The organism is Flavobacterium urocaniciphilum (assembly GCF_900110615.1).
Classification (GTDB): domain Bacteria; phylum Bacteroidota; class Bacteroidia; order Flavobacteriales; family Flavobacteriaceae; genus Flavobacterium; species Flavobacterium urocaniciphilum.
The window spans coordinates 1-110,295 of record NZ_FOEI01000008.1; the positions used below are offsets into that span (position 1 = coordinate 1).

Here is a 110,295-nt window from a genome sequence, read left to right on the forward strand (position 1 = left end):
AGATTATCAGACAGAAGAGCGAAATCTACCGTTCAATACATCATCTCAAAAGGTATTGCTAAAAACAGAATTACAGGTCAAGGAATGGGAGAAACACAACCAAAAGTGGCTTGTACAGAATGTACTGAAGAAGAACACGCTCAAAACAGACGTAGTGAGTTCTTAATCATCAAGAAATAATCTAAAGATTATATAATATTTAATTACAATAAAAAGAGCGCTTTAAGCGCTCTTTTTTAATTTATAGTATTCTGTATTAATTTTCGTTTTTATGATAATCAGAAGTAAAATATAGCTTAACACTAGGGTATTTTTGATTGGTCATTTGAATTGAAAATTCACTATCAGCTAAAAATACTAATTGTCCGTGTTTATCATGTCCTAAAAACTTTTGCTTTACACGTTTAAATTCCTTGAATTCTTCGTTTTTTGGATCATCTGGTAATACCCAACACGCTTTATAAGCTGGGAAGTTCTCGTAATTACATTTTGCACCATATTCGTGCTCTAAACGGTATTGAATAACTTCATATTGTAACGCACCAACGGTTCCAATTACTTTTCTTCCGTTCATTTCTAAGGTGAATAACTGCGCTACTCCTTCATCCATTAATTGGTCGACACCTTTTTCTAATTGTTTCGCTTTTAACGGATCGGCATTGTTAATGTATCTAAAATGCTCTGGTGAGAAACTTGGAATTCCTTTAAAATTCATTGCTTCACCTTCTGTAAGTGTATCTCCAATTTTGAAATTTCCGGTATCGTGTAAACCAACTATATCACCTGGATACGAAATGTCTACAATTTCTTTTTTCTCTGCAAAGAATGCATTCGGACTAGAGAATTTCAAATTTTTTCCATGACGAACATGTAAATACGGTTTGTTTCTTTCAAAAGTTCCCGAAACAATTTTTACGAATGCTAATCTATCTCTGTGTTTTGGATCCATATTCGCATGAATTTTGAATACAAAACCACTGAATTTTTTCTCTTCTGGCGCTACTAATCTCGTATCCGATTCTTTAGCGCGTGGAGTAGGAGCGATGTCGATAAAACAATCTAATAATTCGCGAACACCAAAGTTATTTAAAGCCGAACCAAAGAAAACAGGTTGTAATTTTCCAGTTAAATAGGCTTCTCTATCAAATTCTGGATATACTTCAGCAATTAATTCTAATTCTTCACGTAGTTTATTGGCTGGTTTTTCACCAATAATTTTTTCTAATTCTGGACTATCAATATCAGAAAACGCAATGGTTTCTTCAATGTTTTTTCGACTATCGCCTTCAAAAAGGTTAATGTTTTTCTCCCAAATATTATAAATACCTTGGAAATCATAACCCATTCCAATCGGGTAACTTAAAGGTGTTACGTGTAATCCTAATTTTTGTTCTACTTCGTCCATCAAATCGAAAGCATCTTTACCTTCACGATCTAATTTATTGATGAAAACAATCATAGGAATATTACGCATACGACAAACTTCTACTAATTTTTCCGTTTGTTCCTCCACTCCTTTTGCAACGTCAATTACAACAATAACGCTATCTACTGCCGTTAAAGTTCTAAATGTATCTTCTGCAAAATCCTTGTGACCAGGCGTATCAAGAATGTTGATTTTTTTGTCTTTATAAATAAACGCTAATACAGATGTAGCTACCGAAATTCCTCTTTGGCGCTCAATTTCCATGAAATCGGAAGTGGCACCTTTTTTAATTTTATTACTTTTTACAGCTCCAGCTTCCTGAATGGCACCACCAAAAAGTAATAACTTTTCTGTTAAAGTAGTTTTACCCGCATCTGGGTGAGAGATAATTCCAAAAGTACGTCTACGTTTAATTTCTTGTTCGAAACTCATATTCAAAAATTTTGGCAAATATACTTAAAATAAAAAAAGAAATAATTAGAGATTTACGACTCAAAAAATATATTTTATTCTTTATCACTTACTAATTTTTGTAGAAATCATTCTACAGTGATTAGTGGTCGTTTGTTTAATTAATAAATTATTTTTGTCTTTTGAAATTATATTAAACAAAACATGTTTTTTTTGATAATTATTTAAAATTGAAATTACATTTTGTTGATATTTTGTGAAAATCCCAAACCAACCACTATTACTACTACTTTTTAAACCCAATTTTGTATGAAAAAAATTTTATTCTTTTTTCTATTGCCATTTTGTGTGTTTTCTCAGCAGGTTGGGATTAACACAACAGATCCAAAAGCTACTTTGGATGTAAATGGTAATATGTTAATTCGTGATGTACCTATTGGTACAAGTGACGATATTTTAACAATTAGTGAAACAGATAATGTTGTTACTAAATTTAATTTTAAAGGTTTTGATTTATTGAATAGAATGTTAATACCATCATGTTCGATAAATACTGTTGGTGCAACAGGTTCTTTTAATAGAGTAGCTAGAGGTGTAACTTATGTGATTAATTGGGAAGTTGTAGGTAGAAATACTGGTTCTGCTGCTAATTTATCTAGTAACGAAACTGCTTCGCGTATGAAAATAAAATACACGATTACTCCGCCATTACCTTCTGTGCCTCTAATTGCTTTTTTAACACCATTTAACGAATCAAATTATCCTGATGCATTTGTTGCTTCTTATTCTGAATTAACTAATTCTACAATTACAGCTCAAATTGTAAGAGCAGATATGAATTCATTTGATGGTGGTATTTGTTGGGCAGGACAATTTTATTTCGACTTAATTTTATTTTATTAAAAACTTTATAAATATGAAAAATTATATAACAATTATACTATTATTTTGCGCTGTAGCAATGAATGCACAAGTTGGAGTTGGCACAAATAATCCTGATGCAACATTAGATGTAAACGGTACTTTAGCCATAAGATCAGTAGATTATAGTGCAACAAATCCAAATGCTTTAATTATTGGTAGTGATAATAAAGTTTATAAAAGAGTTTTACCTATTATGTTAGGTTTTCAACGCATGCAAATTCCAGTTTGTAACTCTGTAAATGTTGGTAGTACGGGAAGTTTTGTACAAACAGTAAATGGAGTAAATTATACTATATCTTGGAGAGTTATTATTAAAGGTACAGGTACAGCTGCAAATTTACCAGCAACAGAGCGTGCACAAAGACTACAAGTTCGATATGATTTTAGTCCAGCATTGCCTTTTACTCCATCTGCCTTATTTATGACAGGATATTCTGAAGTGGCAACTAATGAAGTAACTTTTGCTTTAAATTATGCAAATGTTTCTGCAAACAGTTTAACGGTTAATATCGTTAGAACAGAAATGAATTCTGCTGAATCGCCTGCTAGTAATTGTTGGAGTACTACAAATCTATTTGATTTAATGTTTTTATATCAATAGTTAATTTTAAATGAATATTTTTTTTTAGTTTATATTAATCTTTATTGTGTTAACCAAATGTATTATTTATTTTACTTTACATTACATTATAAATTGAGTATAGATTTGTGATAATTTTAGTAAATATTAATACTTAAAACACTTAATTTTATGCTCCTTTATGGAGCATTTTTTTATAAAAGCCCAAAAAATTTTTAAAAATTGTGAAAAGAAACATTTTAATCGTTGATGATCATCTTGTAGTAAGAACTGGTGTTGCCATTATTTTAAAAAATGAAATAGAAGGTATAGAGATTTCGGAAGCAAAAAGCTACCATGAAGCTTTATCTATGATTTCAAATACTTTATTTGATTTAGTCATTTTGGATATCAATTTACCAGATGGAAAAAACACAGAAATGATTGCTGAAATTAGAAGTATTCAATCTAATTTAAAAATATTAATGTTTTCTGCACATGAAGAAGAGTACCATATTTTAAGATTTTTACAATCGGGTGCTAATGGTTATTTAAATAAATTATGTGATGAAGAAATTATTGTTGAAGCTGTAAAAAGTATTCTTGAAAAAGGAGAATATATTTCCAATGATCTTAAAATGAAATTAACCGAGGTGGAACGCAATATTGAGTTAATCAATCCATTTTATAAGATTTCTAATAGAGAAATGGAAATTGTAAAACTTTTAGTTATGGGCTTAGGAAATTTAGAAATATCTAATGCTTTAGAAATTCAAATGTCAACGGTAAGCACCTATAAAAATAGAGTTTTTGATAAATTAAAAATAAATAATTTAGTGCAATTAATTGAGAAATATAACCAATATTACTCATAATCTACGTCTAAAATTATTGTAATTTTTGTGCCTTTATTTTCTTCGGAATTTATTTTAATATCTCCATTAATCAGTTTTAATAATTCTAAAACCATATACAATCCTAAACCATTTTTTTGGATAATTAATTTTTCTGTATTGTAATTTTCATGTAATGCTAAATAATATTTTTTTAGCGGTTCTGAAAAGCCAATGCCCGTATCTTCAATGGTAAAATAAAATTTATTTTTTAGAATTTTGGTTTCAAGTGTTATGGTTCCTTTAAAAGTATGTTTTGTTGAATTATCAAGTAAATTATGAATTATGATAGCTAATGCTTTTTTATTGATTAAGATATTTTGTTTGATATGGTTTTGATATTCAATTTTTGTTTCATTTGCTAAAGCTAAGTTTTTAAACAGATTTATTTTGTCATTAATTACAATTGAAATGTCTTCTGCAATTAATTTTTCAATGTTGTTTTGGTCTAAATATATTTTTGAATAATCTACTAAATTTTCAACAAAACGATACAGTTCATTTGCTGAATCATTTATTATTTTAGCATTATTTTGTAAGCCTTCGTTGTTGTTTTCTATTGAATTTTTAAACAGGTATTTGGCAGTAATTGATAAAAATTTAAGCGGACTTTTAATATCATGACTAATTGTTCCAATTAATTTTTTTTGTTGGATTATTTTATTAGATAGATTTTCTTGAGTAATTTTTAAATTTTCAACAGTTTTTTGCAAATCAATTGTTTTGTTTAAAATTATTTGTTCCAATTCAATATTTTTCTTTTTCAAATAATAACTTCTAAAAAGGATAATCATTATTACAATACCGAATAGTAAAGCAAATAGTAGTATTTTAAACCAAAGTTTTTCATAAAATAAATAAGGAATATTTATTAAAACTACTTTAGTTTGATATTTCGAGTCGAATCCGTTTAACTTTCTAATATATAATTTATATGTTCCAGGCGGTATATTGGTTAAAACAATATTTCTATCCTGCCCTATAGAAATCCATTTTTCTCTTCCATTAATTTCTAATTTATATTCAAAATTGATATTGTTTTTGTTTCCAAAATAGGGGAAATCTATTTTAAATTTAAATCGATTAAAATCTCTATCTAAAGTAATGGAGTTGTTAAATAATATTGTTTTGTTATCTGCAATAACTTCATTGACAAAAAAGTCGTTACTCGGTGTTATTTTGGTAACGTTATCTGGTAAAAACGAAACTAATCCGTTTAAAGACGGAAAAATAAAATAGCCGTTTTCAAGTTCAGTATTACAAGGTTGACATCCACCGTTAAATTCACTCATTAAAAAACCATTTTTTTTATCATAATGATGATAATAAATTGGGGTTTTAAACTTTACATAATTCAATAAGCTTTTAGCTTCAACTTCAATTAAACCTTTGTTTGTACTTATCCAAAAATGTCCATTTTTATCTTCACTTATACAATGTGTAGAATTTAAAAACAAACTATTATCTGTAGGCATTTTATGAAACACACCATTTTGAAATAAACTAAATCCATTATTATAGGTACAAACCCAAATTTCATTTTTCTGACAAATAAAAATACTTCTTATGTCATTGTCTTTATAATAATATTTATGTAAGGATTTAGAATTTTGATTGTAATTAAGTAATACATTTTCACCCACCATTAACATTTGTTTGTTTTTATATTCAGCAAAAAATTGAATTGGTTCGTTAATGGTTTTAATGTCTTTTGGAGTAATTTTTGATTGATTGGCATCAATAGTAGTTACTGTAAATTGTTCTGTGTTATGAATTTTTCTATACCCTATCCAAATGGTGTTTTTGGAATCACAATAAATAGTAGCTATAAAATTTTTTAAATAGATTTTATCACTTGTTTTGTAATTTGTATTGTAATTGAATCGTATTAATTCATTGTTTCTTTTAATCCAAATATTTTTGTTTTTATCAATCGCAATTGCACGTTGCTCGTTATGTTGATTTAAATTTAATTCTTTAATGAGATTGTTTGTGTTGTATAGTTCACCATTAGCTGTAATAAATTCATTTTCTGAAAAAGGAAAAGTAGCATAATAAAAATTTTCAATAGTATTTGGATTTACTAAGACAGTAAAATCTGATATTGTTAAAATATGTAATCCAACATTTTGAGTACCTATGAATATTTTTTTATTTGTACTATCATAATATAAACAAGAAATTATATAATTTCTTTTGCTGTTCAGTTTATGTATTAACGATATAGTTAAATTGTTTTTGTTTTTTTGAAGTTGAAAAATTTCAGTATCAGTACAAATAAAATATTGTTGTGTTAGGTAATTATATATAAACTTTGCATTTTTGGGTAAAACGATGTTGTTTTTAATAGAATTATTAAAGAAAACATAAGTACCATCTTCGTCTAAAATTACTAACTCGTCATTTAATAGAAAATAATCTTTTTTAGAATTATACGAATTGCGAATACTTTTTATTTCTTTGTTTGATTTTGAAAATAATACGATTCTTTCTTTTTCTATTTTATAATAATTCCTTTTATTATCGTTAATGATACAATTTAAAAAGTTCTTATTTTGTTTAGTGTTGCTATTAAAATAAAATCGAGTTTTCTCATATTTTTCAGAATCAGTAAGTTGAAATTTTGATTTGCTTTTTGTAGCATTTCTTTTATTGATAAACACAACATCATTATAAAATTCTGAATAAGTAATCAAAGAATCCTTTTCTATACTACCTTTTAAATATAAAAACCTATTTGATTTGATATTAATATTTTTGTCATTAAAAACTTTGAAATCTTTACCATCAAATCTAACCAATCCATTTTCAGTAGTCATCCAAATAAAACCATATTTATCTGGAGCAATACTTTTTACAGAATTTTGTGGCAAATGATCAGAATCTGATGAATACCATTCGTCAAAATAGTTTTGTTGTGTAAATCCGTATTGGAATAAAAGAAGAAAAAACAGGTGTATTTTTAATTTCATTTTTTAAAATTACATAATATTCAATACAATTATGTTTTTGTAGAAAATATTCTACAATCTTTAAGCATAATTAAAAAATGCCTTAATAATTATTAAGGCATTTTTTAATTTATTTTATATTTAACATATACTCTTCTAAAGCTTTTAGTTCTTCATCTGTCATTGATTTTGTTACAGCGAAATTAGCTTTCATGATTTCGTATTGTGAAGGATCTACAATTGGTTCCGATTCACCTTGTAGAAAAATAGCAATACTTGCGTTTTTTTCTTTATAAATTTTTGCAATTTCTTTGATGCTTGGTCCAACCACCTTAGTGTCTGGTTTATGGCAAGTGGCACATAATCCTTTACCTTCAAATAATTCTTTACCTAAATTATCAGATGTCGCTTTCACTTCTTCAATAGGATTTCCCATTGGATCTGTTTCTGTTTTCTTCCCACAACTAATTACAATTAAAGTAAAAGCAAGTATAAAAAAAGATGCAATTTTTTTCATTATTTATTCATTTTAAGTATCAAATTTAATCTGCTTTTTAAGATTTAAAAATGATAATTGTCAAGGCTTTATTTTTTTAATAAGATAGCGGCTTCTTTAGCAAAATAAGTTGAAATTAAACTAGCACCCGCTCTTTTGATACACATTAATTGTTCCATCATAATTTTATCATGATCTAACCAACCTCTTTCTGAAGCAGCTTTAATCATCGCGTATTCGCCTGAAACATGAAAAACAGTTACTGGTACATCTACAGCGTCTTTTACTTCTCTTACAATGTCTAAATACGCAATTCCTGGTTTTACCATAACCATATCAGCACCTTCTTCTACATCCCACAACGCTTCTTTTACGGCTTCAATACGATTGGCATAATCCATTTGATAGGTTTTTTTATCTTTTGGAACTACCACATCTGCTTCTTTTGGTGCGCTATCTAAAGCATCTCTAAACGGACCATAAAAGGCTGAAGCATATTTTGCCGAATAACTCATGATTCCTACATTATGAAATCCAGCAGCGTCTAATCCTTCGCGTAAACGTAATACTCTTCCATCCATCATATCACTTGGAGCAACAAAATCGGCACCCGCTTGTGCATGAGAAACTGCCATTTTTACTAATGCAGCATTCGTAGCATCATTAGCAATATCACCATTTTCAATAATTCCATCATGACCATATATAGAATACGGATCTAGCGCCACATCTGGCATTACAATCATTTCTGGGCAAGCCGCTTTAATTGCTTTTATGGCACGTTGCATTAAACCGTTTGGATTCCACGCTTCTTTACCGGTATTGTCTTTTAATGATTCGTCCACTTTTACGTAAATATTTACCGCACGAATACCTAAATCGAACAATTCTTTAACTTCTTCCACAGTTAAATCAATAGAACGACGGAAAATTCCTGGCATAGAAGGGATTTCAACTTTTACGTTTTCTCCTTCAGCAATAAACATCGGAAACATAAAATCACTCGGACTTAAAGTTGTTTCACGAACTAAACTTCTTATAGATTCGTTAACTCTTAAACGACGGCCTCTGTGTAATGGAAACATAATTATTGTATTTTTGTTTTATGAAAAAAAGATTGATTTTGAGTGTAATCGCACTTATTTTTATTATTATCTATAAACTTACAAACTTTGAATTTGGCAATATAGGTATAGCTACAATATTAATTTGTGTGGGTTTACCTTTTTTTGTTTTCGTTTCGTTTGTATTATTTATTATTGGTTTTTATAATTCTTACAAGGAGAAATTCAATATAAATTCAGTGCATTTTAATACGCTATTTGTTAATCTAGTCTCTCTTGTTATAATTTTTAATGATTTTTTGTGTTTTTTAAACCCAATTAATTGGTGATTCTAAAACTTTAATTAACTTTTCTTCTTCGCTACCCACTTCAGGATGATGATCATACACCCATTGTACATGTGGTGGTAAACTCATCAAAATACTTTCTATTCTTCCGTTGGTTTTTAGTCCGAAAAGTGTTCCTTTATCGTGAACCAAATTAAATTCAACATAACGACCACGGCGAATTTCTTGCCAAGTACGTTGCTCGGCAGTATATGGTAAATTTTTTCTTTTTTCTACAATTGGAACATACGCTTCTAAGAAAGAATTGCCAACTTCGGTAACGAAATTATACCAATCTTCCATTTTCATATCTTCTGTTTCCTTGCAATAATCAAAGAATAAACCACCTAAACCACGGGCTTCGTTTCTGTGAGCATTCCAAAAATAAGCATCACATTGTTTTTTATATTTTGGATAAAATTCTGGATTGTGTTTGTCGCAAGCTGTTTTACATGTTTGATGAAAATGTTTACCGTCTTCTTCAAACAAATAATAAGGTGTTAAATCTTGTCCGCCACCAAACCAGCTGTTGATTACGTTTCCGTTATCATCATACATTTCAAAATAACGCCAATTCGCATGAACCGTTGGAACCATTGGGTTTTTTGGATGAATTACTAAACTCAACCCACAAGCAAAAAAATCGGCTTCGCCAACGTTGAATAATTTCTGCATCGAATCGGGTAATTTCCCATGAACTGCTGAAATATTTACACCGCCTTTTTCAAAAACTTGACCGTTTTCAATCACGCGTGTTCTTCCGCCTCCACCTTCTGGTCGTTCCCAAATGTCTTCACGAAATTTAGCTACACCATCAACGGCTTCTAATCCGGCAACGATTTGATCTTGAAGATTTTGTATGTATGAGTAGAATTTATCTTTCATAGTCTCAGTATTCAGTATTCAGTTTCAGTATTCAGTCTTAGCATTTTGTGAACTGCGACTGCGACTGTAAACTGCTTACTACTTTCCATATTCCTTTACCGCTTCCACAAATGCTTTCGCATGATCTACAGGAATATTTGGTAAAATTCCGTGACCTAAGTTTACGATGTAGTTGTCTTTTCCGAATTCGTCAATCATTTCGTGAACCATTTTTTTGATGGTTGGAATTGGCGATAATAATCTTGATGGATCAAAATTACCTTGTAACGTGATTTTTCCACCAGATAAATAACGTGCATTTCTTGGTGAACACGTCCAATCAACCCCTAAAGCAGAAGCTTTTGATTTCGACATTTCATTTAAAGCAAACCAACAACCTTTTCCGAAAACAATCACTTTCGTTTCTTCTGCTAATGCTTCTACGATTTGGTTGATATATTGCCAAGAAAATTCATTATAATCAACTGGAGATAACATGCCTCCCCAAGAATCGAAAATCTGAATGGCATTACAACCTGCTTTTACCTTTTCTTTTAAATATAAAATGGTAGTATCTGTAATTTTTTGTAATAAAGCATGTGCAGCTACTGGGTTTGAGAAACAAAATCCTTTCGCTGTATCAAAACTTTTAGATCCTTTTCCTTCTACTGCATAACAGAAGATTGTCCATGGTGAACCTGCGAAACCAATTAAAGGCACTTCGTTGTCCAACATTTGTTTTGTTAATTTAATCGCATCAAATACGTAACCCAATGTTTCATTTACATCTGGAACGAAAACTTTTTCAACATCTTGAGCAGAACGAATTGGATTGGGAATAATTGGGCCTAAATTGTCTTTTAATTCAACGTGAATTCCCATCGCACGTGGCACTACTAAAATATCAGAAAACAAAATAGCGGCATCTGGTTTTACAATTCTAATCGGTTGAACTGTAATTTCTGCTGCTAATTCTGGAGTTTCACAACGCGTAAAGAAATCATACTTGTCGCGTAAGGCTCTAAATTCTGGTAAATATCTTCCTGCTTGACGCATCATCCAAACTGGTGGACGTTCTACAGATTCGTTATTTAAGGCACGTAGGAATAAATCGTTTTTTATCATTTTTTTATTTTTAGACCTGAAAGGTTTCAAAAACCTATTTGGTTGTTATTAACTATAATATTCTATTACTTCTTCAATTACGTGTTCAATGGTTGGTTGATACGCAACTTGAATGTTTTTAATTTTATTTTCTGGTAATTTTTCTTCTAAACTTGCTGCTGTGGTAGTTCCAATGCAAAACAAAATCTCATTGGTAATGGCATTGTTTTTTAAATAACTGGTAACTCCAGACGGACTGAAAAACAAAATAGCATCTACTGTTTCTTTAATTTTTTGAGACGTTAAAGAAGTTTCATAGACTTTAATTTCATTAAAAGTAATTCCGTTTTCAGTTAATATATTTGGTAAAGTATCTTTGCGAAGGTTTCCACTGAAAAACGTATAACTTTCATCGGCATATACTAACGAAATAATTTCAGCTAAATCTTCTGCATAACCCGTGTGGGCTTCCACTTTAAATCCGTTTTCGTTTAATAATTCTTTTGTTTTTGAACCGACACAAAAAACCGTTTTTTTCTTTAAATCTTCAATATTTGGATGATTTAGAATGCTTAAAACTGCATTTTGACTCGTAAAAATTAAATTATCGTTGATTTTTTTTAAATCGAATGAAATGTTTTCTGTTTTTATAAAATCGGCTTCAATGACAGAAAAATGAGCATTAACTAATTCTTGTTTTTGAATTGATGTTAACGTTTTGGTAGATAATATTGTGGTTTTTTCAGACATTATTTTTTCAATTTTTCTTTAATTTCAGCCATTAATGCGGCTCCACCATTTGCTAAAATTTCTTGCGCACAATTAAAACCTAATTTTTTCCATTCAGAAACATCAACCGATTTTTTGATTTCTAGTTTTTGAACACCATCAATCGATAATAAAACTCCAGTGAAATCAATTACATCATCATTTTCATTATAAGTTGCAATGGCTCCAATTGGCGCAGTACAACCACCTTCTAATGTTCTTAAAAACTGACGTTCGATATAGGTACAAATTTCTGTTTCGATATGATTTAATTGAGAAACAGCATCTAATGAAAACATATCGTCTGCATTACAAACTACTAACATGGCACCTTGAGCGGGTGCTGGTGTCATCCAATTTAAAGCAATAAAATTTTCTGGTTTTAAATTGATTCTTTCTAATCCTGCTTCAGCAAAAATAGCACCACTCCAAGATTCTGAATCGGCTACTTTTTGCATTCTTGTATTTACATTTCCACGAATATCTTCTACATTATGTGTTGGATATTTGTGTAACCAACTGGCTTTTCTTCGTAAACTACTGCTGGCAATTGTACAGTTTTCTTGAGTTAGAAAATCTAAATTTCCTTTATGAACTAAAATATCTAAAGTAGAAGCTCTTTCTAAAACAGCACCTTGAATAATTCCGTTTGGTAATTGAGTTGGTACATCTTTCATAGAATGTACAGCAATATCAATTTTACCTTGAATCATTGCAATATCTAGTGTTTTAGTAAAAATTCCAGTGATGCCTAATTCGTATAAAGGTTTGTCTAAAACAATATCGCCTTCTGATTTAACAGCTATAATTTCCGTTTTATAACCTAAATCATTAAGTTTTTTTTCAACAGTATGAGCTTGCCAAAGTGCTAATTCGCTATCGCGTGTTCCTATTCGTATTGTTTTTTCTTTTGCCATTAGTCGATTTGAAAAACCTTATTGATCCATTCTACACTTTCTTCCACAACTGTATTGTCGTCTTTCAAATGATTAGCAAAATGGCTGGTTATTTTTTGTATTAATTTAGCGGTAACTATTTCTGCATGTTCTTCATTAAAGTCGGCATTTTTCTTTTTCAAGTGATTAATTTCCGATTCTTTAATAGCATTTAATTTCGCTTTTAAAGCATGAATAGTTGGTGCGTATTTTCTTCCTTTAGACCAAGTTAAAAATTCAGTTAAAATTTCTGTGATGATAGCTTCTGCTGCAGGAATATGTAGTTTTCTGTTCTCTAGAGTTTCATCCGTAATTTGTGATAAATGATCCATGTGAATTAAAGTAACAAATGGGTTTTGTTTCACATTTTCATTTACATTTTTCGGAATCGATAAATCTAAAATTAATAATGGTTTTTTCAGATTTAAAATATCGAAATCAACCGTTGGGTTTTGAGCACCAGTTGCAACAACTACCACATCGGCTTTTTGTAATTCTATTTGTAAATCGGAATAATCTTTAACTACCAAATTCAGTTTGTTGGCTAATTTTTCCGCTTTATCTTTTGTTCTATTAATTAACGTGATGTGTTCGTGTTTCGAATGTTTCACCAAGTTTTCACAAGTGTTTCTACCAATTTTTCCCGTTCCAAAAAGTAAAATATTCTTGTTAGAAATATCTTCTACATTTTTAAAAATATATTGAACAGCTGCGAAAGATACTGAAGTTGCTCCACTTGAAATTTCAGTTTCGTTTTTAACTTTCTTACTTGCTTGAATTACCGAATTCACTAAACGCTCCATGTATGCATTAGCTAAATTTAGCTTTTTGCTTTCTACAAAAGCATTTTTTAATTGAGCAATGATTTCAAAATCACCTAAAATCTGACTATCTAAACCAGTTCCTACACGAAAAATATGGTTTAAAGCTTCTTTTTGTTTGTAAACGTATGCGTATTTTTGAAACTCTTCAATTGAACCCTGACTGTTATCACAAAGTAATTGTATTAATTGAAATGGGTGTTGCGCAAAACCGTAAATTTCAGTTCTGTTACAAGTAGAAGTAACTAATAAACTCTCCACACCATTTGTTTTGGCTTGCTGTAATAAATTAGTTTTGGCACTTTCGTCTAAACTAAATTTACCTCTAATTTCGGCATCAGCTTTTTTATAGCTCAAACCGATAGCATAGAAAGTATTTTGTTTTGCGGGTGAATGATTGTCCATAAATGCTTTATCTCTTAAAGATGCACAAAATTATTATTTAGGTTTTTATAAAAACAACGCTAAAAGTACTTTTTATGTCGCTATTTGTTTTTTTTACAGAAAAAGCACTTATTTTGCTATAAACTAGTAACTTTGTAACAAATTCAATGCTGTACAAATCGTTTGTTTAGAATAATTATAAATAACAATATTGAATTTTTACTAAAATGATTTAAAAAAAATAACGCTATGAGTTCACATGAGCTAATAAATATAGATACGGATTTTTCTTTACTTCGGTTTCAAAACGATACTGAAAATGTTGAAATATTTGAAAAACAGGTTGGTACAGGGTTAATTCAGTTTCATTTTAACGTAAAAGGGAAAGCTAAATTTATTTTTAATAATAATACGTATACCCTTGATTTAAATGAGGAAAAGGCATTATTATTATACAATCCACAAAAGGAATTGCCTCTTCATTTAGAAATTCAACCTAAAAGTTGGATTATTTCTATTTTAATTTCGATTAAAAAATTTCATGCTTTATTTTCTTCAGATTCTGAAATGATTCCTTTTTTAAGTAAAGATAATTTAGAAAAGAAATATTATGCAGAAGAAAGTATTAGTCCATCAATGGCAATTGTGTTGAATCAGATTTTCCATTACAACCAAAATTCATCTATTAAAACGTTGTATGTAAAAGGAAAAAGTTATGAATTGTTAAGTTTGTTTTTTAATACGAATGAAGATCCCAATGCAGAACATTGTCCGTTTTTATCAGATGAAGGAAATGTTTTGAAAATTAAAAAAGCCAAAGAAATCATAATTAAAAACATGGCTGAACCACCTGGTTTACAAGAATTAGCAGATGAGGTTGGCATTTCTCTAAAAAAATTAAAAGCAGGATTTAAAGAAATTTATGGCGATACGGTTTTTAATTTCTTATTTGATTATAAAATGGAATATGCTAGAAAAATGTTAGACTCCGGTTCGTATAATGTGAATGAAGTTGGATTGCAAATTGGATACAGTACATCCAGTCATTTTATTGCAGCTTTCAAGAAAAAATACGGAACTACACCAAAAAAATATTTATTAGAAAAATAAAAAAAGAGCCATTAAGGCTCTTTTTTGTTTGTAATTATTTGGTTTTTAGTTATAATAATGTGCTACAATAATAACTTCATCATCGCCAGGTCCTATTTGCATAGCGACTTGACCAGTTCCTGCAGTATTTGCAACGAATAATATTCCAGCGAACATTGGACAATATGTGCCAGGACCAAGTTTTATATAGTCATGACCAGTTGCTTGAAATGTTTTATCAATTCCTCCAATTCCTCCAGCTCCAGAAACACTTCCGTTGGTATAGAAATTCCCACTATATCCTAAAGCTCCCGGATTTCCAGCAAAATTTATTGGCGCGCCATCATAATCAGATGTTATAATTGCACCAGCAGGCCCTCCATTTCTTAAATATACATAAAATTGAGCGGTACGAGCATGAAAATCATCAATTGGAACACCAGTTTTTTCTATCAAATACGATATTGAGTAATTAATTTCAACAATTGCAGGTTTAGTTAAGGTAAAAGTAGATAAACCAGGACCTGTTTGTCTTGGCCATCCTGCTATAGAATAACCCGAACCAGTACCTGTTTGACCAATTACATTTGAATCTGAACCTCCTGTATCTGCAGGGTCGCTAAGATAATTATATGGGTTAAATAACATTTCAACTAAACTTGGAACAGCATTTAAAACTAAATCTCCATTAGCATTAGCATATACACGAGTGTTTTCTGTTGGACCTAAATTTAATGGATTGTTTGGTGAATTTAATCCTTCAATACGTATTGTTGAATTTGATCCAGCAACATGTAATTCTTGTTGTGGATTTGTAGTGTTTACCCCAACTTGACCAAAAGTAAAAATTGAAGCAAAAATGTATGTTAATGAAAATACCTTTTTCATAATTTTTTAATTTAATTGTAAATACGAATTTTTAAATAATCAGAAGAACCTCCAAATCCAACATATGTACTTAAATTGGTTCCATCTTGAGTTTCTCCAAAAAACACTAATGAATGATTGCCTTGAGGAATTGAACCATAACCTACACCATGAATAAATGCATATCCTACTGAACCTTGATTGAAAGAAGTGTATGCTTCTCCATGTAAACCATATTTTTTTGATAATTCTGTTGCATCTAAACCATCATTATTTAAATCAATACAGAAATAACATCTAACCGTTTTAGCAGAAACATCACTAAAAGTTGAAGCGGCTGGAGCAGGTAATACTAAATCTGAGAGATCAATGGTCATAGCATATCTAACTTCAATTAAGGCATCTTGTGGGCTTGAAAAAAGCACATTAGTTCCAATTTGTGAACTTGCTGATGTAATTGTTGCATCATTAGCAACAACGGTTCCATCGCCATAAGGTCCATTTGGAACAAAGTTTGGAATACTAATTAAAAAATTCAATGGTTCGTTTACTCCAACTCCTTCACCTGCAGAATAATTTGGTGGGTCTAAAGTTAAATCACCATTAGCAGTAACATAAACAGGTGCTAATCTTGGTGGAACATTTAATAAAGGTTTATTAGTTGAATTCAAACTTTCTATTCTAATTGTAGATGTTGTTCCTGCAACATGTAAATCTTTTTGCGGTGTACTAGTACCAATTCCAACTTGTGAAAACACATAATTGCAAAATATTGATACTATTATAAGTAATTTTTTCTTCATAACACTTTGGTTTAATATAATCTCATGAATATTGAATCCGGTCCACCAGCGAATCTTACATATGTATCTCTGTTATTTGTTCCAGAAGTTACAGAGCCATAAAAACGGATAGTATGTGCTCCTGGAGTTAAATACATGTATGTTGTTCCGCTATTATAAATATATCCTGTTGAAGCATTTGCAGGAGCTAAATTTGGTTTAACAGGATCAACAGCGCCACTTCCTTTTAAATCAGGATTATTAAAGTTGAAATAACATTTAGAATGTGCTGCATATCTTCTTGTAGTTGAAAGTAATGTAGGAGTATCTAAAGTGAAAAAATTAGTAATGTTTCTTGCATAAATATCTTGAATTATGTCAAGCGCACTACTTTTAAATACTTCAACACTTAACGAATATTTTATTTCTAAAACAGTGTTACGTGTTACATTAAAGGTATAAGAAGTAATTTCAACAACTTCATAACCATCATTGGCTTGGGCTCCTGTAATAGCAACAGTACCATTTACTCCAGCTGTAGTATAAGCATCCGTACCGTCACTATTGTTTGTAGCTGTTACTTTTAGAGTTAAGTCGCCATTGCTATCAACATATAAGGGATATGTTTGTCCGGCAACTCCACCATTGTAATCATTGTTTGTGGCGTTTAAGCCGTCAACTCTAATTGTACCTGTGGACGAACCAAGGTGCAATTGTTGTTGTGGGGTGGTTTTATTAATTCCTACGCCCGACTGTGAAAACACATTTAAAAAGGTGAAAAGAATTAATAATGTTGGGTAGTTTTTTTTCATAGAATTGATTTTTAACTTTTAACGTTCAAATTGTTTGAAACCGTTAATTTTTCGTTATTCTGTCACTATATAGAAAATAAATTAAAAAAAACACAACTTTTATCGAAAAAAATTAACATTTTAACGTATAAAGTAGAAAAAACCTAACAAAAGTCAATTTTTTCTGATAAAAATGTTAATTAAAATAATGACAATTATTTAGTATTTTTGAAGAAATTATTGAATACATGAAAAAAGGAGTTTTACTTGTAAATTTAGGATCACCAGAAAGTCCAACACCAAAAGATGTTAAGCCTTATTTAGATGAATTTTTAATGGATAAATACGTAATTGATGTGCCGTATTTATTGAGAGCTTTATTAGTTAGAGGAATAATTTTAAGAAAGCGTCCGGAAAATTCTGCGGAAGCATATGCTAAAATTTGGACAGATGAAGGATCTCCACTTATTGTTTTTTCAAAAAGAATGCATCAAAAAGTTAAAAATCTTGTTGAAGCGCCAGTAGCTTTAGCAATGAGATATGGAACGATGACCATTGAAAAAGGTTTACAAGAGTTAAAAGATCAGGGAGTTACAGATGTAATGTTATTGGCTTTATATCCTCAATATGCAATGGCCTCAACTACAACTATTTGGGCTTTAGCGGATGAATTAGTGGCTTCAAAATTTCCTGAAATGAAATTAACGAAAGTTCCTGCTTTTTATAATAAACCCGATTACATTCAAGCGCAAGCTAATTCTATAAAAAAACATTTAGAAGGTTTTGATTATGATCATTTGTTGTTTTCGTATCACGGAATTCCAAAACGTCATATTCGTAAAACAGATGTTACTAAATCACATTGTAAAATAAACGGTACATGTTGCGATATTGCATCACCTGCTCATGAATTTTGTTACCGTCATCAATGTTTTGAAACAACAAAACAAGTTGTAAAATTACTGGGTATTCCGGAAGGAAAATACAGTCAAACTTTTCAATCTCGTTTAGCAGGAGACAAATGGTTAACACCTTATACAGATGTTGAAATCAATAAAATGCCTGAAAAAGGAATTACAAAATTAGCGGTTGTAACTCCGGCTTTCGTGGCAGATTGTTTAGAAACGTTAGAAGAAATTGCTATGCGTGCTAAAGAAGAATTTGAAGAACATGGAGGAAAAGAATTTTTAGCTATTCCATGTATGAACGACGAAGACGAATGGTGCGAAGTAGTAGCCAATTGGATTAAAGAGTTTGAAAAGTAATATTTGACAGAGAACCATAAAAAGTAATAATATGTACGAATATTTAAAATCTTTGCATTTAATCTTTGTAATCACTTGGTTTGCAGGGTTGTTTTATATTGTTCGTTTGTTTGTATATCAAATTGAAGCCCACGATAAACCATCTCCAGAAAAAGAAATATTGCAAAAACAATATAAATTAATGGCGTATCGTTTATGGTACATCATTACTTGGCCAAGCGCCATTTTAGCCAGTTTCTTTGCGTATTGGATGTTGTTTTTCACACCATTAGGACAATCTTGGTTGCAAATGCCTTGGATGCATGTGAAATTAGGTTTCGTGTTTTTATTGTATTTGTATCATTTAAAATGCCATCAAATTTTTAAACAATTACAAAATGATGTTGTAAAACATTCTACTAATTTTATGCGATTATGGAATGAAGGTGCAACCATAATATTATTTGCTGTTGTTTTTTTAGTAATTTTAAAAAATGAAATCAATTGGATTTATGGCGTAATCGGAATTATACTATTTTCGGTTTTGATTATGTTAGGATTTAAATTTTACAAAAGAATTAGAACAAAAAACGGTGAATAAGTTTTTCAAAATAAATACATTATCCTTGCGAAGAAGAATTTTCTTGGCGATGTTATTTTTGACTACTTTTTCAACCATACTGATAACAATTGTATCTTTAATTCACTTCCGATTTGAAGCTCAAGAATATCATGAAGAACGTCTTTCTCGTAAAGAAAATGCGATTAAAGAACATATTGATTATATTCTTCAAACTACAACTTATCCGCTTCAAACCAAAAATATTAAATATATTTTTAGAGAACGCATTCACGAATTATCCGATATTCACAGTTTAGAAATTAACTTTTTCGATTTAAACGGTAAATTATTATTATCCTCAAAATCGGCTTTTAAAATTGATAAACAAGTTCCAAATATTAGTGCAGAAACATTAAAAGAATTGCAAAATTCTACTAGTAAAAGAGTAGTAGTTTCTAAACCTAAAGAAAATGATAAATATGTAAAATCATCGTACACATATGTAAAAGATAATAAGTTTAAAAACTTAGCGATATTGAATATTCCTTACGAAGAAAATAGCGATTTTTATAACGAGGAAGCTACAAACTTTTTAAAGAGATACGCTCAGGTTTTTGTAATCATGTTTATCTTTTCAATTTTCTTATCGTATTTATTATCAAGCAATATTACCAAATCAATTACTCAAATTTCAGAGAAATTAGAATTAACACGATTGAATCAACGCAATCAAAAATTAAAATTACAAGACGGTAATCAAGAAATTAATACACTTATTCAATCATATAATTTCATGGTGGATAAGTTAGAGGAAAGTGCCAATAAACTAGCGCAAAGCGAAAGAGAACATGCTTGGCGCGAAATGGCAAAACAAGTGGCACATGAAATTAAAAATCCATTGACACCAATGCGATTAACCATTCAGAGCTTTACTCGAAAATTTGATGCCAACGATCCAAATATTAATCAAAAATTAAGTGATTTTTCGGAAACGTTAATTCAACAAATTGACACGATGACTACAGTAGCAAGCGCCTTTTCAAATTTTGCTTCTATGCCTACTCAAAATAACGTGTTGTTAAATGTTGTGCCGGTAACAAGAATTGCTTTAGAAATATTTCATGAAGATTTTATCTTTTTTAATACAACAGAAGATGAAATTTTAACCTCAATTGATAAAACTCAGTTGATAAGTATCGTTACGAATTTAGTTAAAAATGCTATCCAGGCTATTCCAGACGACCAAGAATCAAAATCGGTTAAAGTTGATTTGACAAAACAAGAATCTACTTTTACATTAAGAATTCACGACAACGGTACAGGTATTTCAGATGAATTTAGAGATCATATTTTCGAACCAAAATTTACCACTAAAAACTCAGGAATGGGATTAGGATTAGCTATTATTAAAAATATAGTTGAAAATTATCACGGTTCTATTACTTTTGAAACCGAAAAAGGAAAAGGAACAACTTTTATTGTTATATTACCACTAAATAAATAAAAAATGGAGAATATTTTAATTGACAAACAAGAAAACATTGCTATTGTAACCATCAATAGACCAACTAAATTAAATGCTTTAAACAAAGCTACTATTGAAGAATTACACAATGCTTTTAACGATTTAAATAATGATAGTGCTGTAAAAGCAATTGTATTAATTGGTAGCGGCGAAAAAGCTTTTGTTGCAGGTGCAGATATTTCAGAATTTGCAAATTTTTCTGTTGAAGAAGGAGAGTTATTAGCTGCAAAAGGTCAAGAATTATTATTCGATTTTGTTCAAAATTTAAGTACTCCAGTAATTGCAGCTGTTAATGGATTTGCTTTAGGTGGTGGTTTAGAATTGGCAATGTCTTGTCATTTTAGAGTGGCTTCTACTAATGCAAAAATGGGATTACCAGAAGTAACTTTAGGGGTTATTCCAGGTTATGGTGGAACACAACGTTTAGCGCAATTAGTAGGAAAAGGAAGAGCTATGGAAATGATTATGACAGCAAACATGATTGATGCTGAAACTGCTAAAAATTACGGGTTAGTTAATCATGTTGTATCTCAAGAAGAATTATTAGATTTTGCTAAATCTATTGCCATAAAAATTACTAATAACTCTAGTGTGGCTATTGCCAAAGCGATTGCCTCTATTAATGCTAATTTTGAAGATGGTGTAAATGGTTTCCAAACGGAAATTAAGAATTTTGGATGGTGTTTTGGTACAGAAGATTTTAAAGAAGGAACTACTGCCTTTTTAGAGAAAAGAAAAGCTGTTTTCACAGGAAAATAAATAATTAAGCCTCAAATTTAGTATGAAGAAATTAGTATTAGTAAAACTATTGATTGTAACGCTACTGGTTACGTCATTAGGTAGTTGTAGTGTACATGTGCATAGAAGGACAACTGTTGTTCATAAACATAAATACAAGCCATTACCCCCAGGACATGCGAAAAAATTACATGGCGAAAAAAGCGCCAAAAATTATACTAAAAAGCGTCGTCATTAGTATTTGAAATATGATAAAAAACCCGAGTATTGCTCGGGTTTTTTGCTATTAATACTTTATGACTTTCTTTCGTTTTCTATAGTTATTTTCATTGTTTTTTTAAATTTTAAAAATACAAAATTTCAAGAAATTGATAAGTTTGGCTTAGTATTTGTATTTCTACTTTTAAAATAAACGTAATTTTTATGGAAGCAAATAGATATATTCGATTTTTAGTTGGAACAAGTTTAGTTGTTGTTTTAAGTAGTTTAGCAAGTTGTAGTGTAACGGTTTCTGCGCCAGTTCCTGTTGTAGTTGTACACGGACAAGTGCATCAAGGTCATTGTCAAAAACAACATCATGGACATCATAATCATGGGAAACACAATGGTCATCATAAGCATAATAAACACCATAGATAAAATAAAAAAACCCGAGCATTGCTCGGGTTTTTTGTATAAGAGAAAATTGAATTATTTTTTCTTTTTTGCTCCTTTTTCTGCTTTTGCAGCTTCTTGAGCAGCTTTCATAGCAGCACGAGAAATTCTTACTTGACAAACAACAGTGTTGTCTGGGTGTAAAATTTTGTAATCAGGAGTTCCTAATTTAGTAACATATAATTTGTTACCCATTTCTAATTCAGAAATGTTTGCTTCTACGAAATCAGGTAAGTTAGCAGGAATAGATCTAACTTTTAATTTACGTTGGTTTAAACGTAAAACACCTCCTAATAAAACCCCTGGAGAAGTTCCAGTAATTTTAACAGGTACTTCCATAGTAACTTCTTTTTTAGCGTCTAATTGATAGAAGTCAATATGTAAAATTTTATCAGAAACTGGGTGAAATTGGATATCTTGTAAGATACCTTCGAATTTTTTACCACCTTCTAAGTCAATTACTACAGTGTGTGCTTCTGGAGTGTAAACTAAACCTTTAAATGCTTTTTCTTCAGCACTAAAATGTACTGGATTTTCCCCTCCGTAAAGTACGCAAGGAACCATTCCAGCATTACGTAAGGCTTTAGTAGATACTTTACCCACGCTTTCTCTTTGTGATCCTTTGATCGTAATTGATTTCATTTGAAATAAATTAAAATTAATAAAAAAATTTGGTTAGGGTTTAAAGGAATGAACATCTTCAAACCAACTAACTTTTACATTAAAAACTTTCCACTAATGGAATTGTTATTTTGTACCATGTGCATTACTTCAGCGAATAAAGGTGCACAACTTACAACTTTTATTTTGTTCGATTCTTTCTTTAAAGGAATAGAATCTGTAACGATTAACTCTACTAATTTTGAGTTCTCAATTCTTTCATACGCTTCTCCTGATAGAATAGCGTGTGTACAAATTGCTCTTACGCTTAAAGCACCTCTTTCAATCATCATGTCGGCTGCTTTAGCTAATGTTCCTCCTGTGTCGATCATATCGTCTACAAGAATTACATTTCTTCCTTTTACTTCTCCAATTAACTCCATCGTATCAATTACATTCGCTTGTTTGCGTTGCTTGTAACAGATAACTACGTCTGATTCTAAAAATTTTGAATACGCATACGCTCTTTTAGAACCACCCATATCAGGAGAAGCAATCGTTAAGTTCTCTAAACCTAAACTTTTCACATATGGTAAAAAGATAGTAGAAGCAAATAAATGATCTACTGGTTTTTCAAAGAATCCTTGAATTTGATCAGCATGTAAATCCATTGTCATGATTCGAGTTGCACCAGCAGTTTCTAATAATTTAGCTACTAGTTTCGCTCCAATCGGCACTCTTGGTTTGTCTTTTCTATCTTGTCTCGCCCATCCAAAATAAGGAATTACTGCTGTGATGTGTCTTGCTGAAGCTCTTTTAGCTGCATCAATCATCAATAATAATTCCATTAGATTGTCGGTACTTGGAAAAGTGGAACAAACTAAAAATACACGTAAACCACGAATCGACTCTTCAAAAGAAGGCTGAAATTCTCCGTCACTATATTTTGAGAACGTTACTTTACCTAGCGGCACACCATATTTACTGGCGATTTGTTCCGCTAGATACACACTTTGAGAACATGCAAATATTTTTGCTTCTGGCTCGTTGTATGACATCTTGTTTAATTGTTTTTACATCTTTGAAATTTTTACTTCTGAATTTATTCTATTCAAACGTATAATTGCCTCGGATGTAGTTAGTTAGTGTTGTTTCGATTTAATCGGGTGCAAAGTTAGTAATAAAATTGAACTCTGAAAGTAAAATTTTAAGTATTTTTCAATTGTTTTTGCAAAGTTTACTTATATTTGCACACTCTTAAGCCCGGATGGCGGAATTGGTAGACGCGCACGACTCAAACTCGTGTTCTTAGGAGTGTGGGTTCGATTCCCACTCCGGGTACAAATTATGAAAGCACTGTGAAAACAGTGCTTTTTTGTTTTATTTTAGTCTGCAATTTTTGATTTTTAAAAATTTGTTAGATTTGTGATGTTTGTAATGTAAATCCCCGTAATCTAGATTTATTTTAAAGCAGGTTTTAAAGATTAATTAATTAAATATGAAATTATTAGGTTTTGATTATCTTTATATGATGGCATATGAAGATATTGTAATAAAGAAAAAAAGTCAAATCTTTAATATGATATTTTATTTGTCATTAATTTATTCAGAAATTGTAGCAACTTTTTTAAATTTTGTTTCAATTTTTATTGATTATAGAATTTTTAAAAATGTTTTTTATAATGTCTTTTTGTTTATTCTCTTCGTTTTATTCAATTATTTTATATATGAAATAAAGAAGAGAAGATTAATAATTCAAAAAGAGTATGTTTTTTACAAAACATACTATGTTGACATAATTTTTTTGATTTCAGGTGTGGTTTTTGTTTATTCTATTTATTTAAATAATAAAATATTTGGTATAATTGGTAGTGTATCAAATTAGAATAACTATATGATACCTTGTGAATCTTTCATATAGTAAAATATATTAACAAAAAAGCTCAGCATTCGCTGAGCTTTTTTTATTATAAACTAGATTTAAATTGTTCTAAAAATCTAACATCGTTTTCATAAAACATTCTAATATCGCCAATTTGGTACAATAACATGGCAATTCTTTCAATTCCCATACCGAAAGCGTAACCTGTATATTCATTCGGATCGATTCCACAGTTTTTCAAAACATTAGGATCAACCATTCCGCAACCCATAATTTCTAACCAACCGGTTCCTTTTGTAATTCGGTAGTCGGTTTCGGTTTTTAATCCCCAATAAATATCTACTTCTGCACTTGGCTCTGTAAAAGGGAAGTATGACGGACGTAATCTAATTTTAGATTTTCCGAACATTTCTTTTGTGAAATATAATAACGTTTGTTTCAAATCGGCAAACGAAACATTTTTATCAATATATAATCCTTCCACTTGATGGAAAATACAGTGCGAACGAGACGAAATCGCTTCATTACGAAAAACTCTTCCTGGAGAAATCGTTCTAATAGGCGGTTTGTTGTTTTCCATGTATCTTACCTGAACAGAAGAAGTATGCGTTCTTAACAACACATCTGGATTCGTTTGAATGAAAAATGTATCCTGCATATCACGTGCTGGATGATATTCTGGTAAGTTTAAAGCAGTAAAGTTATGCCAATCGTCTTCAATTTCTGGACCTTCAGAAACATTGAATCCAATTGTAGAAAAAACATCTAAAATCTGATTTTTTACCAAAGAAATTGGGTGACGAGAACCAATGTTAATCGGACTTCCCGGACGCGTTAAATCGCCAAACAAGTTTACCGATTCTGTTTTAGATTCTAATAATTCTTGTATGCTTTTTACTTTTTCTTCAGCCGTATTTTTTAATTCATTAACTACCTGACCAAATTCTTTCTTTTCTTCGTTAGGTACGTTTTTAAATTCGGCAAAGAAATCTTTCAATAATCCTTTGCTTCCTAAGTATTTAATACGGAATTCCTCTAAAGTAGCTTTGTCTTCAGTTGTAAAAGCTTGAGCTTCTTTAATATGTTTTTTTATTTCTTTTATCATTGTAAAATGGTAATTGTCTGCAAAAATAGGTTTTTTTAGTGAAAAGTGAAAAGTGATGAGTGATTAGTTTAAACTGAACACTAAAATCTGAACACTGAATACTAACTAATAATCTCTTTTTCTAAAAAATAACTCACAATCGCTTCTTTCATTAAAACCGATTGTTCACCAGCTTTTAAAGGCGGTAATTCTTTTACTACTTTATAATGTGGCCAACCTTCTTTGTCGAAAAATTCAAATTCATAATAACCATAAGGTTCTAATAATTTGCAAATAGCAATATGCATTAAGTTTACTTTTTCGTCTTTTTTGAAAGTGGTATTGATTTTACCTAATTCCTGAACGCCAATTAAATAAATAATCGCATCTAAATCCATTTCGTCTCCATCGGCAAACTTTTCAGATAAAAAAGTCACCACTTTTTCCCAGCGTTCTTTTAATTGTGTATCTCTAGACATTTCTGTTTTGTTTTTTGGCAAAGATAGTATTTGAGGATGGCTTTTTGTAGATTTGTTTTTAGAAAAATAGAATTATGGGATTTATCGATATTGTTTTTACAGCTTTACTAGGTTATGCTTTGTATAATGGTTTGAAAAATGGACTTTTTGTAGAAATTGCCTCTTTTGCCTCTTTAATCGTTGGAATTTTTGTGGCCATTAAGTTTTCTTATGTTGTTCGATTAGGGTTAGAAGATGTTTTAAAAACCAATCCGAAATACATTGAAATTATTGCTTTTGCAATTACTTTTTTATTGGTTGTTGTTGCCATTCATTTATTGGCGAAATTTTTCACAGGTTTGTTCAGTTTTGCACATTTAGGCTGGCTAAACAAGTTAGGCGGAGCGGTTTTTAGTTTGTTGAAAACCATTTTAATGTTAAGTGTGGTGATTAGTTTGTTTCAGAAAATCAACATTAATAATATCTTGGTAAAAGAAGAAACGTTGAACAATTCGGTTTTTTACAATCCTATTCAAAAAGTTTCTAAAATGATGTATCCTAGTATCGAAAAATGGTATGAGGAATTTAAGGAGAAAACGAAAGAAAAGCCAGAAAATGAACAAATTTCGGATTCAACTAGTGTTGAATGATTTAGCATGGATTGCAAAACCGCGCTAGCAGGTTTCGGATTCTACAAATGTTGATGAAAGTAATTAACCACAATGTTTGTCACGCTGAAAGCGTCTCAACTTAGTTTGCATGAGATCCTTTCAGGATGACAAACTGGGCGTTTAAACTTGATGGTTAGTTTAGTGTAATTTATTGGTGTGTATTGTTTTGTGTAATTTCTACTCACTCACCCATTTAAATCCAACTCTAGGAATATTTTCAATTGACAAACTCGGTGTTTCTTTAAAGATTTTTCGCAAACGAGATATAAAAACATCTAAACTTCTGCCTAAAAAGTAATCGTCAGATCCCCAAAGTTCCATTAGGATTTTTTCGCGTTTTAATACGGTATTCGGATTGTCTAAAAACAATTTTAGCAATTGGGCTTCGCGTTCTGTAAGTGTAGTTTTAGACGTTTCGTTTTTAATTAGAAAGTTTTCTGGTTCAAAAACAAAACCTGCAAACTCATATTTTTTGATTGTTTTTTCCGTGTTTTTCTGACTTCTATGTAAGAAGACTTCAATTTTTAAAATTAGTTCTTCAATAGAATAGGGTTTTACTAAATAATCATCGGCGCCCAATTTCAAACCTTTAATTCGGTCTTCTTTCATGGTTTTCGCTGATAAAAAAATAATCGGAATTTCCTGATTGCGCTTTCTAATTTCCGTTGCCAATTCGAATCCGTCCATTTCGGGCATCATAATATCAGTAACAACTATATCAAATTGGTTTTTACAAAATGTTTCCAAACCACTTTTTCCATTGGTACAATGCACCACATCAAAGTGTTGTTCTAAATTGTCGGAAGTTAAAAACGCTAATGTTTCTTCATCTTCAACGTATAAAACCTTTTTTTTATGCATAATCTTTCTGATTAATTTGAATGGTAACTGTTATTCCTTTATCGATATTATTTGCGATAGCAATTTTCCATTTATGTAATTCACATATTTTTTTTACATAAGACAATCCAATTCCGAAACCTTCAATATTGGTAATATCTTTTCTTGTAACTCTGAAAAATTTATCGAACACGAAAGGTAAATCTTTTGGCGGAATTCCGCAACCATTATCTTTTATTTCAATAAGAAGTTGTTTGTTTTTTTCATGAACATTAATTTCAATTTTCGGATTCGATTCACAATATTTAACCGAATTATCTACTAAATTGAATACAATATTATAAATATGAAATTCGTCGGCGTTGATTTTATAAGCTTTGTCCACATTTATATTGATGTCGATTTTCTTATCGTATTTTAATTTGATGTTGTCTTTTACCAAATCTAAAACCGGTTTTAATTCGAATTTCGATTTATCAATTAACATTTGCTTACTTTCCGTTTTGGCCACATATAAGATTTTTTCAATGTGTTCGTTCAGTTTATTGGTTTGATTGACAATAATTTGATTGTATTTAGAAAGCTTTGGGTTTTCTTTAATCTCGTTTTGCTGTTTCACATAATTAGACGCAATCAATATGGAAGCTAATGGCGTTTTAAATTCATGCGACATGTTATTGATGAAATCTTTTTGTAATTCGGTGTATTTTTTCTGTTTCAACATCAATAACACGGAATACACATAAATGATTAGTACTAAGAATAAAACAGACGTAAAGATCCAATACTGACTCAAGTTTTTGAAATAATTCTTTTCAATATCCGGAAAACGAATGGCAAAATAATAGGTGTATTCGGGTTGTTTGGTAAAACAAGTTGGACATTTAATAGGTTCTTTTGTTCCATTACTATTAATGTGATTGCTAAATGCCATTTGATCGGAAGAGCAATTGTAAATCGCATATTCAAAATCTAAATCCAGATTTTTTTTCTGAAATTCGGAAATCAAATAATGTTCTAAAATAGTATTTTCAAATTCGTAATTTACGTTAACCGTAAAATAGTTTTCTGAAATTCTTTCTACCTGATTAGAAACCAACAATCCGGTTTGGTTGTCTTTATATAATTTTTCTAATACGTCTTGTAAAGCAAAAAAGATTTTATCTTCAGTTTCTTTTTTAGCAATTTTTCGTGCATTACTAATAATAAATAATTGCATGATGATTACTCCAACAATTGCCAGAAATCCGATTACAATTACTATATTAAATCTTGAAAGTTTCATATTTGGTTTTACTCTTTTTTAATTATTCAATGTTATCGCTTTTAAATGATTCTTAGTTAGTTGAATTTTTTATACATTGCGATACCAATAAATTATATTTTGTTATTTTTAGTATTCTTGCTTTAAATTTTCAACGATATTATAACAATTTTTAAAGCGAAATGAATCATTAACAAGTCATTAACACAATAAATATAACTGATTAACAGCATTAAATAAAAAAATAAATACATTTGCTATATCAAAATTATAAACTTTAAAAACAAAATACTTATGAAAAATTTAAAATTACTAGCTTTTGCATTATTAGTATCATCTGCTTCTTTTGCACAATTAAAAGAGCCTAAAACTCCAGTTACAGGAACAATTACTCCAACTGCAGTTCAAACACCTCAAACTCCATCTCAATTAAAATGGGACAAAGAAGTTCATGAATTTGGTACTATCGAGCAAGGTAAACCAGTTTCTTATGAGTTTACATTTACAAATACATCAAACAAAGATATTACATTAACTGATGTAAAAGCGGCTTGTGGATGTACAGCAACTAACTATACAAAAACTGCTGTTAAACCAGGTGAAAAAGGTACAGTTACTGCAACTTATAACGCTGCAGCAGGTGGTGCTTTCCAAAAAACTGTTACTATTAGAACTAGTGAAGAAAATGCTGCTCCTAAAGTTTTAACTTTCAAAGGAACAGTTAAAGTAAATGAAGTTCCTGCTACAATTACTCCTGCAAAATAATTTAAAAAATTATTATATATTTAATCCCGATAAGGTTTACTTGTCGGGATTTTTTTATGGAAAAAATTGTAATAAATAGTCCGCTCGGATTTGTGCTAATTGAAGGAGATGAAACGGGAATTTCTAAAATTTCAATTACTTCAAATGAAATACTTTTGACAGAAACGATTCCTGATTTATTTACAGAAGTTGTTAAGCAAATGCATGAATATTTTGATGGAAACAGAACTGTTTTTACTTTCAAAATGAATCCAAAAGGCACCGAATTTCAAAAGAAAGTTTGGGAGGAATTACTAAAAATTCCATACGGGAAAACAGCTTCCTATCAAGAAATTACCAACCAATTGGGCGATCCTAAAGCGATTCGTGCGGTTGCTAATGCGAATGGTAAAAATCCACTTTGGATTGTGGTTCCTTGCCATCGTGTAATTGGTTCCGATGGTTCTTTAACAGGTTATGCTGGCGGATTATGGCGAAAAAAATGGTTGTTGAAGCATGAAAATCCCGTGAAACAACAAAGTTTGTTTTAAAAATTTCTTATCTTGCTATTAAATTCTTCTGCTATGAAATTGCTTTTAAAAATCTTCAAATGGTTTATCATTATCTTCAGTAGTATCATCATTTTGATGTATATTTTTGATGTCGATTATTTATTACGTGCCGTTAGAACTATATATTTTAAAGGGTACACTACTGCATTTTTAGAGGATTATAAAGAATTTCCAAATCGTACCATAAAAAAAGGCGTGGGTCAACCTTGGGCCATTTCAAAGGAATACAATTCTGTTCCATCAACGGAAACACTAAATAAAACACATAACGAATTACAAACAATTGCTTATTTAATCATCAAGAATGATAGTATTTGGCATGAAAGTTATTATGATGGTTTTGGTAAAGATTCAAAATCGAATTCGTTTTCTATTGCCAAAAGTGTGGTTTCTGCCGCTTTAGGTAAAGCCATTATGGAAGGAAAAATTAAAAGTTTAGATCAAAAAGTAACTGATTTTTTTCCTGAGCTAAAAGGTAAATTTGCGAAAGAAGTTACGGTTGGCGATTTATCTTCTATGGCTTCTGGTTTAAGTTGGGATGAAAAATATTATAGTCCGTTTTCTATAGTTACAAAAGCGTATTTTGATGATAATTTAAAAGACATCATTTTAGGATTAGACATAAAAGAAAAACCAGGTCAACACTTTAAATATTTAAGTGGTAACACTCAGTTGTTAGCCATGTGTATTGAAAAAGCTACAGGTAAATATTTGTCGGATTATGTTTCAGAAAGTTTTTGGCAACCAATGGGAGCTGAAAATGATGCCCTTTGGCAATTGGATGAAGCAGATACTGGAATTGAAAAAGCCTATTGTTGTATTGCCAGTAACGCAAGAGATTTTGCACGTTTTGGCAGATTGTACAAACAACACGGCAAATGGAACGGAAAACAAATTTTAGATAGTGCATTTGTGGCGAAATCCATTCAACCACGTTTTGCTGAAAGTCCAGAATATGGATACGGTTGGTGGCTGCACACAATTAAAGGAAAAAAGTTGTATTACATGCGTGGTCATTTAGGTCAGTTTGTAATTGTCATTCCGGAAGATGATTTAATTATTGTTCGATTGGGTCATTTAAAAGGATTGCAAACTAAAACCGATCCGCATAGTAACGATTTATATGTATATGTAGAAGAAGCGTATAAAATGCTCGAAAAAAAGAAATAATTATCAACCAATAAATTTAATATGTTAAACGCCATTCAATTAGAAAATATCTTGTTTTTAGATATTGAAACTGTACCTGAAGTCGAAAATTTTAATGAATTAGACGATGATTTTCAAGAATTATTTGCTTTAAAAACACAATACCAACGCAAAGACGAATTTACTCCTGAAGAGTTTTACGAAAGAGCTGGAATTTGGGCTGAGTTTGGAAAAATCATTTGTATTTCGGTTGGATTTTTCACCCAAAAAAGTGGGGAAAGACAATTTAGAGTTACCACATTTCAAGGAGATGAAGAACGATTGTTAATCGAATTTTCAAATTTAATTAATAATCATTTTAGTTTGCCACAACATTTATTATGTGGGCATAATGTAAAAGAATTCGATTTACCTTTTATTGCACGAAGAATGTTAATTCATGGAATCAAAATTCCAACCAAGTTGAATTTAATGGGTAAAAAACCTTGGGAAGTTCCTCATTTAGATACTCTAGAATTATGGAAATTTGGCGATTATAAACATTTTACATCTTTAAAATTATTAACAAAAGTATTGGGTGTTCCTTCGCCTAAAGACGATATAGATGGGAGTGAAGTTGCCAAAGTGTTTTACAAAGAAAAAGACATCGATAGAATCGCAACCTATTGCGAAAAAGATGTAATTGCTGTGGCCCAAATCATTTTGAAATTGCGTTTGCAGAAATTATTATCCGACGATGAGGTATTACGAGTATAAAAACAAAAAAGCTGTCCGCAAGGACAGCTTTTTCTAGAAATTAAATTTAAACTTTAAAATAAATTAATTATAGTATTTTACTTTATCAATTCAACGCTTAATGAAGTTCCTTCATACAAAGTTATTGGATCTCCAGCATCATAATAAAGAGTAATTGTATCGTTTGCAGCAAGTGTTACAATTTTTAATTTAGTAATGGTATCTAAATCGCCATTATAAGCACTTTTTAATACAGTTGAACCTGCAATTTTTGTATTGTTTTTTCTTAAATAAAAAGTATGATTTCCATTAGCACTACCTCTTGAAAAGTTTACAGTATAAATTATTTTATAATCTCCAGGTGTTACTACTTTAATACTTGTTGAAGCCATAGTTACACCAGAATTTGGTCCAGTTGTACCATACGTAACATCATTTCCAGCTGTTAAAGTACCATTAGTACTTCTGAAAAGTTCTCCGTATTTTTCTAATTGTGGATTCAATCTAATAATTAAATCATCAATAGTTTCCCAACTAGCTTTTCCATTAGCATCAGAACGTAAAATGTTTCCTTCACCTTGTCTTCCATCCACCATTTTAATGTTTCCAACAATATGTATTTTTTCATCTGGTGAAGATGTTCCAATACCTACTTTAGAATACGTGTCTGTAGTTCCTAAAACAATAGCATAATCTTGTGACGTTTTCGCTTGATAACCAATAGCTGTTGCATATTGTCCAGAAACTGCTGTTTGATTTCCAATCGCAATAGAATATGGAGAAGAAATTGCAGCATTATTTCCTAAAATCATAGCGTTGCTTACACCAGTCGTAATGCTTGAATTTGTTCCAAATGTAATGCTTGAATTTTTATCAAATTTTGCAACAGTACCATTGTTTACTTTTAATAATAAGTCTTGGTAGTTTGTAGTTCCAAGAAAATTTCCATTAGAAATTGCATTTCCACCTATTTTCCAATGATTAGACATTGATGAATCTTGAAATAAATGCCATTTAGTATCCCAAAAGTAAAAACCTGGAATTACATCTGAAATTGTTGCAGTATTGTAAACCAATAAACTTGTAACAGGATTAGTAATTGTAGTTACATCTGTAGTTGATGTTAAACTGATTCTTGGGATCAATAATCCTGAATTTGAACTGTTAATGTCTAATGCTGAAGATGCGTTAGGATTTGTAGTTCCAATACCTACTTGACTGTAAGAAAATTGTAATTGTATCGTAAAAATTACGATAGATAATAAGAGCTTTTTCATAATTGTGTTGTGTGGGTGCAAAATTACAACTTCATAACACACTGACAACCATTGTTTTGCTTACGGCATATCTTAAAAATTGTCAAATTATGTATTTGATAATAAATTTCGAGTATAATTGAGTATTCATTAAGGTTTTCCCTAAAAAATAAACAGGTACATAATTTAAAATTTTGTAAAATGTTATAAATGAACAAATTTGTTACGAATTGTTATATTATTTTTAAGATATATAACGAATTTTAATTTTTAAAGGAGATTTGTTCTGAGTTATAAATTAGTTAAGATAATTTTAACAATTTATCGAAAAGACATAAAAAAAACCCAGTGAATTACTGGGTTTTTAAATTTATCAGAATGTTTTGTTATTCTTTTATAAGTTTGAATGTTTTAGTAAATGCATTGTCAACAACAACCGAAACAAAGTAAATGCCATTTGGAGCATTTAAATTCAGTTCTAATTGAGCAATGTTTTCATTATTTCGTTCCATTATTACTTGTCCAGAAATATTTGTAACAGTAGTTTTTACAGAATTAAAATGTGATCCAAGATCTAAATTAATAATTCCATTTGAAGGATTTGGATATAATTTAATTTGATTGTTTAATTGGAAATCATCCGAAGCTAACACTACGTTTTGACAAGTTGAAGTTGCAATACAACCATTTTTATTTACAATTACTGCATAACTTCCATCTACTGCAGGTGTAAAAGCTTGACTTGTTGCTCCACCAACTGGAGTGTTAGCATTATTACAGTCGACCCATTGATAAGTGGCGCCTGCTTCATTAGCAGTTAAAGTATTACCACTAGCAGAAACTGAAGCGTCAATTGTGCTTAAAGTTAATGTTGGACCAGCAATATAATTTGAAGTACTTCCCACAAAATTAAAGTTAGCTAATGTACCAGTATTGTTATTACCAGAATAATCTAAAGTAGTTGTATTAGTAGTGTTATTACCACCAGGAATTCCGTTGTTAAATTTATAATAACCAATTAAACCAGTTTGTGTAGCACAATATTCAGTATTCATATTTGCAGCAATTTCTGCTCCTGTTTTAGCTACATTCCAAACTTTTACTTCATCTATGGAACCTAAAAAAAAGTTTATATTATCAACGCGTCTAGCTACAGCAAATTTTACAGTTGTACCAGTACTGATTGTAGAAGTAGAAAAATTTCCTTGAACATCTAATACACCATCAACATAAATGGCAACTTTATTAGTAGCGCTCGGATTGTAAACAGCAGCCACATGATGCCATAAACCATTGTTTACTACAATGTTTCCATTTACACCACTTCCTCCAACTTCTAATCTTAATTTTCCTCCAAATAATACATTGAAAGTAAAACGTGCTCCAGTTGCATTTGCACCCCAATCGCAAATTACGTTTTGCACTCCGCCTGTTCCAGGATCAGTATTAGCAGTTGTTTTAATCCAAGCTTCAATAGTTCTAGCATTGTTTCCAGCTACAGCGCCAAAATTTGTTGTAACAGCATCATTTACTCCATCAAAATGTAAAGCGCTTTGTGCTTGAGTAAAAAATGGGAATAATGTAACACCTAATAAAAGGCTTCTAAAAAATAATTTTTTTTTCATAATTGTGTGTTTTTTTAGTATTAGTTGAAGCCGAAAATATTAAAAATTAGGTTTTTTGAATCATTATTGAAGTTTTTACACTTTTTTTGTGGTTTTAGTGAAAAATGTTGTTATAATTATATAAAATATGTAATAAAATTGTTTGTTTTATATAAAATAATGAAATTTTATCAGAATTACTCAAAAAAAAAACCCAGCATATTGCTGGGTTTTTTTTTATAATTTTTTGTTCTTATTGAAAAGCTTGTTCTAAGTCAGCTAATAAATCTGAAATATCTTCAACACCAACACTCAAACGAACTAAATCATCTGTAATTCCAATTTCTTTACGTTTGTCTTCCGGAATTGAAGCGTGCGTCATTAAAGCTGGATGATTTGCTAAAGATTCTACACCACCTAAAGATTCTGCTAAAGTGAATACTTTTACTTTTTCCAACATTTTAATAGCATCTGCTTTTGCACCTGATTTAAAAGTGAATGAAACCATTCCGCCAAAACCACCAATCATTTGTTTTTTAGCAATGTCATGATTTGGATGATTTTCTAATCCCGGATAATATACTTTATCCACTTTTGGATGATTTACTAAATATTCAGCAACTTTAGCGCCGTTTTCACAATGTCTTTGAACACGTAAATGTAAGGTTTTGATCCCTCTTAAAACTAAGTAACTGTCCATTGGTCCTAATGTTCCACCTGTTGCGAATTGAGCAAAATGTAATTTTTCACCTAATGCTTCATCTTTTACAATTAATGCACCAGCAATAACATCACTGTGTCCGCCTAAATATTTAGTAGCCGAATGCATAACAATATCTGCACCTAAATCTAATGGTTTTTGTAAATAAGGAGTTGCAAATGTGTTGTCAACTGCAAAAAGTAAGTTGTGTTTTTTAGTGATTTTTGCTATTTCAGCAATATCCGCTAATTTCATTAATGGATTGGTTGGAGTTTCTACCCAAACTAACTTTGTATTGGCATTAATTAACGATTCGAATTTCGCATAATCAGTCATTTCTACAAAGTGAAACTTGATTCCGTATTCTTGATAAATTCTTGCAAACATTCTGTACGTTCCACCGTATAAATCGTCCATAGCAATAACTTCATCGCCAGGCTTTAATAATTTCATAACCGAATCCGTTGCCGCTAATCCAGAAGCAAATGCTAAACCTCTTGTTCCGTTTTCAATACTTGCTAACGCTTGTTCTAAAGCTGTACGTGTTGGATTGGCAGCTCTACTGTATTCATATTCGTTTAAAGGTACACCTGGACTCGTTTGTACAAATGTAGAAGTTTGATATACTGGTGGCATTACCGCTCCTGTACTTGGATCGTGATGCTGATTTCCGTGAATTACTTTGGTATTGAATTTCATATTCTAATTATATATTAATCTTTTATATTCCTTGTTGTTTGTCGCCTCGCAATTGACGATATTGTTTTCGAGCTTCTGTAAAATAAATACTATCCGGATGTTCGAGTACTATTTTTTCGTATAAATTTTTGGCTTTTTCAGGGTCGTTGAGTTGTTTGTTATAAATCTCAGCCGAATAAAATAAAGCTTCGTCTATATAAATTCCATCTTTATGGTTATCTAAAATGTTTTGATAGTAGCTAATTGCTTTGGCAAAATTACCTAATTTCTCGTAATTTCTACCCACTTTATACAAAGTTCCTGCTTCAATACTTTCACCTTTGTGTTTCACTAAAATCTGCAAGAAAGCTTCTAATGCTTCAGCGGGTTTGTTTTGATATTCTAATAGATCAGCTTTGGAATAATCTTGCAAAGCCACTTTTAAAGAATCTTCAGCTTCATTGTCGCTAATCAATAAAAATAATTCTACCGCATCATTTGCTATTAATTGTGTAGATGCTTGTTTCAATTCACTAGCTTGTTTTTTTGCCCAATCGAAATCCTTTTTAAAAAAACTGGTTTTAGCCATTCGCATACTTGCCTCGTGAGAAAACTCATCGTTTGGTAAATCATTCTGAATTTGAGCATAGTAAATAATCGCCTGATTGAATTTTTCATTAAACACAAAAACATCAGCCATCTCCATTTTTACTTTCGCTTTATTGCGCACATTTAAAGGCATAGCTAACATTTTATCTAAAAGGGCTTTAGATTTTTCAAAGTCATTTAAATAAAACGCTTTAAAATGTGCCGCTAAAATTTGTAAATCGACCGAAAATGGAGAATCTCCATATTGATTTAAAAGGGTATCGAATTTACTTTGAATTAAAGGATAATTTTCTGGTTTCGAATTGGCTATTTCGTTTTTCAATAAAAAGTATTCGGCATTTAAAATAGTAGCTTCGTCTGTTGTGTTTTGTAAAATAAACTGAAAAATAGCTTGAGCCGTTTCATTATCTTTTTCGTTTACACAAATTTGAGCCAATTGAATAATATCGTCAAACGATTCTGGATTTCTTTTATAAATCGATTTTTCCTGAATGAACGCTTTATTGTATTCTTTCTGATTAACATACAACCAGCTTAAAAATTGATTCCAATAAATATCTTGATTTTTCTGTGTTCTAAGTAATAGTTCTTTTTTTAAGGAAGCTACAAAAATATTTTCAACATCATCTTGCATGAAAAACAACAACTGATTTTGAACATTCATGGTCGCATTTTGATTCGAATAAGCATGATCCAACAACTTTACAACCATTACATCTAAATTTCCCATTTGACCTTGTAGTAATGCCATTTGGTAATCGAAATTTAATCCAGAATTTCCTTTCTGACCAATTTCATAGGTTGTATAGGCTTGTTGTAATAATGATTTTTGTTCGAATGCTTGTCCGATTTGATACGCGTAGTTGGGCTGACTTTGAACTACTTCATATGCTTTTTTGTAATACGAATCAGCTTTAGCTTGATCTTTTTGCAATTGCGCGTTATAACCTAATTCTACAAAAAAGTTAGGTTGGTTGAACTTTTCTTTTCTGCTTAATAATAATTTTTCGGCTTTATCAAATTGTTTTAAATTTTGATAACAGCTGGCTAATTTTTGTGTGAAATAAAAATTTCCGGGTTGTTTTTTCTCTATCTCTTCATACAAAGATGTGGCTTTGTCAAATTCGCCTTTGTCAAAGTAATTCTGCGCTAATTGTTCGTTTTGTGCCAAACCAATTAGCGAGATAAAGAAAAACAGATATGTGAATAGTTTATTCATATTTATAAGCCACTAAATTAACAAAAATTAGCCAACTCGATGCAAGGTTAGTAAATATTTAAGAGTTATGGGTTTTTTACAACGTTTGTCACTCTGAAAGAGTCTCAATTTGGTTTGTTTGAGATGCTTTAACTTCGTTGAATCTTCGATTTCAGCATGACAAACGTTGTGGCTTTATTCTATTGTAAAAACAAAAAAGCAACTCCTAAAAGTTGCTTTTTTTATTGTTAGATTCAGAAACAACACTTCAACAAGCTCAGTGTGACACAATACAATATTAGTCAATAATATCAAATCCAGTATATCTTCTTAATACTTCCGGAATTACGATTCCTTCAGGTGTTTGATAATTTTCTAAAATTCCAGCTAATACACGAGGTAAAGCTAATGAACTTCCGTTTAACGTGTGTGCTAATTGGTTTTTACCATTCGCATCTTTATATCTTAATTTTAATCGGTTCGCTTGGAATGTTTCAAAATTAGAAACCGAAGAAATTTCTAACCAACGATCTTGTGCTGTTGAAAACACCTCGAAATCATACGTTAAAGCAGAAGCAAAACTCATATCGCCACCACATAAACGTAAAATTCTATAAGGTAATTTTAATTCTTGTAAAATTCCTTTCACGTGTTCTACCATTCCATCTAATGCTGCATAAGAATTTTCAGGTTTTTCAACACGTACAATTTCTACTTTATCGAATTGGTGTAAACGATTCAATCCACGAACGTGTGCGCCATATGAACCTGCTTCTCTACGGAAACAAGGTGTATAACCTGTACATAAAATTGGCAAATCGCTTTCTGCTACTAAATCGTCTCTGAATAAATTCGTTACCGGAACTTCTGCAGTTGGAATTAAATATAAATCGTCCATTCCAACATGGTACATTTGACCTTCTTTATCTGGTAATTGTCCTGTTCCAAATCCTGATGCTTCATTTACTAAATGTGGCACTTGATATTCTTTGTAACCTGCATCTGTATTCTTGTCTAAGAAATAAGAGATTAAAGCACGTTGTAATTTGGCACCTTTTCCTTTGTAAACTGGGAAACCTGCACCTGTAATTTTAACTCCTAATTCGAAATCGATGATGTCGTATTTTTTGGCTAATTCCCAATGCGGTAAAGCCCCTTCGTGTAACACTGGAATATCACCTTCTTGGAAAACGTTTAAATTTTCTTCCGGTGTTTTTCCAACAGGAACGATATCAGCTGGTAAGTTTGGTAATTTATATAATTCTTCTTGTAATTGAGAAGCGATAGTATTAATAGCTTCATTCAATTCTTTCGATTTTTCTCTAATTTGAGTGGTTTTTTCCTTTAAGATTTCAGCTTTGGCTTTTTCGCCACTTTTCATTAATTCGCCAATATTTTTGGATAATTTATTAGATTCTGCTAAAAGATTGTCTAATTCGGCTTGTGTGTTTCTACGTTTTTCGTCTAATTCCACAACAAGCTCCACAATTGTAGTAGCTTCGAAGTTTTTCTTCGCTAAACGAGCGATAACTTCTTCTTTGTTTTCTCTAATAAAATTTACTTGTAACATGTTTGTTTAATTTTGGATAGCAAATGTATGAAATTGTAGTAAAATAGTAATGAAATTATAGAAACAATTGCTAATTTGACAAGATTATTGTGTTATATTTTAATTATATTTAATATTTTTTGTTATTTTTGTGAAACCTATTAAAAAACCTAACAAATAACCATAAAATAATGAAAAAAATTACCCAAATCTTTTTCGTTTTAGCTACAACATTCTGTTTTTCACAATCTGACGATTCGGATTTTAATAAGATGGTTGAATCTGAAATGAAAGCTGCAAAATCTACATTAGAAGTTCAGGTTAATCCGAATACCTTAAATTATGATGTAACCTATCATGAATTACGAGTTACTATCAATCCGGCTGCTTCTACAATAAGCGGAGTAGTAACAACAACTTTTACAGCTTTATCAAATATGAATACCATAGTATTTGATATGGCAACTGTTTTAAATGTAAGCTCAGTTACGATGAATAGTACGAGTTTAACTTTTTCAAAAGCAAGTAACCAACTTACTATTAATTTTCCAACAACAATAACAACCGGTACAAGTGCTTCGGTAGTCATTACTTATTCAGGAACACCACCAAATGTAGATGGGGAATTTTCAAGAACAACTCATAGTGGAACACCAGTATTATGGACGTTATCTGAGCCATTTGGAGCAAGAAGCTGGTGGCCTTGTAAGCAAGATTTAAATGACAAAGCCAATAGTATTGATGTTTACATTACTGCGCCTTCTCAATACAATTCGGTTGCAAATGGGATGGAACAAAGTAGAGTTATTAATGGCGCAAATGCTACAACCCATTTCAAACATAATTATCCAATTGCTGCCTATTTAGTAGCGATTGCTGTTACGAATTACGAAGTTTTTAATCAACAAGGAGGTTTAGGAACTTTAGCTAGTCCTTATTTCCCAATTGTTAACTATTTATACCCAGAAGAATCAGCATCTTCTCAAGCAAGTTTAGCTGTGACTCCTGATATTATTAACTTTTTTGAAACTAAAATAGGTCCTTATCCATTTAGAAATGAAAAATATGGACATGCAAGAGCAGGTTTAAGTGGAGGAATGGAGCATACAACGGTTTCTTTTATGAATAGTTGGAGTAGAAGTTTAATTGCTCATGAAATGGCTCATCAATGGTTTGGAGATAAAATTACTTGTGGTAGTTGGAAAGATATATGGTTAAATGAAGGATTGACTGAATATATGGCTGGCTTAGTTGTTGAAAATTTTGATGGTTCTGCAAGTTTTGTAAATTGGAAAAACTCTAAAATAACGAATATTACATCTCAACTTGGTGGAGCTACTTATTTAACAGATGCTGAAGCTTTAAATGTTGGTAGAATATTTAGTTCGAGATTGTCCTATAACAAAGGTTCAATGATTGCGCACATGTTGCGTTGGAAATTAGGAGATGTAGCGTTTTTTAATGCTTTAAATACTTATTTAACGGATCCTGCATTAGCGTATGGTTATGCGGTAACAGCTAATTTTAAATCGCACTTAGAAACAGCTTACGGAAATAGTTTAACTGAGTTTTTTAATGATTGGTTGTATAATCAAGGATATCCTACTTATGATATTGTAGCTCAAAATTGGGGTGCTGGTCAAGCTAAGTTAACTGTTAATCAAACGCAATCACATGCTAGTGTTTCTTTTTTTGAAATGCCTTTAGAGATAAGATTAACAGGGAGTGGTGGTCAAATACATGATGTGGTTGTTGACAATACTTTTAGTGGAGAAGAATTTATTGTTTCTTGTCCTTTTCCTGTAACTGGTGTGATTTTTGATCCTAATAAACATATCGTTTCATTAAATAATACGGTTACTTTAGGAAATGAATCTTTTGATATAAATAGTTTGGTTTCTGTGTATCCAGTGCCAACAGCAGATTTGTTGAATATTCAATTGCCGACTAATTTCACTTTAGAAAGAGTTGAGATATTAAATAATTTAGGACAATTGATTTCTTCTCACGAATCGAATCAAATAAATGTTTCGCATTTATCAAGTGGCATACATTTTGTTAAAATTATTACTTCCGAAGGAACGATTCACAAAAATTTCATAAAAAAATAGTCAAACTCTAAAATAATAATGAAAAGTAAGGTGAAAACCTTACTTTTGCTTTTTATAAACAAATCAAATAACAATGATTCAAGTAGCACAAATACTTTTTATATTATCAGTTTTAGTAATTCTTCACGAATTTGGTCATTACATCACAGCCAAAATGTTTAAAATGAGAGTAGAAAAATTCTACTTATTTATGGATGCAGGTTTTGCTTTAATTAAGAAAAAAATAGGTGAAACAGAATGGGGAATCGGTTGGTTGCCATTAGGAGGTTATGTGAAAATTTCTGGTATGATAGACGAAAGTATGGATACGGAACAAATGGAATCTGAACCACAACCATGGGAGTTTCGTTCGAAACCTGCTTGGCAACGTTTAATCGTAATGTTAGGTGGAATTATTGTTAATGTATTATTGGCATGGTTGATTTATACTATTATGTTTTCAACGGTAGGTCAGAAATACATTTCTACAGAGAAAATTCAAGAAAACGGATTGGCTTTTGGAGAAGTTGGACAAAGTGTTGGGTTTAAAAACGGAGATAAAATCGTTTCTATTGATGGAAAATTACAACCTAAATTCAATTGGGCGGTTATTGATATCTTATTAAGCGATGAGGTTATTGTAAATAGAAACGGAAAAGAAGTAAAATTAAATCTTACAGACGAACAAAAAGGTGAAATTTTAGGAAGAGAAGGAAAAGGGTTTGTAAAAGCTCGATTCGAAATGAAAGATATTTTTGTTGATAGTATAGCTTCTAAAAAATCGCAGTTTAAAATAAAAGATGAAATTGTAGGAATTCAAAATCAGAAATTTACCTATTTCGATGAGTTTAAAGATTATTTACATGCGAATAAAAACAATCAAGTTGCTGTTTCAATTAAAAGAGATGCTAAAGATACAGTTGTAAATGTTTTAGTAGATAAAGAAGGTTCTATTGGATTAGAGAAAGACTTTTTTATAAACTCGCAATTAATGTTAAAAGACATTAAAGTGGGTGAAGTTGTTGAAGGTTCAAATGCTGAAAAAGGCAAATTACTTGCAAATGACATCATTCAAAAAGTGAATGGTAAAGAATTAACTTTTTACAATGAATTTAGAACTATCTTAAGTCAAAATAAAAATAAAGAAGTTGTTATTACAGTAAATCGAAATAATGCACCTTTAGATTTAAAAGTTTTAGTTAACGAAGAAGGAAAATTAGGTTTTACAACTAAGCCAGCTAAGGAAGCTACAAACGAATTTGAAATCAACAATAAACTTTCATTTGGTGATGCGGTTTCAGCTGCGGTAAACGAATCGTACCAATTATTAGTATATAATGTAAAGCAATTCAAATTAATCTTAAAACCAGCAACAGGTGCTTATAAACAAGTTCAAAGTCCGATTGGTATTGCAAGACGCTTACCTTCATTTTGGGATTGGGAATTCATTTGGAATTTCACTGCATTATTTTCAATTGGTTTAGCTTTTATGAATTTATTACCAATTCCAGGTTTAGATGGTGGTCATGCTTTATTTACAATTGTAGAAATGATTACAGGCAAGAAATTATCGAATAAAGCAGCAGGTTATGTACAAACTGCAGGTATGATTTTCTTACTTTCATTGATGGCATTAACCTTTGGTAAAGACATTTATCAGTTAATTATAGATAAAATCGCAAATTAGAAGAAAAAAGTAGTAAAATATTTTTGCATATATAAAAATACAATTTATATTTGCACTCGCTAAAAAGATATAGCAACTTCCTCCTTAGCTCAGTTGGTTAGAGCATCTGACTGTTAATCAGAGGGTCCTTGGTTCGAGCCCAAGAGGGGGAGCAACTTTTTAGCAAAATAATAACCCAAGAGGTGATTCCTCCTTAGCTCAGTTGGTTAGAGCATCTGACTGTTAATCAGAGGGTCCTTGGTTCGAGCCCAAGAGGGGGAGCAAAAAGCCCGATACGCAAGTATCGGGCTTTTTTTATTGCTTTTCTTTTCCTTCTAAATAAGATAAACCTTTGAGGTTTTTAGTTGTGTATAATCCGACAATATTTTTTTCTTTACACACTTCAGTATTTTTATCTAACATAAAACAATTTACTAATGGATTAAAACCAGTTAATGGATTTTCATTTTTGGAAAAATCTGGAAAATTAATTAATGTAAAATGGTATGATTTATTTATTTCTACTTTGGAGTTATATTTGTTTGGCTCTTTCTTTGAAATTATTTTATACGTTAGCTTATTCTTTGTGCAATAGACGAAATAAAATGCGTTTAAAGAATCAATTTTGGTTATCGTATAAGTATCTGAAGGTTCTATGGTTTCTTTTGTGTATTGAGGCTTATTTAAAGTCTTGCAGTTGTAAAATAATACTATAATACTACTTAATACTAAAAAGTTTTTCATGAATTATCTATTAATCTATCACATCAAATATACTGAAATATAAAAAGTATAAAACAAAAAAACCGACTAATTAGCCGGCTTTTTATTTTTATGAAAAGTGTATTATTGTACTAAATTCACACCATTAACTTTTGACCAAGTTCCAGAGTTTATTACTGCTCCTGTAGCTGTAGTACTTGTAGTTAATTGCCCTGAAGGGAAAGAAGATGTAAATGAAGAACTTCCCGTACCCACTTGAGTAGTTCCTCCAACAATTTTAACGTTTGTTAATTTAATTTTAGAACCATTTACTTGATCAGTGTTTGTAGCTGCATCTTGAATTCTAACTGCTACTGCATTAGTATCTGTGTATCCTTCAATTAAGATGTTGCTGAAATCACCATTACCTTGTTTTTTAAATTGGATTGCATCGTATTCAACAGAAGCATTTTCAGTTAAAGTTCCAGCTTCTCTTTTTAAAGTAATGTTAGTAATTACTGGCCAGAAGTTGTTGTTGTAACTTTTAGCTTCAACTTCCATTCCGAAGTTTCCAGTTCCTGTTTGGTAAGCATACCAGTTTGTGTTGTTTTGACCTCTCCAACCATCTTGCCAGTCGAAAGCATCATCATAATTTCCGTAAGAAACGATGTTAGAAGCACTTACAGTTCCTCCGTAAAATTCGAAACCATCATCTGCACCTTTATAAGCTACTAAGTTTTCTAAAATTGTTCCAGAACCTACTGAATAGAATGAAAATCCATTCATTTCGCTTGTTCCATCAGTAATTTTTTTACCAGCATATTCTACTCTTACATTTCTTAAAGTACCACCATTGTGTAAAGCATTAGTACCACCATAAGGAATTGCTAAACCATCTTCAGAAGTTGCTGTTGCAACACCACCTGAACCTACGATTGGAGCATCTCCATACATAATGATTCCTCCCCAAGATCCTGGGATTTGTGTTGTATGTGTAAATACTACTGGCTCAGCAGTTGTACCTTCAATGATTAATTTCCCACCATTTTCAACAACTAAAGCGTCAATTCCGTTAGAAACATCTGCAGTAATAGTTGAACCTGCTTCAATAGTTAAAGTAGCACCAGATTTTACTCTAACGATACCAACTAAAGTATAATTTCCGAACGCATAAGTTTTGTTCGTAACAATTTCACCTGTAATTTCTCCAGCAGCTGGAGTTCTTGTTGTAGCAGTTTCATCTTCTTCTGAACAACTTGTAAATAATAAGCTTAAAACTGATAAGCTAAAGAATAATTTTTTCATTGTGATTGTTTTTAATTTGTTGAGGCAAAGTTATTTGTAGCCTTTTATGTTAGGATTAAACTAATATTATTAAATATTTAAATGATAAATTGTTTTGTAAACTTATTGTAAACAAAAAATCCCGATTGCTCGGGATTTTATAGTTTGTTTTTAGAATGTATAGCCTATGTTTAAAGAGAATCCTACGCCTCTTTTGTAATCTTTCATAGTTAATGAAGGCTCATTAATTTGCGTTTTACTATTCTTTCCTAATTCTAATTGATAAGTTGGATTTAAGATATTATCTGCTGCAAATTTGATATCTATGTTTTTATACAATTTAGTATTCCAAACTAAATCTAATTTGTTAAATGGTTTTTCATAGATGTTATCTAAACCTGCTGTACCAATTGCATAAATTCTTTTTCCGTATACACCATATACTAAAGAAACAGTGTTTTTAATATCTTTTGATGCATCAAATTCATATTTTAAATCGGAATTGATTAACCAATTAGAAGCACCTTGTAAATCTCTTGAACTTGAATTTTCTAATAAGTTCGATTGAGTATCAATAGAAACTCTTGTTTTCATTAATGAACTATTAAATCCTAATGATAAGTTTTCTAATTGAGATGATAGTCTTTCAAATTGGAAAATAAATTCTAATTCTGCTCCGTATAAAACAGCTGATTTTGAATTATCAAACGAAGTTGTTTGTGCTCCACCAGTTGCAATAAAGATTCTTTCAATTGGTTTGCTTATACTTTTTCCAAATAATCCGATAGCAAACATATCTTTTTTGTCTGTAAACAATTCGTATTTTAAATCGATATTATAGTTTTTACTATCTTTTAATGTATTTGTCTTTTTAGTTAATGGATAGTTACCAATAATTGAAGATCCGTCTGGATTAACATAAGTAATAGGTAATAATTCCATTGTTGTAGGACGTGTAATAGTTTTAGAAGCAGCAAAACGTAAATTAGAATCATCGTTAATGATGTATTTTGTATTAACCGATGGTAAAACATCTAATCTTAAGTCGTTTTCTTTTAAATATGGAGCTGTAAAACTTGGTGAAGTTAAGCTTCTATATTTAATTTTTCTATCTGAATTTTCTACACGAACTCCAAAGTTAACTTCGAATTTACTTCCAAAATTCCAAAACATATTAGCATAACCTGCATTTACAAAATGATCTAATTTTACTTTATAATCTGGATTTGATTCTTCTTTGAATACAACATTTCCTAAAGCAACATCATTGGCAATTACTTCATTTACATCATTTAAATTAGTTGTAAATTGAGGTTGAGATCCTATTGGTGAACCTGCTAAAAATCTATATGTTGAGTATAAGTTGTTTCTAAAACCGTTATATCCAATCGATAATTTATTTGATTTACCGTTTTCGTTTTCACTGAATTTCCAGTTGTATTCAACTAATCCACTCATATAGTAGTTTCCTTTTACATCTAAATACTGACGGTTTAAGTTATTTCCACCATATGTCATTGTAATATCTGTATCATTTACTCTATTTCCTAAGATAGATTTTCTGTCTGGTTGACTGAAAGCAGTTTTTACATAAGAAACTCCAGCTTTAATAGTGTGCTTTTTGTTTTTTGTAATGTCGTAATTACCTAAAATCTGATTGTTAAAATAATCTGATTGTTCAAACTGATTAATTCTTAATAAACGATTTGGATTTGTAGAAGCATAACCAATTACACCTAATTGATCGTTGATTAAACTTTCTGTTGAACGTAAATAAAAGGAAGTTAAACCAATTGATCCTCTAGACGCTTTATATTTTAATCCAACTAATGCAGAAGATGCTGTTTGGTATTTGTATTCAGAATTGTATACGTTTTTAGTATATGCTCCGTCTCCAGCTTCAAAATATCTGTCAACACCTTTTCTAATTACGTATTTGTTTTCACCATTTAATGATAAAATGTAACTTAAATGTCCGCCACCTACTTTAAATTTCTCAGAATGTAATAATCCAACACTTGTATTCATTGGACTACCAACTTTGTCTACATTCCAAGAATTTTGTTTATGAGCATTTGCATATTCAGTAGAAGTCATGTTAACTGCTGAAGGAACATTTCCGAAAACTCCTGGTAATTCTCTGTCTTTCTTTAAAATTCCGAAGAATCCTTGATCTGAATTTGCGTTTTCCGACATTAAAAAGTCTTCACCATTATTTCCTGTTGTATATCCTAATCCAACACTTAATTTAGTTAAGCTTTTTTGAGCTTCTGATGTTTCAACATTAATAGTTGCTCCAGCAAAATCTCCAGAAATATTTGGATTAAATGTTTTGTAAACACTTAAAACTCCTACAATATCCGTTGGGAATAAATCTAAAGGAATGATTTTTTTAAACGGACTGTTTGAAGGGGCTTGTAATTCATTAACTAATAAAGTATTGTAACGATCTTCTAATCCTCTTACAAATAAACCTCTCGATTCAACTTTTGTAATACCTGTTACTTTAGTTAATCCTTCTTCAACATCACTAACACCTTTACGTGTCATTTCTTGAGCACCGATACTTTGTTTAATTTCAACTGCTTTTTGTTGCTCTTTTAATAAAACAGTTTCTTTAGTTTTGTTAGAAGTAGTTTTAATTAAAATTTCATCAATGTTTTTCGATTTTTCAATAAGTGTAATGTTTACTGTTAAAGGCTCATTTGCTTTTGCAGTAATCGTTCTTTCTTGAGTTGAAAATCCACCTAAAGAAAATTCTAATGTGTAATTTCCTGGTTCAATCTCCATTTCATAATTTCCTTCCGCATTCGTTTCCGTAAACAAGTTTGTTCCTTTTACACGAATTGACACTAAATTTATAGGTTCTTTCGAATTAAAATCAGTAACTTTACCATTAAGTTTCACGCTGTTTTGTGAAAATCCTAATACGGTAAATAAAAGACCAATAAATAATAATTTAATTTTCATTTGAAGTTGTGTTTATATTTTGGTGCAAAACTAGAAGTGATAAATTATTCAAATGTTAGTTCCGAGTTAATTATAAGTTGGGTTAAGGTTAATTTAAGGTTACCATATTAAATTATCGTTAAGCGGTTAAATCGTTTTGTTTTTGTAGTAACTTTGACCAGAATTGATTGAAATATCACTTAAAAATGAAGAAAAAAGACATTAAAATTTTGCTTGTAGACGACGAACCGGATATTTTGGAAATCGTTGGTTATAACCTAACACAAGCAGGATATCAGGTTTTTACTGCTACAAATGGTAAAGATGCTATTAAGCAAGCCCAAAAGCTTAATCCTCAATTAATTATCTTAGATGTTATGATGCCAGAAATGGACGGAATGGAAGCATGTGAGAAAATTAGAGAAATTCCTGAATTAAAAGATACAATCATTACTTTTTTAACGGCTAGAAGTGAAGAATATTCTCAAGTAGCAGGTTTTGATGTGGGTGCCGATGATTACATTGCTAAACCTATTAAACCAAAATTATTAGTTAGTAAAGTAAAAGGTTTACTACGTAGATTAAAAGAAGAAAGTGTTGAAGATACAGACACTATTACTGTAGGGAACTTACAAATTAATAGAGAAGAATATAAAGTAATCAAAGAAGGTCAATCAATAGTATTGCCAAGAAAAGAATTTGAATTATTATATTTGTTAGCCACTAAACCAAGTAAAGTTTTTACAAGAGCCGAAATTTTAGATAAAGTTTGGGGAAGTGAAGTTATCGTTGGTGGAAGAACCATCGATGTTCACATTAGAAAACTTCGTGAAAAAATTGATGACGATATTTTTAAAACGATTAAAGGTGTAGGTTATAAAATAGAATTTAATGGCGATTAATTTCAATAAATCATACAAATTTGCATTTATTTCTTCTTTTTACATTTCCATTTTTGTAATTGGAAGTTTATTAATGTATCATTTTTTTATTGAAAACATAAGTCTATTCGTAATTTTAATTTTTCCAATTACGTTATTCTTATTTAGCTTTTATCTAATACAGTATAGAGTAGAAAACTTCATCTACAAAAGAATCAAAAAATTGTATGATGAAGTTTCTATTTTAGACGCTACTTCTTTATCAAATAAAACGGTAACTACCGATATCACTACACTTACAAAAGATATTCGAAATTTTGCCAAAGAGAAAAAAATCGAAATAGAATCTTTAAACATCCGTGAAGAATACCGAAGAGAATTTTTAGGTAACATTTCTCATGAATTAAAAACACCTTTGTTTACGGTACAAGGTTATTTAGATACTTTAATAGATGGCGGTGCAATAAAAGACAAAACCTTACGTGTAAAATATATTGAGCGTGCATCTAAAGGTGTAGAACGATTAATTAGTATTGTCCAAGATTTAGACATGATTTCAAAATTTGAAGTGGGTGATTTAAATCTGGAAATGTCGAAATTTAACATCGTTTCCGAAATTCAAAATGTTTTTGATATGTTGGAAATGAAAGCAGATCAAAAGAATATCATTTTAATGTTCGACGAAAAATACAGTGCTCCAATTTATGTTGAAGCAGATAAAGAACGTATCCAACAAGTATTAACCAATTTGGTAATGAATTCCATTAAATATGGGAAAGAAAACGGTACTACTGAAGTTTCTTTAGAAAAAATCAATAAAAACAAGGTGTTAATCCGTATTCACGATAACGGAATTGGAATCGAAAAGCATAATTTATCTCGAATTTTTGAACGTTTTTATCGTATTAATAAAAGTGGTTCTAGAGAAGAAGGCGGTTCAGGTTTAGGATTGGCAATTGTTAAACATATTATTGAAGCACACAACGAAAAAATCTTCGTACAAAGTACTTACAAAGAAGGTTCAGAATTTTCATTTACGCTTAAAAACGCTAAATAAATTTTCCCAATCTTTTTCAAAACTATAGGTTCTAAATCCTGTATAAATATCTATTTTTTCTAGTTTATCTATTGTAAATTTATCTTGTTTACAACTCGGAACACTCCCTTCTTTTTTTAATTTTTTCGCTAAATATTCTTGTTCAAACTGACCTGGTGTAGGAATTAAAAAGGCTTTTGTTCCTAAAAAAGCTAAATCCATAAGGGATGAATATCCAGAGCGACAAATAATATAATTCGATTCTTGGATGGCGGTTTCTAATTCATCCGTTTCCATAAAATTGTAAATAATAAATTGGTTTTGAGTTGAAATTTTTTGTTCCGTTTCAACTAATCCTTTTACTAAAAGTATGGTTCCTTTATATGAAGCTAATTCTTCAATTAATTTGTTTTCAAGAAGCGTTCTTTGTGGTTCAGGTCCAGAAAGCACAATAATTAAATCGTACTTTTTAGTAACATTTTTCTTTTTTAATCGGGTTAACGGACCAATATATTTTAAATTGGTAAGTTTATTCGATTCATGACTCAATCTTCCACTTAAATTAACACCTTCTTTTACATCTGGAATCCAACATTCTTTATATTTTTTAATAAAATAATGATGAAATTTACTCGAAAACCAAGTCGTATTTCCTGATAAAACAGTAATTTGATGAGTAATATAAACCGAAGGAATTTTTGATGAATAAATTCCGGGTCTGTTATCAGAAATGATTCCAGAAATAGCATGACGCTTTATTATCTTGTTTAAAAGTTTCTTTTCTTTTCGAATAGAATAGAATAATTTAGGTAATTGTTTGAATATTTTAAATCTGAAATTTTCTTTTTCCTTCGCGTATTCTATGTTAAAAGTAGGTAACGATTCAAAAATATCGTTTGGAAATTCTCTTTTCAACAATTCTAAAGCCGCACCATCTGAAGCAATAACCGGAATATAGCCATTTTCTTTTAAGGCTAAAATTATCGGAATGCAACGTGAAGCATGACCTAAGCCCCAGTTTAGTGGAGCAATTAGAATTTTTGGGGCTGAATTCATAAATTAGAGTTGATTATTTCTTAATTTGTGTACAGAAAATAATCCGATTATTTTTTACAAAGATAGATACTTTAAATTTTATACTTTTGCTAAAAATTATATAAATATCGTGGGAAGTAAAAATAAACTTAAGAGATTTAATGAAAACCTAACTTTTTCTAATGTGTTTCAGCCAACTAGAGAAGAAGTGGTTTCAGATAGTTTAGCTTTAAAAGGAAAGTGGAATTCAGATTTTTTTAAAAATAATAACCCTATAGTACTAGAATTAGGTTGCGGAAAGGGTGAATATTCGGTTGGTTTAGCAGAGAGATATCCAAATAAAAATTTTATTGGTATAGATATTAAAGGTGCTCGTTTTTGGCGTGGTGCGAAAACTGCTGTGGAAAACGGTCTGAACAATGTTGCTTTTCTTCGTACACAAATTGAATTAATTTCTCATTGTTTTGCAAAAGATGAAGTGGATGAAATTTGGATTACCTTCCCAGATCCACAAATAAAATATAAGCGTACAAAACACCGTATGACTAATGCTAGTTTCTTAGAAAATTACAAGAAAATTTTAAAACCAAATGGTTTAATGCATTTAAAAACGGATAGCGAATTCATGCATGGATATACGTTAGGATTATTACATGGTGCTGGTCATGAAGTGTTATATGCTAATCATAATATTTATAAAAATGAAGGAGCGCCAGCTGAAGTAACTGGTATTCAAACTTTTTATGAAAGTCAGTATTTAGAAGTAAATAAACCAATTACTTATATCCAATTTAAAATTAAATAGTGTCAGTACTTTTTGCTTTTGCTTTTGCAGTTTTGTTTTCTTTTGTTGGGGTTTTACCTCCAGGAATTGTTAACATGACTGTGGCTAATTATAGTGTGAAAAAAACATTAAAAAGAGCCAAAAAATTTATTAATGGTGCTATTTTAGTGGTTTTTATACAAAGTGTTATTGGCTATTATTTTGCAACTTTTTTGGAAAGTCATCCTCAAGTCATGCAAAATTTAAAATTAGTCGGAAGTGTTGTTTTTGTTTTATTAACGATATTCTTCTTAGGTAAAGGCATTCAAAACTTACTAAATTCTAAAGATGAAATCAAGAAAAAAACAGCCAAAAGTAAACTAAAACCTTTCTTACATGGTATTTTTATTTCTGGTTTAAATGTCTTTCCTATTCCGTATTATGCCTTTGTAAGTTTGTATTTATCGGCTTTTATTGAAGATTTCTTTTCGAATTTGGTCGGAATAGCTTTTGTGGCGGGTACAACTTTAGGAACGTTTATCGTATTTTTGGGTTATGCCTATTTGTTCCGAAAAATTAAACATAAAGTAACTTTCTTTATCAAAAACATTAACTTTATCATTGCCCTAATTACAGGATTAATTGCGGTTTTTACGATTTATAAATTAAATCATTAAAGTTTTGAATAGCAAAGAAGACAATTTTTTCGAACGTGTGTATGAGGTTGCTAGACAAATTCCATATGGAAAAGTAACTTCTTACGGCGCAATTGCCAAAGCTATTGGCGCAGGTCGTTCGGCAAGAATGGTTGGTTGGGCCATGAATGCTTGTCATGGAAGAGATGATATTCCGGCACATAGAGTAGTAAATCGCTTAGGATTGCTAACAGGTAAACATCATTTTGAAGGAACCAATTTAATGCAACAATTACTAGAAAGTGAAGGAATACAAGTGGTTGACAATCAAATAATAGACTTCAAAAAGCACTTTTGGGAACCCGATTTTTAAAGTTCAAATCGGCAATAAAAAAACCTTATATCGTTATAAAAACTTTTTTAAACGATTAACTACAATCTTTTAAACTTCTTACTATCTTTGCAATCTAAAATTAGTTTAAATAAGCATAGCCTTGTTTAGAGCTTTTTTAAAATTTAGATTTTTTATTAGAGATGAAATTAGATAGAAAAGAAATCCTTTCAGTATTGGAAACTATTTCAATTGCGGGTGAAGGTAAAAATATGGTAGAAAGTGGAGCGGTTCAAAACGTTGTAACTTTCGGAGATGAAGTAGTAGTAGATGTGGTATTAACCACTCCAGCTTTACATATTAAAAATCGCGCAGAAGCAGATATCAAAAAGGTAATTGCCGAAAAAATAAATGCTGATGCAAAAGTTAAAGTGAATATCAAAGTAGAAACACCTGCAAAAGAAGAAGCGAATACTATCAAAGGAAAAGCAATTCCTGGTATAAGTAATATTATTGCGGTTTCATCAGGAAAAGGTGGTGTAGGAAAATCTACAATTACAGCCAATTTAGCCGTAGCTTTATCTAAAATGGGATTCAAAGTTGGTGTGTTAGATGCAGATATTTACGGACCTTCGATGCCAATTATGTTCGATGTAGAATCAGCTAAACCAATTTCGGTAGAAGTAGATGGAAAATCGAAAATGCAACCGGTTCAAAGTTATGGTGTAGAGCTTTTATCTATCGGATTTTTCACTAAACCAGATCAAGCAGTTATTTGGAGAGGACCAATGGCGTCTAAAGCCTTAAACCAAATGATTTTTGATGCAAATTGGGGAGAAATTGATTTCATGTTAATCGATTTGCCACCAGGTACAGGTGATATTCACTTATCAATTATGCAGTCGTTACCAATTACGGGTGCGGTTGTAGTTAGTACACCACAAGCGGTTGCTTTAGCAGATGCCAAAAAAGGAGTTTCAATGTTTATGTCGGATTCAATTCAAGTTCCGGTTTTAGGAATTATTGAAAACATGGCATATTTCACACCAGAAGAACTTCCAAATAATAAATATTATATCTTTGGTAAAGAAGGGGCTAAAAACTTAGCGGAAGATTTAGAAGTTCCGTTTTTAGGTGAAGTTCCGTTAGTACAAAGTATTAGAGAAGCTGGAGATTACGGAAGACCAGCCGCTTTACAAACAGGTTCAGTTTTAGAAACTGTATTTGAAGATTTAGCTAGAAATGTAGTATCGGAAACGGTAAAACGTAACGAAAATTTACCAGCTACAGAAGCAATTAAAATTACAACAATGGCAGGTTGTTCTGCTGTGAAAAAATAGACCTTTTAGACATTAAGATTTTAAACTAAATAAAAGTTATAAAATCTAAATATCTAAAGATTCTAATAATCTATAAAGTCTAAAAAAATGACAGAAATTGAAATAAACGAAAATATCGAAAAAGCTTTAGGCGAAATCCGTCCGTTTTTAAATTCAGATGGTGGTGATATTGAATTAGTTGAAGTTGTAGATGGTAAACATGTAAAAGTTCGTTTACAAGGAGCGTGTACTAGTTGTAGTTTAAGTATCAGTACGATGAAAGCTGGTGTAGAAACTACCATCAAAAAGTATGTTCCACAAATTGAAACAGTAGAAAATATCGCTTAATTTTCTTCCTGATAATTGTCATATTAAATTACGTTATAAAGTTGTTCCTTTATAACATTCAAATTAATACAAATGATTGAAACAGATATATTGATAATCGGTGCGGGTCCAACTGGACTTTTTGCCGTTTTTGAAGCTGGTTTATTACAATTAAAATGTCATATTATTGACGCACTTCCTCAACCAGGTGGTCAATTAGCCGAATTATATCCTAAAAAACCTATTTTCGATATTCCAGGTTATCCTGAAGTATTGGCAGGTGATTTAGTTAATAATTTAATGGATCAAATCAAACAATTTCAACCAGGTTTTACCTTAGCTGAAACGGCGGAAACAATTGAAAAATTAGAAGATGGTTCTTTTATTGTTACTACAAATAAAGGAACGCAACATAAAGCTAAAGCAATTGCAATTGCTGGTGGTTTAGGAACTTTTGAACCAAGAAAACCGCAAATTGATGATATTGCTTTCTACGAAGAAAAAGGTGTAGATTATTTCATTAAAGATCCAGAAAAATACAGAAACAAAAATGTAGTTATTGCTGGTGGTGGTGATTCGGCGCTAGATTGGAGTATTTTCCTTGCAAATGTAGCTTCTTCTGTAACATTAATCCATAGAAGAAATGAGTTTCGTGGCGCTTTAGATTCTGTTGAAAAAGTACAAGAATTGAAAAAAGCAGGTAAAATTAAATTAATTACACCAGCAGAAGTTACAGGAATTAATGGAAGCGAACACGTAGAGTCTATCGATTTAGACATTAATGGTGCGCATCAAAATATTAAAACCGATTATTTTATTCCACTTTTCGGACTAACTCCAAAATTAGGAGCAATTGCCAATTGGGGATTAGAAATCGAGAAAAATGCCATTAAAGTAAACAATGCTTTAGATTACCAAACGAATGTAGATGGAATTTACGCTATTGGTGATGTGAATACGTATCCAGGAAAATTAAAGTTAATATTATGTGGATTCCACGAAGCAACTTTAATGTGTCAGAGTGTTTACAATAGAATCAATCCTGGAAAACGTTATGTATTAAAATATACAACAGTTTCAGGTGTTGACGGTTTTGACGGAACAAGAAAAGAAGCTGAAAAAGCAGTTGTAAAATCGATTGAGTAATGAGTCAAGATATTACAATTTATATTACAGACAGAAATGGTGTGCGTCACGAAGTACAAGCACCTACGGATATGAACATGAACGTGATGGAATTAATCCGTTCTTATGAATTAGCTGAAGAAGGAACCATTGGTATTTGTGGCGGAATGGCAATGTGTGCATCATGTCAGTGTTATTTACTAAACGATGTGTTGCGAACGGAAAGAAACGACGATGAAGAAGCAATGCTGGCCGATGCCTATCATGTAAAAGACAATAGTAGATTAGGTTGTCAAATTCACATTACCGAAGATTTAGAAGGTTTGGAAATTGAAATTGCACCGGAACAATAAATAAAAAAGCGAGACATTCATCTCGCTTTTTTATTTATAATCACTCAATTTCTGCGGCGTTTCAATATATTCTTTTACAATTTGCAACACGCCGTCATCATTGGTGTTAATTAGTTATTTAATAAAGGTTAATAATTTTAAAATTATTATTTCCCGTACTTTCTAAATGCTTGAATTGTTTGATAAATTCCAAAGCCAATAAAAATTTTTGCAAAAATAAAAATAAAATATAGCCAGCCATTACTTTGAATTTCTTTATCATTAAATCCTAAATTAAAAACAAATTTTAAAAAGTAATTTAATGTAAAACTAAATTCTTCAGATTCATTATATACGTTTAAACATAATGGATAATTTGAATTTAAAAAGGAATTTACTATTAATAAAATTAGAAAAAAAACAATACCCGTTATTAATGTAAAACAAATTCCTCTTGTCCAACTTGTGCCGAAATTATTTGAATATTCATTTAACCAAAGTAGAGCATAATCACTTTTAGTCGTTTTTCTATCATTTTTTAAATTATTGAATTCAAATACTGAAAACTTTAAATAATCAATTTTGTTTTCTGTCTTATTCAATTGGTTCTTAATTGTTCTTAATGTGCCAATCGAACATTTTTCAGGAGATTTAATTGTCAAATCATTAAAATAACCAACTTTGTCAAAATGAGTTTTGTTAAAATCGATATATTCACATTCCATATTTTGAAAGGAAACTATTTCTTTAAAAAAAACAGATTCAAATTTTACAGAAAATAAGATTGAATTTTCAAAACTTACTTTTTTTTCAAAATTTACATTTAAATATTTAAAACTAGAATTCTTTAAACTTGACGTGTTTTCAAAAACAGCGTTATCTTTAAAATTTGAATCTTCAAATTCAAAATCTTTGTGAAAAACAGAACGTTTGATGTTTATTCTAGTAAAATCACATTTTTTTATATCCGATTTTTCTTTTATAGTATTACTTAATATAAACAAATCGTCAATAAATGAATCACTAATATTAATACTATCTATGGTATTTTTAGTCATCCAAGATTGTGAAATATAAGCATAACTTAAATAAAAATACTTAATTATATTTCTTTCAAAGCTAAAAAATGTTTTTTCTTCTAAATCATCTTTAAGATTCATTATTGTTAAGTTCTTAATTGAATTATAATTATTAAGACCTCCACTAAAACTAATAAAATTGATACTACAACTTAAGATGTTAAATATTTCTGAACTAATTTTTACTTCAGAAAACCTCAAATAATTTAAATTACTTTTCTCAATAGTCAAGCCATTTTCAATAGAGCAATTCTCAAATTGAAGAGATATTTTATGTTTTTTAAATCTTTTTTTAGTTTCAGAGACTTCAAGTGAATCAAGTTTCTTAGAATTATTTTGAAAAAAACTAATTTCACTTCCTATAAAATTACAATTTTTGAACTTTAAACTTTTCTCTGAAATATCAAATGCTATTGATTCATTAATTTCTATATCATAATTCTCAATTAAATTCTCAATATGAGGATTTGAATTGTCAACAATAACTTTTATAAAAACACCATCTACTTTAGTTTTTCCCATATCTTAACTATTCTATAAAATTTCAATTTCCGAATTACTCAATCCTACCACTCGTAAGCCATTCCGTCAATAAATTTTTATTTACAAAATACTTTTAAGTATCTAGCAACTATGGAATTTTAAAATAAAATTTAAATGTACAAGTTATAACAAAACAACAATGCTGTAAAATATACATATTAACAGAAATAACTATTTATAATCCTCCATCTTCTGTGGCGTTTCAATATATTCTTTTACAATTTGCAACACGCCGTCATCATTCGTGTCGATTAACCATTTAATAAGTGATATTCTGCCGTTTTCAATTTCTATTCCGGTTATGTTTCTGGGATGCACACAACTTCCATCATTAAAAAAATTCAGTAAATTTTCGCTAGGTTTTGGAAAATGTGGGCGATGTGTATGACCCACAACGGTCATTTTATTGTCATTATCTGAAATCCATTTTTTAATGCGACGTTCTACTTTTTCAGATTCTCGGTAATTTTTAGCTGGACTCGTAGGGTCTTTAATTCCCCAAACTTGAAGCGGTTTCCACAAAATTCTAACAAAAAAACGATTGAATTTCCAACCTACATAATTCATAAAATCCGCTTGATGACCATGGGTTAAAAAGATTTCTTTTCCGGTATCAGAATTCTCTAAAACGATGGCTTCATGAAATTTCAAATTGGGCATTAAGGGCATATTTTTTCCTTCCGTCGTATCAAAATATTCTGAAAAATTTCTTTTCACCACATTCTGATTTCGGTAAACCATATCGTGATTACCAAAAATCATGTGTAATTTATTTTTTTCGTAGAATTTTTTAAGCAGTAAAAAAACATTTTTATTGGCTTCAATAATGTCTTTGAAAAAAAGGTTTTCCCATAATTCGTCACCATCACCTAATTCTATGTATTGGAAATCATTTTTATAATAATGATTCAAAGCATGCATGTAAATGTTTCGGTTATTGGCAAAATCATCCGCAAAACTACCATCACCACGGTGACAATCACTAAATAAAATAAATTTATCCGAATGGGTAAACTTAATACGAAGTGCGTTTTGATAGGCTCTAGTTAAACGAGTTTGTGAAGACATTTATAGTAGTTTGATTTACAAATATATAAAATGAATTTCATAAAAAAAGCCCAAACTTTCGTTTGAGCTTTGTGCGGGTGAAAGGACTCGAACCTTCACACCGTGAGGCACCAGATCCTAAGTCTGGCGTGTCTACCAATTTCACCACACCCGCAGTATTGGAGTGCAAATATATAAACATTATTACTATTAACAAATTAATTTACTTTTTTTTAGTTTGAATTAGTGTTTAATTGTCATTTTAGATGTCTAATATTTGAGTTAAAATTCAGTTTGTTATTTTATTATCCTTCCTTTTGTTTTTTGTTTGATAATTAACAAAAAAATTAAATTATTTTATATATTAGTAGCCTCAAATCTAACCTAAATTCATTTTTAATGAAAAATAAACTACTAAAAATCACTACTTTAGCTGTAGTGTTGACTTTTGGAGGGCTTTTTGTGTATCAAAAAACTTCTAAACAAGATTGTGAAGTTGATCAACCTAAATCAATTCATGAAAATGTTAAAATAAAAAAAGGAATTCAAGCAGCAGCTTTATTAAATTCAAAATCAATTAATAATTCTGTTACTAATAATGAAGTTAATGAAACTAAAATCAATAAAATTCATTCAACTTTAATCGATAATACATTACCTTCAAATGAAACTATTTTATCTGATTTAAGTCAGAAAGAATTAGATTCAATCGAAAAAATTAGATTAAAATACCACGACTTTGTAAATAATCATAAATTCAGAAAGCTAATGAAATTGCCTAAACAGGAACGTAAGGCAATGGGATTACCACCGAATGCTTTTTTTGAACAAGATTATTTATATTCTGCTGATCCGAATTTAGGCAGACCAACGCCAGAAGTAACACTTGCACTTCAAAAAGAACTTAATGAAAAACTTGAATCGGGTCGTGTACCAGGTGATGGAATGGACAATCAATGGGTAGAACGTGGTGCGAATAATGTTGGCGGAAGAACTCGTGTTTTAAAATTTGCTCCTGGAAGTACTACAAAAGTTTTTGCTGGTGCTGTAAGTGGTGGTTTATGGGTTAATAATGATATAACATCAACTACAGGGACTTGGTCTCAAGTAACAGGTGTGCCAAGTAATATGGCGGTTACATGTATGACAATAGATCCTTTAAATACTAACATTATGTATATCGGTACAGGTGAAGTATATACAGGAGGAATGGTAAATGGAAATGGAATATACAAATCAATTGATGGTGGGGTAACGTGGAAATTAATTTTTGGTGGAAATACAAATACAATTGCCGATCAAATTACGTATGTACAAGATATTATTGCATGGGTTAATCCTTCTACAAACTTAACTGAAGTGTATTTTGGATCTGATGCTTATGTTTATGGTGAAGAAATTAATTCAGCATCTGGAGGTGCAGGTTGGTCTTGGTTAGGTTTAAATACAATAGGTTTGTATAAAAGTACAGACGGAGAAAATTTTACAAAACAAACAAATGCAGCTCTACAAACTACTAGCACAACAAGATTTGTGGCGCCAAATAGTTTTGATACAGATTCTGCAGGTAATTTGTTTATGGGTACAAAAACCAATGCTTATGGTGCTGGAGGAGGAAGATTATATAAATGCACAAACGGAACTAATTGGGCTCAAGTAAGAGATTTTGGAACTTCAGGAAGAGTGCAATTAGTGGCATCAAAAACTACTTTAGGTAGAATGTATGTTTTATTAGAGGATCAAGTTAATCCAAGTGCATCATATGGCGCAGCTTCTCCTGTTATTAGACGATCAACGGATGCTTTCGTTGCTGATAATACGAATGTTTCTTTACCTACAAGTGTTGGAAATCAACCTCCTGCATCTGACGATTTTTGTAGAGGTCAAGCTTTCTATGATTTAATGATTGGGATGAATCCAACAGATGATTCTGAAGTATATGTTGGGGGAATTGAAATTTTTAGAACAACTACTGCTTTTTCTGCAAATGCATCTTCTATGTGGACACAATATACAGATTGGACTGTAACAGCAACTACAACCGGAAGTACTTCTACAGTAAGAGATGGGGTGCATTCAGATCATCATTGTATGGCTTTTGCACCAGGATTAACAAGCCGTGTGGTTTTTGGAAATGATGGAGGAGTATATTATTCTAATAATTCCGCTAATAGTATTGGTATTAGAAACAATAACTATAATGTGACTCAACCTTATAAAGCTGATATAAATACAGCTTCAACAGCTACAACTAGACTAGTTGCAGGATTGCAAGATAATGGTGTGCAATATGTAAATGGTGCTGCAGCTGGAATTAATGCAATGTCAAGAATACGTGGTGGAGATGGATGTTGGGTATTTATTGAAGATACAGATGCTTATATTATTGGTTCTTATGTTTATAATGTATATTATAGACATGACATTAATGGTGCGCAAACGTATAATATTGCGAATAATCAAAATAATGGTGATTTCGTAAATCAATGCGGTTTAGATAGTACAAACGATCGTTTATATGCAAATGCTTCTGCTGGTACTACGTATCAAATGTATAGATATGATATTGGGGCAGCTTCTTCAACTACAACTACTTTTTCAAATGCCTTAATGAATGATATACCTACATTTTTTAAACCGATGCCTACTACAACAACAAGTTTATTGGTTGGTTTAGCAAATGGAAGAATTCTTAAATTAGTTAATGCAGCTACGGCAGCGAATTCTGCCGGAATCACTTGGTCTAATATTGCAAGTGCTTCTATGTTGGGTGCTGTTTCAGATATTCGATTTGGTGCTACAGAAGACGAAATTTTTGTAACATTCCATAATTATGGCGTTACTAATATTTGGTATACTTCAAACGGAACTGCTGCTACACCAACTTGGGTTAGTAAAGATGGAGATTTGCCAAATTTACCGGTTAAATGTATTTTACAAAATCCGAATGCTACTAATGAAGTAATTATAGGAACGGAATTAGGAGTTTGGTATACGGTTAATTTTAATGCTGCTTCGCCAACTTGGAGAAGAGCCAACAATGGTATGAAAGATGTTAAAGTTATGAATTTTGAATACCGTTCACTAGATAACACTATAGTTGCTTCTACTTATGGAAGAGGAGTTTGGACAGGTCAATTCTGGCAATGTGGAACTTCAGTAAAAACTTGGAACGGATCGGCTTGGTCGCCAGTTGGTACACCAACCTATAGAGACGCAGTTGTTTTTGCTGGAAATTATAATTCTACAGCAACTTTAGATGCTTGTTCAGTGACTGTAAATACAGGTGTAAATGTTGTTTTTAATTCGGGGCATTCTTTACGTGTAGGTGAAAATGTAACAGTAAATGGCACAGGAACTTTAACAATCAATAGCGATGCGGCATTAGTACAATATACTAAACATGCTGTAAATACTGGAAACGTTATTGTAAAAAGAAATTCAGCCAATATGATTCATAATGATTATACAGCTTGGTCTTCACCAGTTGCTAATCAGAATTTATTAGCGTTTTCTCCAAATACATTAACTACTCGTTTTTATCAATATTTATATACAGGAACAACAACGCCAACAGCTTATCAATCGGTTACTCCTTCAACAAATAGTTTCACTATGGCTAAAGGATACATGATTCGTGTAGCTAACAATTGGTCAACATCAACTCCAACAGCCTATAATGGACAGTTTACAGGTGTTCCATATAACGGAACGATTACTTATGCAGTGGGTCAAGGATATAACTTATTAGGTAATCCGTATGCCTCACCAATTAGTGCTTACCGATTCTTAATTACCAATCCGAAAATAAACACGATTTATTATTGGACACATACAGTTTCTGCAAGTGGTGGTGTATATCCGGTAAATAACTATGCGTCTTATACAACTTTAGGAGGAACGGCTTCTGCAGCTGGAGGAGCAATTCCGAATGATAAAATTAATGTGGGTCAAGGTTTCTTCGTGCAAGCAGCTACAGCTTATACTGTAACTTTTGAAAACGAATTAAGAGAAGATGCGTCAACAACGACTCAGTTTTTCAGATCTCCTTATGCAGTTACGGATAGTCAACCAAGTGAAAAACATAGAATTTGGTTGAATTTAAATGATGGAACTAAAAATTATAATCAGATATTATTAGGATACACTTCAAATGCAACAGCAGGAGTTGATTCAAAAATTGATGGAAAAGTATTAGATACATCAAAAACGATGTTGTATAATTTAATTGAAAATACAGAATATGTAATACAAGGTAAAGGATTGCCTTTTTCTGATGATGATGTTGTGAAATTAGGATTAAAAGTTACTGAAGCAAATAGTTTTGAAATCAACATAGAACAAGTTGATGGGTTATTTGAAAATCAAGATGTTTATTTAAAAGATAATTATACTCATGGTATTCATAATTTAAAAGAAGGTTCTTATTATTTTATTTCACAAGTTGGAACTTTTAACGACCGATTTGAATTAATCTATAAAAAACCATCTCAAGAAGTACAAGTAGTTTCAAATGAAGTGGATGTTTTGGTTAAAAATAACGAATTAACGATACAGTCTTATCAGTCAAATATTTCAAACATTGAAGTATATGATGTATTAGGTAAACTGCTTTTTACTATAAACGAAATTCAAAACAAACAATTTAATACGAATCAAATTAATGCTGCAAATCAAGCATTAGTGGTAAAAATTACTTTAGAAAATGGAGAAATGATTACAAAGAAAATCATCATGTAATTCATTTTAATTGAAATAAAAAAAGGGTTCTGAATTTTCAGAACCCTTTTTCGTTTTATTAATTACTGATTTTTAGATAATTCAGTAAAATATTTATAGAATAATGGAATCGTTTCAATTCCTTTCATATAATTGAAAATCCCATAATGTTCATTTGGTGAGTGAATAGCATCACTATCTAAACCGAATCCCATCATAATCGTTTTGCTTTTTAATTCTTTTTCGAATAAAGCTACAATCGGAATACTTCCTCCAGAACGAACTGGAATTGGTGTTGTTCCAAATGAATCAGAATACGCTTTTGAAGCTGCTTGATATCCAATACTATCAATTGGTGTTACATAACCTTGACCACCATGATGAGGTGTAACTTTTACTTTTACTGCTTTTGGTGCAATGCTTTCAAAATGTTTTTGGAATAATTCTGTGATATTTTCCCAATCTTGGTTAGGTACTAAACGCATTGAAATTTTAGCATAGGCTTTACTTGCAATAACTGTTTTGGCACCTTCACCAGTATATCCACCCCAAATTCCGTTAACGTCTAACGTTGGACGAATGGAGTTTCTTTCGTTGGTAGTATAACCGGTTTCACCATATTCTTCAGCGATGTCTAAGGCTTTGTTATAAGCATCTTGACTAAATGGTCGTTTTGCCATTTGAGCTCTTTCTTCTAATGATAATTCTTCAACACCATCATAGAATCCAGGAATAGTAATATGATTGTTTTCGTCGTGTAAAGAAGCAATCATTTTGGTTAAAACATTAATCGGATTGGCAACCGCACCACCGTATAATCCTGAATGTAAATCTCTATTCGGACCAGTAACTTCTACTTCTACATAACTTAAACCACGTAAACCTGTCGTAATAGATGGTTGTGTGTTCGAAATCATACCCGTGTCTGAAATTAAAATTACATCACATGATAATTTCTCTTGATTGCGTTCTACAAACCAACCTAAACTTTTTGAACCTACTTCTTCTTCACCTTCAATCATGAATTTTACGTTACAAGGCAAGTTGTTATTCGCAATCATGTATTCGAAAGCTTTCACATGCATGTACATCTGACCTTTGTCGTCACAAGCGCCACGAGCAAAAATAGCTCCTTCTGGGTGAATTTCTGTAGTTTTAATTACAGGTTCGAATGGAGGTGAATCCCATAATTCAATTGGATCTGCAGGTTGAACATCATAATGCCCATATACCAAAACAGTTGGTAAGTTTGAATCAATAATTTTATGACCGTAAACGATAGGGTAACCAGGTGTTTCGCACATTTCAACTACATCACATCCTGCTTTTTCTAAACTTGCTTTTACGGCTTCAGCTGTGTTAATTACATCTTGAGCGTATGCGCTATCTGCACTTACAGAAGGCATTTTTAACAATTCAATTAACTCATTAATAAAGCGTTCTTTATTTTCCTGAACGTATTGTTTGATATTTTCCATGGTTGTTTATAATAAAGTTCAAATATACGAATTCAATATCAATTACAAATTCCAAAAATTAAATCCCAAATCCCAAAATTGTAAATCATAAATCGTAAATCGTAAATTAATATCGCAATTCATAATTTCCAAATGCCTGATTTTAAAATATTTCAAAATTTATAATTTATAATTCATAAATATTATTATCTTTGCACCCTTAATTAACCGAGGTCGAGTACCTCAAATTTAATCACAAGATTATGCCAGTAAGAATTAGATTACAAAGACATGGTAAAAAAGGGAAACCTTTTTACTGGATCGTAGCTGCGGATTCTCGCGCTAAAAGAGATGGTAAATTCCTAGAAAAAATTGGAACTTACAACCCAAACACTAACCCTGCAACTATCGACTTAAACGTTGATCAAGCGGTTACTTGGTTATTTAATGGTGCTCAGCCTACTGACACTGCAAGAGCTATCCTTTCTTACAAAGGTGCTTTATTAAAACACCACTTAGAAGGTGGAGTTCGTAAAGGTGCTTTAACTCCAGAGCAAGCTGAAGCTAAATTCACTGCTTGGTTAGATGAGAAAGCTGGTAAAGTAGATGCTAAAAAAGATGGTTTAGCTAAGTCTAAAGCAGATGCTAAAGCTGAAGCGTTAAAAGCTGAAAAAGCTGCTAACGAGAAAAGAGCTGCTGCACAAGCTGAGGCTGCAAAAGCTGAAGAAGTAGCTGAAGAAGCTGCAACTGAAGAAGTTGTAGAAGCTGCTGCTGAAGAAACTACTGAAGCTCCTGCTACAGAAGAATCAAACGAAGAAAACACAGAAGCTTAATATCTTGCGATAATGCGTAAAGACGAATGTTTCTATTTAGGCAAAATCGCTAAAAAATTTAGTTTCAAAGGGGAAGTTTTAATCTATTTAGATACAGACGAACCTGAAATGTACCAAAATATGGAATCAGTTTTTGTTCTTATGAACAGAAACCTGGTTCCATTTTTTATTGAATCTTCATCCATTCATAAAGACAAATTTCTAAGAGTTAAATTTGAAGATATTGATGATGAAGTAGAAGCGGAGAACTTATTAAGTTCTGAAGTTTATTTACCACTTTCTATGTTACCCAAATTAGAAGGGAACAAATTCTATTTTCACGAAGTTATTGGTTTTAAAGTAATTGATAAACGTTTAGGTGATATTGGAACTGTTCATTCTATTTTAGAAAATACTGCACAACCTCTTTTCGAAATCTTTAAAGGCGAAAAACAGATTTTAGTTCCAATGATTGACGATTTTATCATTGAAGTCAATCGTGCTCAAAAAGAACTTGTACTAAATACACCAGTTGGTTTAGTTGATTTATACTTAGAATAGTTTGCAGTCTCAGTCTCAGTGAGCAGTAATCAATTTATGACTTTCAATTTCAAACAATTTACCATTAATCAAGATAAATGCGCTATGAAAGTAGGCACTGACGGTGTTTTGTTAGGTGCTTGGACACCATTAATCAATAATCCATATAATATACTCGATATTGGTGCTGGTACGGGTTTAATTGCGTTAATGTTAGCGCAAAGAAGCAATGCAGAACAAATTGATGCGATTGAAATTGATGAACATGCCTATGAAGAATGTGTAGACAATTTTGAAAATTCACCTTGGAGTGACCGTTTGTATTGTTATCATGCTGGTTTAGATGAATTTGTAGATGAAGTTGAAGAATTATTTGATGTCATTGTATCTAATCCGCCTTTTTATACAGATGATTATAAATCGGATAACGAACAACGCGATTTAGCCCGATTTGAAGATGCTTTGCCATTTGAAGAATTGGTTGAAGCCGCCGATTTTTTCCTTTCCGATCATGGAATTTTCTCCGTAATTATTCCATTTAAAGAAGAAGAACGATTTGTGTCATTATGTACAGAAAGAGCTTTGTTTCCACTAAAAATGACACGTGTGAAAGGAACGCCAACTTCCGAAATTAAAAGAAGTTTGTTAGCGTTTACTCGTATCGAACAAACGCCACTTATTGATGAATTAGTGATTGAAACGGCACGTCATCAATACACTCGAGAATATATAGCATTGACAAAAGAGTTTTATTTGAAGATGTAACTTTTGTTATTCCACTTTATACATACTTCTAAACTGATAAAAAATGCGTTCAATTAAGCGCAAATCTTCCGTAATTATATCTGCAGAACCGCGCATTTCTTGCTGAAATTGGATTTTCTTGTTATACGAAGTTTCTAAACCATTCGGTAAAGCAATATCCATTAATAAGTTTCCTTCTTTGTCTGGTGTTAAGGAAATTCGTTTGACTTTTCCTTTCACAATTCCGAATTCTTTATCAGGATAATTGGCTAAGCGAATATTTACACGTTGGTTTTCTTTAATTTTTCCAGAGTTTAGAGCAGTGGCTTTTAGTTTTCCAATTAAGCCGTTTTGTTGAGTTGGAATAATCGCAAACATATTTTCACCTGCCGTAATATTTTGGTTCACCGACCAAATTTGTAAAAAGGATACAATGCCGTCTTCAGATGCGCGAAAAACATAGTTTAATTCCCAATCTTTTATTACTTTTTTCAATTGATAAAACGATTGCAACACATTGGTTTCTAAATTCGTATTTTCTTTGTTTTCATTAATTTGAGTCGTTTGATTGTTTCTGTTTAAATCGTTTATAGACGATTTTGTTTGAGAAATAGAACTCAATAAATTTTTATAATTTTTTTCTGCTTGTAAATAAATCAAACGTTGTTTTTCAATTTCTTGAGCCGAAATCACACCTTTTTTAAATAAAGTTTCTTGTCGGTTTAAATCGTTTTTTTGAATTTGTAATTCGTTTTCAGTAATCGATTTCTGACCCATTAATAATTGTAATCGTTCGGCTAATTGCTTTTTTTCATAGCCTTGCGCATTGGTTTCAACATTATAAGGTTTCAATTCTTTTAGTAATTGATTGGCAATATATTCTTTTTGAAAAACCGCAAAACTTGCTTCTATTTCTCCTAATTGGGCAGTTGCAAATTTTTCAAATGGGAATTCACTTTTATCCAAATTAATAGATTCAACCACACTTTTTAATCGGAAAACATCTTGGTAATTTGCCGAATTTTCAATCACCGCTAATGGTGTATTGGCTTTTACATTGGCTTTGTCTTCAATCAAAATAGCTTGTATTTTACCATTCAATTTAGCAACTAATTTTTCAGGTGGTGTGTTAGTTGTAATAATAATTTCACTGGTTACCACATCGGGATAGCGAATGAACCACGACATGAATAACAATAAAATAATTATTCCAAAAATGAGAAAAGTTCCCCAACGAATCATCCAATTCGGAACTTTAGTAAGTATGTCTTGTACTTCTTCACTTCGAAGCTGGAAGTCGGTAGTTTGAAGCTGGGAGTTTGAAGCTTGAAGCTGGGAGTTTGAATTTCTATTTTTAGTCATTTTGTATTTTTTAATTTCCTAATTGCAATTGATTACGTACTAAATTGAAATAATTTCCTTTTTTGGCTACTAAGGTATCGTGATTTCCAATTTCAATAATTTTGCCTTTTTCCAACACTACAATTTGGTCGGCATTCATAACGGTACTTAATCGATGCGCAATTACTACAACCGTTTTATCTTTGAAGAAAATGTCTAATTTTTCCATAATTTCTTTTTCATTATTGGCATCTAATGCAGAAGTTGCTTCATCGAAAAATAGCATTTCAGGGTTTTTATAAACCGCTCTTGCGATTAATAAACGTTGTTTTTGTCCGGTACTCATTCCAGTTCCTTCTGAACCAATTTTTGTATTGTACCCTAAAGGTAAACTGGAAACATATTCTTTAATATTCGCTACATCAGCAGCGTAAACTAAACGTTCTTTATCGATAATATCCACACCAATAGCTATATTATTGGCAATCGTATCGTTAAAAATAAATCCTTCTTGCATCACGGCACCAATATTATTCCGCCAAGCTTTTTGAGAAATATTTTTCAATTGTGCATTGCCAATTGTAATTTCACCATTTTGAGGTTCGTAAAACTTTAATAATAATTTCATTAAAGTTGTTTTTCCGCTACCACTGGTTCCTACAATTGCAGTAATTTTATTACTTGGAATAGTAAGGTTTAAATTATCCAAAACGGAAATATCTGAACCTAAATAACGAAAAGATAAATCTTTAATCGTAATGTCTTCGTTTGCTGGTACATCATTGGTTTGATGTATTTCTTGCTGAACTTCATCTTCTTTATCATGAATTTCCGATAAACGAGCTAAAGAGATTTTAGCATCTTGTAATTCTCTAACAAAACCAATAAGTTGAGTAATCGGTCCGTTTAAACTTCCAACAATAGAACTAATGGCTAACATCATTCCCAACGTTATGGTTCCATCGATTACTAATTTTGCTGATAAAACCAAAATAAAGATATTCTTTAATTCATTGATGATTTGAGATCCAGCCGATTGTGTTTGTTCTAAAATTAAACCTTTAGTAGAAACTCGGAACAATCGAGCTTGTACATATTCCCAGCCCCAACGTTTTTGTTTTTCGGCGTTGTGAAGTTTAATTTCTTGCATTCCGTTGATTAACTCAATTACTTTGCTTTGTTCTTGAGAAACTTCCGAAAAACGTTTATAATCTAAGGCTTCTCTACGTTTTAAAAACAAAGTAATCCAAATGAAATAAAGAATACTTCCTGAGAAAAACACGAAAAAAATCAGAAGATTATAATAGGCTAAAACGCCACCCATGACAATCATATTAAACACAGAAAAAATAACGTTTAAGGATGATGTTGTCAGGATTTTTTCGATACGATGATGGTCGTTAATACGTTGCATGATATCACCCGTCATTCGGACATCGAAAAAAGATATAGGTAAATTCATTAACTTGATAAAGAAATCGGAAATTAATGAAATGTTGATTCTTGTGGAAAGATGAAGCATGATCCAGCCTCGAATTAATTCTAAGCCCATTCTACCAGCAAAAAGGAATAATTGAGCGAATAAAATCATGTACACAAAGCTCATGTCGTGGTTTTGAATTCCAACATCTACAAGGCTTAGCGTTAAAAATGGGAAAATTAATTGTAAAATACTTCCTGCCAGAAGATTTACTACTAATTGAATTAAAAAGGATTTGTATTTTAAAACATATCTTGATAATAATCCGAATCCTAATGTTTTTTTAGACCCTTCTTTGTCGGATTGATCAATGTCCAAATCATAAAAAGTTGGGGTTGGCTCTAATAAAAGAGCGATTCCTTCTTGCGTTTGGTTATCGGCATTATTTCCGATCCAAAATTTAATAAAATCGTTTGTAGAATATTCTATTAATCCGTAACCCGGATCAGAAATTAAATAGTTGCCTTTTTTGATGTCATACAAAACAACATAATGCTCTTTATTCCAATGTAAAATACAAGGCAAAGGCGCTTCGTTTAAGCGATCTAAATTTAGCTTTACGCCTAATGTTCGAAATCCAATTTTTTCAGCAGCATCCGACAAAAAAAGTAAATTACTTCCTTCACGAGTTGTTTCACTTAAATCTCTTAAGTGTTGAATGTTAATGGTTTTACCATAATGTTTTCCAACAATTTTTAAACAAGTTGGGCCACAATCTTTACTGTCGGCTTGTATGTAATTTGGGAATTTTTTCAACTGTACGAAATTTATTGCAAATAAAGTTAAATTATTATGGAATTAAAAATAGAGAGGAAACAAATTTCCTCTCTATTGAACCAATTAAATGTTTGATTATAATTCTAATGGTGGTGTACAAAAATATGCTTTACATGTACCGTTAGAATAAGAATAATTTCCACCACCTGGTCTAGTTGATTTACAGTTTGTTAAACTAGTTCCCGACCAAGTTTGGTAAGTACAACCTGCTGGAATTCCTCCGTTAATTTCTTTTTGTTCTTTTTTGCTCAATTCTTGAGCTCCGTTTACGTTTAAAATGTTTTTTAACATGATATTATTATTTTAAATTAACCATTAAATTCTGGAAGGCATTCTGGTCCGTTGATAGTATCAACACATACTGTTCCTTCTGGACAAACTATAGGTGCACCACCTTCTGGTAATTCACAAGTTCCTCTATAAAGTTTTTTTCCTCCGTTTATTGCTTTTTGCTCTGCAGACGTTAATGTCTTAGCACCGTTTGCGTTTAAAATGTTTTTTAACATGATATTGATTTATTTAATTAATACATTGAACAAGTTGTAACACAACAACTAACAGACCAACAAGTACCAGCATAATTTCCATCACACCAACAATCAATTTTTGGAACATTAGCTAATTCACCTTTTACATTTTTTTGTTCTTTTTTGGTTAATTCTTTAACCCCATCTAATTTTAATATGTTTTTTAACATAATCTTTTTATTAATTACAACCAATATATTGATATCCTTCTTCTTCAGGAACTCTAGTAACTAAGCATTTGTGAACGCCGTTAATTACTCCTCTATATACTCCTCCAACAGAAGCACAGGTAGCAGGGTCTAAATTCGCAAAACATTGGTCAGCTCTAATACCACCATTTATAGCTTTTTGTTCTTTTGTACTCAATTGTTGAGTACCATCTAATTTTAAAATGTTTTTTAACATGATTTATAATTATTTTGATTGTTTTTTTTCTCAAACATTTTAAGTCAATTGAGAGTTTTGACTGCACTTGGCCAAGTATATTTTATACAGCTTTTAAAGATTCGTTAGTATCACTAAGCTGTTGAAAATCATTTATAAAATATCGTAATTCGTGTATTTCATAACCCGATGGGTAAAGTTTATCGTTTATTATTTTTACGGGTGTAAAGTTGAATTCATTTTTAACACACCAATGATATTGATTTTGAATGTGTTGGTTTACTAACATGTGTGGTGTTTCAGTATTCCATTTTCTTACCCAATTTTCTAATGTAAGTTTATTGATATGCCAATCGATTAACGCTTCTTGAGCCAATTTTGGATTTTGTTCATTTATAGTTAATAGATTTTCTACAACTATTTTATAAGGGTTGTCGTTATTATTAGCATTGATGTTAAAAAGAATGGTTAAGAATATTTTTTCTGGAAATTTTTGAATAAGAGTATAAGCATCTTCAAATGCATTATGGCAATGTCCGCAACTTGGACTTAGTATTAATGTTAATTGCGTAATTGCTTTTTTGTTACCAAATGTGATCCCTTTTAGCTTTTCAAAATCATCATATTCTTCTATTTCTTCTGATAAAATTTCAAAAACTGTAAAGTTTCTTTTGAATTTATGTAAATGAATGTTTTCAGATTCTAGCTTTGATTTTTTTTCAAATTGGGGTTTAAGAAATAGCCAAATCGAAGAAATGAAAATTGTAGTAACTAGAAAAACAGAAAAATTTTGTTTTAAAATACTTTCAAAATCATTAAAAAGAAAATAAAGTATACTTTGCGTAATAATTAATACACTTACAACTAAACATAATACGCACCATTTTTTCAACTCAAATTTTTGTATCCAAATAGAATATAGAATTACAGGTAACGATACTACACTTACAAATCCTATAATGATACTTGAAGCATTTGGAAGTAGTACGTTTGCAATAAAACTAATTCCAAAAAACAGTATTGGTAAATCGGTAAAATTAATCAGGTAATTATTGTTGCTATTTTGCGATTTAATTACTGATGTACAGGATAAATTAGAATTTGAATTGCAAAATTTAGCCGTAATACTGTTATTAATTCCGAATTTTTCTTGAAGAATAAAAAAGCTAATTATGATTCCAATCACACTTATAGCTAAAGTAAATACACTGTAAAAATTATGTTTATTGAAATAAATGGATAATGTAAGTAGCGCAAGAATTGGCAAACTGTATAAAAACCATGATGTGTTGTTTTTAGATGTTATTTTAATATTAGTGTTAGGTTCGATGGCAATGATGATTCCTTCCCAGTTTTCTAAAAATTCAGAATAACTAATTTCAGATTTAACCAGAAGATCATTTTCAAGTTTGATGCTTTCCTTGCTTTTATAAACTAAAACGATTTTCGATTTATAAATGGCTAAAAATTCTTTTGGAAGTTCCTCAATTTGTTCTTTTGGAATTTTTAATGCTACATTTTCAATAGAAAGTAAATTGAACGTATCGGTTATTGCAAACACACTTGGGTAGTTCGGATGTGATTGAAATAAATCTTCAAACTCTTCCGTTTTTTCTTCATGTCGATTAAGAAGTAAATATTTTTTAACTAAATTTTTCATCAATAAATTTTTAATCGTTAGTTCATTTCTGACGCAAAGATTTATTGATTTTTGAGGTAAAAAAAGCCTTAATTTCGACAATTTGTAAATTATAGCTCCCACAATTTATAAATAATCACAGGAAAAATACATTGTAAATTAATGACAATCAGTTAAATATAAATTATTGATTGTCCCTGAAGTTAGAATTCAAATTTGAAGGATATAAAAATGTAATTTTGAAATGTTAACAATAAAAAATACTTATGAAAACCTTAAAATCAACTTTAGAAAGTTTTAAAGAAAATGAATTATCTGCTAAACATAAAATAAATGTTTATGGTGGAATTGCAGATGGTGGAACAATTCCAGTTCCTGGTGATGAATTAATAGAAGATCCAATTTATGATGATAATGGTGATCCTGTAAATAATGGAACAGGTCCAAGATCTGGCGGAGGTTCTTCATCTTCTACTACTGGTGCAACTCTTGGAAATGATAATACTTCAGGAACTACAGTTATAACATTAGGTAAATAATTAATTTGATATGGAAATTTTTGAATCCATATCTGAATTTAATTTTTCTGCAAATTTAACAGGACTTAGTCCTGTTTTTTTTGTGAATAACTTAGTAAATGAAGTGGCATTTTTATATCCTACACTTTCAGCTATGGCTTGAGTAGAATATTTTCTATACGATTTGTTTGTTATCATTTCATTAATAACATAATTGATTTTTAGTTCATTAGCATATTCACTAAACGTTTTTCCAAATCGTTTGTTTACAATGTAAGATAAATAGGTAGTGTTTGTTTTTATTTTTTTGGCCGCAAATTGTAAGGTAAAATCCTGATTTAAAAACACTTTTTGTTCTTCTAATTTTAGAAGTTTTTCAAATAGTAGATTTTCTTTTTCTTCATCTAAATTCAAATTAGAATTTTTTTCTTCTTTAGTTTTTTCAATTGGAATTACTTGATTTAATTTCTCATTATATTCATTGATAATGGATTTGTATTTCAATTCCGTACTTTTATTTTTCTTTCTACTTTTAATATAAAAGTAAATTAATAATGCAATTATTCCGATAGAAAAATAAATGGAGTATTTTTTAAAAAAAACAGCAGTTGAATATTTTTCTCTCATTAATTCCATTTCTTTTTTCAAAGTTTTAGAATTTTGTACCTGATTAATATCTTGAATTTGATGAATCATGTCTTCTTCATTTTTTTCAAAATATTCCAAATAGATATTAGCGTGATTTAATGAGTTTTCTTGATCATTAAAACTTTCATATATTTTTGATTGATAATAATTCGAATATATAAAATCAGTGATATTTGACTGGTTTGCTTGGTATATTGAATCAGTTTTTTGAAAATAAACTAATGCTTTTGAATATTTTTTCTGTGTAAAATAGAAGTGACCTAAATTGTATATTGCAATATTTTGTTCTTGATTTAAATTGTTTTCTTTTGCGTCTGTTAAAACCGATTGATAGGCTTTCTCTGTTTCTTTAATTTGATTTTTATATAAATAAATGTTCGCTAAATTTAATTCTGCCGCAATTTTGTTTTTAGTGTTTTCATATGAAAACATGATGGTTTTTTTATAATAATAAAAAGCAGAATCTAAATACATCTTGTTTTTTTTGTTTTCATTTTCAAACATCGATTCATAGAAACTGCCCACATTTAAATAAACTGTGCTTTTATTTAAATTAAATTGTTCAATAGTGTAAAGTGATTTGTTTTTTTCGATTAAACGTTCTGAATTTAGACCTTTTTTAATCGCGGTTCTATAGTTTCCAATTTCACCATTAATTAATGCGGTATTAATATTGAATTTTACCAATTGAATGATGTCATTCACTTCAGCTGAATATTTTTCTCCAGTTTGATATTTTATTAACGCTTCTTTATAATTTTTTCTTTTCCAATCAGACAATCCTCCATAATTGTATAAATAAGCCATGTTTTTAGTTCGTTCAATACTCTTTGGAGCTTGATTTATTAATAGTAAAGATTCTTTAAAACATTTTTTAGAATTAATACTATCGTAATTTAATTGATATAGATAACCTTGAGCGCCTTTTGAAAAAGCTCTGTGTATATAGTTGTCCGATTGGTATAATTTTTTTGTAAGAATGAAAGCACTGTCAATATTTTGTGCACTCAATACTCTAATTTTATCTTGAAGACTATGAAACGTTTCTTCACTTATTTTATTTTGAGCATTTGTAGTAGAAAATATAAGTAAAAGTAAAAATATGCAGTTTTTCATGTTAAAAATTTGAGCAAAAATACATTTTATTGTAGTTATTTATTCCTTTTTGAAGATATTTAACGAATGTTTAGAAATTTTATTTTATTTGAAGTTTATTTTATTTCATAAAAAAACAGCAATTATAAATTTATATAATTACTGTTTTCGGTTGGCAATTTATAGTCCACGAAGGCCAACTTAATGGATTTTTTCGTGTGTTTTTTCGTGGAAGATGTTACTTTTTCGAGGCGATTACTTTTTTTTTATAGTTACACAGCATGAAGTGTATTTTCCAATTCATATTCTTCTTGAAAATCTTTTATAAAATATTTTATATCGTTTATTTCATATTCTTCAGGAAATAAATTTCCATTGATGATTTTTACAGATTGGTTATAAAACTCATTTTTAGTACACCAATAATGTTGATTGTCTAATTCTTTATTGTTTAATAAATGCGGAGTTTCCACATGCCATTTTTGTAACCAAATTTCAGTATTCAAATTATTAATGAACCAATCAATTAATGCATTTTTAGCTCTTTCTGGATTCTGTTCATTTAAAGCCAAAATTGTTGCTGCAAAATTTGCTTTTGAATTTTTAGAATGTGTATTAAAAAGAATGTTTATCTGAATTTTATCCGAAAGATTTAAATACAATTCATAGGCTTCTTTAAAATCATTTCGACAGGTTTCACTTTCTGGATTAATAATTAATGTAAATTGAGTTGTTGTGTTTTTATTTCCAAATTGTATTCCTTTTAGTGATTCAAAACCGTCATATTCTTCTAAGCTTTTACAATGAAACTGAAAAAAATTAAAATTTCTTTTAAAATGGTTTAATTCCTGTATTTCTTTTTTATAGCTATTGTTCTTTTCTAAAATTTGTTTCACAAAAATCCAAAAGGTTGTCACTAAAAAAGTTGAAAATAAAAACCAATAATTGTTAAGGAAACTGATTTGTATATTCATCCAATTAAACAATACAAATTGTAAAATGATAATAGTTGAAATAATACTATACCAAATGGTCCAATTTTTAGGCTGAACTGTTTGTGTTTTGGTAATGTACTTTTTTAAAAGATAAACCATGGCCTAAATTGCTTTTTTTTAATCTTATCATCCGTTTTGAAGAATAAGATTGTTTTTTGTGTTGTAGAAATTTATTAAAAGCAGCTTTTTTGTTAGATTTCTATTGAAATTAAAGCAATATTAAGCTTTAAAAATTAAAGACAATTACGGCTTTTCCGTAATCAATACTATTTATTTTTTTGTATGAGGTTAACAAAAAGTGTGTTTTATTGACTCGTATATTATTAATTTAACATTACATTATTTTTGTAAAACACAACCCAAAAGATTATGTTTTTTAACGTTTGTTATTTAATAAAATCTAACAAATCAATTCGATTTTGTTAAAAAATAATTACTTTTGCAATTCAAAAAGGAAAATGATTTTTAATTAATTAGATTCGCTTTTCGGATTTATTTTAAAATTCAATTATTAATACAACAATAACAAAATTATATGAAACCAGATTTATTTCAATCGCCTGATTACTACTTGTTAGACGATTTATTATCAGAAGAGCATAAATTAGTACGTGATGCTGCAAGAGCATGGGTAAAAAAAGAAGTTTCTCCAATCATTGAAGAATATGCTCAACGTGCCGAATTTCCTAAGCAAATTGTTAAAGGTTTAGGTGAAATTGGTGGTTTCGGTCCATATATTCCTGTAGAATATGGTGGTGCTGGTTTAGATCAAATTTCTTACGGTTTAATCATGCAAGAAATTGAAAGAGGTGATTCTGGTGTTCGTTCAACTTCATCAGTACAATCTTCTTTAGTAATGTATCCAATTTGGAAATACGGAAACGAAGAACAAAGAATGAAATATTTACCAAAATTAGCTACCGGAGAATGGATTGGTTGTTTTGGTTTAACGGAACCTGATTTCGGTTCAAACCCAGGTGGAATGGTAACTAATTTTAAAGATATGGGTGATCATTATCTTTTAAATGGTGCTAAAATGTGGATTTCTAATGCCCCATTCGCAGATATCGCTGTAGTTTGGGCTAAAAACGAGGAAGGAAGAATTCACGGTTTAATCGTAGAAAGAGGAATGGAAGGTTTCTCAACTCCAGAAACTCATAACAAATGGTCGTTACGTGCTTCTGCAACAGGTGAATTAATTTTTGATAACGTAAAAGTTCCTAAAGAAAACTTATTACCAAACAAATCTGGTTTAGGTGCACCTCTAGGATGTTTAGATTCTGCTCGTTACGGAATTGCTTGGGGAGCAATTGGTGCAGCTATGGATTGTTACGATACGGCTTTAAGATATTCTAAAGAACGTATTCAATTCGACAAACCAATTGGAGCTACGCAATTACAACAAAAGAAATTAGCGGAAATGATTACAGAAATCACAAAAGCACAATTATTAACTTGGAGATTAGGTGTGTTAAGAAATGAAGGTAGAGCAACTTCTGCACAAATTTCTATGGCAAAAAGAAATAACGTAAACATGGCAATTGAAATTGCTCGTGAAGCGCGTCAAATGTTAGGTGGAATGGGTATTACAGGTGAATATTCAATCATGAGACATATGATGAACTTAGAATCTGTAATTACTTATGAAGGAACGCATGATATCCATTTATTAATTACAGGAATGGATGTAACAGGTTTCGCTGCATTTAAATAATATCATAATAGATAAAAGTTATACAAAATGCTTCTCTAGTTGGAGAAGCATTTTTATTTTTGTAAATCTGAAACCCAAAAAATTACGTAAGTAATTAAAGAATTATTAAAAAAAGAATGATAATGAATACTCAAACTGTACAACATACTATTGAAGATTTAAAACAACAATTATTAAACCATCCGTTATATAAAAATGTAACTTCTATTGATGATTTACATGTTTTTTTAGAATATCACATTTTTGCTGTTTGGGATTTTATGTCTTTGCTAAAAGGTTTACAAATCCATTTAACTTCCGTTTCTATTCCATGGAAACCGGTTGGAAATCCAGAAATTCGTTATTTGATTAACGAAATTGTAGTAGCTGAAGAAACAGACATTGCTTTTGATGGAAGTCGTCAAAGTCATTTTGAAATGTATATTGACGCTATGAATGAATGTGGTGCTACAACAAATCATATTTTTGAGTTTTTAGAAAATGTAGAGAAAACTAAAAATATTTTCGTTTCAATTAAAGCGTCAAATTTACCTGATGAAGTAAAAGACTTTTTAACCTATACTTTTACAATTGTAGAAGAAGGAAAACCGCATAAAATAGCTTCCGCTTTTACTTTTGGAAGAGAAGATTTAATTCCGAATATGTTCACGGAAATATTAAGAAACTTCCAAGATAATTTCCCAAGTGTAAATTTATCAAAGTTGATTTATTATTTCGAAAGACACATCGAATTAGATGCCGATGAGCACGGACCAATGGCTATGAAAATGATTGATGAGCTTTGTGAAAATGACGATAAAAAATGGCATGAAGTAGAAGAAGTAGCCGTTAAAGCTTTAGAAATGCGAATCAAATTATGGGATGCAATCAATGCTTGTTTAGAAGCTAAGTTTGTCAATTAAACAACCATTAAGTCGATATGACCGAACTAAAATCCTTTCTTGAAAATAAAAAATACAAGAAAATAAAATTCAAAATCCTTAAAACACAGCATTTACTTATTAAAGCAAAAGTAAATGCTGTGCAAGGTTTGTTTATTTTAGATACGGGTGCTTCTAACAGTTGCTTAGGCTTTGAAGCTGTGGAAAAATTTAATTTGCAAACTCAACATTCATCTACTTTTGCAGCAAGTGCTAGTTCCAATGATATGTTTACCAAAGCTTCTACTGGAAATGCTATTCAATTGTCTACTTGGAAACGTAAAGATTTTTCTTTTATACTTTTCGATTTAACTACTGTAAATGCTGCCTTATCGAATTTTGGTATCAAAGAAGTCGACGGAATAATCGGTGCTGATGTTTTACTTCAAGGAAAAGCCATTATTGATTATCCGAATCAGTATTTGTATCTGCTATAGCAATTAATCGTTGCTTTTTAAACGAATAATAAGCAATAATTGTACTCAACAACATTAAAGCTCCTCCTAATACAAAAGGCGCTCCAGCAAAATGAATCAATGCTTTTTTGTTTGTAAAATTGTAAAATACGTTGCTCATTAAAGGCGGACCAATAATAGCTGTCGCACTCATAATACTCGTTAAAGTTCCTTGAATTTCTCCTTGTTCATTTGCAGGAACATTTTCTGTAATTACCGATTGTAACGCCGGACCAGCAATTCCTCCTAAACAATATGGAATTAAAAAGGTAAACATCATCCAACTTTCTGAAGCAACAGAAAATAAAAACATTCCTACGGTATATAAAATCAATCCGTAAATGATGCTTTTTTCATTTCCTATTTTCGGATTAATCCATCTAATCAATCCACCTTGTACAATACCGACAAGTAAACCAATAATTCCTAATGAAATACCAACCATTTTTTCGGTCCAATGAAATTGATACATCGTAAAATAACTCCAATTACTATGAACGGCATGCGAACCGATGTATACCAACATAATTGAAATAAACAATCCGAAAATTTTAGGATATTTTTTCAAATTCATAATTGCACGAATTGGGTTCACTTTCGACCAATCCATTTCTCTTCTGTTTTTCTTTGGTAACGATTCGGGTAAAACGAAATAACCATATAAGAAATTGATGAAACACAATATAGCTGCAGCATAAAATGGAACTCTCGGGCCAAAATGACCTAATAAACCACCAATAACTGGTCCAATAATAAATCCAATTCCGAAAGCAGCACCAATCATTCCAAAATTTTTCGCACGGTTTTCAGGTGTGCTAATATCAGCAATATAAGCCGTTGCTGTTGTAATACTTGCGCCTGTAATCCCAGCAATAATTCGTCCGATAAATAAAAAAGTGATAGTAGGAGCGAAGGCTAAGAATAAATAATCTAACGAAAATCCTAATAAGGAAAACAAGATAATGGGTCTACGACCGTATTTATCACTTAAATTTCCAATAAGTGGCGATAATAAAAACTGTGTAAAAGCATAAGCAAATAACAACCAACCACCTATTTTGGAAGCCTCACTTAAATCACCATGAATCAATTGCTGAATCAATTTCGGGATAACCGGAATGATAATTCCCCAACCTGTAATGTCTATCACTAAGGTTAAAAATATAAATCCAATCGCTGCTTTTTTCTCTTTATTCTTCATAATTTATTGGGCGTGCCCGTTTGCTTCGTGCCTCGCAATGACGGTCGTGCTGTTCGCTGTATCTCCGATGAGCAAAAACTACAAATAAATTTTTGTTTTTGTCTATCGGAGGATGTCGCTTCCATCACTCACGCGAATACAAAGTAACAAAAAATCTTAAACACATAATATACATTTATATCAATTTAAAAAGTAGTAAAAAATTCTTACAAATTTAACATTTTTATATCTTGCTGTTAATTTTGTTTTTGTACTTTTATATATTATAATTATTTCTAAATCTTGAAGTTATGTTACAGAAATACTTTTACACTTTACTTTTTTCTATTTGTGCTTTTTATAGTGGTTTCGGGCAATGTATTCCGCCTTCAAATTTAATGGCTACAAATGTAACTGAAAGTTCTGCAACGTTAAGTTGGACATCTTCAATACCAACGCAATGGGATGTTATTGTTTTACCAGCAAATTCTCCAGAGCCTAGTCCAACTCAATCGGGAATGTTTGTTCAAGTGAATCCTTATACTGTTGTTGGTTTGTCTCCTTGTACAGCATATAAATTCTATGTAAGATCTGTATGTGATGGAGGATCGGCAAGTGGTTTAATTGGGCCAAGTTATTTTGCTACAAATTCGGTTTTAGCAATGGATTGTCCGCCTGTGGCTAATAATGATGCCATAACCGTTTATCCAAATAATGTTTCAGTATCAACCTCTCCTGTTTCTGTATTAGCAAATGATTTTTTTTTAGGTACACCTGCAAATAATATAAATGTAAATGTTATAATTACACCATTGTCTGTACCCTCAAACTTTTCATTAAATTCTAATGGAACCATTAATGTTTTACCCGGTACAGCACCAGGAACTTATACATTAACCTATAAAATTTGTGCTCCACTAAATCCAGATTCTTGTTCCACTACTGCAACAGTTACAATTACAGTTGCTAATGAGGGTTTCTTGTTAAAAGCTTTTATGGATTCAAATTTTAATGGTTTACAAGATGTTGGAGAATCGAATTTTGATATGGGTCAATTTCAGTATCAAGTAAATAATAATGGAATTACGAATACTGTTTCATCTTCAAACGGAACTTATTATATTCAAGAATCCAATCCAGTAAATACATATGATTTAAGTTTTATAGTAGATAGTAATTATAGTAGTTATTATATTCCATCTGTTTCCTCTTATAATGATATCAGTTATGTAACGAGTTCAGGTGTAATGGTGTATAATTTTCCAATAACAGAATTGCCATTTAATGATGTGAGTGTTTATGTTATTTCAGCTGGAACTCCTCCAAGACCAGGTTTTGCTTATCAAAATGTTGTAATGTTTAAAAATTCTGGAAATCAAACGATTCCTTCAGGAACAGTAACATTTACTAAAAATAATATGGTTGCTATTACTTCGGTTTCTCAAGCTGGAACTATTTCAACAGCTACAGGTTTTACTTATGATTTCACAAATTTGCTTCCCAATGAAACACGTAATATTTATGTAACCATGCAAGTTCCAACCATTCCAACGGTAAATCTTGGAGATGTGCTTACAAATACGGCTTCTATTTCAGTTTCGTCGGGAGAAAGTAATGCCAATAATAATTCAGCTACTTTATTACAAGTTGTTGTAGGTTCGTATGATCCAAACGATAAAACAGAAAGTCATGGTGGAAAAATAGTACATGCTTCGTTTACATCAAGTGATTATCTAACATATACCATTCAGTTTGAAAACACAGGAACGTATTATGCAGAAAATGTTCGAATTAGTGATGTTTTAGATGCAAAATTGGATGAAGCAACTGTAAGAATGGTGAGTTCAAGTCATACTAATACTTTAACTCGTGTAGGTAACATGTTAACTTGGAACATGAATGGAATAGACTTGTTACCATCTGGAAAAGGCTATGTTACTTTTCAAATCAAACCAAAACCTGGTTATGCAATTGGAGATATTATACCAAATACCGCTTCTATTTATTTTGATTTTAATCCTCCAATTATAACGAATACTTTTCAAACAGAATTTGTAAACACAATGTCTGTTTCTGATTTTGAAAATCAGTCTTTTGTTGTATATCCTAATCCTACAAATAGTTTGATTACTTTTTCTTCAAAAGACAATTCTCAATTGATAGATTCTATTGTTTTAACGGATTTGTTAGGAAAGACTATTCAAGCCAAAAAAGTAAATGCAATTGCAACTACAATTGATTTAACGGATTTGTCTAAAGGAATTTATTTTGCAAAAGTAATATCTGGAAATCAAATGAGTACTGTAAAAATAATGAAGCAATAAAATATAAAACCAAACTTTTATGAGTTTGTTTTTTTTCAAAATAAAAATCCCGTCATGTATTTGTACAGACGGGATTTTTGTTTTTGAAAATATATAATAGAAATTATTTATTTAATTCATTTTCCATTATTACTACATTTTTAGTATAAACATTTTCTTTAGTTGAAAGTTTTAAAACTTCTTCTTTCCATTTTAAAAAATTCTTTTTGTCTTTTACTAAATAATATTCTAATGCGAAGTTATATGCTGTTTCAATTATATATGTTGTTTCTTCTGAACAAGTTTTTTTCATTTTATCTAAAATTTGAACTCCTTTGTCATACTTTTTTTGTTTAGTATAAGTGTAAGCCAATTCTTTTAAAACATAACAATCCTTTGAGTTGAATTTAATGGCTTTGTTTAAACTTAATTCTGCTAATTCATATTTTCCTAAATGATTATAAGCATAAGCAATTTCTACTTGTAGACCTTCAAAATTTGGATTTTTCTTTTCCGCTTCTAATAAAAAAGTTAATGCTTTTTCACATTCTCCATATCCATTATACAAATATCCCCAACGATATAATCTTTCAATAGTACCTTCACCATCTTTATATACTGAAAGCCAATCAGGTATTTTTTTAATTTTTAATTCGGAATATTTTGCTTCGGGAACTTCAGCAAACTTGCTGTCATCAGGTTCCAGTCGTACTTTTAAACCGTGTTTTATATCCTTTTGTTCTATTAAAATAAATTTACCATCATTTTCAATTTTAAAACTTCCTTCATAATTAAAAGTTAAACCAGCTTGAGAATCTATGTATATAAATCCGAAAATATAGGTGCTATCCTTGCTCTGTGGAAAAACGACCCATTTGTCTTCACATTCTACATTTCTTTTAGTATATTTTAATATAGAATTGTTTTGTGCGTTTAAGTTTAAAAACGCTAATAGAATTAAAAGGAAATATTTTTTCATGTAATTTATTTTTATTCAAATATAATTAAATTCTCACATTTTTAATATGTTTCAAAAAAAATCCCAAACTCTTTCGAATTTGGGATTTGATATTAATAAGATTGCTTCGTTTCTCGCAATGACTATAATTCTAACGCTTTCTTAGGATTGTTATCCATTAAGATTTCAACTGGGTTTTCTAATGCTTCTTTAACTGCAACTAAGAATCCAACTGACTCACGACCGTCGATAATTCTGTGGTCATATGATAACGCTACATACATAACTGGAGCAATAACAATTTGTCCGTTTTTAACGATAGCTCTATCAACTACATTGTGCATTCCTAAGATTCCAGATTGAGGAGGATTGATAATTGGCGTTGATAACATCGAACCGAATACTCCACCATTAGAAATTGTGAACGTACCACCAGTCATTTCGTCAACTGTAATTTGTCCGTCACGCGCTCTAATTGCTAATCTTTTGATTTCTGCTTCTACACCTCTAAAAGTTAATAATTCTGCATTTCTAACTACAGGAACCATTAATCCTTTTGGACCAGAAACTGCTACAGAAATATCACAGAAATCGTAAGAAATTTTCTCTTGACCATCGATCATAGAGTTTACATCTGGATATAATTGTAAAGCTCTTGTAACCGCTTTTGTGAAGAAAGACATAAAGCCTAATCCCATTTGGTGTTTTGCTTTAAATTCTTCTTTATATTGATCACGTAATGCATAAATTGCACTCATGTCTACTTCGTTGAAAGTAGTTAACATCGCTGTTTCGTTTTTAGCAGCTACTAAACGCTCAGCCACTTTTCTACGTAACATTGATAATTTTGTTCTTTCAGAACCACGAGAACCACCTGTTGGCGTACCCATAGAAGGAACTGCATTTACTGCATCTTCAGTAGTAATTCTTCCACCTTTTCCTGTTCCAACGATGTCAGAAGGATTGATGTTTTTCTCGTCTAATATTTTTCTAGCCGCTGGAGATGGTGTTCCAGTAGCATATGTTTTTTCTGCAGCTGGAGCCGCTTTCGGAGCTTCTACTTTTTTCTCTTCTGCTTTTGGAGCCTCAGCTGCTGGAGCACTAGCACCACCTTCTGGTCTTGCAGCAGCAGTATCAATATGACAAACTACTTGTCCTACAGCCACAGCGTCACCTTCTTCAGCTTTTAGTGTAATAATTCCACTTGCTTCAGCAGGTAATTCTAACGTTGCTTTGTCTGAATCTACTTCAGCAATAGCTTGATCTTTCTCAACGTAATCTCCGTCTTTAACTAACCAAGTTGCGATTTCAACTTCGGTAATAGATTCTCCCGGTGATGGGACTTTCATTTCTAAAATCATATTCTTTTAGTTTTAAGTTCTAGGTTTAATGTTACCTAAAATTATATTAATATGTTGTATAACTGTTATTGAAATAAATTCTTATCAAAAACCATAGCAATGGCATTCGCTTGACGTTTTTTCGAACGCTCGTAACTTCCTGCTGCTGGTGCACTATATGCTTTTGGTGAGGCTAAACGTAATTTTACTAAATCGAAATTCATTAACATAAATCCGTAAGCTCCCATGTTTTTAGGCTCTTCTTGTGCCCATACATAATCGTCAACATTTGGATACGAATCGATAATCGCTTTGATTTGATCTGTAGCTAATGGGAACAATTGCTCTAAACGAACTACTGCTACATCATTTCTTCCTAATTCTTCACGTTTTGCAATAATATCGTAATACACTTTTCCTGTACAGAATACTAACGTTTTAATCGCTTTTTTATCTGTTACATTTGGATCGTCTAATATTTCTTGGAATTGTCCGTTTGCTAATTCTTCCGCAGATGAAACTGCTAATGGATGACGTAATAAACTTTTTGGTGAAAACACAATTAACGGTTTACGGAATTTTGTTTTCATTTGTCTTCTCATCAAGTGGAAGAAGTTAGCTGGAGTAGTAACGTCTGCAATGTACATGTTGTGTTTAGCACACATTTGTAAATAACGCTCCATACGAGCAGAAGAGTGTTCTGCACCCTGGTTTTCGTAACCATGAGGTAATAAGAAAACCAATCCGTTTTGATTGTTCCACTTGTCTTCACCTGCAGAAATGTATTGGTCAATCATAATTTGTGCTCCGTTAGAGAAATCTCCAAACTGTGCTTCCCAAATTGTTAATGTGTTAGGAGAGGCTAAAGCATATCCATACTCAAAACCAACTACACCATATTCTGATAAGTGTGAATTGTAAATATAAAAGTTTCCTTTTTTATTATTGATGTCGTTTAATAATACAACTTCTTCTTCAGATTCTTCAACTTTAACAACAGCATGACGGTGTGAAAACGTTCCACGCTCTACGTCTTGACCAGAAATACGAACATCAAATCCTTCCGTTAATAACGAACCATATGCTAATAATTCTCCCATAGCCCAATCTAATTGGTCTTTTTCGAAATACATCGCTTTTCTGTCGCTAATTAACTTAGTAATTTTACTGATGAATTTTTTATCTTTTGGTAATTCAGTAATAGTAGAAGCAATATCTGTTAATTGTTTCTTATCAAATTTAGTATCAAATTTAGATAACATTACATCGTCTGAAACTTGCTCAAAACCTGTCCATTCATTTTGCATAAACGGAGTAATTACAGTTAAGCTTTTCTTACGAGATTCTTCTAGATTTTCATCTAATTTTGCTTTATATGCATCTTCTAACGTTTTAACATAAGCACCATCAATTACGCCTTCATTTTTTAATTTTTCAGCGTAAATGTCTCTTGCATTTTTATGTTTAGAAATTGCTTTATATAATTTTGGTTGTGTAAAACGAGGTTCATCACCTTCGTTATGACCATATTTTCTATATCCTAATAAATCGATAAATACATCACCACCAAATTCCATTCGGTAATCTAAAGCAAATTGCATTGCATGAACTACAGCTTCAGCATCATCAGCATTTACGTGTAAAACGGGAGATAATGTTACCTTAGCGATATCCGTACAGTAAGTAGATGAACGCGCATCTAAATAGTTTGTAGTAAATCCAACTTGGTTATTAATTACTAAGTGAATAGTTCCACCTGTTTTGTAACCGTCTAATTTAGACATTTGAATGATTTCATAAACAATACCTTGTCCAGCTACAGCCGCATCACCATGAACGGCAATAGGTAAAACTTTTGAAAAATCGTCTGCGAAATATCTATCTTGTTTAGCTCTTGTAATACCTTCAATTACGGCACCTACTGTTTCTAAGTGAGAAGGGTTTGGTGCTAAATTGATGTTGATTTTTTTACCTGAATCTGTAACTCTGTCTGATGTTAAACCTAAATGGTATTTTACGTCTCCATCAAAGTACATATCGTCATCGTAATCTTTACCGTCAAACTCAGAGAAAATGTTTTGTGTGTTTTTTCCAAAAATGTTCGCTAAAACGTTTAAACGACCACGGTGAGCCATACCCATTACAAATTGTTCTACACCTTTTTCAGCTGCGCCTTCAATTAAAGCGTCTAATGCCGGAATAGCTGCCTCACATCCTTCTAATGAGAAACGTTTTTGACCTACGTATTTTGTATGTAAGAATGTTTCAAAAGAAACCGCTTCATTCAATTTACGTAAAATATTTTTCTTTTGATCAGCTGAAAATTTTGGCTGATTATCGTTGATGTCTAATCTGTTTTTAATCCATTCTTGAACATGTGGTTCTCTAATATACATGAATTCCACACCAATTGAAGAACAATAAACACTTTCTAAGTGCTTGATAATATCTGCTAAAGAACTTGGTTGCATATTCACCATTCTAGCAGCATCGAAAACAGTTGTTAAATCGGCTTGAGTTAAACCAAAGTTTTCAATTGCTAAAGTAGGGGAATACGTTCTTCTATCTCTAACAGGGTTTGTTTTTGTAAATAAATGACCACGAGTTCTATATCCGTCAATTAATTTAAGAACGTTAAATTCTTTTTGTAATTTATCTGAATTTCCAACTGTTGCAATACCATTTGCTGCGTGAGCAATTTGTTCACCAGGATTAGAAAATTCATTTGCAAAATCGAAACCTTGGAAAAAACTTCTCCAACTAGGTTCTACACTGTCTGGATTTTGTAAATATTGGTCGTATAAATCGGCAAAAAATGCCGTGTGTGCTGCGTTTAAAAAGGAAAACCTATCCATAATTCTGTCTTAATGACGATTTGGTTAAAAAAATTTATGCAAAAGTATAAACTTTTACCCTAAAAGTTCAAAGAATTTTCTACTTTTATGTAGTTATTAACAAAAAAACATTTTTAGTCATGAATTTTTTAATAAACTTAAAGAAATCAGCTTTTTATTTGCTCTTTTTTTTGAATGCTGCAATGGTATTTTCACAACAAGATAGTATTCCAAAAACGAAAAGTTTGTTTTGGCAAAAAGTTCAATTTGGTGGTGGACTAGGATTGGGTGTTGGAAATGGCTATACAAATGTTTCTCTTTCTCCTACAGCATATTACAATTTTAATCCGAAATTTACTGGTGGTTTTGGATTAATTGGAAGTTATGTTGCGCAAAATGCAAATAATCAAAACATATTAGATTTTAAATCGACTATTCTTGGGGCAAGTTTAATTGGCTTGGTAAATCCGTTACCAGAAATTCAATTATCAGCCGAATTAGAAGAATTAAATGTAAACAGAAAATTTGATGATCCAATTTATGTCGATGATAATTTTTGGAACACCGCTTTGTTTTTAGGAGCAGGATATCGCTCGCAAAATGTAGTGGTTGGAATGAAATTTAATGTATTGCATCAAGATAATAATGAAGTGTACTCGCAATCTTGGATGCCTTTTTTTAGAGTGATGTTTTAATCGTGAAGAAAGCTCTCCTTTTATTTATTTTAATTGCTTTTGGTTTTAACAAAAATCAAGAAGAATCCATTTTAGTTGATATTTATGGCGATTTAACAAATGATAAAGTAGAAGAACGAGTTGTTGTTACTGAATTAGCTGAAGAAGGAGAATATGGTAAGATTAGATTGTTACAAATATTCACTAAAAAAAATAATAAATGGATTGAATTAGCGAATTCAAAATCGGCAATACTTGAAAGTGAAGCTGGTGGATTTTCTGGGGATCCTTTTATAAGTAAATCATTAAAAATTACAAATGGAATTTTAGAAATTTCTCATGATGGTGGTTCCAGTTGGAAATGGTTTATTACTCATAAATTTAGATATCAAAACAATAAATTTGAATTAATAGGTTATAAGTATCTATTTGGAAAACCATGTGAGTATTTTGAAACTACTGATTTTAATTTATCTACTGGAACAGTTCATTTTGAAAAAGAATTTGAAACTTGTGAAAATAAAGAACAAATTACAACTAAAGATGAAAATGAAAATTTTGTGAAGAAAATTAGCCCACTACCTAATTTAAACACAATTAATGTGAAAAAGATAAAAATTGTTACTCCAAAGTATAAAAACGAATTTTATCTTTAATATTTATTCCGAAACCAAACTTTTTGCCATTCGCGTTTTAAAATTAAAAACGTTACATCTTCCGATAATTTAAAAACGTCCGAACCGTCTAGTTTTTTAATTTGATCTTCGGAAACATCAATAATATAAAGCAAGTTTAAATATTCGGCAAATTTGTGATTGATTAATCGTAGTATTTTATCCTGAACCAAATTCTTTAATTCGAAAGGAAAAATATCCAAAGGAATATCGATGTTTTCATTTGCTAAAGCAAAATCTTTATTGGTTTGCTCAATCAATTTGAAATACAAATGCTCTTCTTCCGCTTGCGAAATTAATGAATCGATATTTTGTGGAGGATTATACATTTCTGTTCATCAATTTTTCACCAAACAATCTTAAAATGGTTTTTTTATCGTCTGAAATATTCATTTTAGACAACGTTTCAAATGCTTTTTCTGTGTAATTCAGTATGGCATCTTGTGTAGCTTTGCTTGCGCCTGATGTATTAAAAATCGTTTTTACCGATTCAATTTTGTCGGTATTGTCATTCGGTTGAATTGAGAATAAATGTAATAATTGTTGTTTGTTTTCTTCATTAGAAAACTCCATTGCTTTTAAATACAAATACGTTTTTTTGTTTTCGATAATGTCGCCACCAACTTGTTTTCCAAAGGTTTCTGGATTTCCAAACGCATCTAAATAATCATCTTGCAATTGAAATGCAATTCCTAAATTCAGACCGAAATCGTAAATTAAATTGGCATTTTCTTCAGATGTTTCTGCAACGATAGCGCCCATTTTCATCGCGGCACCTATTAAGACAGCAGTTTTGTATTCAATCATTTTTAGGTATTCCGGAATAGTAACATCGTCACGTGTTTCAAAATCGACATCATATTGCTGTCCTTCGCAAACTTCCAATGCTGTTTTACTGAATAATTTTGCTAATGCTTGAAAAATTTTTGGTTCGTATACTTCAAAATATTGATAGGCTAAAATCAACATCGCATCACCAGATAAAATACCAGTATTAAGATTCCATTTTTCATGAACGGTTTCATTTCCTCTTCGTAAAGGCGCGTCATCCATAATATCATCGTGAACCAATGAAAAATTATGAAACACTTCTACCGCTTTTGCTGCTGAAATTGCTTTTTTACAATCACCATCGAAAATATCTGCTGCCATTAACGTTAAAACGGGTCTGATTCTTTTTCCGCCTAACGATAAAATATAAGAAATAGGTTCGTATAAGTTTTCAGGTTTTCGGTTTTCAGTAATAGAATCGAATTCTTTAGCGATAATGTTTTGATAATCAGAAATGGTAAGCATACATGTAATTTTCGTCAAATTTAAGGCAATAATTACAAATTCACTTCATTAATCAAATGTTAATTTTATGTAAAAACATTGGAAACTATTTGCGTGTTAAAAGTTTCCATTATACTTTTGTCCTATAATTTTTAAAAACAATTTTATTCAAATTATATTATGGTAGTACTATTTTCAATACTATTCGTTTTAGTTCTTGCGGGTTTTTTGTTTATGCAACAAGAACAATTTGGCAAAAAACCATCGGGTGCTCGATTAGAAACCATTAAAAAATCACCAAATTATTATAATAATGCTTTTCAAAACTTTAGTCACACTCCAAGTTTAACCGAAGGTGTTTCGTTTTATTCCGTTTTGAAAGAATTTTTATTTGTAAAAAATGAATTAAAAAAGCCAAATCATGAAATTCCTTCTGTTAAAACCGATTTGTTTCAGCTAGATCCCAATGAAAATGTGGTGGTTTGGTTCGGACATTCCTCTTATTTCATTCAAATTGATGGAAAGAAAGTTTTAGTAGACCCTGTTTTTAGTGGTTCTGTTTCTCCGGTTTCTTTTACCAATAAAGCTTTTGAAGGAGCAAATAATTATTCGGTAAACGATATTCCAGAAATAGATTATTTGTTTATTACTCATGATCATTGGGATCATTTAGATTATAAAACAGTAAAGCAATTACAAGCGAAAGTTAAAAAAGTAATTTGTGGTTTAGGCGTTGGAGCACATTTAGAGCATTGGGGTTATGATGCTTCTAAAATCATCGAAAAAGATTGGTATGAAAAAATAATTTTGGATACAAGTTTTGAAGTGAATACGGTTCCAGCACGTCATTTTTCTGGAAGAGGTTTTAAAAGAAATACGTCGCTTTGGTTGTCTTTTGTTTTTAAAACGCCTTCTGCCAACTTATTTATTGGTGGAGATAGTGGTTACGATAAACATTTTGCAGAAATTGGAAATCTATACGGACCATTCGATTTGGTTTTTCTAGAAAATGGGCAATACGATAAGAGTTGGAAATACATTCACATGCAGCCCAATGAAGTGTTACAAGCCGCAAACGACTTAAAAGCAAAAGCTTTATTTCCGGTTCATTCATCCAAATTTGTTTTAGCTAATCATAATTGGAACGAACCGCTTTCGGTAATTACTTCTTTAGTTAATGATTCTAATTTACACATGTTTACTCCGTTAATTGGCGAAAAAACGCACTTGCAAAGTCGACAAACATTTTCTAAATGGTGGGAAATCAGTTAAAAGCATAATTAACAAATGTTAAAATTATCAAAAATACTAGGAAACTATTTGCGTGTTAAAAGTTTCCGTAATACTTTTGCATCATTAAATTGAAAAATATATGCAAGCATTAAGTTTAGAATTAAATCAAAATCAATCTAACTTTTTCATAAAAGTTAGAAAGAACATTGCTTCTTATTTAAAAAATAAAATTCAACATTCATCTGGTTTTGCTGTTGTAAGAAACGATGTAGTTGAAAATGTATCGATACAATTCGATTTAGTAATTGAAGACGACAATAGAATTAAACGTATCGATGCAAATGGATTTATGAAAAGAAATAAAAATGAAATTGTTCATTTCGAAACCATTTCTTTTCAAAGAGTAAACGATTCTATAAGTTTTATCAAAGGAAAACTTACTATGAACGGTGTTACAAAAATTGTTGAGTTAGAAGCCTATGTTAAAACAGAAGAATATAAAAAAGGAAAATCGAAAGTGGTTTTTGATATTGTAGGCGAAATCAATAAAAAAGATTTTGGTTTAGGAATCGATGAAAGAGCTTCCATTAATGGTGTAGCTTTTGGGAAAAATATAAATATAGAAGGGAATTTCGAATTTTTAAGTAACTAAGGATGAGCTGTGAAATTAAAAATAAAATAATCAATAAGGCTACCGATATGTTTTTAAAATTAGGTTTTAAAAGCGTAACGATGGATGATATTGCTAGTGAAATGTGTATGTCGAAGAAAACGATTTACAAACATTTTAGCAATAAAGAGGTGTTAATTGAAGAAGGTACTGAAACGATTAAAAAGAAAATCCATGATATGATGGATAGTATTATTTCTAAAAACTATAATGCAATTAAAGAAAACTTTGAAATGCGTAAAATGTTTAAGGAAATGTTTCAATCGGTTGATCATTCGCCAGCCTTTCAATTGAAAAAACACTATCCGGAAATTTATGCCAAAATGATGGAAGAAGAAATCAAAGTGTGTCAATCTGTTTTCAATCAGAATGTAATAAAAGGAATAGGGGAAGGATTGTATCGAAGTGATTTGGAAATTGATACAGTAGTAACTTTTTATTATACATTAATTTTTTCAATCAACGAAAACACACTTTATGAGAAAGATGCTTCACTTTTAGAATTGAAAGCATTAGAATATCATACCAGAGCTATTGCAACAGAAAAAGGAATAGTAGAACTAGAAAATCAATTAAAATTAAATAATTAAAGAAATATAGAATGAGAAATAAATGGATCATTTCATTACTGTTTTTAGTTTCTTATGTGAATGCACAAGAAGTTAAAACCTTAAACTTAAAAGAAGCGTTAGAATTCGCTTTAGAAAATAAAGCCGAAGCTAAAAAAGCAAAATTGCAAGTTGAAAATAGCGAATACAAAATTCAAGAAGTTCGCTCAAGAGCTTTACCTCAAATTGCTGCAAATGGAAGTTTAAATTATAATCCAATTTTACAAACTACTGTAATTGATGGTGATAATTTTGGTGCGCCAGGAACTACAATTCAAGCGGCTTTTGGACAAAAATGGAATTCTGGAGCTGGAATTTCTTTAACTCAAGCTTTATTTGATCAATCGGTTTTTACGGGTTTAAGAGCGGCAAAATCAACTAGAGAATTTTATCAATTAAACGAACAATTAACTGAAGAACAAGTTATTGAGCGTGTGGCAAATGCTTATTATCAAGTATACGTACAACAACAAAAGTTAATTGTAATTGAAAATAATTTAAAAAACACAAATAAAGTTAAAAGTATTATTGAAGGACAATACAATAATGGTTTGGCTAAAAAAATTGATTTAGATCGAATTAGTGTTCGAGTGAATAATATTAATTCAATGCGTCAACAACTTTTAAATGCCATTACTCTTCAAGAAAATGCTTTGAAATTTTATATGGGAATGCCAATGGAAAATACCATTATTATCCCAAAAACGGCTTTCGAAGTTACACCACAAGATATTGTGTCTAGTGCAGATGTAACGAAAAGATCAGAATATCAAGTATTGAAAAAACAAGAGCAATTATTAGAATTACAAAAGAAATCATTCCAAGCATACTATTATCCAACGTTAGCCTTAAGCGGTGGTTATAATTATATTGGTCAAGGTCCAGAATTACCTTGGTTTGCAAAACCATCTGATGGTGTGTATTGGTCAGATTATGCTTCTGTTGGTTTAAGTTTAAGAGTGCCTATTTTTTCTGGATTTGGTACTAGAGCTAAAGTTAGACAAGCCGATAATTCACTAAAAAGTATACAAGTTGATTTAGACGATACGAAATTAGCGCTTGACTTAGCCTTTCAAAATTCTAAAAAACAAATTGAAAACAGTTTAATTACGATTTCAAACCAAAAAGAAAATGCCAAGTTAGCACAAGAAGTTTTTAATAATACGAACAATAACTATACTCAAGGCTTAGCTTCATTAACGGATTTGTTAGATGCAGAAAATGCATTAGTAGAAGCACAAAATAATTATACATCAGCCATTTTAGAATACAAACTGGCAGAAATTCAATTAATAAAATCTAAAGGAGAACTAAAAACATTAATCAAATAAGTAAAAACATGAAAAAAAATATTATAACATCATTAGTAGTTTTAGGAGCTATTGCAGTTATAGCTGTTATTTTAATGAAAAATAAAGAAGCGAATGCTGCTAAAATTGCTGTTGTAGCTGAAAAAAATGCAACTGTTTCAGTAAAAGTTGCTCAAGTTAAAACGGAAGAAATGTCTTTAGATTTTAGTTCTAATGGGAACTTTGAGCCAGTACAAGAATTAACAGTTTGTGCTGAAAAATCTGGAAAAGTAATTAGTATTTTAGTAAAAGAAGGTGATAGAGTAAGTGTCGGACAAACGATTGCTATTGTTAGAAGTGATGTAATTAATGTTGAAGCACAAACAGCAGAAGCGGCTTATCAAAATGCTTTAACAGATTATAATCGTTTTGAAAATGCCTATAAAACAGGTGGTGTTACAAAACAACAATTAGATCAAGCTAGACTTGGAATGGTTAATGCAAAAGCAAGATTAACGCAAGCTAGAATTAATGTTGGAGACACTCGAATTAAAGCGCCAATTAGTGGAATCATCAATAAAAGATTCATCGAACCAGGTTCTATTTTAGCTGGAATGCCACCAACGCAAATGTTCGAAATTGTAAATGTTTCAAAATTAAAATTGAAAGTTACTGCTAACGAAAGTCAAATTGCAGGAATAAAAGTTGGAAATGTAATCAATGTAACTTCAAATGTTTATCCTGGAAAAACGTTTTCAGGAAAAATTACATTCGTGGCACCTAAAGCAGATACAAGTTTAAATTTCCCAGTTGAAATTGAAATTACAAACAATGCTTCAAACGATTTAAAAGCTGGAATGTATGGAACTGCACAATTTTCTTCAAACCAACAAAAACAAAACTTAATGGTAGTACCTAGAAATGCCTTTGTTGGAAGTGTAAGCAGTAACCAAATTTTCGTAAATGAAAACGGAGTTGCAGTTCTTAAAAATGTAGTTGCAGGTAGAATTTTAGGCGATAAAGTTGAAATCGTAAAAGGACTTAACAATGGTGATCAAGTGGTTGTAACAGGTCAATTAAACATTGTAGATGGTACTAAATTAGAAATTATTAAATAAGATTTTATTATAAATCTTCAAAAGATAAGATATGAAATTAGCAGAAATATCAATAAAACGTCCTTCGTTAGTAATTGTATTATTTACAATTCTAATCTTGGGTGGATTGTTCAGTTACAATCAATTAGGGTATGAATTAGTCCCTAAATTCGAAATGAATGTAATTACAGTTTCTACCGTTTACCCTGGAGCTTCACCAAGTGAAGTTGAAAATACTGTAACCAAAAAAGTAGAAGATGCGGTTGCTTCATTAGAAAACATTAAGAAAATAGATTCCAAATCTTATGAAAGTCTTTCTGTAGTTTCAATTACATTAACTTCCAATGCGAATGTTGATGTTTCTTTAAATGATGCGCAACGAAAAATAAATGCGATCATCAGTAATTTACCAGAAGATGCCAAAACACCTGGATTAAATAAGTTTTCGCTTAGTGATATGCCTATTATTACATTGGGTGCAAACGGAAACATGGATGAGGTTGCTTTTTATGATTTAATTGATAAAAAAATTGCGCCTGTTTTATCTCGTGTTCAAGGTGTGGCTCAAGTAAATATTATTGGTGGACAAGAACGTGAAATCCAAGTAAATTTAGATGCTACCAAAATGCAAGGTTATGGTTTGTCGATTCCTCAAGTTCAACAAACTATATTATCTTCAAATTTGGATTTTCCAACTGGTAACATTCAAACTCGTGAACAAAAAATATTGATCCGTTTAGCCGGTAAATATAAAAATGTAGAGGAATTAAGAAATTTAGTTGTTTCTTCAAAAGACGGTATACAAGTACGTTTACAAGATATTGCAGATGTACAGGATAGTCAGAAAATTGCTGAAAAAATTGCTCGTGTAGATCAGAAAAGTGCTATTGTATTACAAATTGTTAAACAATCTGATGCTAATGCCGTTGCGGTAAGTGAATCGGTGGCTACAACTATTAAAAAATTGGAAAGCGATTATAAAGTAAACGGCTTAAAATTAGAAACGGCAAAAGATAGTACAATTTTTACACTTGAAGCTGCTGATTCGGTTATTCACGATTTATTAATTGCTGTAATTCTAGTAGCAATTGTAATGTTGTTTTTCTTACACAGTGTGAGAAACTCTTTAATAGTTATGGTTTCCATTCCAGCTTCGTTGATTGCAACGTTTATTGGAATTTATTTGTTAGGATATACGCTTAACTTAATGAGTTTATTAGGACTTTCGTTAGTTGTTGGTATTTTAGTAGATGACGCCATAGTTGTATTGGAAAACATATACAGGCATATGGAAATGGGTAAAAACCGTGTTCGTGCCGCTTATGATGGTACGGCTGAAATTGGCGGAACAGTAACTTCTATTACGTTGGTAATTGTGGTAGTATTTTTACCAATTGCAATGAGTTCTGGATTAGTATCAAACATCATTACTCAGTTTTGTATGACAGTTGTAATTTCTACATTGTTATCACTTCTAGCTTCTTTTACTATTATTCCATGGTTATCTTCACGATTCGGGAAATTAGAACATATTGAAGGTAAAAACTTATTTGGAAAAACAATTCTTGCCTTTGAAAATATGCTAACTCGTTTTACACATTGGGTAACAGGAATTTTAGAATGGTGTTTAGATCATTATATTAAAACTATTGTAGTGGTAGTGGTATTGTTTTTCGCTTCAACTATTGGATTAATGGGAGGTGGATTTATTGGTGGTGAGTTTTTTGCATCTTCTGATAGTGGTGAGTTTTTAGTTCAAATTGAAATGCCAAAAGATGCTTCGTTAGAACAAACAAATTTCATGACCCAAAAAGCAGAAGCATATTTGAAAAATCAAGAATATGTTAAAAGTCAAATTACTACTGTAGGTCAAACTTCAGAAGGTATGGGAGCTTCTCAAGCAACAGCATATAAAGCAGAAATTGATGTTAAAATGATTGATCAAAAAGATCGAACTGATGATGCATCTGTTTATGCAGCTAAAATGAAGCGTCAATTGGAGAAAGTTTTAATTGGTGCGAAAGTAAAAACGGTTCCTGTAGGTATTATGGGTACGGCAGAAAATGCTAAATTAGGATTAATTGTTACCGGTCCAAACGTAGAAAGCGCTATGAAATTCGCTAAATTAGCGGAGAATGAATTGAGAAAAATCCCTGGTACAACTGAGATTAAATTGACTGTTGAAGATGGAAATCCAGAAATCAATGTTCAAGTAGATCGTGATAAGATGGCTGCTTTAGGATTATCGTTACAAACGGTTGGTATGACTATGCAAACAGCTTATAGTGGAAATACTGATGGTAAATACAGAGCAGGTGATTACGAATACGATATTAATATTAAATACAATTCTTTTGATAGAAAAAATATTGATGATGTAAGTAATTTGATTTTCATCAATAATATGGGACAACAAATCAAATTAGCGCAATTCGCAACTATTTCAGAAGGTTCTGGTCCAAGTCAATTAGAACGTAGAGATAAATCGGCTTCAGTTACGGTTCAAGGTCAAAATGTTGGGGTTCCAACAGGAACTATTGTAACACAATGGCAAGAACGTTTAGATAAGTTAGAAAAACCAACAGGTGTAAATTATATTTGGGGTGGAGATCAAGAAAACCAATCGGAAGGTTTTGGTACTTTAGGAATTGCGTTATTAGCGGCTATTATTTTAGTTTACTTAGTAATGGTTGGATTATACGATAGTTTTGCGCATCCATTTGTAGTATTATTTGCGATTCCTCTTTCGTTTATTGGTGCGATGTTAGCCTTAGCTTTAACGAATAAAACCTTAAATATCTTTACCATTTTAGGTATCATTATGTTAATTGGTTTAGTATGTAAAAATGCGATTATGTTGGTCGATTATACAAACCAAAGAAGAAAAGCTGGTGAATCAATAAGAAATGCCTTAATTCAAGCCAACCACGCGCGTTTACGTCCGATTTTGATGACTACAATTGCCATGGTATTCGGTATGTTCCCAATTGCATTAGCTTCTGGAGCTGGTGCAGAATGGAAAAACGGTTTAGCTTGGGTAATTATCGGTGGATTAATCAGTTCGTTATTCTTAACGTTAGTAATCGTACCAGTAATTTATGAAATTATGGAAAAATTAATTGCTAAATTCTCAAAAGGAGAAAAAGTAGATTATGAAGCAGAAATGATTGCCGATTATGAACACAGAGAATTAAGTGAAGATGGTGTAACACCTAAACATAACATGTAAATAAATAGTTTTATTTTAGTTTAATTTAATTTCAAAAAAAATCCGAAAACATTACGTTTTCGGATTTTTTGATTTATAGAATTATGAAAATTTATTTTTTTAATAAATCTCTAATTTGTGTCAATAATTCTTCTTGAGTTGGTCCGGCTGGTGCTGCAGGAGCTTCTGGTTTTTTCATTTTGTTAACAGCTTTTACTAATAAAAAGATAACAAATGCAATAACTAAAAATGCAATTACGGCAGCAAGGAATTTACCATATAATACTCCGCCATCCGTTTTTAATCCGGCTAAATCTTCAACTTGTGCAGCTTTTAATGCTGGATTCAATAATGCTGGTGTTATTACATCTTCAACTAGTGATTTAACAATTCCGCCAAAAGCACCACCAATGATAACTCCGACTGCTAAGTCCATTACATTTCCTTTAGCAATAAAGTCTTTAAATTCTGACATCATACCCATAATAAATTAGTTTTAAAAGTTAATTATTACGAAGATATAGAATTAATTTAACAATTTTTTTAATTTTTATAGAAAATTCTTTTAACGCGTTGCGAAATGCTAGTTAAAATTTCATAAGGAATAGTACTACAAACAGATGCAATTTCGGTTACATGTGGGTTTTCGCCGAAAATAATTACTTCGTCTCTTTCGTTGCAAAAAATATTGGTTACATCCACCATTAACATGTCCATACACACATTTCCAAGTATGGTTGCTTTTTGGTTATTGATGGTAACATAGCCTTTTTCATTGCCCCAAGCGCGTCTGATTCCATCTGCATATCCAATAGGAATAGTAGCAATTCTCATGGGTTTTTCAACCATGAATTTTCTGCTATATCCAATGCTGTCATTCGTATTTACAGTTCGAATTTGAGAAATAATACTTTTTAAGGTGCTTACATTTTGTAACGATTGTTGTTCTTCATTCGAATTTCCAACACCATATATACCTATGCCTAAACGAACCATTTCAAATTGATATTCCGCATAATTAAAAATACCTGAAGTATTTAAGATATGTCGAATCGGTTGAATTTTTAATTCATTGGATAGTTCATCTGTAATTTCTTGGAACAACCCGATTTGCTTTAAAGTAAAATCTTTAAAATCTTTATTATCTGAAGCAGATAAATGTGAAAAAACACTTGCGACTTTTACGAAATTATTATGTTGTAATAATTGAATTAATTCAGCTATTTGATGTTTTTCAAAACCTAAACGATGCATTCCAGTGTCAATTTTTAAATGAATAGGATAGGTGTTGAGGTTTTTTTCTTTGGCTAGTTCAATAAAAGATGTTAATCCTGAAATTGAATACATTTCTGGTTCCAAATCGTAAGCAATCATGGCATTATAACTGCTTATTTCCGGATTTAATACCATAATTGGAGTTGTAATCCCTGCTTTTCGAAGTTCAATTCCTTCATCGGCAAAAGCCACTCCTAAATAATCTACTTTTAAATGCGCCAATTGTTTAGCAATTTCATAACCGCCATTTCCATAACCAAAAGCCTTTACCATAACCATTATTTTTGTGGTTGGTTTCAACTTTTGTTTGTAAAAATTATAGTTGGATGTTAACGCATCTAAATTGATTTCTAATACGGTTTCATGAACTTTCTCTTCTAGTAAAACGACAATTTCATCAAAATGAAAATTTCTTGCACCTTTAATCAGTACTGTTTCATTTTCAAATGATTGAGTGTTGAATTGTTGTAAAAAAGATTGTGTATTGGTAAATGAAATTACATGTGGAACATCTTTTAAATATTGTCCAATTGTTTCACCAATAGTAATAATTCTTTGAATATTATTTTGTTGTAATAACTTAATTACATTGTTGTATAACTCGTTTACATTCAGTCCACTTTGAAAAATATCAGAAATAATTACTGTTTTTTTCAAATGCAATTTTTGCTGTTCTAAAAAGTCTAATGCAATTTTTAAGGATTGATAGTCGCTCGAAAAACTATCATCAATCAGTAAACAATTATTAATTCCTTTTTTGGCTTGTAAACGAATTTCAATATTGTAAAGTTTTGAAACTCGTTCTGTAATGGTTTTAAAATCAACAGATAAATATAAAAGCGTACAAATACAAGTTACTGTGTTTTCTAAAGAAATATCATCAATAAACGGAATGGTAACCTTGTGTTTTTCTTTTTTATAGACTATTTCTAACGATGTTTTTTGATTGTTTCGATCTTTTGATAAAATAAAAACATCTGCATTCGGATCTTCAAAACTCCAAGTAAATGTTGAGGTTGGAATATGTCTTTCAATCCAATCGTTCTTTTCTAAAATGGTAATATTGCAATTTTTAAAAAGCTCACATTTTTCTTTAATTTTTTCTTCAACGGTTGTAAAACCTTCTTGATGTGCGTTACCTAAATGCGTAAAAATTCCAATTGTGGGTTGAATAATTTGCTCCAACTTTTGCATTTCACCACGTAAAGAAATTCCAGCTTCAAAAATTCCCAACGTATGGTTTTCGTTTATTCCGAAAATGGAAAGTGGGACTCCAACTTGTGAGTTGAAGCTTTTCGGACTTCTAACTACTGAAAAATCCGGACTCAATAAAAAGTTCAGCCATTCTTTTACAATCGTTTTTCCATTACTTCCTGTAATTGCAATAGTCTCAATTTGAAATTGATTTTTGTATGCTTTGGCTAAATTTTGTAAAGCAGTAGTAGTGTTTTCAACTGTGTAAAAATGGGCTTTTTCTTTTACTTTTTCGGGAATGTATTCCACTACAAAATGTTGAACCCCTTTATCGATTAAACTTTCAATAAAATTATGAGCATCATTATTTTGTCCTTTCAAACAGAAAAACAAAGTAGAATTTCCGTTTTGTAACGAACGACTATCAATAGAAACATGATCAAATTCAAGTCCTGAATGAGAAATATGTATCGGTAATGATGCTAAAATTTCTGAAGTTATTTTCATTATTCTTCTTTGCTTTCTCGCATGGCTTTGTAGTATGCGGCTCTACTTAAAGGTTCGTATTCGTCTGTTTCTCCTAATAAAACTAAGTTTTCACTAGCTGCTTTTCTATAACTGTAATGTGCTAAATTTCCAGTTCTAGTACAAACCGCATGAACTTTAGTAACATATTCGGCAGTTGCCATTAAAGCAGGCATGGGTCCGAATGGATTTCCTTTAAAATCCATGTCTAATCCCGCTACTATTACACGAATACCACTATTGGCTAAATCGTTACAAATAGCAATAATTTCATCGTCAAAAAATTGAGCTTCATCAATTCCAACAACATCACATCCTTGTGCTAAAATTCTAATGTTTTCAGCAGCAGGAACTGGGGTAGAACGGATTTCGTTTTTATTATGCGAAACCACCATTTCATCATCATATCGGGTGTCAATAGCGGGTTTAAAAATTTCCACTTTTTGTTTGGCAAACTGTGCTCTTTTTAACCTTCTAATTAGCTCTTCTGTTTTACCAGAAAACATCGATCCGCAGATAACTTCTATCCAGCCAAATTGTTCTTCTTGATTTACTGTATTTTCGAGAAACATTTTATTATTTTCGTATGATTAAAATTGAAAATCTTTTACCTTTGTAAGATACAACAAAAATATAAAAATCAGTTCTATAAAAATTCAACACAGAAAAAAATATGAAAAAGAAAATAGAAGGTGAATTAATAAGCATTGCGCACCGTTTATTAAAACTAAAAAATCATACTGAAACGGTTCAATTGCATGAAGAAGTAAAAAAATTGTACGAGCAATTAACGTTACTGAAGTTTTACGAAGAAAATACCGCTTTGGTAAATGAAGAATTTACAGAAGAAGCATTTTTAGAAAAAGTTGAAAAAATTGTTGTTGGAACTATAGAAGTGGAAGAAGACGAAGAAGAAATTATCGAAATGTCTTCTAAAGAACATATTGCACAAATTGAAGAAGAACTTTTTGAAAATAATGAAATTTCACACGAAGCTTTTCCAGGAAATGGTGTGGAAAAAATTGTTGAACTGACTTCTAAAGAAAATATCAATCAAATTGAAGAGGAACTTATAGTGAAAAATGATGTTTCACATGAAGTTTTTCCAGAAAAAGAAGAAGTAAAAGCAACAGAAGAACCAAAAGTTGAAACAATTGCTGAAACTTCTGAAATAATTGGTACAAAAGCTTCTAAACAAATTACCATTGATGACGTTTTAGTGCACGATTATCAAGATACTTTGTTTGTGAAAAAAGAAGATATTATACCAATTGCTGTTGTTGAAGAAGTTAAAAAAGAAGAAGCTGAAGTTGTTGAAACTAAGACAGAACCTGTTGTAGAAGAAGTAAAAGAAGAAATAAAAGCTGAAACAATAGTTGAAGAAATTAAAGAAGAAGTTAAAGTTCAACCGAAAGCGGAATCTACAGGTAAAGCTATTGTTTTAGGATTAAATGATAAAGTGGCTTTTGAAAGAAACTTATTCGCGAATAACGGCGACGATTTAAACCGTGTTATTTCTCAATTAAACACCTTTACCAATTGGGACGAAGCAAAATCTTTTGTGTTGGATTTTGTAAAACCAGATTATAACAATTGGGAAGGAAAAGAAGAATTTGAAACGCGTTTCTTAGAAATCGTAGAAAATAAATTTAAGTAATTGTTTGTTGTTAGGTGTTTGATGTTTGATGTGTTTTTAAAATTTGTGACACCCAGCACCCAGCACCTAGCATCTAACACCCAACATAAATAATGAGCAAATTATACATAGTTCCTACGCCAATTGGTAATTTAGACGACATGACGTTTCGTGCGATTAAAGTGCTAAAAGAAGCCGATTTAATCTTAGCAGAAGACACGCGTACTAGCGGAAAATTGCTAAAGCATTTCGAAATTTCAACGCACATGCACAGTCACCACATGCATAACGAGCACAAAACCGTTGAAAATTTAATTGCGCGTTTAAAAGGTGGCGAAACAATTGCTCTGATTTCAGATGCCGGAACACCTGCAATTTCCGATCCTGGATTTTTGCTTACACGTGCTTGTGTGGAAAACGGAATTACAGTCGATTGTTTGCCAGGCGCGACAGCTTTTGTGCCAGCGTTAGTGAACAGCGGTTTACCAAATGATAAATTTATTTTCGAAGGATTTTTACCAGATAAAAAAGGAAGACAAACGCGTTATTTGGCGTTAGCTGAAGAAACACGCACCATGATTTTATACGTGTCTCCTCATAAATTAGTGAAAACCTTAGCGGAATTCATCCAATATTTTGGCGCTGACAGACCTGTTTCTGTTTCTAGAGAAATATCCAAACTACATGAGGAAACCATTCGCGGAACGGCTGAAGAAGTCCTTAAACATTTTGAAGCCAAACCGCCAAAAGGAGAAATCGTTGTGGTTGTTGGCGGGAAAAGCGGCAAATAAGAAAAGCGGCAAATAATATATAACCTGATAGGTTTCAAAAACCTGTCAAGTCTAAATAACATAAACATGCAACAACTACTAAACAAAAAATCATTTCCAGAAACTATCGCATACATTGATGAAAACTATATTTTCACACCAACGACATTCAAAAACGGGAATCAAATAAATAATGCCGGGGAAAATAACGGTTCGTGTAAAATTTTTGCTTTCGCGAAATTGAATCAATTAAGTAAAGAAGAAACCTTGAGTTTATTCGGTGATTTTTATCAAGATGTATTAAACACACCTGAAGCAACTGATCATCAAAATATTAGAAATTTCATGACTTTTGGTTGGGACGGGATTCAGTTTGAAGATGAAGCGTTAACTGCAAAGTAATATTAAAACATATAAGTCATGTAAGTTTTTGACTTTTGTAATTTTGTAGTCGTCAAAATATATTTAATTTTTTTTAAGTAAAGCTTAAGCGAAAATAAGTTTTTCGATAAATAAATAAGCCTATATGACTTATATGTTTAATTTTTATACATTTACAAATCAATACTATACGCCAAAATTCAAATATTAACCTGTTATCCTGTCCCGAAGCTTCGGGAGTCGAAGGACGTAAATCCAAAATTATCATGCGTTGGACCATCAAATCAAAGCCAGAAAAAGAAAAAGTACAAGCCTTACAAAATGCACTTTTAGTCGATACCAATATCGCAACTTTATTAGTTCAAAGAGGTATTGAAACCTTTGAACAAGCCAAAACATTTTTCAGACCCACTTTAGAAGATTTACATGATCCATATTTGATGAAAGATATGGATAAAGCTGTTACACGTATCGAACAAGCCATTGCCAATGAAGAAAATATTTTAGTTTTTGGCGATTATGATGTAGACGGTACGACTGCGGTTTCTTTAGTTTCAAGTTATTTGCGAAGTTATTATCCGAATGTGGCGACATATATTCCAGACCGATATAATGAAGGTTACGGAGTGTCGTATACAGGAATCGATTATGCAGAAGATAACGATGTAAAGTTAATTATTGCACTCGATTGTGGAATTAAATCCATCGATCATGTAAAATATGCTCAAGATAAAAACATCGATTTTATCATTTGCGACCATCACCGACCAGGCGATTCGTTACCGGAAGCTGTTGCGGTTTTAGATCCGAAACGCGAAGATTGTAGTTATCCGTACGATGAATTATGTGGCTGTGGCGTCGGATTCAAGCTAATACAGGCTTTATCGCAAAATCGCAATATTACGATAAATGAATTATTTCCTTATTTAGATTTAGTGGCGACGGCTATTGCTGCAGATATTGTTCCGATTACCGGTGAAAATCGAGTACTAGCTAAATTTGGTTTGGAGGTAATTAATACTAATCCTCGTCCTGGAATTAAAGCGTTAATCCAAAATGTGAAGAAAAAAGTGTTGACAATCACAGATGTGGTTTTCATAGTAGCTCCAAGAATCAACGCTGCCGGAAGAGTAAAACATGGTAACGAAGCCGTTGCTTTGTTAACCGAATACAATTTAGAGCAAGCCGAACAATTTGCATCTGAAATTGAAGGGTATAATTCCGATAGAAAAGAGTTAGACAAACAAATTACTCAAGAAGCTTTACGTCAAATCGAAGAAAATGATGAGTTAGAACGATTTTCAACTGTTGTCTATCAAGAAGATTGGCACAAAGGTGTCATCGGAATTGTAGCTTCCCGTTTAGTAGAAAATTATTATCGTCCGACAATCGTTTTTACAAAAAGCGGTGATAAACTAGCGGCTTCGGCACGTTCAGTGAAAGATTTCGATGTGTACAATGCTTTGGAAGCTTGTGCAGAACATTTGGAACAGTTTGGCGGACATATGTATGCAGCCGGAATGACTTTAAAAGAAGAAAATTATCTGAATTTCAAAAACGCTTTTGAGAAGGAAGTCAAAAATACCATTCATCCCGATTTGTTAATTCCTGAAATTGCTGTCGATTTAGAATTGGATTTTTCAGATATTGATGAAAAATTCATGCGTATTCTAAAACAGTTTGAACCATTTGGACCAGAAAACATGACACCGGTTTTTATGTCAAAAAATGTAGTCGATTCTGGTTATGCCAAAACCTTAGGAAATGATGGCGAACATTTAAAAGCTTTTGTAAAACAGAATGATTCACAAAATTTCAATGCGATTGGTTTCGGATTAGGTAAAAAATTAGATATCGTAAAAAATAGAAATCCATTTGATGCCGTTTATATTGTTGAAGAAAATGAATGGAACGGAAACGTGAGTTTGCAATTGCAATTGCGTGATATTAAATAAAGTTTATCGTTAATTGTTTGTAGTTTCGTTCCTAACAATTTTCAATAAACGAAAAACAATAAACAGAAATAATGACAAAAAAAGATCCTTTTTCATCCTTAAGAATTCCGGAATTCCGTTGGTTTATACTGATGCGATTGGCTATTGTATTGGCTTGGTCGATGCAATTTGTATTAATAGAATGGGAAGTTTACCGAATTACCAAAAACCCTTGGTCGTTAGGATTAATCGGATTAATGGAAGTCATTCCAGCAATAACTATGGCCTTATTTGCCGGACATATAGTAGATCAATCCGAAAAACGAAACATGTTGTTAAAATGTTTTTTTGGAACTACTTTAATCAGTCTGTTATTGTGTTATTTAGTGCACCCAGAAACGGTTTCAACTATTGGGAAACAACCTTTTTTATATGCTATTTATGCATTGGTTTTTTTAGGTGGAATCATTCGTTCGTTTATTATTCCATCGGTTTTTAGTTTATTAGGATTAATCGTTCCGAAATCGGAATTTACTAACGCAGCAACATGGAGTAGTTCATCATGGCAAGTTTCAGCTGTTATCGGTCCGGCTTTAGCAGGGTTTTTAATTGGTGGAATTGGCGTTTTTAATTCGATGATTTTCGTTACAATTTCGATTGTTTTAGGAATTATTGTGTTGTTACAAATCAGTAGAAAACCTATTTTAAATAAAAAAATTGGCGAACCTGTTTCGGAAAGTTTAAAAGCAGGAATCCGATTTGTGTTTCAAAATAAAATTATTTTAAACGCACTTTCATTGGATATGTTTGCCGTTTTATTCGGAGGAGCTGTTGCTTTATTACCTATTTTCGCTCAAGATATTTTAAAAGTAGGTTCGGAAGGTTTCGGAATTTTAAGAGCTGCGCCAGCGATTGGTGGTTTAATAACGATGTTGGCTTCTACCATGTTTTCTATCGAAAAAAATACAGGAAAAAAATTATTACTTGCTGTTTTCGGATTTGGAGTTTGTATCATCGTTTTCGGCTTATCGGAAAATTTTTGGATTTCAGTAATCGCTTTGTTTTTAAGTGGTGTTACCGATGGTTTTTCAGTAGTGATTCGTTCTACCATTTTACAAATTTATACTCCAGACGATATGCGCGGTCGTGTTTCCTCTGTAAATTCAATTTTTGTAGGTTCGTCTAACGAATTAGGTGCTTTTGAAAGTGGTTTAACTTCCAAATTATTTGGCGTAGTAAATGCAGTAGTATTTGGTGGAATAATGACATTAATTGTGGTGGGAACAACAGCTGTAGTGTCACCAAAATTCAGAGATTTAGAGATAGAAAGGTAATTTTTGGCGTTCCTCGTTGTAGGAATCTAGTTATAACATTAAATTTAAATAACAACGAGACGGGCTGTACGCTATATCTTTTTAAATTTTGCTTGTTAGTCTATCAAGCAACAATTTAAAAAGGATGCCGCTTCCATCCCTAACGTGGCTTAATCTTTTCAGTAGAAATTTTATTATTTGTAATCTTTCAATTCAAACTTCGATCCATCAAAAACACCATACGTAAAATAGCCAATCCAATCACCTAAGTTGATGTATTTTGAGTTTTCATTTAATTGAATTTCCATTGGCAAATGACGGTGTCCGAATACGAAAAAGTCGTATGGTTTGGTTTCTAATTTTCGTTTACAATATTGTACCAGCCATTCGTTATCTTCTCCTAAAAATTTTACATCTTCAGCTCCAGAAATTAGTTTGTTTTTTACCGATAAATATTGTGCTAATTTTACGCCAATGTCTGGATGTAACCAACGAAATAGCCATTTTGAAAACGGATTGGTAAACACTTTTTTCATGCGTTTGTAACCCATGTCGCCCGGTCCTTTTCCGTCGCCATGACCAATTAAAAAAGTTTTACCGTTAAAAGTGAATTCTTTGTTGTCGTGATATACTGGAATGTTTAATTCTTTTTCGAAATAATCTCCCATCCATAAATCGTGATTTCCTACAAAAAAATATACGGGAATTCCAGCGTCTTTTATTTCAGCTAATTTCCCTAAAACTCTTACAAAACCTTTAGGTACAACGGTTTTGTATTCGAACCAAAAATCAAACAAGTCGCCCAAAAGAAAAATAGCTTCTGCGTCTTTTTTAACTTCATCCAACCATTGTACAAATTTTTGCTCTCTAGGAAAACTCATTTCAGGTGTTGGTGCCCCTAAATGCTGGTCTGATGCGAAGTAAATTTTTTTTGTGATCAAAATGTTATTTTTTTTACAAATTTAGAGAAAAATAACAAAGAATATAACTCCTTTCATCGATAAAATAACGCCATTCATCGATATTAACAAATAATTAGTTTTGAATTTATACATTTGTAGGTATTGTTAACAAACAAAAAAACAAAAAAATTATAATGAAAAAACTACTTTTAATTTTAATGATGTTTGCTAACTTCAGTATTTTCGCACAAACCGAGAATTTTGAAGGAGCAACATTTCCGCCAACCGGCTGGACCACTTATGAGACGGGCACCGGTGTCGGAATCAGTTGGGCAGAAACCACAAATCCATTATTTACCTTTGGTGGAGTGGGTAAATCTGCTTTTTTAAATAGAGAAAACGTTACGGATGGTACGTTTGCTGTTGACTGGTTAGTAACTAATCAGATGCCAGTTCCTACAAATCCACAAATTCGTTTTCAAACAAAAACCTTACAATCAGGAAATCAATTAAGTTTGTTTGATATTAAAATATCAACTACGTCTAATGATCCAGTAACCAATCCTGGTGCATTTACAACAATTCAATCGTGGGACGAAGCTTCTTTAACTTCAGTTGCCAATGTTTATGAAGAAAAAGTTATTGATTTAAATCCTGCAACTTATCCTCCAGGAACTCCAATCTATATTGCTTTTGTTATGACAAATGACAATGGTGATAGATGGTTAATAGACAATTTTAATTTAATTCAAAAATGTAATACGCCAATTGGACCATTAAATACTGCTAATGAATCTACTAACTCAGCTCAATTAAGTTGGGGGAATCCAGGTGGTATTACAGAATGGGAAGTTCAAGTGGTTGCTTTTGGGTTACCATTTACTGATCCTTCAGTAATTACTTATACAAACGTTACTACTAATCCATTTACAGCTACAGGTTTACAACCTAATACGTTATACAAATTTCAAGTACGTTCAGTTTGTACAGGTACTTTAGGGGAATATGCCAGTGATTGGTTTGGGCCGCGAAGTTTCCAAACTTCTTCTTATGGAGATACTTGTGCCGGTCCTATTGTAATTCCACCAGCGTTACCTTACACTACTACAGATAACACTGCGAATTATTTAGATTTAACCGATACTCAACCACCTTTAGCTTGTACAGGATCTGCTACAAACTATATGGTTGGTAATGATGTGTTTTATTCATTTACACCATCTTTTACAGGAAATATTTCTGTAACGTTAACTCCAACTGCTGCAAATTCAAGTATCCATATTTATAGTGCTTGTCCGGGTACAGCTGGAGCAACGTGTTTATGGGGAGCTGGAAATAATAC

At 31.0% G+C, this 110,295-nt stretch carries 98 protein-coding genes and 4 tRNA genes; 52 read left to right on the forward strand and 50 right to left on the reverse strand.

What is annotated here, in order from left to right; all coding sequences use genetic code 11:
- A partial coding sequence (locus tag BMY86_RS11585; RefSeq protein ID WP_143065661.1) for an OmpA family protein occupies positions 1 to 180 on the forward strand: 180 nt, incomplete at its 5' end.
- Between the two features lie 76 nt (positions 181 to 256).
- On the opposite strand, the gene BMY86_RS11590 is transcribed toward BMY86_RS11585, so the two are convergent.
- The gene (locus tag BMY86_RS11590; RefSeq protein WP_091469539.1) at positions 257 to 1,858 is read right to left on the reverse strand and encodes a peptide chain release factor 3; all 1,602 of its coding nucleotides are present in this window, start codon (positions 1,856 to 1,858) and stop codon (positions 257 to 259) included.
- Positions 1,859 to 2,146: 288 nt separating this feature from the next.
- On the opposite strand from BMY86_RS11590, the gene BMY86_RS11600 reads away from it, so the two are divergent.
- The 3 genes from BMY86_RS11600 (at position 2,147) to BMY86_RS11610 (ending at position 4,195) form a co-directional block, all read left to right on the forward strand.
- On the forward strand, positions 2,147 to 2,740 hold the full coding sequence (locus tag BMY86_RS11600; protein WP_091469546.1) for a hypothetical protein: 594 nt from the start codon (positions 2,147 to 2,149) through the stop codon (positions 2,738 to 2,740).
- Between the two features lie 13 nt (positions 2,741 to 2,753).
- Complete coding sequence (locus BMY86_RS11605) at positions 2,754 to 3,362, forward strand: hypothetical protein (protein ID WP_143065662.1); 609 nt, start codon at positions 2,754 to 2,756, stop codon at positions 3,360 to 3,362.
- A 203-nt stretch (positions 3,363 to 3,565) separates the two neighbouring features.
- On the forward strand, positions 3,566 to 4,195 hold the full coding sequence (locus BMY86_RS11610; RefSeq protein WP_091469553.1) for a response regulator transcription factor: 630 nt from the start codon (positions 3,566 to 3,568) through the stop codon (positions 4,193 to 4,195).
- On the opposite strand, the gene BMY86_RS11615 is transcribed toward BMY86_RS11610, so the two are convergent.
- The 8 genes from BMY86_RS11615 to hemA all read right to left on the reverse strand — a co-directional run bounded on the left by BMY86_RS11615 (position 4,186) and on the right by hemA (position 13,947).
- Entirely contained in the window at positions 4,186 to 7,185 is a 3,000-nt protein-coding gene (locus tag BMY86_RS11615; RefSeq protein WP_091469557.1) for a ligand-binding sensor domain-containing protein, read from the reverse strand. The two genes, BMY86_RS11610 and BMY86_RS11615, sit on opposite strands and share 10 nt — an antisense overlap.
- A gap of 109 nt (positions 7,186 to 7,294) precedes the next feature.
- On the reverse strand, positions 7,295 to 7,681 hold the full coding sequence (locus BMY86_RS11620; protein ID WP_091469560.1) for a c-type cytochrome: 387 nt from the start codon (positions 7,679 to 7,681) through the stop codon (positions 7,295 to 7,297).
- A 68-nt stretch (positions 7,682 to 7,749) separates the two neighbouring features.
- Positions 7,750 to 8,745, reverse strand: coding sequence for a porphobilinogen synthase (hemB, locus tag BMY86_RS11625; protein ID WP_091469564.1), 996 nt, complete (start codon positions 8,743 to 8,745; stop codon positions 7,750 to 7,752).
- Positions 8,746 to 9,032: 287 nt separating this feature from the next.
- Positions 9,033 to 9,935 carry an oxygen-dependent coproporphyrinogen oxidase gene (gene hemF, locus BMY86_RS11635; RefSeq protein ID WP_091469569.1) on the reverse strand — a complete coding sequence of 301 codons (903 nt, stop codon included), beginning with the start codon at positions 9,933 to 9,935 and terminating at the stop codon, positions 9,033 to 9,035.
- A gap of 78 nt (positions 9,936 to 10,013) precedes the next feature.
- On the reverse strand, positions 10,014 to 11,039 hold the full coding sequence (gene hemE, locus BMY86_RS11640; RefSeq protein WP_091469573.1) for a uroporphyrinogen decarboxylase: 1,026 nt from the start codon (positions 11,037 to 11,039) through the stop codon (positions 10,014 to 10,016).
- Positions 11,040 to 11,087: 48 nt separating this feature from the next.
- On the reverse strand, positions 11,088 to 11,768 hold the full coding sequence (locus BMY86_RS11645) for a uroporphyrinogen-III synthase (RefSeq protein ID WP_091469576.1): 681 nt from the start codon (positions 11,766 to 11,768) through the stop codon (positions 11,088 to 11,090).
- Entirely contained in the window at positions 11,768 to 12,703 is a 936-nt protein-coding gene (gene hemC, locus BMY86_RS11650) for a hydroxymethylbilane synthase (RefSeq protein WP_091469580.1), read from the reverse strand. The genes BMY86_RS11645 and hemC overlap by 1 nt, the downstream gene beginning before the upstream one ends.
- Positions 12,703 to 13,947: a glutamyl-tRNA reductase gene (hemA, locus tag BMY86_RS11655; RefSeq protein WP_091469584.1), complete on the reverse strand. Its 1,245-nt coding sequence runs from the start codon at positions 13,945 to 13,947 to the stop codon at positions 12,703 to 12,705. The genes hemC and hemA overlap by 1 nt, the downstream gene beginning before the upstream one ends.
- Positions 13,948 to 14,175: 228 nt before the next feature.
- Here hemA and BMY86_RS11660 point away from each other — a divergent pair, with 228 nt between their 5' ends.
- Positions 14,176 to 15,036 carry a helix-turn-helix transcriptional regulator gene (locus tag BMY86_RS11660; protein ID WP_091469587.1) on the forward strand — a complete coding sequence of 287 codons (861 nt, stop codon included), beginning with the start codon at positions 14,176 to 14,178 and terminating at the stop codon, positions 15,034 to 15,036.
- 45 nt (positions 15,037 to 15,081) lie between these two features.
- On the opposite strand, the gene BMY86_RS11665 is transcribed toward BMY86_RS11660, so the two are convergent.
- The 3 genes from BMY86_RS11665 to BMY86_RS11675 are packed head-to-tail and all read right to left on the reverse strand — an operon-like array spanning position 15,082 to position 17,476.
- Positions 15,082 to 15,903: a hypothetical protein gene (locus tag BMY86_RS11665; RefSeq protein WP_091469590.1), complete on the reverse strand. Its 822-nt coding sequence runs from the start codon at positions 15,901 to 15,903 to the stop codon at positions 15,082 to 15,084.
- Positions 15,904 to 15,914: 11 nt separating this feature from the next.
- Positions 15,915 to 16,685, reverse strand: coding sequence for a hypothetical protein (locus tag BMY86_RS11670; protein ID WP_143065663.1), 771 nt, complete (start codon positions 16,683 to 16,685; stop codon positions 15,915 to 15,917).
- Between the two features lie 11 nt (positions 16,686 to 16,696).
- Positions 16,697 to 17,476 carry a hypothetical protein gene (locus tag BMY86_RS11675; protein ID WP_091469595.1) on the reverse strand — a complete coding sequence of 260 codons (780 nt, stop codon included), beginning with the start codon at positions 17,474 to 17,476 and terminating at the stop codon, positions 16,697 to 16,699.
- A gap of 227 nt (positions 17,477 to 17,703) precedes the next feature.
- Between BMY86_RS11675 and hemH the strand changes: the two genes are divergently transcribed.
- The 5 genes from hemH (at position 17,704) to BMY86_RS11705 (ending at position 22,163) form a co-directional block, all read left to right on the forward strand.
- On the forward strand, positions 17,704 to 18,720 hold the full coding sequence (gene hemH, locus BMY86_RS11680; RefSeq protein ID WP_091469599.1) for a ferrochelatase: 1,017 nt from the start codon (positions 17,704 to 17,706) through the stop codon (positions 18,718 to 18,720).
- 31 nt (positions 18,721 to 18,751) lie between these two features.
- Positions 18,752 to 19,300: a CopD family protein gene (locus BMY86_RS11685; RefSeq protein WP_091469602.1), complete on the forward strand. Its 549-nt coding sequence runs from the start codon at positions 18,752 to 18,754 to the stop codon at positions 19,298 to 19,300.
- 49 nt (positions 19,301 to 19,349) lie between these two features.
- Positions 19,350 to 20,765, forward strand: a complete 1,416-nt coding sequence (locus tag BMY86_RS11690) for a sensor histidine kinase (protein ID WP_091469841.1) — start codon at positions 19,350 to 19,352, stop codon at positions 20,763 to 20,765.
- A 3-nt stretch (positions 20,766 to 20,768) separates the two neighbouring features.
- A complete protein-coding gene (locus tag BMY86_RS11695; protein WP_091469605.1) occupies positions 20,769 to 21,545 on the forward strand; it encodes an enoyl-CoA hydratase/isomerase family protein in 777 nt (258 codons plus the stop codon).
- A gap of 402 nt (positions 21,546 to 21,947) precedes the next feature.
- On the forward strand, positions 21,948 to 22,163 hold the full coding sequence (locus BMY86_RS11705; protein WP_091469611.1) for a hypothetical protein: 216 nt from the start codon (positions 21,948 to 21,950) through the stop codon (positions 22,161 to 22,163).
- A 51-nt stretch (positions 22,164 to 22,214) separates the two neighbouring features.
- Here BMY86_RS11705 and BMY86_RS11710 read toward each other — a convergent pair whose 3' ends face one another.
- The gene (locus BMY86_RS11710; RefSeq protein WP_091469615.1) at positions 22,215 to 22,820 is read right to left on the reverse strand and encodes a 50S ribosomal protein L25/general stress protein Ctc; all 606 of its coding nucleotides are present in this window, start codon (positions 22,818 to 22,820) and stop codon (positions 22,215 to 22,217) included.
- Between the two features lie 74 nt (positions 22,821 to 22,894).
- Entirely contained in the window at positions 22,895 to 23,836 is a 942-nt protein-coding gene (locus BMY86_RS11715) for a ribose-phosphate pyrophosphokinase (RefSeq protein ID WP_091469618.1), read from the reverse strand.
- A gap of 203 nt (positions 23,837 to 24,039) precedes the next feature.
- Here BMY86_RS11715 and BMY86_RS11720 point away from each other — a divergent pair.
- Positions 24,040 to 24,119, forward strand: a tRNA-Leu gene (locus tag BMY86_RS11720).
- A gap of 626 nt (positions 24,120 to 24,745) precedes the next feature.
- Here the strand turns inward: BMY86_RS11720 and pheS are convergent.
- Complete coding sequence (gene pheS, locus BMY86_RS11730; protein ID WP_091469624.1) at positions 24,746 to 25,765, reverse strand: phenylalanine--tRNA ligase subunit alpha; 1,020 nt, start codon at positions 25,763 to 25,765, stop codon at positions 24,746 to 24,748.
- Positions 25,766 to 25,866: 101 nt separating this feature from the next.
- Positions 25,867 to 26,223, reverse strand: coding sequence for a hypothetical protein (locus BMY86_RS11735; RefSeq protein ID WP_091469627.1), 357 nt, complete (start codon positions 26,221 to 26,223; stop codon positions 25,867 to 25,869).
- A 74-nt stretch (positions 26,224 to 26,297) separates the two neighbouring features.
- Here BMY86_RS11735 and BMY86_RS11740 point away from each other — a divergent pair, with 74 nt between their 5' ends.
- On the forward strand, positions 26,298 to 26,852 hold the full coding sequence (locus BMY86_RS11740; RefSeq protein WP_091469630.1) for a CvpA family protein: 555 nt from the start codon (positions 26,298 to 26,300) through the stop codon (positions 26,850 to 26,852).
- A 198-nt stretch (positions 26,853 to 27,050) separates the two neighbouring features.
- Here the strand turns inward: BMY86_RS11740 and BMY86_RS11745 are convergent, their stop codons facing one another.
- Positions 27,051 to 27,734 (reverse strand): response regulator transcription factor, encoded by a 684-nt coding sequence (locus BMY86_RS11745; RefSeq protein WP_091469634.1) that lies wholly within the window; start codon positions 27,732 to 27,734, stop codon positions 27,051 to 27,053.
- Positions 27,727 to 28,998 (reverse strand): sensor histidine kinase, encoded by a 1,272-nt coding sequence (locus BMY86_RS11750; RefSeq protein WP_091469638.1) that lies wholly within the window; start codon positions 28,996 to 28,998, stop codon positions 27,727 to 27,729. Before BMY86_RS11750 ends, BMY86_RS11745 begins: the two co-directional genes overlap by 8 nt.
- A gap of 273 nt (positions 28,999 to 29,271) precedes the next feature.
- On the opposite strand from BMY86_RS11750, the gene BMY86_RS11755 reads away from it, so the two are divergent.
- Genes BMY86_RS11755 through BMY86_RS11770 form a run of 4 tightly spaced genes read left to right on the forward strand, consistent with a single transcriptional unit; the run spans position 29,272 to position 32,198 of the window.
- Positions 29,272 to 29,742, forward strand: coding sequence for a DUF1573 domain-containing protein (locus tag BMY86_RS11755; RefSeq protein WP_091469640.1), 471 nt, complete (start codon positions 29,272 to 29,274; stop codon positions 29,740 to 29,742).
- Positions 29,743 to 29,798: 56 nt separating this feature from the next.
- The gene (locus BMY86_RS11760; RefSeq protein WP_091469643.1) at positions 29,799 to 30,272 is read left to right on the forward strand and encodes a methylated-DNA--[protein]-cysteine S-methyltransferase; all 474 of its coding nucleotides are present in this window, start codon (positions 29,799 to 29,801) and stop codon (positions 30,270 to 30,272) included.
- Positions 30,273 to 30,305: 33 nt separating this feature from the next.
- Positions 30,306 to 31,463 (forward strand): serine hydrolase domain-containing protein, encoded by a 1,158-nt coding sequence (locus tag BMY86_RS11765; RefSeq protein ID WP_091469845.1) that lies wholly within the window; start codon positions 30,306 to 30,308, stop codon positions 31,461 to 31,463.
- A gap of 21 nt (positions 31,464 to 31,484) precedes the next feature.
- Complete coding sequence (locus tag BMY86_RS11770) at positions 31,485 to 32,198, forward strand: 3'-5' exonuclease (RefSeq protein ID WP_091469645.1); 714 nt, start codon at positions 31,485 to 31,487, stop codon at positions 32,196 to 32,198.
- 77 nt (positions 32,199 to 32,275) lie between these two features.
- On the opposite strand, the gene BMY86_RS11775 is transcribed toward BMY86_RS11770, so the two are convergent.
- From BMY86_RS11775 to serS, 5 genes are all read right to left on the reverse strand, one after another.
- Complete coding sequence (locus BMY86_RS11775) at positions 32,276 to 33,454, reverse strand: hypothetical protein (RefSeq protein WP_091469648.1); 1,179 nt, start codon at positions 33,452 to 33,454, stop codon at positions 32,276 to 32,278.
- A 365-nt stretch (positions 33,455 to 33,819) separates the two neighbouring features.
- Positions 33,820 to 35,058 (reverse strand): LamG-like jellyroll fold domain-containing protein, encoded by a 1,239-nt coding sequence (locus BMY86_RS11780; RefSeq protein WP_091469651.1) that lies wholly within the window; start codon positions 35,056 to 35,058, stop codon positions 33,820 to 33,822.
- A gap of 232 nt (positions 35,059 to 35,290) precedes the next feature.
- A complete protein-coding gene (locus tag BMY86_RS11785) occupies positions 35,291 to 36,436 on the reverse strand; it encodes a cystathionine gamma-synthase (RefSeq protein ID WP_091469654.1) in 1,146 nt (381 codons plus the stop codon).
- Positions 36,437 to 36,458: 22 nt separating this feature from the next.
- Positions 36,459 to 38,243 (reverse strand): tetratricopeptide repeat protein, encoded by a 1,785-nt coding sequence (locus tag BMY86_RS11790; RefSeq protein ID WP_091469656.1) that lies wholly within the window; start codon positions 38,241 to 38,243, stop codon positions 36,459 to 36,461.
- Between the two features lie 277 nt (positions 38,244 to 38,520).
- Positions 38,521 to 39,792: a serine--tRNA ligase gene (serS, locus tag BMY86_RS11795; protein ID WP_091469659.1), complete on the reverse strand. Its 1,272-nt coding sequence runs from the start codon at positions 39,790 to 39,792 to the stop codon at positions 38,521 to 38,523.
- Between the two features lie 170 nt (positions 39,793 to 39,962).
- On the opposite strand from serS, the gene BMY86_RS11800 reads away from it, so the two are divergent.
- The 4 genes from BMY86_RS11800 to BMY86_RS11815 all read left to right on the forward strand — a co-directional run bounded on the left by BMY86_RS11800 (position 39,963) and on the right by BMY86_RS11815 (position 43,809).
- The gene (locus BMY86_RS11800; protein ID WP_091469663.1) at positions 39,963 to 41,882 is read left to right on the forward strand and encodes a M1 family metallopeptidase; all 1,920 of its coding nucleotides are present in this window, start codon (positions 39,963 to 39,965) and stop codon (positions 41,880 to 41,882) included.
- A 73-nt stretch (positions 41,883 to 41,955) separates the two neighbouring features.
- The gene (locus tag BMY86_RS11805) at positions 41,956 to 43,548 is read left to right on the forward strand and encodes a site-2 protease family protein (RefSeq protein WP_091469666.1); all 1,593 of its coding nucleotides are present in this window, start codon (positions 41,956 to 41,958) and stop codon (positions 43,546 to 43,548) included.
- Between the two features lie 78 nt (positions 43,549 to 43,626).
- Positions 43,627 to 43,700: transfer RNA gene (locus tag BMY86_RS11810), tRNA-Asn, on the forward strand.
- A gap of 35 nt (positions 43,701 to 43,735) precedes the next feature.
- Positions 43,736 to 43,809, forward strand: a tRNA-Asn gene (locus tag BMY86_RS11815).
- A 33-nt stretch (positions 43,810 to 43,842) separates the two neighbouring features.
- On the opposite strand, the gene BMY86_RS11820 is transcribed toward BMY86_RS11815, so the two are convergent.
- From BMY86_RS11820 to BMY86_RS11830, 3 genes are all read right to left on the reverse strand, one after another.
- Entirely contained in the window at positions 43,843 to 44,271 is a 429-nt protein-coding gene (locus BMY86_RS11820; RefSeq protein ID WP_091469668.1) for a hypothetical protein, read from the reverse strand.
- 102 nt (positions 44,272 to 44,373) lie between these two features.
- Positions 44,374 to 45,534, reverse strand: coding sequence for a hypothetical protein (locus BMY86_RS11825; protein WP_091469670.1), 1,161 nt, complete (start codon positions 45,532 to 45,534; stop codon positions 44,374 to 44,376).
- Between the two features lie 150 nt (positions 45,535 to 45,684).
- A complete protein-coding gene (locus BMY86_RS11830; RefSeq protein WP_091469673.1) occupies positions 45,685 to 48,483 on the reverse strand; it encodes a TonB-dependent receptor in 2,799 nt (932 codons plus the stop codon).
- Positions 48,484 to 48,668: 185 nt separating this feature from the next.
- On the opposite strand from BMY86_RS11830, the gene BMY86_RS11835 reads away from it, so the two are divergent.
- Positions 48,669 to 49,364: a response regulator transcription factor gene (locus tag BMY86_RS11835; RefSeq protein WP_091469677.1), complete on the forward strand. Its 696-nt coding sequence runs from the start codon at positions 48,669 to 48,671 to the stop codon at positions 49,362 to 49,364.
- Complete coding sequence (locus BMY86_RS11840; RefSeq protein WP_091469680.1) at positions 49,354 to 50,400, forward strand: sensor histidine kinase; 1,047 nt, start codon at positions 49,354 to 49,356, stop codon at positions 50,398 to 50,400. Before BMY86_RS11835 ends, BMY86_RS11840 begins: the two co-directional genes overlap by 11 nt.
- On the opposite strand, the gene BMY86_RS11845 is transcribed toward BMY86_RS11840, so the two are convergent.
- Positions 50,374 to 51,435 (reverse strand): glycosyltransferase, encoded by a 1,062-nt coding sequence (locus BMY86_RS11845; protein WP_091469683.1) that lies wholly within the window; start codon positions 51,433 to 51,435, stop codon positions 50,374 to 50,376. The genes BMY86_RS11840 and BMY86_RS11845 overlap by 27 nt on opposite strands.
- A gap of 109 nt (positions 51,436 to 51,544) precedes the next feature.
- Here BMY86_RS11845 and trmB point away from each other — a divergent pair, with 109 nt between their 5' ends.
- The 7 genes from trmB (at position 51,545) to BMY86_RS11880 (ending at position 56,267) form a co-directional block, all read left to right on the forward strand.
- Positions 51,545 to 52,219: a tRNA (guanosine(46)-N7)-methyltransferase TrmB gene (gene trmB, locus BMY86_RS11850; RefSeq protein WP_091469686.1), complete on the forward strand. Its 675-nt coding sequence runs from the start codon at positions 51,545 to 51,547 to the stop codon at positions 52,217 to 52,219.
- On the forward strand, positions 52,219 to 52,854 hold the full coding sequence (locus BMY86_RS11855) for a LysE family transporter (protein ID WP_143065664.1): 636 nt from the start codon (positions 52,219 to 52,221) through the stop codon (positions 52,852 to 52,854). The genes trmB and BMY86_RS11855 overlap by 1 nt, the downstream gene beginning before the upstream one ends.
- A 4-nt stretch (positions 52,855 to 52,858) precedes the next feature.
- Complete coding sequence (locus BMY86_RS11860; protein ID WP_091469691.1) at positions 52,859 to 53,185, forward strand: MGMT family protein; 327 nt, start codon at positions 52,859 to 52,861, stop codon at positions 53,183 to 53,185.
- A 161-nt stretch (positions 53,186 to 53,346) separates the two neighbouring features.
- A complete protein-coding gene (locus BMY86_RS11865; RefSeq protein WP_091469693.1) occupies positions 53,347 to 54,483 on the forward strand; it encodes an Mrp/NBP35 family ATP-binding protein in 1,137 nt (378 codons plus the stop codon).
- A gap of 87 nt (positions 54,484 to 54,570) precedes the next feature.
- Complete coding sequence (locus tag BMY86_RS11870; protein WP_091469695.1) at positions 54,571 to 54,810, forward strand: NifU family protein; 240 nt, start codon at positions 54,571 to 54,573, stop codon at positions 54,808 to 54,810.
- A gap of 72 nt (positions 54,811 to 54,882) precedes the next feature.
- Positions 54,883 to 55,935, forward strand: a complete 1,053-nt coding sequence (locus tag BMY86_RS11875; RefSeq protein ID WP_091469700.1) for an NAD(P)/FAD-dependent oxidoreductase — start codon at positions 54,883 to 54,885, stop codon at positions 55,933 to 55,935.
- Entirely contained in the window at positions 55,935 to 56,267 is a 333-nt protein-coding gene (locus tag BMY86_RS11880) for a 2Fe-2S iron-sulfur cluster-binding family protein (protein ID WP_091469706.1), read from the forward strand. Before BMY86_RS11875 ends, BMY86_RS11880 begins: the two co-directional genes overlap by 1 nt.
- A gap of 146 nt (positions 56,268 to 56,413) precedes the next feature.
- Here the strand turns inward: BMY86_RS11880 and BMY86_RS11885 are convergent, their stop codons facing one another.
- The 3 genes from BMY86_RS11885 to BMY86_RS11895 form a co-directional block, all read right to left on the reverse strand.
- On the reverse strand, positions 56,414 to 57,847 hold the full coding sequence (locus tag BMY86_RS11885; protein ID WP_091469708.1) for a hypothetical protein: 1,434 nt from the start codon (positions 57,845 to 57,847) through the stop codon (positions 56,414 to 56,416).
- Positions 57,848 to 58,039: 192 nt separating this feature from the next.
- On the reverse strand, positions 58,040 to 58,936 hold the full coding sequence (locus BMY86_RS11890) for a metallophosphoesterase (protein ID WP_091469711.1): 897 nt from the start codon (positions 58,934 to 58,936) through the stop codon (positions 58,040 to 58,042).
- 72 nt (positions 58,937 to 59,008) lie between these two features.
- A tRNA-Leu gene (locus BMY86_RS11895) sits at positions 59,009 to 59,090 on the reverse strand.
- Positions 59,091 to 59,314: 224 nt separating this feature from the next.
- Here BMY86_RS11895 and BMY86_RS11900 point away from each other — a divergent pair.
- Positions 59,315 to 63,655: a T9SS sorting signal type C domain-containing protein gene (locus BMY86_RS11900; RefSeq protein WP_091469713.1), complete on the forward strand. Its 4,341-nt coding sequence runs from the start codon at positions 59,315 to 59,317 to the stop codon at positions 63,653 to 63,655.
- 62 nt (positions 63,656 to 63,717) lie between these two features.
- Here the strand turns inward: BMY86_RS11900 and BMY86_RS11905 are convergent, their stop codons facing one another.
- Positions 63,718 to 65,112 carry a dipeptidase gene (locus tag BMY86_RS11905; RefSeq protein ID WP_091469716.1) on the reverse strand — a complete coding sequence of 465 codons (1,395 nt, stop codon included), beginning with the start codon at positions 65,110 to 65,112 and terminating at the stop codon, positions 63,718 to 63,720.
- 242 nt (positions 65,113 to 65,354) lie between these two features.
- Here BMY86_RS11905 and BMY86_RS11910 point away from each other — a divergent pair, with 242 nt between their 5' ends.
- The 3 genes from BMY86_RS11910 to BMY86_RS11920 are packed head-to-tail and all read left to right on the forward strand — an operon-like array spanning position 65,355 to position 67,208.
- Positions 65,355 to 65,924 (forward strand): 30S ribosomal protein S16, encoded by a 570-nt coding sequence (locus BMY86_RS11910; protein ID WP_091469720.1) that lies wholly within the window; start codon positions 65,355 to 65,357, stop codon positions 65,922 to 65,924.
- A 12-nt stretch (positions 65,925 to 65,936) separates the two neighbouring features.
- Positions 65,937 to 66,464, forward strand: a complete 528-nt coding sequence (gene rimM / locus BMY86_RS11915; protein ID WP_091469723.1) for a ribosome maturation factor RimM — start codon at positions 65,937 to 65,939, stop codon at positions 66,462 to 66,464.
- Between the two features lie 36 nt (positions 66,465 to 66,500).
- Positions 66,501 to 67,208, forward strand: coding sequence for a tRNA1(Val) (adenine(37)-N6)-methyltransferase (locus BMY86_RS11920; protein WP_245745663.1), 708 nt, complete (start codon positions 66,501 to 66,503; stop codon positions 67,206 to 67,208).
- A gap of 6 nt (positions 67,209 to 67,214) precedes the next feature.
- Here BMY86_RS11920 and BMY86_RS11925 read toward each other — a convergent pair whose 3' ends face one another.
- The 7 genes from BMY86_RS11925 to BMY86_RS11950 form a co-directional block, all read right to left on the reverse strand.
- A complete protein-coding gene (locus BMY86_RS11925) occupies positions 67,215 to 68,549 on the reverse strand; it encodes an HlyD family secretion protein (RefSeq protein ID WP_091469727.1) in 1,335 nt (444 codons plus the stop codon).
- Positions 68,550 to 68,559: 10 nt separating this feature from the next.
- Entirely contained in the window at positions 68,560 to 70,764 is a 2,205-nt protein-coding gene (locus BMY86_RS11930) for a peptidase domain-containing ABC transporter (RefSeq protein ID WP_091469730.1), read from the reverse strand.
- Positions 70,765 to 70,860: 96 nt separating this feature from the next.
- Positions 70,861 to 71,076, reverse strand: a complete 216-nt coding sequence (locus BMY86_RS11935; RefSeq protein WP_091469734.1) for a hypothetical protein — start codon at positions 71,074 to 71,076, stop codon at positions 70,861 to 70,863.
- Positions 71,077 to 71,093: 17 nt separating this feature from the next.
- Positions 71,094 to 71,291, reverse strand: coding sequence for a hypothetical protein (locus tag BMY86_RS11940; protein ID WP_091469737.1), 198 nt, complete (start codon positions 71,289 to 71,291; stop codon positions 71,094 to 71,096).
- A gap of 17 nt (positions 71,292 to 71,308) precedes the next feature.
- Positions 71,309 to 71,482, reverse strand: coding sequence for a hypothetical protein (locus tag BMY86_RS13090; protein ID WP_177177176.1), 174 nt, complete (start codon positions 71,480 to 71,482; stop codon positions 71,309 to 71,311).
- Positions 71,483 to 71,492: 10 nt separating this feature from the next.
- A complete protein-coding gene (locus tag BMY86_RS11945) occupies positions 71,493 to 71,717 on the reverse strand; it encodes a hypothetical protein (RefSeq protein WP_091469741.1) in 225 nt (74 codons plus the stop codon).
- Positions 71,718 to 71,799: 82 nt separating this feature from the next.
- Positions 71,800 to 73,356, reverse strand: a complete 1,557-nt coding sequence (locus BMY86_RS11950) for a vitamin K epoxide reductase family protein (RefSeq protein ID WP_091469744.1) — start codon at positions 73,354 to 73,356, stop codon at positions 71,800 to 71,802.
- Positions 73,357 to 73,601: 245 nt separating this feature from the next.
- Here BMY86_RS11950 and BMY86_RS11955 point away from each other — a divergent pair, with 245 nt between their 5' ends.
- Positions 73,602 to 73,874, forward strand: coding sequence for a hypothetical protein (locus BMY86_RS11955; RefSeq protein WP_091469747.1), 273 nt, complete (start codon positions 73,602 to 73,604; stop codon positions 73,872 to 73,874).
- Here the strand turns inward: BMY86_RS11955 and BMY86_RS11960 are convergent, their stop codons facing one another.
- Together BMY86_RS11960 and BMY86_RS11965 are read right to left on the reverse strand one after the other, a co-directional pair.
- Positions 73,875 to 75,617 (reverse strand): helix-turn-helix domain-containing protein, encoded by a 1,743-nt coding sequence (locus BMY86_RS11960; RefSeq protein WP_091469751.1) that lies wholly within the window; start codon positions 75,615 to 75,617, stop codon positions 73,875 to 73,877.
- A 251-nt stretch (positions 75,618 to 75,868) separates the two neighbouring features.
- The gene (locus BMY86_RS11965) at positions 75,869 to 76,690 is read right to left on the reverse strand and encodes a hypothetical protein (protein WP_091469754.1); all 822 of its coding nucleotides are present in this window, start codon (positions 76,688 to 76,690) and stop codon (positions 75,869 to 75,871) included.
- A 436-nt stretch (positions 76,691 to 77,126) separates the two neighbouring features.
- On the opposite strand from BMY86_RS11965, the gene BMY86_RS11970 reads away from it, so the two are divergent.
- From BMY86_RS11970 to BMY86_RS11980, 3 genes are all read left to right on the forward strand, one after another.
- A complete protein-coding gene (locus BMY86_RS11970; protein WP_091469757.1) occupies positions 77,127 to 78,305 on the forward strand; it encodes an acyl-CoA dehydrogenase family protein in 1,179 nt (392 codons plus the stop codon).
- 122 nt (positions 78,306 to 78,427) lie between these two features.
- Positions 78,428 to 79,207, forward strand: a complete 780-nt coding sequence (locus BMY86_RS11975; RefSeq protein WP_091469761.1) for a DUF3050 domain-containing protein — start codon at positions 78,428 to 78,430, stop codon at positions 79,205 to 79,207.
- A 17-nt stretch (positions 79,208 to 79,224) separates the two neighbouring features.
- The gene (locus BMY86_RS11980; RefSeq protein ID WP_091469765.1) at positions 79,225 to 79,662 is read left to right on the forward strand and encodes a retropepsin-like aspartic protease; all 438 of its coding nucleotides are present in this window, start codon (positions 79,225 to 79,227) and stop codon (positions 79,660 to 79,662) included.
- Here BMY86_RS11980 and BMY86_RS11985 read toward each other — a convergent pair.
- On the reverse strand, positions 79,625 to 80,881 hold the full coding sequence (locus tag BMY86_RS11985) for a TCR/Tet family MFS transporter (protein ID WP_091469768.1): 1,257 nt from the start codon (positions 80,879 to 80,881) through the stop codon (positions 79,625 to 79,627). The genes BMY86_RS11980 and BMY86_RS11985 overlap by 38 nt on opposite strands.
- Before the next feature lie 290 nt (positions 80,882 to 81,171).
- Here BMY86_RS11985 and BMY86_RS11990 point away from each other — a divergent pair, with 290 nt between their 5' ends.
- Positions 81,172 to 83,184: a T9SS type A sorting domain-containing protein gene (locus BMY86_RS11990; protein WP_091469771.1), complete on the forward strand. Its 2,013-nt coding sequence runs from the start codon at positions 81,172 to 81,174 to the stop codon at positions 83,182 to 83,184.
- Between the two features lie 103 nt (positions 83,185 to 83,287).
- Here BMY86_RS11990 and BMY86_RS11995 read toward each other — a convergent pair whose 3' ends face one another.
- From BMY86_RS11995 to BMY86_RS12005, 3 genes are all read right to left on the reverse strand, one after another.
- Positions 83,288 to 84,142, reverse strand: a complete 855-nt coding sequence (locus tag BMY86_RS11995; RefSeq protein WP_091469775.1) for a tetratricopeptide repeat protein — start codon at positions 84,140 to 84,142, stop codon at positions 83,288 to 83,290.
- 122 nt (positions 84,143 to 84,264) lie between these two features.
- Positions 84,265 to 85,482 carry a 2-oxoglutarate dehydrogenase complex dihydrolipoyllysine-residue succinyltransferase gene (gene odhB / locus BMY86_RS12000; RefSeq protein ID WP_091469777.1) on the reverse strand — a complete coding sequence of 406 codons (1,218 nt, stop codon included), beginning with the start codon at positions 85,480 to 85,482 and terminating at the stop codon, positions 84,265 to 84,267.
- 65 nt (positions 85,483 to 85,547) lie between these two features.
- Entirely contained in the window at positions 85,548 to 88,316 is a 2,769-nt protein-coding gene (locus BMY86_RS12005) for a 2-oxoglutarate dehydrogenase E1 component (protein WP_091469780.1), read from the reverse strand.
- A gap of 119 nt (positions 88,317 to 88,435) precedes the next feature.
- Here BMY86_RS12005 and BMY86_RS12010 point away from each other — a divergent pair, with 119 nt between their 5' ends.
- Together BMY86_RS12010 and BMY86_RS12015 are read left to right on the forward strand one after the other, a co-directional pair.
- On the forward strand, positions 88,436 to 88,990 hold the full coding sequence (locus BMY86_RS12010) for a hypothetical protein (RefSeq protein WP_245745665.1): 555 nt from the start codon (positions 88,436 to 88,438) through the stop codon (positions 88,988 to 88,990).
- A 2-nt stretch (positions 88,991 to 88,992) separates the two neighbouring features.
- On the forward strand, positions 88,993 to 89,625 hold the full coding sequence (locus BMY86_RS12015; protein ID WP_091469783.1) for a hypothetical protein: 633 nt from the start codon (positions 88,993 to 88,995) through the stop codon (positions 89,623 to 89,625).
- Here BMY86_RS12015 and BMY86_RS12020 read toward each other — a convergent pair.
- Entirely contained in the window at positions 89,622 to 89,972 is a 351-nt protein-coding gene (locus BMY86_RS12020; RefSeq protein WP_091469787.1) for a hypothetical protein, read from the reverse strand. The two genes, BMY86_RS12015 and BMY86_RS12020, sit on opposite strands and share 4 nt — an antisense overlap.
- A complete protein-coding gene (locus BMY86_RS12025) occupies positions 89,965 to 90,939 on the reverse strand; it encodes a polyprenyl synthetase family protein (protein ID WP_091469790.1) in 975 nt (324 codons plus the stop codon). Before BMY86_RS12025 ends, BMY86_RS12020 begins: the two co-directional genes overlap by 8 nt.
- A gap of 159 nt (positions 90,940 to 91,098) precedes the next feature.
- Here BMY86_RS12025 and BMY86_RS12030 point away from each other — a divergent pair, with 159 nt between their 5' ends.
- The 6 genes from BMY86_RS12030 (at position 91,099) to BMY86_RS12055 (ending at position 99,044) form a co-directional block, all read left to right on the forward strand.
- The gene (locus BMY86_RS12030; RefSeq protein WP_091469794.1) at positions 91,099 to 92,190 is read left to right on the forward strand and encodes an MBL fold metallo-hydrolase; all 1,092 of its coding nucleotides are present in this window, start codon (positions 91,099 to 91,101) and stop codon (positions 92,188 to 92,190) included.
- 100 nt (positions 92,191 to 92,290) lie between these two features.
- Positions 92,291 to 92,803, forward strand: coding sequence for a YceI family protein (locus tag BMY86_RS12035; RefSeq protein WP_091469798.1), 513 nt, complete (start codon positions 92,291 to 92,293; stop codon positions 92,801 to 92,803).
- 14 nt (positions 92,804 to 92,817) lie between these two features.
- The gene (locus tag BMY86_RS12040; RefSeq protein WP_091469852.1) at positions 92,818 to 93,411 is read left to right on the forward strand and encodes a TetR/AcrR family transcriptional regulator; all 594 of its coding nucleotides are present in this window, start codon (positions 92,818 to 92,820) and stop codon (positions 93,409 to 93,411) included.
- A gap of 11 nt (positions 93,412 to 93,422) precedes the next feature.
- On the forward strand, positions 93,423 to 94,760 hold the full coding sequence (locus BMY86_RS12045; RefSeq protein ID WP_091469801.1) for a TolC family protein: 1,338 nt from the start codon (positions 93,423 to 93,425) through the stop codon (positions 94,758 to 94,760).
- An 8-nt stretch (positions 94,761 to 94,768) separates the two neighbouring features.
- Positions 94,769 to 95,836 carry an efflux RND transporter periplasmic adaptor subunit gene (locus tag BMY86_RS12050; RefSeq protein WP_091469805.1) on the forward strand — a complete coding sequence of 356 codons (1,068 nt, stop codon included), beginning with the start codon at positions 94,769 to 94,771 and terminating at the stop codon, positions 95,834 to 95,836.
- Positions 95,837 to 95,867: 31 nt separating this feature from the next.
- A complete protein-coding gene (locus tag BMY86_RS12055; RefSeq protein WP_091469808.1) occupies positions 95,868 to 99,044 on the forward strand; it encodes an efflux RND transporter permease subunit in 3,177 nt (1,058 codons plus the stop codon).
- A gap of 91 nt (positions 99,045 to 99,135) precedes the next feature.
- Here the strand turns inward: BMY86_RS12055 and mscL are convergent, their stop codons facing one another.
- Genes mscL through BMY86_RS12070 form a run of 3 tightly spaced genes read right to left on the reverse strand, consistent with a single transcriptional unit; the run spans position 99,136 to position 102,589 of the window.
- A complete protein-coding gene (mscL, locus tag BMY86_RS12060; RefSeq protein ID WP_091469811.1) occupies positions 99,136 to 99,507 on the reverse strand; it encodes a large conductance mechanosensitive channel protein MscL in 372 nt (123 codons plus the stop codon).
- 59 nt (positions 99,508 to 99,566) lie between these two features.
- Positions 99,567 to 101,999 carry a bifunctional UDP-N-acetylmuramoyl-tripeptide:D-alanyl-D-alanine ligase/alanine racemase gene (locus BMY86_RS12065; protein WP_091469815.1) on the reverse strand — a complete coding sequence of 811 codons (2,433 nt, stop codon included), beginning with the start codon at positions 101,997 to 101,999 and terminating at the stop codon, positions 99,567 to 99,569.
- Positions 101,999 to 102,589 carry a thymidine kinase gene (locus BMY86_RS12070; RefSeq protein ID WP_091469818.1) on the reverse strand — a complete coding sequence of 197 codons (591 nt, stop codon included), beginning with the start codon at positions 102,587 to 102,589 and terminating at the stop codon, positions 101,999 to 102,001. Before BMY86_RS12070 ends, BMY86_RS12065 begins: the two co-directional genes overlap by 1 nt.
- A gap of 101 nt (positions 102,590 to 102,690) precedes the next feature.
- Between BMY86_RS12070 and BMY86_RS12075 the strand changes: the two genes are divergently transcribed.
- From BMY86_RS12075 to BMY86_RS12095, 5 genes are all read left to right on the forward strand, one after another.
- Positions 102,691 to 103,674: a hypothetical protein gene (locus tag BMY86_RS12075; protein ID WP_091469822.1), complete on the forward strand. Its 984-nt coding sequence runs from the start codon at positions 102,691 to 102,693 to the stop codon at positions 103,672 to 103,674.
- A gap of 92 nt (positions 103,675 to 103,766) precedes the next feature.
- The gene (gene rsmI / locus BMY86_RS12080) at positions 103,767 to 104,444 is read left to right on the forward strand and encodes a 16S rRNA (cytidine(1402)-2'-O)-methyltransferase (protein WP_091469824.1); all 678 of its coding nucleotides are present in this window, start codon (positions 103,767 to 103,769) and stop codon (positions 104,442 to 104,444) included.
- 66 nt (positions 104,445 to 104,510) lie between these two features.
- The gene (locus BMY86_RS12085; RefSeq protein WP_091469827.1) at positions 104,511 to 104,825 is read left to right on the forward strand and encodes a HopJ type III effector protein; all 315 of its coding nucleotides are present in this window, start codon (positions 104,511 to 104,513) and stop codon (positions 104,823 to 104,825) included.
- A gap of 245 nt (positions 104,826 to 105,070) precedes the next feature.
- Positions 105,071 to 106,759: a single-stranded-DNA-specific exonuclease RecJ gene (recJ, locus tag BMY86_RS12090; RefSeq protein ID WP_091469831.1), complete on the forward strand. Its 1,689-nt coding sequence runs from the start codon at positions 105,071 to 105,073 to the stop codon at positions 106,757 to 106,759.
- A gap of 71 nt (positions 106,760 to 106,830) precedes the next feature.
- The gene (locus BMY86_RS12095) at positions 106,831 to 108,072 is read left to right on the forward strand and encodes an MFS transporter (RefSeq protein ID WP_091469835.1); all 1,242 of its coding nucleotides are present in this window, start codon (positions 106,831 to 106,833) and stop codon (positions 108,070 to 108,072) included.
- Between the two features lie 173 nt (positions 108,073 to 108,245).
- Here the strand turns inward: BMY86_RS12095 and BMY86_RS12100 are convergent, their stop codons facing one another.
- A complete protein-coding gene (locus BMY86_RS12100) occupies positions 108,246 to 108,995 on the reverse strand; it encodes a UDP-2,3-diacylglucosamine diphosphatase (RefSeq protein WP_091469838.1) in 750 nt (249 codons plus the stop codon).
- Positions 108,996 to 109,147: 152 nt separating this feature from the next.
- Between BMY86_RS12100 and BMY86_RS12105 the strand changes: the two genes are divergently transcribed.
- Positions 109,148 to 110,295: choice-of-anchor J domain-containing protein (locus BMY86_RS12105; protein ID WP_143065665.1), on the forward strand; the 1,148-nt coding region annotated here is incomplete at its 3' end.

Bases quoted from the DNA above. Each gene is read 5' to 3' on its own strand.
- BMY86_RS12035 (WP_091469798.1), top strand. From the start codon at position 92,291: ATGCAAGCATTAAGTTTAGAATTAAATCAAAATCAATCTAACTTTTTC.
- BMY86_RS11945 (WP_091469741.1), bottom strand. From the start codon at position 71,717: ATGTTAAAAAACATTTTAAAATTAGATGGTACTCAACAATTGAGTACA.
- BMY86_RS11695 (WP_091469605.1), top strand. From the start codon at position 20,769: ATGGAGAATATTTTAATTGACAAACAAGAAAACATTGCTATTGTAACC.
- rimM (WP_091469723.1), top strand. From the start codon at position 65,937: ATGCGTAAAGACGAATGTTTCTATTTAGGCAAAATCGCTAAAAAATTT.
- BMY86_RS11890 (WP_091469711.1), bottom strand. From the start codon at position 58,936: ATGTCTTCACAAACTCGTTTAACTAGAGCCTATCAAAACGCACTTCGT.
- BMY86_RS11800 (WP_091469663.1), top strand. From the start codon at position 39,963: ATGAAAAAAATTACCCAAATCTTTTTCGTTTTAGCTACAACATTCTGT.
- BMY86_RS11685 (WP_091469602.1), top strand. From the start codon at position 18,752: ATGTACGAATATTTAAAATCTTTGCATTTAATCTTTGTAATCACTTGG.
- BMY86_RS12050 (WP_091469805.1), top strand. From the start codon at position 94,769: ATGAAAAAAAATATTATAACATCATTAGTAGTTTTAGGAGCTATTGCA.
- BMY86_RS11965 (WP_091469754.1), bottom strand. From the start codon at position 76,690: ATGGTTTATCTTTTAAAAAAGTACATTACCAAAACACAAACAGTTCAG.
- rsmI (WP_091469824.1), top strand. From the start codon at position 103,767: ATGAGCAAATTATACATAGTTCCTACGCCAATTGGTAATTTAGACGAC.
- BMY86_RS12025 (WP_091469790.1), bottom strand. From the start codon at position 90,939: ATGCTTACCATTTCTGATTATCAAAACATTATCGCTAAAGAATTCGAT.
- BMY86_RS11775 (WP_091469648.1), bottom strand. From the start codon at position 33,454: ATGAAAAAGCTCTTATTATCTATCGTAATTTTTACGATACAATTACAA.
- BMY86_RS12095 (WP_091469835.1), top strand. From the start codon at position 106,831: ATGACAAAAAAAGATCCTTTTTCATCCTTAAGAATTCCGGAATTCCGT.
- BMY86_RS11865 (WP_091469693.1), top strand. From the start codon at position 53,347: ATGAAATTAGATAGAAAAGAAATCCTTTCAGTATTGGAAACTATTTCA.
- odhB (WP_091469777.1), bottom strand. From the start codon at position 85,482: ATGATTTTAGAAATGAAAGTCCCATCACCGGGAGAATCTATTACCGAA.
- BMY86_RS11910 (WP_091469720.1), top strand. From the start codon at position 65,355: ATGCCAGTAAGAATTAGATTACAAAGACATGGTAAAAAAGGGAAACCT.
- BMY86_RS11885 (WP_091469708.1), bottom strand. From the start codon at position 57,847: ATGGGAAAAACTAAAGTAGATGGTGTTTTTATAAAAGTTATTGTTGAC.
- BMY86_RS11605 (WP_143065662.1), top strand. From the start codon at position 2,754: ATGAAAAATTATATAACAATTATACTATTATTTTGCGCTGTAGCAATG.
- BMY86_RS11955 (WP_091469747.1), top strand. From the start codon at position 73,602: ATGAAAACCTTAAAATCAACTTTAGAAAGTTTTAAAGAAAATGAATTA.
- BMY86_RS11675 (WP_091469595.1), bottom strand. From the start codon at position 17,476: ATGAAAAAAAACTACCCAACATTATTAATTCTTTTCACCTTTTTAAAT.
- BMY86_RS11820 (WP_091469668.1), bottom strand. From the start codon at position 44,271: ATGAAAAACTTTTTAGTATTAAGTAGTATTATAGTATTATTTTACAAC.
- pheS (WP_091469624.1), bottom strand. From the start codon at position 25,765: ATGATAAAAGAAATAAAAAAACATATTAAAGAAGCTCAAGCTTTTACA.
- BMY86_RS11715 (WP_091469618.1), bottom strand. From the start codon at position 23,836: ATGTCATACAACGAGCCAGAAGCAAAAATATTTGCATGTTCTCAAAGT.
- BMY86_RS11645 (WP_091469576.1), bottom strand. From the start codon at position 11,768: ATGTCTGAAAAAACCACAATATTATCTACCAAAACGTTAACATCAATT.
- hemA (WP_091469584.1), bottom strand. From the start codon at position 13,947: ATGGACAATCATTCACCCGCAAAACAAAATACTTTCTATGCTATCGGT.
- BMY86_RS12020 (WP_091469787.1), bottom strand. From the start codon at position 89,972: ATGTATAATCCTCCACAAAATATCGATTCATTAATTTCGCAAGCGGAA.
- BMY86_RS11615 (WP_091469557.1), bottom strand. From the start codon at position 7,185: ATGAAATTAAAAATACACCTGTTTTTTCTTCTTTTATTCCAATACGGA.
- hemB (WP_091469564.1), bottom strand. From the start codon at position 8,745: ATGTTTCCATTACACAGAGGCCGTCGTTTAAGAGTTAACGAATCTATA.
- BMY86_RS11830 (WP_091469673.1), bottom strand. From the start codon at position 48,483: ATGAAAATTAAATTATTATTTATTGGTCTTTTATTTACCGTATTAGGA.
- mscL (WP_091469811.1), bottom strand. From the start codon at position 99,507: ATGGGTATGATGTCAGAATTTAAAGACTTTATTGCTAAAGGAAATGTA.
- BMY86_RS11590 (WP_091469539.1), bottom strand. From the start codon at position 1,858: ATGAGTTTCGAACAAGAAATTAAACGTAGACGTACTTTTGGAATTATC.
- BMY86_RS11670 (WP_143065663.1), bottom strand. From the start codon at position 16,685: ATGAAGAAAAAATTACTTATAATAGTATCAATATTTTGCAATTATGTG.
- BMY86_RS11760 (WP_091469643.1), top strand. From the start codon at position 29,799: ATGGAAAAAATTGTAATAAATAGTCCGCTCGGATTTGTGCTAATTGAA.
- BMY86_RS11745 (WP_091469634.1), bottom strand. From the start codon at position 27,734: ATGCATAAAAAAAAGGTTTTATACGTTGAAGATGAAGAAACATTAGCG.
- hemH (WP_091469599.1), top strand. From the start codon at position 17,704: ATGAAAAAAGGAGTTTTACTTGTAAATTTAGGATCACCAGAAAGTCCA.
- BMY86_RS11665 (WP_091469590.1), bottom strand. From the start codon at position 15,903: ATGAAAAAGGTATTTTCATTAACATACATTTTTGCTTCAATTTTTACT.
- hemE (WP_091469573.1), bottom strand. From the start codon at position 11,039: ATGATAAAAAACGATTTATTCCTACGTGCCTTAAATAACGAATCTGTA.
- BMY86_RS11755 (WP_091469640.1), top strand. From the start codon at position 29,272: ATGAAAAATTTAAAATTACTAGCTTTTGCATTATTAGTATCATCTGCT.
- BMY86_RS11990 (WP_091469771.1), top strand. From the start codon at position 81,172: ATGTTACAGAAATACTTTTACACTTTACTTTTTTCTATTTGTGCTTTT.
- BMY86_RS11975 (WP_091469761.1), top strand. From the start codon at position 78,428: ATGAATACTCAAACTGTACAACATACTATTGAAGATTTAAAACAACAA.
- BMY86_RS12010 (WP_245745665.1), top strand. From the start codon at position 88,436: ATGAATTTTTTAATAAACTTAAAGAAATCAGCTTTTTATTTGCTCTTT.
- recJ (WP_091469831.1), top strand. From the start codon at position 105,071: ATGCGTTGGACCATCAAATCAAAGCCAGAAAAAGAAAAAGTACAAGCC.
- BMY86_RS12055 (WP_091469808.1), top strand. From the start codon at position 95,868: ATGAAATTAGCAGAAATATCAATAAAACGTCCTTCGTTAGTAATTGTA.
- BMY86_RS12045 (WP_091469801.1), top strand. From the start codon at position 93,423: ATGAGAAATAAATGGATCATTTCATTACTGTTTTTAGTTTCTTATGTG.
- BMY86_RS12005 (WP_091469780.1), bottom strand. From the start codon at position 88,316: ATGGATAGGTTTTCCTTTTTAAACGCAGCACACACGGCATTTTTTGCC.
- BMY86_RS11750 (WP_091469638.1), bottom strand. From the start codon at position 28,998: ATGAAACTTTCAAGATTTAATATAGTAATTGTAATCGGATTTCTGGCA.
- BMY86_RS11840 (WP_091469680.1), top strand. From the start codon at position 49,354: ATGGCGATTAATTTCAATAAATCATACAAATTTGCATTTATTTCTTCT.
- BMY86_RS11740 (WP_091469630.1), top strand. From the start codon at position 26,298: ATGGGATTTATCGATATTGTTTTTACAGCTTTACTAGGTTATGCTTTG.
- BMY86_RS11985 (WP_091469768.1), bottom strand. From the start codon at position 80,881: ATGAAGAATAAAGAGAAAAAAGCAGCGATTGGATTTATATTTTTAACC.
- BMY86_RS11950 (WP_091469744.1), bottom strand. From the start codon at position 73,356: ATGAAAAATTTAGTTAAAAAATATTTACTTCTTAATCGACATGAAGAA.
- BMY86_RS12085 (WP_091469827.1), top strand. From the start codon at position 104,511: ATGCAACAACTACTAAACAAAAAATCATTTCCAGAAACTATCGCATAC.
- BMY86_RS11925 (WP_091469727.1), bottom strand. From the start codon at position 68,549: ATGACTAAAAATAGAAATTCAAACTCCCAGCTTCAAGCTTCAAACTCC.
- BMY86_RS12065 (WP_091469815.1), bottom strand. From the start codon at position 101,999: ATGAAAATAACTTCAGAAATTTTAGCATCATTACCGATACATATTTCT.
- BMY86_RS11870 (WP_091469695.1), top strand. From the start codon at position 54,571: ATGACAGAAATTGAAATAAACGAAAATATCGAAAAAGCTTTAGGCGAA.
- BMY86_RS11765 (WP_091469845.1), top strand. From the start codon at position 30,306: ATGAAATTGCTTTTAAAAATCTTCAAATGGTTTATCATTATCTTCAGT.
- BMY86_RS12070 (WP_091469818.1), bottom strand. From the start codon at position 102,589: ATGTTTCTCGAAAATACAGTAAATCAAGAAGAACAATTTGGCTGGATA.
- BMY86_RS11880 (WP_091469706.1), top strand. From the start codon at position 55,935: ATGAGTCAAGATATTACAATTTATATTACAGACAGAAATGGTGTGCGT.
- BMY86_RS12030 (WP_091469794.1), top strand. From the start codon at position 91,099: ATGGTAGTACTATTTTCAATACTATTCGTTTTAGTTCTTGCGGGTTTT.
- BMY86_RS11845 (WP_091469683.1), bottom strand. From the start codon at position 51,435: ATGAATTCAGCCCCAAAAATTCTAATTGCTCCACTAAACTGGGGCTTA.
- BMY86_RS13090 (WP_177177176.1), bottom strand. From the start codon at position 71,482: ATGTTAAAAAACATATTAAAATTAGATGGGGTTAAAGAATTAACCAAA.
- BMY86_RS11780 (WP_091469651.1), bottom strand. From the start codon at position 35,058: ATGAAAAAAAAATTATTTTTTAGAAGCCTTTTATTAGGTGTTACATTA.
- serS (WP_091469659.1), bottom strand. From the start codon at position 39,792: ATGTTACAAGTAAATTTTATTAGAGAAAACAAAGAAGAAGTTATCGCT.
- BMY86_RS11905 (WP_091469716.1), bottom strand. From the start codon at position 65,112: ATGGAAAATATCAAACAATACGTTCAGGAAAATAAAGAACGCTTTATT.
- BMY86_RS11970 (WP_091469757.1), top strand. From the start codon at position 77,127: ATGAAACCAGATTTATTTCAATCGCCTGATTACTACTTGTTAGACGAT.
- BMY86_RS11735 (WP_091469627.1), bottom strand. From the start codon at position 26,223: ATGTCTAGAGATACACAATTAAAAGAACGCTGGGAAAAAGTGGTGACT.
- BMY86_RS11785 (WP_091469654.1), bottom strand. From the start codon at position 36,436: ATGAAATTCAATACCAAAGTAATTCACGGAAATCAGCATCACGATCCA.
- BMY86_RS11940 (WP_091469737.1), bottom strand. From the start codon at position 71,291: ATGTTAAAAAACATTTTAAACGCAAACGGTGCTAAGACATTAACGTCT.
- BMY86_RS11710 (WP_091469615.1), bottom strand. From the start codon at position 22,820: ATGAAATCAATTACGATCAAAGGATCACAAAGAGAAAGCGTGGGTAAA.
- BMY86_RS11690 (WP_091469841.1), top strand. From the start codon at position 19,350: ATGTTATTTTTGACTACTTTTTCAACCATACTGATAACAATTGTATCT.
- BMY86_RS11995 (WP_091469775.1), bottom strand. From the start codon at position 84,142: ATGAAAAAATATTTCCTTTTAATTCTATTAGCGTTTTTAAACTTAAAC.
- BMY86_RS11705 (WP_091469611.1), top strand. From the start codon at position 21,948: ATGGAAGCAAATAGATATATTCGATTTTTAGTTGGAACAAGTTTAGTT.
- BMY86_RS11935 (WP_091469734.1), bottom strand. From the start codon at position 71,076: ATGTTAAAAAACATTTTAAACGTAAACGGAGCTCAAGAATTGAGCAAA.
- hemC (WP_091469580.1), bottom strand. From the start codon at position 12,703: ATGGCAAAAGAAAAAACAATACGAATAGGAACACGCGATAGCGAATTA.
- BMY86_RS11660 (WP_091469587.1), top strand. From the start codon at position 14,176: ATGAGTTCACATGAGCTAATAAATATAGATACGGATTTTTCTTTACTT.
- BMY86_RS11920 (WP_245745663.1), top strand. From the start codon at position 66,501: ATGACTTTCAATTTCAAACAATTTACCATTAATCAAGATAAATGCGCT.
- BMY86_RS11805 (WP_091469666.1), top strand. From the start codon at position 41,956: ATGATTCAAGTAGCACAAATACTTTTTATATTATCAGTTTTAGTAATT.
- BMY86_RS12075 (WP_091469822.1), top strand. From the start codon at position 102,691: ATGAAAAAGAAAATAGAAGGTGAATTAATAAGCATTGCGCACCGTTTA.
- BMY86_RS11770 (WP_091469645.1), top strand. From the start codon at position 31,485: ATGTTAAACGCCATTCAATTAGAAAATATCTTGTTTTTAGATATTGAA.
- BMY86_RS11825 (WP_091469670.1), bottom strand. From the start codon at position 45,534: ATGAAAAAATTATTCTTTAGCTTATCAGTTTTAAGCTTATTATTTACA.
- BMY86_RS11600 (WP_091469546.1), top strand. From the start codon at position 2,147: ATGAAAAAAATTTTATTCTTTTTTCTATTGCCATTTTGTGTGTTTTCT.
- hemF (WP_091469569.1), bottom strand. From the start codon at position 9,935: ATGAAAGATAAATTCTACTCATACATACAAAATCTTCAAGATCAAATC.
- BMY86_RS11835 (WP_091469677.1), top strand. From the start codon at position 48,669: ATGAAGAAAAAAGACATTAAAATTTTGCTTGTAGACGACGAACCGGAT.
- BMY86_RS11875 (WP_091469700.1), top strand. From the start codon at position 54,883: ATGATTGAAACAGATATATTGATAATCGGTGCGGGTCCAACTGGACTT.
- BMY86_RS11900 (WP_091469713.1), top strand. From the start codon at position 59,315: ATGAAAAATAAACTACTAAAAATCACTACTTTAGCTGTAGTGTTGACT.
- BMY86_RS11790 (WP_091469656.1), bottom strand. From the start codon at position 38,243: ATGAATAAACTATTCACATATCTGTTTTTCTTTATCTCGCTAATTGGT.
- BMY86_RS11620 (WP_091469560.1), bottom strand. From the start codon at position 7,681: ATGAAAAAAATTGCATCTTTTTTTATACTTGCTTTTACTTTAATTGTA.
- BMY86_RS11980 (WP_091469765.1), top strand. From the start codon at position 79,225: ATGACCGAACTAAAATCCTTTCTTGAAAATAAAAAATACAAGAAAATA.
- BMY86_RS11960 (WP_091469751.1), bottom strand. From the start codon at position 75,617: ATGAAAAACTGCATATTTTTACTTTTACTTATATTTTCTACTACAAAT.